Annotated in this window: 100 protein-coding genes, 2 tRNA genes and 1 riboswitch (2 of these 103 running past the window's edge); of the genes, 46 read left to right on the top strand and 56 right to left on the bottom strand. The window is 68.6% G+C overall.

Translation table 11 applies throughout. The annotated features are described in order from the left end of the window. From ACGTNF_RS00980 to ACGTNF_RS00960, 5 genes are all read left to right on the top strand, one after another. Positions 1-1,115: the 3' portion of an MFS transporter gene (locus ACGTNF_RS00980; RefSeq protein WP_394600014.1), read on the top strand. It extends 64 nt beyond the left edge of the window; the window shows 1,115 of its 1,179 coding nt (coding positions 65-1,179); its start codon lies beyond the left edge, outside the window; its stop codon occupies positions 1,113-1,115. Between the two features lie 22 nt (positions 1,116-1,137). Further along, entirely contained in the window at positions 1,138-2,514 is a 1,377-nt protein-coding gene (locus ACGTNF_RS00975; protein ID WP_394600013.1) for a YcjX family GTP-binding protein, read from the top strand. Then, a complete protein-coding gene (locus tag ACGTNF_RS00970) occupies positions 2,511-3,575 on the top strand; it encodes a TIGR01620 family protein (protein ID WP_394600012.1) in 1,065 nt (354 codons plus the stop codon). Before ACGTNF_RS00975 ends, ACGTNF_RS00970 begins: the two co-directional genes overlap by 4 nt. A gap of 74 nt (positions 3,576-3,649) precedes the next feature. Next, entirely contained in the window at positions 3,650-4,090 is a 441-nt protein-coding gene (locus ACGTNF_RS00965) for a universal stress protein (RefSeq protein WP_394600011.1), read from the top strand. A 79-nt stretch (positions 4,091-4,169) separates the two neighbouring features. Then, positions 4,170-4,613 carry a universal stress protein gene (locus ACGTNF_RS00960; protein ID WP_394600010.1) on the top strand — a complete coding sequence of 148 codons (444 nt, stop codon included), beginning with the start codon at positions 4,170-4,172 and terminating at the stop codon, positions 4,611-4,613. 45 nt (positions 4,614-4,658) lie between these two features. Here the strand turns inward: ACGTNF_RS00960 and ACGTNF_RS00955 are convergent, their stop codons facing one another. Together ACGTNF_RS00955 and ACGTNF_RS00950 are read right to left on the bottom strand one after the other, a co-directional pair. Then, positions 4,659-5,846 (bottom strand): AGE family epimerase/isomerase, encoded by a 1,188-nt coding sequence (locus ACGTNF_RS00955; RefSeq protein WP_394600009.1) that lies wholly within the window; start codon positions 5,844-5,846, stop codon positions 4,659-4,661. A gap of 92 nt (positions 5,847-5,938) precedes the next feature. Then, on the bottom strand, positions 5,939-6,736 hold the full coding sequence (locus tag ACGTNF_RS00950) for a Cof-type HAD-IIB family hydrolase (protein WP_394600008.1): 798 nt from the start codon (positions 6,734-6,736) through the stop codon (positions 5,939-5,941). 162 nt (positions 6,737-6,898) lie between these two features. Between ACGTNF_RS00950 and ACGTNF_RS00945 the strand changes: the two genes are divergently transcribed. The 3 genes from ACGTNF_RS00945 (at position 6,899) to gpgF (ending at position 11,088) form a co-directional block, all read left to right on the top strand. Further along, positions 6,899-8,839 carry an exoribonuclease II gene (locus ACGTNF_RS00945; protein WP_394600007.1) on the top strand — a complete coding sequence of 647 codons (1,941 nt, stop codon included), beginning with the start codon at positions 6,899-6,901 and terminating at the stop codon, positions 8,837-8,839. Between the two features lie 151 nt (positions 8,840-8,990). After that, the gene (gpgS, locus tag ACGTNF_RS00940) at positions 8,991-10,103 is read left to right on the top strand and encodes an N-acetylglucosaminyl phosphatidylglycerol synthase (protein ID WP_394600006.1); all 1,113 of its coding nucleotides are present in this window, start codon (positions 8,991-8,993) and stop codon (positions 10,101-10,103) included. Further along, complete coding sequence (gene gpgF / locus ACGTNF_RS00935) at positions 10,096-11,088, top strand: glucosaminyl phosphatidylglycerol flippase (protein WP_394600005.1); 993 nt, start codon at positions 10,096-10,098, stop codon at positions 11,086-11,088. Before gpgS ends, gpgF begins: the two co-directional genes overlap by 8 nt. Positions 11,089-11,099: 11 nt before the next feature. On the opposite strand, the gene ACGTNF_RS00930 is transcribed toward gpgF, so the two are convergent. Both ACGTNF_RS00930 and ACGTNF_RS00925 read right to left on the bottom strand, forming a co-directional pair. Next, positions 11,100-12,413 (bottom strand): HlyD family type I secretion periplasmic adaptor subunit, encoded by a 1,314-nt coding sequence (locus ACGTNF_RS00930; RefSeq protein WP_394600004.1) that lies wholly within the window; start codon positions 12,411-12,413, stop codon positions 11,100-11,102. Further along, on the bottom strand, positions 12,397-14,103 hold the full coding sequence (locus tag ACGTNF_RS00925) for a type I secretion system permease/ATPase (protein ID WP_394600528.1): 1,707 nt from the start codon (positions 14,101-14,103) through the stop codon (positions 12,397-12,399). The genes ACGTNF_RS00930 and ACGTNF_RS00925 overlap by 17 nt, the downstream gene beginning before the upstream one ends. A gap of 338 nt (positions 14,104-14,441) precedes the next feature. Between ACGTNF_RS00925 and ACGTNF_RS00920 the strand changes: the two genes are divergently transcribed. Beyond that, a complete protein-coding gene (locus ACGTNF_RS00920) occupies positions 14,442-16,310 on the top strand; it encodes a cellulose binding domain-containing protein (RefSeq protein WP_394600003.1) in 1,869 nt (622 codons plus the stop codon). Positions 16,311-16,427: 117 nt separating this feature from the next. On the opposite strand, the gene sucD is transcribed toward ACGTNF_RS00920, so the two are convergent. From sucD to sdhC, 9 genes are all read right to left on the bottom strand, one after another. Further along, entirely contained in the window at positions 16,428-17,300 is an 873-nt protein-coding gene (gene sucD / locus ACGTNF_RS00915; protein ID WP_152478540.1) for a succinate--CoA ligase subunit alpha, read from the bottom strand. Then, positions 17,300-18,466: an ADP-forming succinate--CoA ligase subunit beta gene (sucC, locus tag ACGTNF_RS00910; RefSeq protein ID WP_016856036.1), complete on the bottom strand. Its 1,167-nt coding sequence runs from the start codon at positions 18,464-18,466 to the stop codon at positions 17,300-17,302. The genes sucD and sucC overlap by 1 nt, the downstream gene beginning before the upstream one ends. A gap of 139 nt (positions 18,467-18,605) precedes the next feature. After that, the gene (gene lpdA / locus ACGTNF_RS00905) at positions 18,606-20,045 is read right to left on the bottom strand and encodes a dihydrolipoyl dehydrogenase (protein ID WP_016856037.1); all 1,440 of its coding nucleotides are present in this window, start codon (positions 20,043-20,045) and stop codon (positions 18,606-18,608) included. A 47-nt stretch (positions 20,046-20,092) separates the two neighbouring features. Further along, entirely contained in the window at positions 20,093-21,646 is a 1,554-nt protein-coding gene (gene odhB / locus ACGTNF_RS00900) for a 2-oxoglutarate dehydrogenase complex dihydrolipoyllysine-residue succinyltransferase (RefSeq protein ID WP_016856038.1), read from the bottom strand. 42 nt (positions 21,647-21,688) lie between these two features. Next, the gene (locus ACGTNF_RS00895) at positions 21,689-24,526 is read right to left on the bottom strand and encodes a 2-oxoglutarate dehydrogenase E1 component (RefSeq protein ID WP_394600002.1); all 2,838 of its coding nucleotides are present in this window, start codon (positions 24,524-24,526) and stop codon (positions 21,689-21,691) included. A 211-nt stretch (positions 24,527-24,737) separates the two neighbouring features. Then, positions 24,738-25,448, bottom strand: coding sequence for a succinate dehydrogenase iron-sulfur subunit (locus ACGTNF_RS00890; protein WP_394600000.1), 711 nt, complete (start codon positions 25,446-25,448; stop codon positions 24,738-24,740). 11 nt (positions 25,449-25,459) lie between these two features. Further along, entirely contained in the window at positions 25,460-27,232 is a 1,773-nt protein-coding gene (gene sdhA, locus ACGTNF_RS00885) for a succinate dehydrogenase flavoprotein subunit (RefSeq protein WP_394599999.1), read from the bottom strand. 3 nt (positions 27,233-27,235) lie between these two features. Continuing rightward, positions 27,236-27,583: a succinate dehydrogenase, hydrophobic membrane anchor protein gene (gene sdhD / locus ACGTNF_RS00880; RefSeq protein WP_394599998.1), complete on the bottom strand. Its 348-nt coding sequence runs from the start codon at positions 27,581-27,583 to the stop codon at positions 27,236-27,238. Next, the gene (gene sdhC, locus ACGTNF_RS00875; protein WP_026068553.1) at positions 27,577-27,954 is read right to left on the bottom strand and encodes a succinate dehydrogenase, cytochrome b556 subunit; all 378 of its coding nucleotides are present in this window, start codon (positions 27,952-27,954) and stop codon (positions 27,577-27,579) included. Before sdhC ends, sdhD begins: the two co-directional genes overlap by 7 nt. A gap of 457 nt (positions 27,955-28,411) precedes the next feature. Here sdhC and gltA point away from each other — a divergent pair, with 457 nt between their 5' ends. Beyond that, positions 28,412-29,698, top strand: coding sequence for a citrate synthase (gltA, locus tag ACGTNF_RS00870; RefSeq protein ID WP_394599997.1), 1,287 nt, complete (start codon positions 28,412-28,414; stop codon positions 29,696-29,698). A 745-nt stretch (positions 29,699-30,443) separates the two neighbouring features. On the opposite strand, the gene ACGTNF_RS00865 is transcribed toward gltA, so the two are convergent. The 3 genes from ACGTNF_RS00865 to gltX all read right to left on the bottom strand — a co-directional run bounded on the left by ACGTNF_RS00865 (position 30,444) and on the right by gltX (position 32,245). Next, positions 30,444-30,519: transfer RNA gene (locus ACGTNF_RS00865), tRNA-Glu, on the bottom strand. A 22-nt stretch (positions 30,520-30,541) separates the two neighbouring features. After that, positions 30,542-30,617: transfer RNA gene (locus ACGTNF_RS00860), tRNA-Ala, on the bottom strand. Positions 30,618-30,766: 149 nt separating this feature from the next. Then, the gene (gene gltX, locus ACGTNF_RS00855; RefSeq protein ID WP_394599996.1) at positions 30,767-32,245 is read right to left on the bottom strand and encodes a glutamate--tRNA ligase; all 1,479 of its coding nucleotides are present in this window, start codon (positions 32,243-32,245) and stop codon (positions 30,767-30,769) included. Between the two features lie 181 nt (positions 32,246-32,426). Between gltX and ACGTNF_RS00850 the strand changes: the two genes are divergently transcribed. Both ACGTNF_RS00850 and ACGTNF_RS00845 read left to right on the top strand, forming a co-directional pair. Beyond that, positions 32,427-33,167, top strand: a complete 741-nt coding sequence (locus tag ACGTNF_RS00850) for an SDR family NAD(P)-dependent oxidoreductase (RefSeq protein ID WP_394599994.1) — start codon at positions 32,427-32,429, stop codon at positions 33,165-33,167. 112 nt (positions 33,168-33,279) lie between these two features. After that, complete coding sequence (locus ACGTNF_RS00845) at positions 33,280-33,870, top strand: helix-turn-helix domain-containing protein (RefSeq protein ID WP_394599993.1); 591 nt, start codon at positions 33,280-33,282, stop codon at positions 33,868-33,870. Between the two features lie 10 nt (positions 33,871-33,880). On the opposite strand, the gene ACGTNF_RS00840 is transcribed toward ACGTNF_RS00845, so the two are convergent. Beyond that, complete coding sequence (locus tag ACGTNF_RS00840) at positions 33,881-34,486, bottom strand: hypothetical protein (protein ID WP_394599992.1); 606 nt, start codon at positions 34,484-34,486, stop codon at positions 33,881-33,883. A gap of 37 nt (positions 34,487-34,523) precedes the next feature. Then, positions 34,524-34,844, bottom strand: coding sequence for a TraR/DksA family transcriptional regulator (locus ACGTNF_RS00835; RefSeq protein ID WP_394599991.1), 321 nt, complete (start codon positions 34,842-34,844; stop codon positions 34,524-34,526). A 239-nt stretch (positions 34,845-35,083) separates the two neighbouring features. Between ACGTNF_RS00835 and dusA the strand changes: the two genes are divergently transcribed. Further along, on the top strand, positions 35,084-36,082 hold the full coding sequence (dusA, locus tag ACGTNF_RS00830; RefSeq protein WP_394599990.1) for a tRNA dihydrouridine(20/20a) synthase DusA: 999 nt from the start codon (positions 35,084-35,086) through the stop codon (positions 36,080-36,082). Between the two features lie 22 nt (positions 36,083-36,104). On the opposite strand, the gene ACGTNF_RS00825 is transcribed toward dusA, so the two are convergent. Beyond that, entirely contained in the window at positions 36,105-37,136 is a 1,032-nt protein-coding gene (locus tag ACGTNF_RS00825; protein ID WP_394599989.1) for a succinylglutamate desuccinylase/aspartoacylase family protein, read from the bottom strand. Positions 37,137-37,292: 156 nt separating this feature from the next. On the opposite strand from ACGTNF_RS00825, the gene ACGTNF_RS00820 reads away from it, so the two are divergent. Further along, positions 37,293-37,916 (top strand): TetR family transcriptional regulator, encoded by a 624-nt coding sequence (locus ACGTNF_RS00820; RefSeq protein WP_394599987.1) that lies wholly within the window; start codon positions 37,293-37,295, stop codon positions 37,914-37,916. Here ACGTNF_RS00820 and ACGTNF_RS00815 read toward each other — a convergent pair. The 4 genes from ACGTNF_RS00815 to ACGTNF_RS00800 form a co-directional block, all read right to left on the bottom strand. Beyond that, positions 37,908-38,609, bottom strand: coding sequence for a hypothetical protein (locus ACGTNF_RS00815; RefSeq protein WP_394599986.1), 702 nt, complete (start codon positions 38,607-38,609; stop codon positions 37,908-37,910). The two genes, ACGTNF_RS00820 and ACGTNF_RS00815, sit on opposite strands and share 9 nt — an antisense overlap. Before the next feature lie 176 nt (positions 38,610-38,785). Further along, on the bottom strand, positions 38,786-41,968 hold the full coding sequence (locus tag ACGTNF_RS00810; RefSeq protein WP_394599985.1) for an efflux RND transporter permease subunit: 3,183 nt from the start codon (positions 41,966-41,968) through the stop codon (positions 38,786-38,788). Then, on the bottom strand, positions 41,965-43,233 hold the full coding sequence (locus ACGTNF_RS00805) for an efflux RND transporter periplasmic adaptor subunit (RefSeq protein ID WP_394599984.1): 1,269 nt from the start codon (positions 43,231-43,233) through the stop codon (positions 41,965-41,967). The genes ACGTNF_RS00810 and ACGTNF_RS00805 overlap by 4 nt, the downstream gene beginning before the upstream one ends. Positions 43,234-43,325: 92 nt before the next feature. After that, positions 43,326-44,771, bottom strand: a complete 1,446-nt coding sequence (locus ACGTNF_RS00800) for a TolC family outer membrane protein (RefSeq protein ID WP_394599983.1) — start codon at positions 44,769-44,771, stop codon at positions 43,326-43,328. Positions 44,772-44,941: 170 nt separating this feature from the next. On the opposite strand from ACGTNF_RS00800, the gene ACGTNF_RS00795 reads away from it, so the two are divergent. Then, positions 44,942-45,841: an alpha/beta fold hydrolase gene (locus ACGTNF_RS00795; protein ID WP_394599982.1), complete on the top strand. Its 900-nt coding sequence runs from the start codon at positions 44,942-44,944 to the stop codon at positions 45,839-45,841. 28 nt (positions 45,842-45,869) lie between these two features. Here ACGTNF_RS00795 and ACGTNF_RS00790 read toward each other — a convergent pair whose 3' ends face one another. Both ACGTNF_RS00790 and ACGTNF_RS00785 read right to left on the bottom strand, forming a co-directional pair. Next, the gene (locus ACGTNF_RS00790; RefSeq protein WP_394599981.1) at positions 45,870-46,727 is read right to left on the bottom strand and encodes a fructosamine kinase family protein; all 858 of its coding nucleotides are present in this window, start codon (positions 46,725-46,727) and stop codon (positions 45,870-45,872) included. A 173-nt stretch (positions 46,728-46,900) separates the two neighbouring features. Further along, complete coding sequence (locus ACGTNF_RS00785) at positions 46,901-47,419, bottom strand: fasciclin domain-containing protein (protein ID WP_394599980.1); 519 nt, start codon at positions 47,417-47,419, stop codon at positions 46,901-46,903. A gap of 186 nt (positions 47,420-47,605) precedes the next feature. On the opposite strand from ACGTNF_RS00785, the gene ACGTNF_RS00780 reads away from it, so the two are divergent. Further along, entirely contained in the window at positions 47,606-47,917 is a 312-nt protein-coding gene (locus ACGTNF_RS00780; protein WP_394599979.1) for a YqfO family protein, read from the top strand. Positions 47,918-48,016: 99 nt separating this feature from the next. Here ACGTNF_RS00780 and ACGTNF_RS00775 read toward each other — a convergent pair whose 3' ends face one another. Continuing rightward, positions 48,017-48,574, bottom strand: coding sequence for an NUDIX hydrolase (locus tag ACGTNF_RS00775; protein ID WP_016856061.1), 558 nt, complete (start codon positions 48,572-48,574; stop codon positions 48,017-48,019). Between the two features lie 92 nt (positions 48,575-48,666). Between ACGTNF_RS00775 and ACGTNF_RS00770 the strand changes: the two genes are divergently transcribed. Together ACGTNF_RS00770 and ACGTNF_RS00765 are read left to right on the top strand one after the other, a co-directional pair. Next, entirely contained in the window at positions 48,667-49,287 is a 621-nt protein-coding gene (locus ACGTNF_RS00770; protein ID WP_394599978.1) for a CoA pyrophosphatase, read from the top strand. After that, positions 49,284-49,934 (top strand): 2OG-Fe(II) oxygenase, encoded by a 651-nt coding sequence (locus ACGTNF_RS00765; RefSeq protein ID WP_394599976.1) that lies wholly within the window; start codon positions 49,284-49,286, stop codon positions 49,932-49,934. The genes ACGTNF_RS00770 and ACGTNF_RS00765 overlap by 4 nt, the downstream gene beginning before the upstream one ends. 59 nt (positions 49,935-49,993) lie before the next feature. Here ACGTNF_RS00765 and ACGTNF_RS00760 read toward each other — a convergent pair whose 3' ends face one another. After that, positions 49,994-50,851, bottom strand: coding sequence for an MOSC domain-containing protein (locus ACGTNF_RS00760; protein ID WP_394599975.1), 858 nt, complete (start codon positions 50,849-50,851; stop codon positions 49,994-49,996). A 34-nt stretch (positions 50,852-50,885) separates the two neighbouring features. Further along, positions 50,886-51,602 (bottom strand): aspartate/glutamate racemase family protein, encoded by a 717-nt coding sequence (locus ACGTNF_RS00755; RefSeq protein ID WP_394599974.1) that lies wholly within the window; start codon positions 51,600-51,602, stop codon positions 50,886-50,888. Positions 51,603-51,985: 383 nt separating this feature from the next. Between ACGTNF_RS00755 and ACGTNF_RS00750 the strand changes: the two genes are divergently transcribed. Continuing rightward, positions 51,986-52,894, top strand: a complete 909-nt coding sequence (locus tag ACGTNF_RS00750; protein WP_394599972.1) for a DMT family transporter — start codon at positions 51,986-51,988, stop codon at positions 52,892-52,894. Between the two features lie 70 nt (positions 52,895-52,964). Here ACGTNF_RS00750 and ACGTNF_RS00745 read toward each other — a convergent pair whose 3' ends face one another. The 5 genes from ACGTNF_RS00745 to ACGTNF_RS00725 form a co-directional block, all read right to left on the bottom strand. Further along, the gene (locus tag ACGTNF_RS00745; protein WP_394599971.1) at positions 52,965-53,738 is read right to left on the bottom strand and encodes an enoyl-CoA hydratase-related protein; all 774 of its coding nucleotides are present in this window, start codon (positions 53,736-53,738) and stop codon (positions 52,965-52,967) included. 91 nt (positions 53,739-53,829) lie between these two features. After that, positions 53,830-54,684: a 3-hydroxyacyl-CoA dehydrogenase NAD-binding domain-containing protein gene (locus tag ACGTNF_RS00740; RefSeq protein WP_394599970.1), complete on the bottom strand. Its 855-nt coding sequence runs from the start codon at positions 54,682-54,684 to the stop codon at positions 53,830-53,832. 144 nt (positions 54,685-54,828) lie between these two features. Further along, entirely contained in the window at positions 54,829-56,622 is a 1,794-nt protein-coding gene (locus ACGTNF_RS00735; RefSeq protein ID WP_394599969.1) for an acyl-CoA dehydrogenase, read from the bottom strand. Positions 56,623-56,682: 60 nt separating this feature from the next. After that, positions 56,683-58,113, bottom strand: a complete 1,431-nt coding sequence (locus tag ACGTNF_RS00730) for an MFS transporter (protein ID WP_394599968.1) — start codon at positions 58,111-58,113, stop codon at positions 56,683-56,685. A 166-nt stretch (positions 58,114-58,279) separates the two neighbouring features. Further along, positions 58,280-58,921, bottom strand: coding sequence for a class I SAM-dependent methyltransferase (locus ACGTNF_RS00725; protein ID WP_394599967.1), 642 nt, complete (start codon positions 58,919-58,921; stop codon positions 58,280-58,282). A gap of 39 nt (positions 58,922-58,960) precedes the next feature. On the opposite strand from ACGTNF_RS00725, the gene ACGTNF_RS00720 reads away from it, so the two are divergent. From ACGTNF_RS00720 to thiC, 7 genes are all read left to right on the top strand, one after another. Then, positions 58,961-59,341, top strand: a complete 381-nt coding sequence (locus ACGTNF_RS00720) for a VOC family protein (protein ID WP_394599966.1) — start codon at positions 58,961-58,963, stop codon at positions 59,339-59,341. 158 nt (positions 59,342-59,499) lie between these two features. Further along, positions 59,500-59,880, top strand: coding sequence for a DUF4870 family protein (locus ACGTNF_RS00715; protein ID WP_152478468.1), 381 nt, complete (start codon positions 59,500-59,502; stop codon positions 59,878-59,880). A gap of 3 nt (positions 59,881-59,883) precedes the next feature. Further along, positions 59,884-60,816, top strand: coding sequence for a lysophospholipid acyltransferase family protein (locus tag ACGTNF_RS00710; protein ID WP_394599965.1), 933 nt, complete (start codon positions 59,884-59,886; stop codon positions 60,814-60,816). A gap of 147 nt (positions 60,817-60,963) precedes the next feature. After that, positions 60,964-62,520 carry an OpgD/OpgG family glucan biosynthesis protein gene (locus ACGTNF_RS00705; RefSeq protein ID WP_394599964.1) on the top strand — a complete coding sequence of 519 codons (1,557 nt, stop codon included), beginning with the start codon at positions 60,964-60,966 and terminating at the stop codon, positions 62,518-62,520. After that, on the top strand, positions 62,507-64,420 hold the full coding sequence (gene mdoH / locus ACGTNF_RS00700; protein WP_394599962.1) for a glucans biosynthesis glucosyltransferase MdoH: 1,914 nt from the start codon (positions 62,507-62,509) through the stop codon (positions 64,418-64,420). The genes ACGTNF_RS00705 and mdoH overlap by 14 nt, the downstream gene beginning before the upstream one ends. A 335-nt stretch (positions 64,421-64,755) precedes the next feature. Continuing rightward, complete coding sequence (gene tenA, locus ACGTNF_RS00695) at positions 64,756-65,424, top strand: thiaminase II (RefSeq protein ID WP_394599961.1); 669 nt, start codon at positions 64,756-64,758, stop codon at positions 65,422-65,424. 269 nt (positions 65,425-65,693) lie between these two features. Beyond that, a riboswitch (TPP riboswitch) is annotated at positions 65,694-65,813 on the top strand. Between the two features lie 76 nt (positions 65,814-65,889). Continuing rightward, positions 65,890-67,785, top strand: a complete 1,896-nt coding sequence (gene thiC, locus ACGTNF_RS00690) for a phosphomethylpyrimidine synthase ThiC (protein ID WP_394599960.1) — start codon at positions 65,890-65,892, stop codon at positions 67,783-67,785. Positions 67,786-68,008: 223 nt separating this feature from the next. On the opposite strand, the gene ACGTNF_RS00685 is transcribed toward thiC, so the two are convergent. Further along, entirely contained in the window at positions 68,009-70,264 is a 2,256-nt protein-coding gene (locus tag ACGTNF_RS00685) for a heavy metal translocating P-type ATPase (RefSeq protein ID WP_394599959.1), read from the bottom strand. 282 nt (positions 70,265-70,546) lie between these two features. Between ACGTNF_RS00685 and ACGTNF_RS00680 the strand changes: the two genes are divergently transcribed. Beyond that, the gene (locus ACGTNF_RS00680) at positions 70,547-72,355 is read left to right on the top strand and encodes a sugar phosphorylase (protein ID WP_394599958.1); all 1,809 of its coding nucleotides are present in this window, start codon (positions 70,547-70,549) and stop codon (positions 72,353-72,355) included. Between the two features lie 87 nt (positions 72,356-72,442). Here the strand turns inward: ACGTNF_RS00680 and ACGTNF_RS00675 are convergent, their stop codons facing one another. From ACGTNF_RS00675 to ACGTNF_RS00665, 3 genes are all read right to left on the bottom strand, one after another. Further along, positions 72,443-73,657 (bottom strand): glycosyltransferase family protein, encoded by a 1,215-nt coding sequence (locus ACGTNF_RS00675; RefSeq protein ID WP_394599957.1) that lies wholly within the window; start codon positions 73,655-73,657, stop codon positions 72,443-72,445. Beyond that, complete coding sequence (locus tag ACGTNF_RS00670) at positions 73,654-74,571, bottom strand: HAD-IIB family hydrolase (protein WP_394599956.1); 918 nt, start codon at positions 74,569-74,571, stop codon at positions 73,654-73,656. Before ACGTNF_RS00670 ends, ACGTNF_RS00675 begins: the two co-directional genes overlap by 4 nt. A gap of 300 nt (positions 74,572-74,871) precedes the next feature. Then, entirely contained in the window at positions 74,872-75,414 is a 543-nt protein-coding gene (locus tag ACGTNF_RS00665; RefSeq protein WP_394599955.1) for a porin family protein, read from the bottom strand. A gap of 211 nt (positions 75,415-75,625) precedes the next feature. Between ACGTNF_RS00665 and ACGTNF_RS00660 the strand changes: the two genes are divergently transcribed. Further along, the gene (locus ACGTNF_RS00660) at positions 75,626-76,762 is read left to right on the top strand and encodes an aminotransferase class V-fold PLP-dependent enzyme (protein ID WP_394599954.1); all 1,137 of its coding nucleotides are present in this window, start codon (positions 75,626-75,628) and stop codon (positions 76,760-76,762) included. Between the two features lie 143 nt (positions 76,763-76,905). Here ACGTNF_RS00660 and ACGTNF_RS00655 read toward each other — a convergent pair whose 3' ends face one another. From ACGTNF_RS00655 to ACGTNF_RS00620, 8 genes are all read right to left on the bottom strand, one after another. Then, the gene (locus ACGTNF_RS00655) at positions 76,906-77,511 is read right to left on the bottom strand and encodes a Yip1 family protein (RefSeq protein WP_394599952.1); all 606 of its coding nucleotides are present in this window, start codon (positions 77,509-77,511) and stop codon (positions 76,906-76,908) included. Positions 77,512-77,615: 104 nt separating this feature from the next. Next, positions 77,616-78,518, bottom strand: coding sequence for a heme o synthase (cyoE, locus tag ACGTNF_RS00650; RefSeq protein WP_016856086.1), 903 nt, complete (start codon positions 78,516-78,518; stop codon positions 77,616-77,618). Beyond that, a complete protein-coding gene (gene cyoD / locus ACGTNF_RS00645; protein WP_394599951.1) occupies positions 78,518-78,847 on the bottom strand; it encodes a cytochrome o ubiquinol oxidase subunit IV in 330 nt (109 codons plus the stop codon). Before cyoD ends, cyoE begins: the two co-directional genes overlap by 1 nt. Position 78,848: 1 nt before the next feature. Beyond that, positions 78,849-79,463 carry a cytochrome o ubiquinol oxidase subunit III gene (locus ACGTNF_RS00640; protein WP_394599950.1) on the bottom strand — a complete coding sequence of 205 codons (615 nt, stop codon included), beginning with the start codon at positions 79,461-79,463 and terminating at the stop codon, positions 78,849-78,851. Next, on the bottom strand, positions 79,464-81,488 hold the full coding sequence (gene cyoB / locus ACGTNF_RS00635; protein WP_394599949.1) for a cytochrome o ubiquinol oxidase subunit I: 2,025 nt from the start codon (positions 81,486-81,488) through the stop codon (positions 79,464-79,466). A gap of 3 nt (positions 81,489-81,491) precedes the next feature. Continuing rightward, complete coding sequence (gene cyoA / locus ACGTNF_RS00630) at positions 81,492-82,496, bottom strand: ubiquinol oxidase subunit II (protein WP_394599948.1); 1,005 nt, start codon at positions 82,494-82,496, stop codon at positions 81,492-81,494. 344 nt (positions 82,497-82,840) lie between these two features. Then, the gene (locus ACGTNF_RS00625) at positions 82,841-83,521 is read right to left on the bottom strand and encodes a CBS domain-containing protein (protein ID WP_394599947.1); all 681 of its coding nucleotides are present in this window, start codon (positions 83,519-83,521) and stop codon (positions 82,841-82,843) included. A 115-nt stretch (positions 83,522-83,636) separates the two neighbouring features. Further along, complete coding sequence (locus ACGTNF_RS00620; RefSeq protein ID WP_394599946.1) at positions 83,637-84,356, bottom strand: DeoR family transcriptional regulator; 720 nt, start codon at positions 84,354-84,356, stop codon at positions 83,637-83,639. Between the two features lie 277 nt (positions 84,357-84,633). Between ACGTNF_RS00620 and ACGTNF_RS00615 the strand changes: the two genes are divergently transcribed. From ACGTNF_RS00615 to ACGTNF_RS00570, 10 genes are all read left to right on the top strand, one after another. Beyond that, complete coding sequence (locus ACGTNF_RS00615; RefSeq protein WP_394599945.1) at positions 84,634-85,464, top strand: outer membrane protein OmpK; 831 nt, start codon at positions 84,634-84,636, stop codon at positions 85,462-85,464. Between the two features lie 78 nt (positions 85,465-85,542). Continuing rightward, positions 85,543-86,811 carry a NupC/NupG family nucleoside CNT transporter gene (locus tag ACGTNF_RS00610; protein ID WP_394599944.1) on the top strand — a complete coding sequence of 423 codons (1,269 nt, stop codon included), beginning with the start codon at positions 85,543-85,545 and terminating at the stop codon, positions 86,809-86,811. Positions 86,812-86,883: 72 nt separating this feature from the next. After that, complete coding sequence (deoC, locus tag ACGTNF_RS00605; protein ID WP_152478450.1) at positions 86,884-87,666, top strand: deoxyribose-phosphate aldolase; 783 nt, start codon at positions 86,884-86,886, stop codon at positions 87,664-87,666. Then, positions 87,666-88,994, top strand: a complete 1,329-nt coding sequence (gene deoA, locus ACGTNF_RS00600; protein WP_394599943.1) for a thymidine phosphorylase — start codon at positions 87,666-87,668, stop codon at positions 88,992-88,994. Before deoC ends, deoA begins: the two co-directional genes overlap by 1 nt. Beyond that, positions 88,991-90,202, top strand: coding sequence for a phosphopentomutase (locus ACGTNF_RS00595; RefSeq protein ID WP_394599942.1), 1,212 nt, complete (start codon positions 88,991-88,993; stop codon positions 90,200-90,202). Before deoA ends, ACGTNF_RS00595 begins: the two co-directional genes overlap by 4 nt. A gap of 75 nt (positions 90,203-90,277) precedes the next feature. Further along, positions 90,278-91,012: a purine-nucleoside phosphorylase gene (deoD, locus tag ACGTNF_RS00590; protein WP_016856626.1), complete on the top strand. Its 735-nt coding sequence runs from the start codon at positions 90,278-90,280 to the stop codon at positions 91,010-91,012. Continuing rightward, positions 91,009-91,428, top strand: coding sequence for a cytidine deaminase (gene cdd, locus ACGTNF_RS00585; RefSeq protein WP_394599940.1), 420 nt, complete (start codon positions 91,009-91,011; stop codon positions 91,426-91,428). The genes deoD and cdd overlap by 4 nt, the downstream gene beginning before the upstream one ends. 207 nt (positions 91,429-91,635) lie before the next feature. Continuing rightward, the gene (locus ACGTNF_RS00580) at positions 91,636-92,037 is read left to right on the top strand and encodes a gamma-glutamylcyclotransferase family protein (RefSeq protein ID WP_394599939.1); all 402 of its coding nucleotides are present in this window, start codon (positions 91,636-91,638) and stop codon (positions 92,035-92,037) included. A gap of 25 nt (positions 92,038-92,062) precedes the next feature. Further along, entirely contained in the window at positions 92,063-92,383 is a 321-nt protein-coding gene (locus tag ACGTNF_RS00575; RefSeq protein WP_394599938.1) for a hypothetical protein, read from the top strand. A 95-nt stretch (positions 92,384-92,478) separates the two neighbouring features. Beyond that, positions 92,479-93,219: a dienelactone hydrolase family protein gene (locus ACGTNF_RS00570; RefSeq protein ID WP_394599937.1), complete on the top strand. Its 741-nt coding sequence runs from the start codon at positions 92,479-92,481 to the stop codon at positions 93,217-93,219. 158 nt (positions 93,220-93,377) lie between these two features. Here the strand turns inward: ACGTNF_RS00570 and ACGTNF_RS00565 are convergent, their stop codons facing one another. From ACGTNF_RS00565 to ACGTNF_RS00555, 3 genes are all read right to left on the bottom strand, one after another. Beyond that, positions 93,378-93,743, bottom strand: a complete 366-nt coding sequence (locus ACGTNF_RS00565) for a hypothetical protein (RefSeq protein ID WP_394599936.1) — start codon at positions 93,741-93,743, stop codon at positions 93,378-93,380. A gap of 819 nt (positions 93,744-94,562) precedes the next feature. Then, positions 94,563-94,931, bottom strand: a complete 369-nt coding sequence (locus tag ACGTNF_RS00560) for a glutaredoxin family protein (protein ID WP_394599935.1) — start codon at positions 94,929-94,931, stop codon at positions 94,563-94,565. Positions 94,932-95,091: 160 nt separating this feature from the next. Next, positions 95,092-97,335 (bottom strand): mechanosensitive ion channel family protein, encoded by a 2,244-nt coding sequence (locus ACGTNF_RS00555; RefSeq protein ID WP_394600527.1) that lies wholly within the window; start codon positions 97,333-97,335, stop codon positions 95,092-95,094. Between the two features lie 162 nt (positions 97,336-97,497). Here ACGTNF_RS00555 and ACGTNF_RS00550 point away from each other — a divergent pair, with 162 nt between their 5' ends. After that, positions 97,498-98,493, top strand: a complete 996-nt coding sequence (locus tag ACGTNF_RS00550) for an amidoligase family protein (protein ID WP_394599934.1) — start codon at positions 97,498-97,500, stop codon at positions 98,491-98,493. After that, a complete protein-coding gene (locus ACGTNF_RS00545) occupies positions 98,490-99,167 on the top strand; it encodes a gamma-glutamyl-gamma-aminobutyrate hydrolase (protein WP_016856635.1) in 678 nt (225 codons plus the stop codon). The genes ACGTNF_RS00550 and ACGTNF_RS00545 overlap by 4 nt, the downstream gene beginning before the upstream one ends. Positions 99,168-99,266: 99 nt before the next feature. Here ACGTNF_RS00545 and ACGTNF_RS00540 read toward each other — a convergent pair whose 3' ends face one another. Beyond that, entirely contained in the window at positions 99,267-99,695 is a 429-nt protein-coding gene (locus tag ACGTNF_RS00540) for an OsmC family protein (RefSeq protein ID WP_016856636.1), read from the bottom strand. A gap of 152 nt (positions 99,696-99,847) precedes the next feature. Here ACGTNF_RS00540 and ACGTNF_RS00535 point away from each other — a divergent pair, with 152 nt between their 5' ends. Beyond that, positions 99,848-100,732: an aldo/keto reductase gene (locus ACGTNF_RS00535; RefSeq protein WP_394599932.1), complete on the top strand. Its 885-nt coding sequence runs from the start codon at positions 99,848-99,850 to the stop codon at positions 100,730-100,732. 28 nt (positions 100,733-100,760) lie between these two features. Here ACGTNF_RS00535 and ACGTNF_RS00530 read toward each other — a convergent pair whose 3' ends face one another. Then, positions 100,761-101,324, bottom strand: coding sequence for a DUF1415 domain-containing protein (locus tag ACGTNF_RS00530; RefSeq protein WP_016855554.1), 564 nt, complete (start codon positions 101,322-101,324; stop codon positions 100,761-100,763). Between the two features lie 64 nt (positions 101,325-101,388). Further along, positions 101,389-102,087 carry a deoxyribonuclease V gene (nfi, locus tag ACGTNF_RS00525; protein ID WP_394599931.1) on the bottom strand — a complete coding sequence of 233 codons (699 nt, stop codon included), beginning with the start codon at positions 102,085-102,087 and terminating at the stop codon, positions 101,389-101,391. Positions 102,088-102,343: 256 nt separating this feature from the next. Here nfi and ACGTNF_RS00520 point away from each other — a divergent pair, with 256 nt between their 5' ends. Genes ACGTNF_RS00520 through ACGTNF_RS00510 form a run of 3 tightly spaced genes read left to right on the top strand, consistent with a single transcriptional unit; the run spans position 102,344 to position 107,812 of the window. Next, entirely contained in the window at positions 102,344-103,612 is a 1,269-nt protein-coding gene (locus tag ACGTNF_RS00520; RefSeq protein ID WP_394599930.1) for an exonuclease SbcCD subunit D, read from the top strand. Then, complete coding sequence (locus ACGTNF_RS00515; protein WP_394599929.1) at positions 103,609-106,914, top strand: AAA family ATPase; 3,306 nt, start codon at positions 103,609-103,611, stop codon at positions 106,912-106,914. Before ACGTNF_RS00520 ends, ACGTNF_RS00515 begins: the two co-directional genes overlap by 4 nt. 37 nt (positions 106,915-106,951) lie before the next feature. After that, entirely contained in the window at positions 106,952-107,812 is an 861-nt protein-coding gene (locus tag ACGTNF_RS00510) for an SDR family oxidoreductase (protein ID WP_394599928.1), read from the top strand. A gap of 337 nt (positions 107,813-108,149) precedes the next feature. On the opposite strand, the gene ACGTNF_RS00505 is transcribed toward ACGTNF_RS00510, so the two are convergent. Continuing rightward, positions 108,150-108,680 (bottom strand): DUF3455 domain-containing protein, encoded by a 531-nt coding sequence (locus ACGTNF_RS00505; RefSeq protein WP_394599927.1) that lies wholly within the window; start codon positions 108,678-108,680, stop codon positions 108,150-108,152. A gap of 387 nt (positions 108,681-109,067) precedes the next feature. Between ACGTNF_RS00505 and ACGTNF_RS00500 the strand changes: the two genes are divergently transcribed. Then, positions 109,068-109,634 (top strand): putative antibiotic biosynthesis monooxygenase, encoded by a 567-nt coding sequence (locus ACGTNF_RS00500; protein ID WP_016855548.1) that lies wholly within the window; start codon positions 109,068-109,070, stop codon positions 109,632-109,634. A 109-nt stretch (positions 109,635-109,743) separates the two neighbouring features. Continuing rightward, positions 109,744-109,887: a hypothetical protein gene (locus ACGTNF_RS00495; RefSeq protein WP_394599926.1), complete on the top strand. Its 144-nt coding sequence runs from the start codon at positions 109,744-109,746 to the stop codon at positions 109,885-109,887. Positions 109,888-110,126: 239 nt separating this feature from the next. Here the strand turns inward: ACGTNF_RS00495 and ACGTNF_RS00490 are convergent, their stop codons facing one another. The 4 genes from ACGTNF_RS00490 to ACGTNF_RS00475 form a co-directional block, all read right to left on the bottom strand. Continuing rightward, on the bottom strand, positions 110,127-110,552 hold the full coding sequence (locus tag ACGTNF_RS00490) for a universal stress protein (RefSeq protein ID WP_394599924.1): 426 nt from the start codon (positions 110,550-110,552) through the stop codon (positions 110,127-110,129). Between the two features lie 9 nt (positions 110,553-110,561). Then, positions 110,562-111,884, bottom strand: a complete 1,323-nt coding sequence (locus ACGTNF_RS00485; RefSeq protein WP_394599923.1) for a TRAP transporter large permease — start codon at positions 111,882-111,884, stop codon at positions 110,562-110,564. Further along, positions 111,874-112,422 (bottom strand): TRAP transporter small permease subunit, encoded by a 549-nt coding sequence (locus ACGTNF_RS00480; RefSeq protein ID WP_394599922.1) that lies wholly within the window; start codon positions 112,420-112,422, stop codon positions 111,874-111,876. The genes ACGTNF_RS00485 and ACGTNF_RS00480 overlap by 11 nt, the downstream gene beginning before the upstream one ends. 248 nt (positions 112,423-112,670) lie before the next feature. After that, positions 112,671-113,178, bottom strand: the end of a protein-coding gene (locus ACGTNF_RS00475) for a TRAP transporter substrate-binding protein (protein ID WP_394599921.1). It continues 518 nt past the right edge of the window; only the last 508 of its 1,026 coding nucleotides appear in the window; the start codon falls outside the window, past its right edge; its stop codon occupies positions 112,671-112,673.

Here is a 113,178-nt window from a genome sequence, read left to right as displayed (position 1 = left end):
TGATCGCCGTGTCGCCGCTGATCGGCGCCCAGCTCGCCCCGGAGCCGGCCTGGTCCACCGCCCCGGTGGCGACCCAGTGGCTGGGGCTGATGTGCGCCACCATTCCCGCCTCGCTGATCATGGCCCGGCTGGGTCGGCGCCGCGGCTTCGTGCTCGGCCACCTGCTGGGGCTCGCCGGCACCGGGCTGGCCGTGGCCGCCCTCCAGGCCCAGGCGTTCGGCCTGTTCCTGCTCGCCACCTGGCTGATCGGGATCGGGATCGGCTTCGGCCAGCTGTACCGCTTCGCCGCGGTGGAGGCGGCCCCCGAGGGCGGCCGCGACCGCGCCATCGGCCTGGTGATGGGCGGCGGCGTGCTGGCGGCCTTCTTCGGCCCCTGGCTGGCCCGCCACAGCCACGCCCTGGCCGAGGTGCCCTACCTCGGCAGCTTCCTCGGCCTCGGTGCCCTCTACCTGCTGGCCCTGGCGCTGCTCGCTGGCGTGCGCCTGCCCGAACCCGGCCGGGATGCCGCAGCGGGCGAACCGCGCCGGCTGGGCGAGATCGTCCGCCAGCCGGTGTTCCTGCTGGCGGTGGTCAGCGCCATGGCCGGCTACGGGGTGATGAACCTGGCCATGACCGCCACGCCGCTGGCCATGGCCGAGGTCGGCCACGGCTTCGATCACGTGGCCACCACCATTCAATGGCACGTGGTGGCGATGTTCCTGCCCTCCTTCGTCACCGGGCGGCTGACCGCCCGCTTCGGCGCCCCGCGGATGATCGGCGCCGGCTGCCTGCTGCTCACGGCCAGCGCCCTGACCGCCCAGCTCGACGCGGGGCTCGCCGGCTTCCATGCCGGCCTGGTGCTGCTCGGCCTGGGCTGGAACTTCGCCTTCCTGCCCGCCACCGGGCTGCTCACCGAGGCCCATTCTCCCGCCGAGAAGGCCCGCACCCAGGCCGCCAACGAGTTCCTGGTGTTCTCCACCGTGGCGATCACCGCGCTGCTGGCCGGCCCCCTGGTGACGCTGCTGGGCTGGGCGAGCCTCAACCTGCTGCTGATCCCGCTGTGCCTGCTGCCGCTGGCGCTGCTCGGCGCCCGCCACCTTGCCTTCCGGCGTCGCCGCCCGCAGATTAGGGGCTGACACGGATGCCGAGCGACGCCCCATGCCCCGAAACCTGACACGCGACCTGCTCGAACGCGGCCGCGACCGCCAGCTGCGCCTGGCGGTCACCGGCCTGTCGCGGGCGGGCAAGACCGCCTTCCTGACCTCGCTGATCGACCAGCTTCGCCACGCCGGACTCGAGGCCCGCCTGGACCTGCTGCCCGCGGCCCGGGAAGGCCGCCTGCTGGGCGCCCGCCGGGTCGAGCAGCAGGATCTCGGCGTGCCGCGTTTCCCCTTCGACCGGGCCCTTGCCGCCCTCGACGCCGACCCGCCGCAGTGGCCGGCGCCGACCCGCGGCATCAGCGAGCTGCGCCTGTCGATCCGCTACCGCCCGGGCCGCCCCGGCTGGATCGGCGGCGACACCCGCCAGCTGACGCTGGACCTGTTCGACTATCCCGGCGAATGGTTGCTCGACCTGCCGCTGCTGGAGCACGACTTCGCCAGCTGGTGCCGGGCCCAGCGCTTCGACGGCGAGCGCGCCGCGCTGTTCGCCGACTGGCAGCGCGAGGTGGCGGACCTGGACCCGGCCCAGGAGGTCGACGAGGCGCGCCTGGCCGAGATCGCCGAACGCTACGCCGAGGGCCTGCGCGCCGCCCGCGAGGCCGGCTTCTCGGACCTGCAGCCGGGCCGCTTCCTGCTGCCCGGCGAGCTCGAGGGTGCCCCGGTGCTGCAGTTCTTTCCCCTGCCGGGGCTCGACGAGGCCGACCCGGCCATGCTGGCACAGCTGCCGCCGGAGAGCCTCTACGCCACCCTGGCGCGGCGCTTTCGCCACTACCAGCAGCACATCGTCAAGCCGTTCTACCGCGATCACTTCCGCCGCTTCGACCGCCAGATCGTGCTGGTCGACGTGCTCGGCGCGCTGAACGCCGGGCCCGAGCGCTTCGAGGACCTGTCCCGGGCGCTGACGCGACTGATGCAGAGCTTCGACTACGGCCGGCGCAGCCTGCTCTCGCGGCTGTTCGCCCCGCGCATCGATCGCCTGGCCATCGCCGCCACCAAGGCCGACCACGTCACGCCCGAGCAGCATCCGCGCCTCACCGGGCTGCTCCAGTCGCTGCTGGCCGAGCCGCTCAAGGACCTGCGCTTCGCCGACGTGCCGGTACGCGCCCTGAGCCTGGCCGCGATCCGCGCCACCGAGGCCCGCGAGGTCGACCACCGCGGCCAGCGCCAGCCGGTGCTGCGCGGCACCACCCTCGAGGGCGAGGACACGCTGCTGTTCCCCGGCGAGGTGCCGGCCACCCTGCCCGACGCCAGCTTCTGGCGCCGCCAGGGCTTCACCTTCACCGCCTTTCGCCCCCAGCCCCGCGACGGCGGCGCCCTGCCGCACATTCGCCTCGACGCCGCCCTGGAGTGGCTGATCGGAGACAAGCTGACATGACCGCGCCCCGAGAATCCGACCCGCGCCCCGGCCGGCGCTTCACGCTGGAGACCGAACCCGCCCCGGAGCCCCCCCGGACGCCGGCCCCGGAGCATCTGTTCGACCCGACGCAGGCCCACCACCCGCCGACGCCGGCGGAGCCGGACGCCGTCCCCGGCGAGAGCGAGGCCGCCGTCAGCGCCGGCCTGGCGCCGCCGAAGCGCCGCCGCTGGGGCCTGCTCGGGCTGCTGGTCGCGGGGCTCGGCCTGGGCGCCGGCGAGCTCGCGCTGTCGATGCCCGCGGCGCTGGCCGAGGGCGACTGGCTGGGCCTCGGCTGGGGGCTGCTGGGCCTCGGCGCCATCGGGCTCGGCGGCGGCGCCCTGGCCCGGGAGCTGTGGCGACTGCGCCGCCTGCGCCGCCACGAGCGGCTGCGCGAGACGCTCGGCGCGCTGCCGGAGGCCTCCGGTCGCCAGGCGCGCGCCACCGCCGACCAGCTGCGCCGCCAGCTCGGCCTGGACGAGGACCATCCCCACTGGCAGGCCTTTCTCACCGTCCATGAGCCGCACCACGACGGCCGTGAGACCCAGGCCCTGCTGGCCCATCATCTGCTGGCCCCGCGCGACCGCGAGGCGCGGCGGCTGATCTCGCGGATGAGCGGCGAGACCGCGGTGATGGTGGCGCTGAGCCCGCTGACGCTGGTCGACATGGCGCTGGTCGCCTGGCGGCACCTGTCGCTGATCGACCGGCTGTGCCGACTCTACGGCCTGGAGCTCGGCTATGCGGCGCGCCTGCGGCTGTTTCGCCAGGTGCTGCGCGACATGGCCTTCGCCGGCGCCAGCGAGCTGGCCAGCGAGGCCGGCATGGAATGGCTGTCGCTGAACCTGGCCGGACGCCTCTCGGCGCGGGCCGGCCAGGGCATGGCGGTGGGCCTGCTCGGGGCACGGCTGGGGCTGCGCGCCCAGCGGCTGACCCGCCCGCTGGCCTTCGACGAGGCCGAACGGCCCCGCGTCGCCGACCTGCGCCGCGAGCTGTGGGGCAGAATGCGACGCCTGGAGCGTCGCGAGCAGGACGACAAGCGTTGATGAGGATCATCCCAGGCGGCCCGATGGGGTCTAGGCTGTAGGGTATGCCACCGGCCACGCCAAGGAGAGATCCCATGTTCCACACCATCCTCGTGCCCATCGACGGCTCCGAGCACTCGCGGGTGGCGCTGTGCGTCGCCTGCAAGCTGGCCCGCCAGGAGGACGGCCGGCTGATCCTGCTGCACATTCCCGAGGCCCTGCCCCACGAGCCGCTGCTGGTCTGGGGCATCGGCGCGGTGCCGCTGGAGTCGACCATGGAGAAGCGCGACGAGGTCGGACAGACCCTGCTCGACCACGCCATCGAGGAGGCCAGGGCGCTGGGCATCGAGCAGGCCAAGCCGGTGCTCGCCCGCGGCGATCCCAGCCAGACGATCCTGGCCGCGGCCGATGAGCACGGCGTCGACACCATCGTCATGGGCAGCCGCGGGCTCGGCGATCTCAAGGGCCTGGTGGTGGGCAGCGTGTCGCACAAGGTCAGCCACGGCGCCGAGTGCCGGGTGATCACCGTCCATTGACCCGCGCCGGCGACGGGCCATCCGGCGGTCGCACGGCTAGGCTGAAGGGGCGTTTTTCTCAGTCACGGAGGTGCTGGCCATGTTTCGAACCATCCTGGTGCCCGTCGACGGCTCGTCCCACGCCCGCAAGGCGCTCTCCCTGGCCTGCCAGCTGCTGGCAGACCGCCATGACGCCTGCCTGCTGCTGCTCCACGTGCCCGAAGCCGCGCCCCACGACCCGCCGATGATGTGGGGCGTGGGCAGCGAGGCCGCGGCCGACTCCCGCGGCGAGCGCGAACGACGCGCCCGGCAGTTGCTCGACACGGCCGCCGAGCAGGCCCGCGACCGCGGCGTGCGCCACGTCGAGCCCGAGCTGCGCTTCGGCGACCCCACCCGCACCATTCTCGAGCTGGCCGACGCCCGCGACGTGGATGCCATCCTGATGGGCAGCCGCGGCCTCAGCGACCTGCGCGGCCTGTTCACCGGCAGCGTGTCGCACAAGGTCAGCCATGCCGCCGAGTGCAGCGTGATCACCGTGCACTAGATAAAGGCAGGCCCGTAAGGCGCTCCGGCAAGCCGGCTGGGGGGCTCAACGCGACCCCGCACGCCGTGCCAGGGCCTCGATCACGGCGTGACAGGCCCCCATGGTGTGATAATCGACCTTGCCCGGCGGGCTCTTGAGGTCCGAGTAGCGCCGGTTGTCCGGCGTCAGCACGCGATACCAGCCGCCGTGGCGATGGTCGATCAGGTGGCGCCAGCCGTAGTCCCACAGCCGCTCGTACCAGCGCCAGTAGACCGCCCCGCCGGTACGCACGCCCAGCAGCGCCGCGGCCGCCAGGCCCTCGGCCTGCACCCAGTCATACTTGTCGCCGTCGCTGAGCCGCCCCGCCGGATCGAGGCCGGCGACCAGTCCGCCGTGGGTGCGATCCCAGCCCGCCGCCACGCTGGACAGGAACAGCCGCTCGGCGGTGGGCAGCAGCCAGGGCTCGGGGCGATGACGCTCCAGCATCACCAGCAGCTTGGCCCACTCGGCCTGGTGGCCGACCTGATAGCCCCAGGGGCGGATCAGGTGGGCGGGATCGTCGCGGTGATAGTCCCAGTCGGGCCGCCAGCGGGCGTCGTAATGCTCCCAGATCCAGCCGTCGCGGTGGTCGCGGCCGGCCAGCGTGACGGCCCGGGCGATGGCCAGCGCCTGGTCGAGAAAGGCCGCCTCGGCGGTCGCCTCGAAGGCGGCGATCAGCGCCTCGCAGCCGTGCAGGTTGGCGCCCTGGCCGCGATAGGGCGACAGCCGCCAGTGACGGTCGGCCTCGTCGGCGAAGCGCCGCCAGCGCGGCTCCCAGAAGCGCCGCTGCAGCAGCCGATGGGTGGCCTCGAGCCCGTGCCGGGCCTCGTCGATGCCGGCCTTGAGCGCCTCGGCATAGGCCAGCAGCACGCAGACCAGCCCGTAGCAGTGCTGGGTGTCGTCCTCCACGATCCCGCTGTCCAGCGTCCAGGCATAGCCCTGGGTCGCCGTCTGGAAGTGCGCCTTCTCCAGGTAGGCGAGCCCGTGGCGCGCCCAGTGGCGGTATTCGTCGCCGCCGCCGTGACGGGCGTGGCGGGCATAGGTCACCACATAGCGGGCGCTGGAGACCAGGTGGCGATGGTCGTGATCGAGGATGGCGCCGTCATCGAGCAGGTAGTGGTAGAAGCCGCCGTGGGGATCGATGGCGCGGGGATGGTAGAAGGCCATGGTGCGGCGGACCTGGGCCTGGAGGAAGGCCGGATCGTGGACGTTCATGGCGCCTCCCGATGACGTGTCCCTCGAGGATGGCCGCCCGGCGCGAGGCGGGCGATACCACCATGGTGGCAACGCCCGCCCCCTGAGGCCGACTAGAGGGCGAAACGCTCGGCCAGATGACGCGCCACGGCCGCCTCGTCGTGATGGCCGATGCGCCGCGCCTCGGGCAGTCGCGCATCCAGCTCGGGGTGACCGTTGGCCATGATCTGGGCCTCGCCGGCCAGCGCCAGCATCTCGGTGTCGTTGAGGTTGTCGCCGAACGCCAGGCAGCGCTCGGCGGGGAGATCGAGCCGGCCGAGCAGCGCCGACAGCGCGGTGCCCTTGTTGACGCCCCCGGCCATGATCTCCAGCGAGTTGCCCATGGAATAGGTCACGTGCAGACGCTCGCCGGCACGCCGGCGCACCTCGCCCTCGAGCTCGGCCAGGTGACCGGGCTCGCCGATGTAGAGCACCTTGCCGACGCCCTCGGCGGCCAGCCGCTGTGGCGCCACCACCCGGTAGCCGAAGCCGGTGTGGGCATGCAGCGCCAGCAGCGTCGGCGCCTCGGCGTCGATCACCCACTCGTCATCGTGATAGAGATTCAGGCGCACGGCGTCGGGGCGCGGCAGGTCGATCAGCTCGCGGGCCAGCTCGGCCGGCACGTGACGTGCCTCGAGCAGGGTATCGTCGGGCGCGTGGGTGTAGGCGCCGTTGGTGCTGATGATATGGGCGTCCACGCCCAGGCGGTCGCGAAACGCCAGGATGTCGCGATAGTGGCGCCCCGAGGCCAGGGCGATGTGGTGGCCGCGCGCCGCCAGGGCGCGGAAGGTCTCGACGGTATGATCCGCCAGGGCGTGATCGGCGCCGAGCAGGGTGCCGTCGAGATCGCTGACGATGAGATGGGCCGACATGGGCGGCGCCCTCCGCTGCAAAGAGTGTGCGCCCATTCTATCGGCTACGCGCCGCGGGCTCATCCTGACTCGCCACGGCCCCGACGATTGCCCGCCGCCCGATTGGCGCCGGCTGGCGGAATCCGTATAGTGGCCCCCCTATCCCGCCAATCGATCGTGACCATGCTGCAGAACAACTCGGCGCTTGCTCAGCTCAAGCAACAGATCCGCGACAACACGCCCCGCGTCGAAGGGGTCATCAAGGCCACCGACCGCGGTTTCGGTTTTCTCGAGACCGACGACGGCGACTCCTACTTCGTGCCGCCCCCCGCCATGAAGCAGGTGCTCCACGGCGACCGTGTCGAGGCCATCCTCCACGAGGAAGGCGAGAAGAAGTCCGTGGAGCCGGACACCCTGATCGAGAGCGGCATGGAACGCTTCATCGCCCGCGTGAAGAAGCGCGACGGGCGCCTGTCGGTGATTCCCGATCATCCGTCGATGAACGCCCCGCTGAAGGCCCGGGTCAAGCGCAGCCTCGACGAGGCGAGCCTGGGCGAAGGCGACTGGGTCGTGGTGCGCCTGGTGCGTCACCCGCTTAAGCCCGAGGACCGTGGCTTCTTCACCCAGATCGATGAGCTGGTGGCCAAGACCGATAACCCGGCGGTGCCCTGGCGGGTGACCCTGGCGCGCCACGCCCTCGAGCAGGAATGCCCGGACGCCGGCGACGACTGGCCGCTGCGCGACGAGGGCCTCGAGCGCGAGGACCTGACCGCCGAGCCGTTCTTCACCATCGACGGCGAGAAGACCCGCGACATGGACGACGCCCTGCGCATCGAGCGGCGCGAGGGCGGCGGCTGGACCCTGAACGTGGCCATCGCCGACCCGACCGCCTACATCGAGGAAGGCCACGCCGCCGACCTGGAGGCCCGCACCCGCGCCTTCACCGTCTACCTGCCGGGCCAGAACGTCACCATGCTGCCCGAGGCGCTGGCCGACGACCTGTGCTCGCTGTGGGAAGACCGCGACCGCCCGGTGCTGGCCTGCGCACTGGACATCGAGGCCGACGGCAGCCTGGGCGAGTACCGCTTCTTCGCCGCCAACGCGCGCTCCCACGCCAAGCTGGTCTACGACAACGTCTCCGACTGGCTCGAGGGCCAGGGCGACTGGGCGCCGTCCGAGGCCATCGGCGAGCAGCTCGAGGCGCTGCGCGAGCTGACCGAGGCCCGCGCCGACTGGCGCGCCAAGCACGCCCTGGTGTTCAAGGACCGTCCGGACTACGTGTTCGACCTCGACGAGGCCGGCAACGTGCTGGGCATCCGCACCGAGGAGCGCCGCATCGCCAACCGCATGATCGAGGAATCGATGATCGCGGCCAACGCCTGCTGCGCCGACCTGCTCAGCCAGCACGTGGGTCACGGCATCTTCAACGTCCACCGTGCCTTCGAGGCCGACAAGGCCGAGGCGGCCCAGGAATTCCTGGCCGGTCAGGAGATCCAGGTCGAGCTCGAGGCGCTCACCGAGCTGCCCCGCTACAGGGAACTCAAGCGCGAGCTCGAGGGCCGCGAGGACGCCTGGTTGGACGCCCGCCTGCGCCGCTTCCAGGGCTTCACCAACATGTCCGCCCAGCCCGGCCCGCACTTCGGCCTGGGCCTCGACGCCTACGCCACCTGGACCTCGCCGATCCGCAAGTACGGCGACATGGTCAACCACCGCCTGATCAAGCGCGTGCTCAAGGGCGAGCAGGCCCCGGCCGAGGCCAGCCAGGAGCTCACCGAGCAGCTCACCGAGCGTCGCCGCCTCAACCGCCTGGCCGAGCGCGACGTCAAGGACTGGCTCTACGTGCGCTACCTGACGCCCTCCGCCGAGGCGGGCGAAAGCTTCGAGGCCGAGATCATTGCCATCAACCGCGGCGGCATGCGCGTGCGCCTGACCGCCAACGGCGCCACCGCCTTCATCCCGGCCCCGCTGATGCACAGCGACCGCGACAAGGTGGCCATCGACGACAAGGACGGCCGCATCCAGATCGAGGGCGTCGAGCGCTACAAGCTCGGCGACGTGATCCGCGTGGCCCTGACCGAGGCCCGCGAGGAGACCCGCTCGCTGGTCGGCCGCCCGGCCGAGTAGGCGCCCTCCCCGCGCTCCCTCGCACGTGAAACGGCGGCCCTCGGGCCGCCGTTTTGCGTTTCAGCTCGCGTTCCCGGCCCATGTCGTCGAACTGTCGCAAAGCCCGCGTAGCGTGAGGGGGGAACCATCGGCCCGCACGGGAGGGACCCTTTTGCATATCGCCGACGTCACCATGTTCCACGCCCCCTCGAGCGGCGGCGTGCGCACCTATCTCCAGGCCAAGCACCGCCGGATCGCCGAGACGCCCGGCCTGCGTTCGAGCCTGCTCGTGCCCGGCGCCGAACGCGACGCCCTCGACGACTGCCATACGCTGCCGGCGCTGCGCCTGCCGCTGGGCCAGGGCTATCGCTTCCCGCTGCGTCGCGCCCCCTGGCGCGAGCGGCTGCGGGAGCTCGCCCCCGACCTGATCGAGGCCGGCGACCCCTACGTCACGCCCTGGGCCGCGCTGGAGGCCGGCCAGCGGCTCGGCGTGCCGGTGGTCGGCTTCTACCACTCCGACCTGCCACGGCTGATGGGGGATCGCTTCGGCGGCGCGGTGCGCCGGCGCCTGGAGCGCTACGTGCGCGACCTCTACGGCCGCTTCGACGGCGTGATGGCGCCCTGCCGGGCCATGGCCGAGCGGCTGGCGGACTGGGGCGTGGAGGACGTGCGCGTGCAGCCGTTGGGCGTCGACCTCGCCACCTTCCACCCCAAGCGCGCCGATCCCACCTGGCGGGCCTCGCTGGGGCTGCCCGCCGATACCCGGCTGCTGGTCTTCGCCGGGCGCCACTCACGCGAAAAGAACGTCGACGTGCTGCTGCGCACCCTCCGGCGCCTCGGGCGGCCCTACCACCTGCTGCTGATGGGCCCGGGGATGCCGACCCGGGTGCCCGACAACGTGACCGTCATCTCGCGCTACTGCGATCGCCGCGAGGTGGCTCGGGCGCTGGCCAGCGCCGACGCCATGCTCCACGCCGGCACCCGCGAGACCTTCGGCCTGGTGGCGCTGGAGGCAATGGCCTGCGGCCTGCCGGTGGTGGCCGCCCGGGCCGGGGCGCTGATCGAGAACGTGCCCCTGGGCGGCGGGCTCCTGTGCAGGCCCCACGACGCCGGGGCCATGGCCGAGGCGGTCGAGGCCCTGTTCGACCACGACGTTGCCGCCGGTGGCCGGCACGCCCGCCGCCAGGTGGAGCGTCGCTTCCACTGGAACCGGGTGATCGACGACCTGCTCGTCTACTACGCCACCTTCATACCCGGCGAGCCCGCGGCGCGGCGGCATGGCTAAGCGTCGTCGGCATTACGGCTGGTGGCTGGCCGCGGCGCTGGTGCTGGCCCTGGCGGTACCGCTGATGATCGGCGGCCGCGACGCGCTGACGGCGCTGGGCGACTTCCCGCCGGGCAGGCTGTCGGGGATGCTGGCGATGGTGGTGCTGTGCTGGAATCTCAACGCCCTGCGCCTGAGGCTACTGCTGGCGGGACGCGCAGGCCCGCTCGGCCAGCGCAGCGCCCTCGGGATGGTGATGGCCACCGAGTTCGCTATCTGCGCCACCCCGGGCGGCAGCGGCGGGCTGCCGACCCTGCTCGCGCTGGTGGCCCGACGCGGGCTGCGCCCCGCCCGGGCCTCGGCGGTGTTCATGGTCGACCAGTGCTGCGACCTGCTGTTCTTCCTGGCCGCGCTGACCGCCCTGGCGCTGGTGTCGCTGGCCACGGCGGTGCCCTGGCCCCATCAGTGGCTGCTGGTCGCCGCCATCGTCGCGCTGCTGCTGGCGCTGGCGACGGGGACGATGCTGATCCGACATCTGCCGGCGCTGCTGCGCCGTCGTGGCGCATCGCGCAAGCGGCGCCCTCGACTGGCCCGGCGACTGCTCGGCTTTCGCCAGGCGCTGGTCGCCACCCTGGCCCTGCCCCGCCCGGTGCTGATGCTGGCCATGGCCAGCTGCGCCGCCCACTGGCTGACACGCTACAGCCTGCTCTACCTGGCGCTGGCTGGCCTGGGCGCCGACGTGGCCTGGAGCTGGGCCTTCCTGGTGCAGATGCTGTCGATGGCGGCCGGCCAGCTGAGCCTGCTGCCCGGCGGCACCGGCGCCGCCGAGCTCGGCACCGGCATGCTGCTGATCCCGCTGGTCGGCCAGGCTACCGCCGGCGCCGCCATCGTGATCTGGCGCTTCGTCACCTTCCACTGCTATCTGCTGGCCGGCGCCCCGGTGTTCCTGGCCATGATCGGCCTGCCTCGACGTCGCGGCACGACAGATAACGAGCGGGCGGGCTGAACCGGGCCGGCTCAGTCCGCGCGCATGGCCCGCGCCAGCATGTCGCTCACCGGCTTGGCCAGGTAGCTGGCGAAGGTGCGACTGGCGGTCTGCAGCCGCACCTCGGCGGGCATGCCCGCCTGCAGTCGCATCGATTCCGGCATCGACTGACGCTCCGCCTCGCTGACCCGGATCCGCACCTCGTAGTAGCGCTGACCGCTGCGCTCGTCGGTGAAGCTGTCGGCGGACACCCGCTGCACGGTGCCGTCGAGGAGCTTCGAGCGGCGACGGTTGAAGGCGCTGAAGCGGATCTCCGCTGACTGGCCGGGATAGACGCTGTCGATGTCGCGGTCGTCGACCCGGGCCTCGACGACGAAATCTCCGCCGCCCGGGACGATCTCCAGCAGCGTGGTGCCGGGCTCGATCACCGCACCGCGGGTATGCACGGCCAGGCCGACCACCGTGCCCGCGGCCGGCGCCTCGACCGTGGTGCGGCGCCGCTGGTCGCGCAGCGCGGTCATGCGCTCCTCGGCATCGGCGATCTGGCGCCGGGTCTCGCGCAGGCGCTCGCCCACCTCCTGGCGGAATTCCTCGACGCGCACCCGCTTCTTCAGGTCGTTCTCGCTGATCTGCGATCTCAGCCGCGCGATCTCGGTGCGATGCTGTTCGATCTCGCCCTGATACTGCAGCACCTCACGTTCCAGCTCCCTCAGCCGTCGGTTGTCGCCCAGCCCGTCCTTGAACAGCGAACGATAGGCCTCGGCATCCTCGCGCAGCGAGGCAAGCTGCTCGCGGCTGACCCGAATCATCGCCTCGCGCCCCTCGATGCGCTGGCGCAGCTGCTCGCTCTGCTCCTCCAGCGACGCCAGCGCCCCCTCGAGGGCCTCGCGCCGAGAGAGGAAGAGCCCGCGCTGGACCGCCTTGAGCTGTGCGATGCGCGGCGACTCGGCGTCGGCGAGCTCATCGGGGAACGTCAGGCGCTCGTCGCCGGCCTGCTCGGCCATCAGCCGGGTCTCGGCGGCGCGATTGATCAGGAACTGCGAGCGTGCGATCTGCAGCCTCGACTCGACCTGGGTCGGGTCGAGCACCAGCAGCGTCTGTCCTTCCTCGACGCGATCGCCTTCCTCGACCGCGATGCGTCGCACGATGCCACCCTCCAGGTGCTGCACCGTCTTCTTCAACGAGGCCACCTCGACCCGGCCGGAGGCGATGACCGACACGGCCAGCTCGGCCGAGACCGCCCAGCCGCCGAAGCCGAGCACGCAGACCAGCACCAGCGCCAGCCCCACGAGGCGATGCCGCCGGTCGTCGACCGGTGGCCGAGGATCATCATGTGTCGGCTGCATGGGCGCCTCCCTGGGTGGTGGCTTCGCGTCGTTCCTGTCTCCGGGCCGTCATCCGCTCCAGCACCCGGTCCCGGGGGCCGAACAGCGACACCCGACCGTCGTCCAGCACCAGCAATCGGTCGACCCGCTTCAGCACACCGCTGCGATGACTGATCACCAACAGGGTCACGCCGTCCTGCCGCAGGGCCTCCATGGCCTCGGCCAGGGCCTGTTCGCCGCGATGGTCCAGGTTGGCATTCGGCTCGTCGAGCACCACCAGCACCGGATCACCATGCAGCGCCCGCGCCAGACCGATGCGCTGGCGCTGGCCGGCCGAAAGCAGGCCACCGCCCGGCGCCAGCCAGGTGTCGTAGCCGTCGGGCAGCCGCAGGATCATGTCGTGTACCCCGGCGCGACGTGCCGCCGCGATCACCCGCTCGCCATCGACTTCGGCGAAGCGGGCGATGTTCTCCGCGATGGTGCCGGCAAACAGCTCGACGTCCTGGGGCAGGTAGCCGAGGTGGGGGCCCAGGACACCGCGATCCCAGCGCGCGATATCGGCGCCATCCAGCCGCACACACCCTTCATTGGCCGGCCAAACGCCGAGCGCCAGGCGCGCCAGGGTCGACTTGCCGGCGGCGCTGGGGCCGATGATGCCGACCTGCTGCCCCGGGGCGATATCGAGATCGATGCCGGTCAGGATGGGCCGCCGTCCGCCCGGCGGCCCGGCGCTCACGCCCTCCAGCGTCAGCCGCCCCCGGGGGGCCGGCAGCGACATGGGAGGCGCGGGCGGCGGCGCCTCGCGAAAGATCGCCTGGAGTCGACGGTAGGCGGCCCGGGCCGCGACGACGCTGCGCCAGCTGCCGACCAGCTGATCGACCGGCGACAGCACGCGGCCCAGCAGGATGGAGCCGGCGATCATCATGCCGGCGGTGATGCGCTCCTCGAGCACCAGCCAGGCGCCGAGCCCCAGAATCATCGACTGCAGCAGCAGCCGCAGCGCCCGGGTGAGGCTCGACAGCATGGCCGCCCGGTCACTGGCCCTCGACTGCTGCCACAGCCCGCGGCGATGATGCGACAGCCAGCGTCCGGCGATGCTCGACAGCATGCCCATGGCTTCGAGGGCCTCGGCGTTGCGCAGGTTTTCCGCCGCCCGCTGGCGGGAGGCCGCCATCTCCTGCCCGGCGCCCTCCAGCCAGCCGCGGGTGGCCTTTTCGCTGATGACCACCAGCGCCAGCAGCAGCAGCCCGGCCACGGCGGCGAAAACGCCGAACCAGGGATCGAACAGGAACAGCAGGGCCAGATAGACCGGCACCCAGAGCACATCGAAGAAGGCCAGCAGTGCGCCTCCCGCCAGCCCCTGGCGCAGGCTTTCGAGATCGTCCAGCGGCCCGGCCCCCTGCCCGCCCGCCGGGTGCAGTCCGCGGCGGAACATCGCCGCGTGCAAGGGGCCGACGAGGCGCTCGTCGAGGCGGTTGGCGAGGCGCACCAGCACGCCCGCTCGCACCCACTCCAGCCCGCCGATCACCACGAACAGGAACACCGCCAGCAGCGTCAGCATCAACAGGGTCGCCTCGCTGCCCGAGGTGATCACCCGGTCGTACACCTGCAGCATGTACAGTGCGGGCGTCAGCAACAGCACATTGAGACACAGGCTGAAACCCGCCACCCACAGCAACGAGCCGCGGCACGCCTCGCGTGCGCTGTCCAGCGGCGCCTCGCCATCCCTCCGGACCTGGTCGCCGAGGGCCGCTCGCCCACGGCCTTTCGCTCGCCCGATCAACACCTCAGTGGCTCTCCCATACCATGCTGCGCCCTCGTCTTATGGTCGAAATATTGACGCTATTTTTTGGTTATACAACACTAAAAATGGCGCATCTACGGCGCCGATGGATGGGAAAATACCCGTCTTCAAACCCTCTCTTCAACCCCCGGGAAATGTCTCAAAATGACGACAGAGAAATTCGAAAATTACGATATAAAGCTATCGAAAAGCCAGACTATCAACATCCTCAATCGTCGCCACTTTATGACAACAGGAGTCAATAAATGAGTTCGACCATCGAGGTGGATACATCAACATCCGCAGAGGAACTGGAGAGCCTGATACGGGAGGCCGACTCGGGCACGACCCTTCGGCTTGCCGCCGGCGACTTTCGCTTCGACGATTCGATCACCATCGAACGCTCCGACATCTCCCTGGTTGGTGCGGGCTCGGACGAGACGCGCCTGACCTTCACCGATGAGGCACTGTCGCGGGACAACGACCAGGCGATTCACCTGGACGGCAGCGAAAACACCGATATCGGCACTCTGTCGGCGGATGCCGACAGCGGTGATAGACGGCTGACGCTGGAAGACCATCCCGACCTTTCCGTCGGCGATACGCTCCGCCTGTGGCAGGACAACGATGACGACTTTTTCGATGACATCGGCGACAGTTCCTGGCGCAAGGTCGAGTACGCCGAATTGCGTACCAGCATGGCCAAGGTCACCGATATCGATGGCGACCAGATCACGCTTGATCGCGGCGTACGCTTCGATTTCGCGGCCAAAGAGACGCAGGTCGAGCGCCTGGAGAGCGTCGATGACGTCACCCTGGAAGGCTTCAGCCTGAACTTCGAACTGGGCGAGGCCGACCCGTCGCGCTTCGAGAACGTCCGCGATGACCTGAGCGACTATCACGCGGTGCATCTCGAGGGCACGGTGAACGCCCGGCTCGACGACCTTCAGGTCATCGAGGGCCCCTCCACCGCCTTTCGTCTCTCCCGCGCCCTGGACACCCGCGGCGAGGAGCTGGAGGCTCACGGCGCCCTCAACAAGGGCGGCAACGGCAACGGTTACGCCTTCGAGCTTCACGAGAGCTACGACGGCACCTTCTCCGGACTCGAGGACAGCGGCATGCGCCACGGCCTGGTGTTCGCCTCCTGGCGCTCCTCGGCCGGCAACGAGGTCGAGATCGCCTCGACCGACCGCGACGTCAACTTCCACGGCGGCCGGGATCACGACAACAGCGTGCACGTGCTGCAGTCGATCCGCGATCCGGAGGCGGACGAGCTGTCGCCGGCGCTGTACGTCAACGAGGACGGCGAGAGCTTCGGCGCCCCCACCGACCCCGACGCCAACGAGGTCGTCTTCGACTACCTGATCGGCACCCGGCGCTCGGACGAGGTGCAGGGCTCGGACGACGGCGTCTACCTGAACGGCGGCCTGGGCCATGACCACCTCCAGGGCGGCAGCGGCAACGACCTGCTCCAGGGCGGGCCGGGCGACGACTGGTACGACGGCGACGATCGGCTGGACGGCGGCGAGGGCGTCGACACCGCGCGCTACACCGGCAGCCTCGACGAACACGAGCTCGCGATGTCCGACGACGGCGTGATCATCACCGGCAAGGGCAGCGAGGATACCATCACCGACGTGGAATTCGCGGTCTTCGGCGATGGCACCACCCTGCACACGGCGTCGGGCAACCTGTTCCGCGGCGAGTCCATCGACGCGCCCGAGCCCAGCCAGATCCTCGACGGCGACGGCGTCAAGCCCGCCATCCTGGAGGACGACGCCGAGCTGCTGGTGACCGGCAACGTCACCAGCCAGTGGGACTCGGGCTACGTGGCGGAGGTCTTCGTCGAGAACGTCTCCGATGACGACATCGTCGATCCCGAGCTTGGCTTCGATCTGCCCGCCGATATCGACACCCTGTGGAACGGCAACGCCAGCGAAGGCAACGGCGGCACGCGAGCGCAGGACAACAACGCCAACACCCTGGCCCCGGGCGAGGGCTGGCGCTTCAGCTTCAAGGCCTACGGCGACGACGAGCTGCCGGCCGAGATGAGCGCCGAGACCGGATCGGGCCAGGCCCTCGAGGTTCAGGTGCTCGGCCTGGGCAACACCAGCGTGGAAGAGCTGGCCGGCTAGGCGCCGCCCTCGCCGCCCCGGCCCAGTGACGACACTCGCTGACAAACCCGGCAGGCGGACACGAAAAAGGGCACCCCGAGGGGTGCCCTTTTCGCATCGCGTCCCGAAGGCAGCGGCTTACCAGCCGGTGGCTTCCTTCAGGGCGTCGCCGATCTCGGCCAGGGAGCGAACGGTCTTGACGCCCGCCGCCTCGAGGGCGCCGAACTTCTCGTCCGCGGTGCCCTTGCCGCCGGCGATGATCGCACCGGCATGGCCCATGCGCTTGCCCGGAGGGGCGGTCACGCCGGCGATGTAGGAGACGACCGGCTTGGAGACGTTCTCCTTGATGTAGGCAGCCGCCTCTTCCTCGGCGGTGCCGCCGATCTCGCCGATCATCACGATGGCTTCGGTGGCCGGATCCTTCTCGAACTTCTCGAGGATGTCGATGAAGGTGGAGCCCGGGATTGGGTCGCCGCCGATGCCCACGCAGGTGGACTGGCCGAAGCCGTGGTCGGTGGTCTGCTTGACCGCCTCGTAGGTGAGGGTACCGGAGCGCGACACGATACCGACCTTGCCCGGCTGGTGGATGTGGCCCGGCATGATGCCGATCTTGGACTCGCCCGGGGTGATCACGCCGGGGCAGTTCGGTCCGATCAGACGCACGCCCAGCTCATCGCACTTGACCTTGACGTCGAGCATGTCGAGGGTCGGGATGCCCTCGGTGATGCACACGATCAGCTTGATGCCGGCGTTGGCGGCCTCGAGGATGGAGTCCTTGCAGAAGGCGGCCGGCACGTAGATCACGCTGGCCTCGGCGCCGGTCTGCTCGACCGCTTCCTTGACGGTGTTGAACACCGGCAGGCCCAGGTGCTCCTGGCCGCCCTTGCCCGGGGTCACGCCGCCGACCATCTGGGTGCCGTAGGCGATCGCCTGTTCGGAGTGGAAGGTCCCCTGGCCGCCGGTGAAGCCCTGGCAGATGACCTTGGTGTTCTTGTCGATCAGGATGCTCATTACTTGCCCTCCGCTGCCTTGACGACCTGCTGAGCCGCGTCGGTGAGGCTCTTGGCAGCGATGATGTTCAGACCGCTGGAGGCCAGTTTCTCGGCACCCAGCTCGGCGTTGTTACCTTCCAGACGCACCACGACCGGCACGTTGACGCCCACCTGCTCGACGGCACCGATGATGCCCTCGGCGATCATGTCGCAGCGCACGATGCCGCCGAAGATGTTGACCAGCACGGCCTTGACGTTGTCGTCGGACAGGATGATCTTGAACGCTTCCGCCACGCGCTCCTTGGTGGCGCCGCCGCCGACGTCAAGGAAGTTGGCCGGGCTGCCGCCGTTCAGGTTGACGATGTCCATGGTGCCCATGGCCAGGCCGGCGCCGTTGACCATGCAGCCGATGTTGCCGTCCAGGGCCACGTAGTTCAGGTCCCATGCCGCGGCCTCGGCCTCGCGGGAATCCTCCTGGGAGGGATCGCGCATGGCCTGCAGGTCCGGGTGACGGTACAGGGCGTTGCCGTCCAGGTTGATCTTGGCGTCGAGGCAGTGCAGGTTGCCTTCCTCGGTGATCACCAGCGGGTTGATCTCGAGCAGCGCCAGGTCCTTGTCGTGGAACAGCTTGGACAGGCCCAGGAAGATCTTGGTGAACTGCTTGACCTGCGCGCCCTCGAGGCCCAGCTGGAAGGCCAGCTCACGGGCCTGGTACGGCTGGGCGCCGACCAGCGGATCGATCTCGGCCTTGAGGATCTTCTCGGGAGTTTCCTCGGCGACCTTCTCGATCTCGACGCCGCCCTCGGTGGAGGCCATGAAGACCACGCGGCGAGTGGCGCGATCGACCACGGCGCCGAGATAGAGCTCGCTGGCGATGTCGGTGCAGTTCTCGACCAGGATCTTGGCGACCGGCTGACCGTGCTCGTCGGTCTGGAAGGTCACCAGGTTCTTGCCCAGCCACTGCTCGGCGAAGGCCTTGGCCTCGTCGGCGCTCTTGACCAGCTTGACGCCGCCGGCCTTGCCGCGGCCACCGGCGTGGACCTGGGCCTTGACGACCCACATCTCGCCGCCGATCTTCTTGCAGGCTTCCGCCGCTTCCTCGGGGGTGTCGACGGCGAAGCCCTTGGAAACGGGCAGACCATAGTCGGCAAACAGCTGTTTGCTCTGATACTCGTGAAGGTTCATCGATTCATGCCATTGGTTGCATGTGACTCGAACGGTAGTCGCCCGGGCGCCGACTCGGCGCAGCGCGGCGGCTACCACCGCTCCCCTCCGGTACGACGCCGGAAGGGACGCGCCGCCCGAAGGCGGCGCTCTTGTTGTCTTACTTGCGCTTCTTGCGGTTCGCCATGTGGATGGCGTGACCTTCCACGGCCAGGGCTGCCTCGTGGACGGCCTCGGACATGGTCGGATGCGCATAGCAGGACAGCGCCAGATCCTCGGCGCTGGAGCCGAATTCCATGGCGATGACGCCCTGGGCAATCATCTCGCCGGCGTGCTGGCCGACGATGTGCAGACCCAGGATACGATCGGTCTCGGCGTCGGCGATCACCTTGGCCTGACCCTCGGTGGCGTTGTTGGCCATGGCGCGACCGCTGGCGGCGAACGGGAAGGCGCCGGTCTTGACCTCGATGCCGGCCGCCTTGGCGTCCTGCTCGGTCATGCCGACCCAGGCCACCTCGGGGAAGGTGTAGATCACGCTCGGGATGGCGTCGTAGTTCATCTCGGCTTTATGGCCGGCGATGATGTCGGCGACCATGATGCCTTCCTCGGACGCCTTGTGGGCCAGCATCGGGCCGCGCACGCAGTCGCCGATGGCGTAGACGCCGGGCACGCTGGTGCGGCACTGGTCGTCGACGTGGATGAAGCCGCGCTCGTCGAGCTCGACGCTCACCCCTTCACCGATCACGCCCTTGGTGTACGGCTTGCGGCCGACGCAGACGATCAGCTTGTCGAAGGTGATCTCCTGCTCGCCCTTGGCGTCGGAGTACTTGACCACGACCTCGCCGTCCTTGACCTCGGAGCCGGTGACGCGGGCGCCCAGCTTGATGTCCAGGCCCTGCTTCTTGAGCAGCTTCTGGGTCTCCTTGGCGATCGCGCCGTCGACCATCGGCAGGAAGTCGTCCATGGCCTCGAGGACGGTGACCTCGGAGCCCAGACGGTTCCACACGCTGCCGAGCTCGAGACCGATGACGCCGGCGCCGATGACGCCCAGGCGCTTCGGCGTTTCCTGGAATTCCAGGGCGCCGGTGGAGTCGACGATCAGGTCGTCGGTGAGCGGGGTCGGCGGGATCTCGACCGGCACGGAACCGGCGGCGACCACGATGTTGTCGGCCTCGTAGGTGGCGGCGTTGCCGTCCTTGTCGGTGACCTCGACCTGCTGGCTGCCGGTCACCTTGCCGGTGCCCTCCAGCGCGGTCACGCCGTTGGCCTTGAACAGGCCGGCGATGCCACCGGTCAGGTTCTTAACGATCTTGTCCTTGCGGGCCATCATCTTCTTGACGTCCATGGTGACGTCACCGGCCTCGATGCCCATGTCGTCGAAGTCGTGCTGCGCCTCGACGAACTTGTGGGAGGCCTCCAGCAGCGCCTTGGACGGAATGCAGCCCACGTTCAGGCAGGTCCCGCCGTGCACGACGTTGCCTTCCTTGCCGATCCACTTCTCGACACAGGCGGTCTTCAGGCCCATCTGGGCGGCACGGATGGCGGCCACGTAGCCGCCGGGGCCCGCGCCGATGACGATGACATCAAACTTGTCGGCCATGTTGGCTCCTTGAAAAGTGTTTCGCTGTGCTCGTTAACCCGCGCGGATCAGATATCCAGCAGCAGACGGGCCGGATCCTCGAGCAGTGCCTTGATGGTCACCAGGAACTGCACCGCGTCCTTGCCATCGATCATGCGGTGATCGTATGACAGCGCCAGGTACATCATCGGACGGATCTCGACCTTGCCGTTCACCGCCATCGGACGTTCCTGGATCTTGTGCATGCCCAGGATCGCGGTCTGCGGCGGGTTGAGGATCGGCGTGGACATCAGCGAGCCGAAGATGCCGCCGTTGGTGATGGTGAAGGTGCCGCCCTGCATCTCGTCGATGCCGAGCTTGCCATCACGGGCACGCTTGCCGAAGTCGACGATGCCCTTCTCGACGTCGGCGATCTTCATGCTGTCGGTATCGCGCAGCACCGGCACCACCAGGCCACGGTCGGTGGACACGGCCACGCCGATGTCCTGATAGCCGTGGTAGACGATGTCGTCGCCGTCGATGGAGGCGTTGACGTCCGGGAAGCGCTTGAGCGCCTCGGAGGCCGCCTTGACGAAGAAGCCCATGAAGCCGAGCTTGGTGTCGTGGGCCTTGAGGAAGGTGTCCTTGTACTGCGCGCGCAGGTCCATGACCGCGCCCATGTCCACCTCGTTGTAGGTGGTCAGCATGGCGGCGGTCTGCTGGGCCTCGACCAGACGCTTGGCGATGGTCTTGCGCAGGCGGGTCATCGGCACGCGCTTCTCGGGACGCTCGCCCTCGACGGCCGGGGCCGGTGCCGCGGCGGCCTTGGCGCCTGACGGCTGGGCGGACTTGGCGGCCTTCTTGGCGCTGCCGTCCTTGATCGCCTTCTGCACGTCTTCCTTGAGCACGCGACCGCCCTTGCCGGTGCCTTCGAGCTTGCCGACGTCGAGGTCGTGCTCGGCGACCAGCTTGCGTGCGGCCGGGGCGAGGATCTTGTCGCCGACCTTCTCGTCGCTGGCGCCGTCATCGGCGGATGCGGCGGCCTTGCCCTCGCTGGAAGCCGGGGTGGCATCGCCGCCGGCGCCGGCGGTGAAGATCGCCAGCACCTCTTCGGAGGCCACCTGGCTGCCTTCCTCGGCCTTGATCTCGGACAGCGCGCCGTCGGCCGGCGCGACCACCTCGAGCACGACCTTGTCGGTCTCGATCTCGGCCAGCACCTCGTCGCGCTTGACGGCTTCGCCGACCTGCTTGTTCCAGCTGGCCACGGTGCCTTCCTGGACGGACTCGGGGAAGGTCGGGGCCTTCACCTCGTGCGCCTCGCCGCCGGCGGCCGGGGCGGCCTCCGGCTCGGCATCGCTCTTCTCTTCGCTGGCGGCCTCGGCCTTGTCGCCGCCGCCGCTGGCCGCGCCTTCGCCGATGCGGCCGAGCACCTGCTCGGACTGCACGGTGTCGCCCTCTTCCGCCAGCACCTCGGCCAGGGTACCGGCCTCGGGTGCCACGACCTCGAGCACCACCTTGTCGGTCTCGATCTCGACGATCAGCTCGTCACGCTCGACGCTGTCACCCGGCTTCTTGTGCCAGGCGGCCACGCTGCCCTCGGCAACGGATTCCGGAAAGGTGGGTGCCTTGATCTCGGTAGCCATGTCGTTTCCCTTGTGTGTTCTCTCTCGTCCCGGTGGGCTGCCTTAGAGGTTGAAGGCGTCTTCCACCAGCTTGCGCTGCTGTTCGGTATGCACGGACATGTAGCCCGCCGCGGGGGCGGCCGATGCCGGACGGCCGGCGAACTTGAGCTTGCCGCCCAGGCCCGTCTTGAGCTGCTCCGCCACGCTGCGCATGTGGTGCTGACTGGGGTACCAGGCGCCCTGGTTGAGCGGCTCTTCCTGGCACCACACCATTTCGCTGGCGTTGGTGTAGGCCTTGATCGCCTCGAAGAGCTCGGCTTCGGGGAACGGGTAGAGCTGTTCGAGACGCAGGATGGCCACGTCGTCGCGGGCGTTCTCCTCGCGCCAGTTGGCCAGGTCGTAGTAGACCTTGCCGGCACACAGGATGATGCGCTCGACCTTCTCGGCGTCGCGCTTGCCCTGGTCGGGGATCACCATCTGGAAGCTGCCGCCGGCCAGCTCGTCGAGGCTGGAGGTGGCATCCTTGTGGCGCAGCAGGCTCTTCGGCGACATCACCACCAGCGGCTTGCGCAGCTTGCGGATCACCTGGCGACGCAGCAGATGGAAGATCTGCGCCGGGGTGGTCGGCACGCAGACCTGCATGTTGTGCTCGGCACACAGCTGCAGGAAGCGCTCCAGACGCGCGGAGGAGTGCTCGGGGCCCTGGCCCTCGTAGCCATGCGGCAGCAGCATGGTCAGGCCGCACAGGCGCTCCCACTTGGTCTCGCCGGAGGAGATGAACTGGTCGACCACCACCTGGGCGCCGTTGAAGAAGTCGCCGAACTGCGCTTCCCAGATCACCAGGTCGTTGGGCGCCGTGGTGGAGTAGCCGTACTCGAACGCCAGCACGGCCTCTTCCGACAGGAAGGAGTCGTGGATGGTGAAGCGCGGCTGGCCGTCGCTCAGGTGCTGGAGCGGCACGAAGGTGCTGCCGTCCTTCTGGTTGTGCACCACCGCATGGCGGTGGGAGAAGGTGCCGCGACCCACGTCCTGGCCGGTCAGGCGAATCGGGTGGCCCTGGTCGAGCAGCGTGGCGTAGGCCAGGGTCTCGGCGAAGCCCCAGTTGCAGGCCATGCCGCCGGCCTGCATCTTGCGGCGGTCGTCATAGATCTTGGCGACCTGACGCTGCACGCTGACGCCATCCGGCACCTCGCACATGCGCGCCGCGAGGTGCTGCAGGCGCTTCATGTCAAAGCTGGTGTCGGTGTGGCCGCTCCACTCGTGGCCGAGATAGGGCTTCCAGTCGACGAACAGCGCGGTGTTCGGCTTCTGCACCAGGGCGTTGGCCACGTGGTTACCGGCGACCAGATCGTCGCGGTAGCCTTCCATGGTGGCCTTGGCCTCGTCTTCGCTGATCAGCCCTTCCTTGACCAGGCGCTCGGCGAACAGCGCGCGCGAGGACGGATGGTTCTTGATCTTGCTGTACATCATCGGCTGGGTGCCGGACGGCTCGTCGGCTTCGTTGTGGCCGCGGCGGCGGTAGCACACCAGGTCGATGACCACGTCCTTCTTGAACTGCTGGCGGTAATCCAGCGCCACCTGGGTGGCATGCAGCACGGCGTCCGCATCGTCGCCGTTGACGTGGAAGATCGGCGCCTGAACCATCTTGGCGATGTCGGTGCAGTACTCGGTGGAGCGCGAGTCTTCCGGGTGGGACGTGGTGAAGCCCACCTGGTTGTTGATCACGATGTGCACCGTGCCACCGGTCCGGTAGGCACGGGTCTGGGACATCTGGAACGTCTCCATGACCACGCCCTGGCCGGCGAAGGCCGCGTCGCCGTGGACGTTGATCGGCAGCACCTTGCCGCCGTCGCTGTCGTTGCGGCGATCCTGACGGGCCCGCACAGACCCCTCGACCACCGGCGCGACGATCTCCAGGTGGGAGGGGTTGAACGACATGGCCAGGTGGACTTCGCCACCCGGGGTCATGACGTTGGAACTGAAGCCCTGGTGATACTTGACGTCGCCGGAGCCGCGCTCGACCAGCTTCTTGCCGTCGAACTCGTCGATCAGCTCGGAGGGGTTCTTGCCCAGGATGTTGACCAGCACGTTGAGGCGGCCACGGTGGGCCATGCCGATCACGACTTCCTTGGTGCCGTAGCCACCGGCGCGCTGGATCAGCTCGTCCATCATCGGGATGAAGGACTCGCCGCCCTCCAGGCCGAAGCGCTTGGTGCCCGGGTACTTGGAGGCCAGATAGCTCTCAAGGCCCTCGGCGGCGCTGAGCCGCTCGAAGACGTGCTTGCGGACGTCCTCGCTGAACTTGGGCGCCGAGCGCACCGACTCGAAACGCTGCTGCAGCCAGCGCTTCTCTTCGGTATCGACGATGTGCATGAACTCGCAGCCGATGCTGCGGCAGTAGGTCTGCTCCAGCGCCTCGACGATCTGCTTCAGCGGCGCCTTGTCGGCGCCCATGAACAGAGAACCGGTCTGGAATTCGGTATCCAGGTCGGCCTTGGAGAGCTGGTGGAAGGACAGATCCAGATCGGGCACCGGGGTCGGGCTGCGCAGATCGAGGGGATCGATATCGGCCTTCTGGTGCCCGCGGAAGCGGTAGGCGTTGATCAGCTGCAGCACCTTGACCTGCTTGCGGTTCTCGTCGCTCTCGGGAGCGGCGGCAGCGGTCTGGGCGGTGCGGCGCTGACGGCCCAGCTGATAGAACTGTTCGCGGGTAGGGGCAAGCGGAACGTCTTGAGTGGCGCTGCCATCGGGTCTCGGCAGTTGATCGAAGTACTGACGCCATTCATCGGGAACGGCAGAGGGGTCATCGAGGTACTGCTCGTAGAGCGCTTCCACGTAGTGGACATTGCTGCCACTGACATGGGAGGAGCGCCACATCAACTCCATTATGCCTTGTTGCATCTCTCGGTCACCCTGCACTGATGGGGTGGTGTCGGCCGTCACGGCTCACCCGTGGCGACATCAGTTAGGTAGCCAGCCGGCGGGGCGGACACCTTGTTTCTATGGTCAAAAGCCGGTGCACGAGGCACCGGCTTTGGACGTCTCACCGGGGGCCAGGCTGCGACAGCACGTCGCAGCCTGGGGCGTATGATAACAAGCCCCGGCCCACGATTTAAGTGGCATCCGCCAGCAGCATCTCGCGAATCTTGCCGATCGCGCGAGTGGGGTTGAGCCCCTTCGGGCACACCGCCACACAGTTCATGATGCCGCGGCAGCGGAACACGCTGAACGGGTCCTGGAGATCCTCCAGACGCTCGCGGGTGGCCTCGTCGCGGGAATCGGCCAGGAAGCGGTAAGCCTGCAGCAGGCCGGCCGGGCCGACGAACTTGTCCGGGTTCCACCAGAACGACGGGCAGGAGGTCGAGCAGCAGGCGCACAGGATGCACTCGTAGAGGCCGTCGAGCTTGTCGCGGTCCTCCGGCGACTGCAGACGCTCGATGGCCGGCGCCGGCGTGTCGTTCTGCAGGTACGGCTGGATGCGCTCGTACTGCTGGTAGAACAGGCTCATGTCGACCACCAGGTCACGGATGACCGGCAGACCGGGCAGCGGACGCAGGGTCAGCTTGCCCTTCTTGACCACGTCGGACAGCGGCGTGATGCAGGCCAGGCCGTTCTTGCCGTTCATGTTCATGCCGTCGGAGCCGCACACGCCCTCGCGGCAGCTGCGACGATAAGCCAGGCCGTTGTCCTGCTCCTTCACCAGGTGCAGGACGTCGAGCACCATCAGGTCGCGACCCTGGGTGTCGACCTGGAACTCCTCCATGTAGGGGGCGGAGTCCGTCTCGGGATTGTAGCGGTACAGGGATACCTGAAGCGTGGACATCGTGACTCCCCTCAGTAGGTACGGACTTTCGGTTCGAACATATCGACGGTCTTGGGCGCGAAGTTCACATCACGCTGCCCCAGGCGCTTCTCGGCCGGGAAATACATGGAGTGCTTCAGCCAGTTGACGTCGTCGCGATCCGGGTAGTCGTAGCGTGAGTGGGCACCACGGCTCTCCTTGCGCTCGAGGGCCGCGATGGCGGTGGCCTCGGCGACTTCCATCAGGTTGTCGAGCTCGAGGGCCTCGACCCGGGCGGTGTTAAAGGTGTTGGACTTGTCCGGCAGGTAAGCGTTGTTGATGCGCTCACGCAGCTCGGCCAGCTGCTGGACGCCCTTCTGCATGTTCTCTTCCTGACGGAAGACGCCGAAGGCGTTCTGCATGATGTCCTGCAGCGCACGCTTGAGCTCGGGCACGGTCTCGCCGTCCTCGGACTCGTTCCAGCGGTTGATGCGCTTCATGGCCGACTCGACGTCGGAATCGCTGGCCGCCAGGTACTCGACGCCCTCGTTGAGCGCGCTCTCGATGAACATGCCGGCCGCGCGACCGAACACCACCAGGTCGAGCAGCGAGTTGCCGCCCAGGCGGTTGGCGCCGTGGACCGACACGCAGGCCGCCTCGCCGACGGCGTAGAGGCCGTTGACGATCTGATCGTTGCCGTCGCCGTCCTGCATGATGGCCTGGCCGTGCACGTTGGTCGGCACGCCGCCCATCATGTAGTGACAGGTCGGCACGACCGGGATCGGCTCCTTGGCCGGATCCACGTGGGCGAAGGTCTTGGACAGCTCGACGATGCCCGGCAGACGCTTGCCGAGGACTTCCTCGCCGAGGTGGTCGAGCTTGAGGTAGACGTGGTCGCCGTTCTCGCCGCAGCCACGACCCTCGAGGATCTCCATGACCATGGAGCGCGCGACCACGTCGCGGCCGGCCAGGTCCTTGGCGTTGGGGGCATAACGCTCCATGAAGCGCTCGCCGTCCTTGTTGACCAGGTAGCCACCCTCGCCGCGGCAACCCTCGGTGACCAGGGTACCGGCGCCGTAGATGCCGGTCGGGTGGAACTGCCACATCTCCATGTCCTGCATCGGGAAGCCGGCGCGCAGCGCCATGCCGATGCCGTCACCGGTGTTGATCAGGGCATTGGTGGTGGAGGCATAGATGCGGCCGGAACCGCCGGTGGCCAGCACGGTGGCCTTGGACTTGATGTGCACCACTTCGCCGGATTCGATGTCCATGGCGATGCAGCCGACGACGTCGCCGTTGGCGTTCTTGACCAGGTCGACGGCGTACCACTCGTTGAGGAAGGTGGTATTGTTCTTCAGGTTGTTCTGGTAAAGGGTATGCAGCAGGGCATGACCGGTACGGTCCGCCGCGGCACAGGTACGGGCCGCCTGGCCGCCTTCACCGAAGTTCTTGGACTGGCCGCCGAACGGGCGCTGATAGATACGGCCGTTGTCGAAGCGGGAGAACGGCAGACCCATGTGCTCGAGCTCGAAGACCGCTTTGGGACCCTCGGAGCACATGTACTCGGCCGCGTCCTGGTCGGCGATGTAGTCGCCGCCCTTGACGGTGTCGTACATGTGCCAGCGCCAATCGTCCTCGGGGTCGGCGGAGGCGATGGCACAGGTGATGCCGCCCTGGGCGGACACGGTGTGCGAGCGGGTCGGGAAGACCTTGGACAGCACGGCGGTCTTCTTGCCGGACTTGGCCAGCTCGAGGGCGGCCCGCAGGCCGGAACCGCCACCGCCGATGATGATGGCGTCGAAGGTCAGGCTACGCATGTTGGACATGGATCAGGCTCCCCACAGGACTTGAATACCCCAGACCAGGAACACGAAGATGGCCAGGATGATGACGGTCTGGACGGCAAGACGAATGCCGGTCGGCTTGAGATAGTCGGTGGTCACGGTCCACAGCCCCACCCAGGCGTGGGCGGACAGGGACACGAAGGCCAGCAGCGAGAAGATGCGCATCCAGGTCTGGTCGAAGAGCCCGCTCCAGGTCGCGTAGTCGAGCCCGGGGTGGACCAGCAGGTAGCCGACGATGAAGAGTGTGTAGAGGGCCAGAATAACGGCCGAGACGCGCTGAACGAGCCAGTCGGACAGCCCGCTGCGCCCGAAGTTCGTGATGTTGGTTACCATACCCAGACTCCAGCCAGAATGATCAGGACCGCGCTTGCCACGACGGTGATCTGCGCCTTCTTGACGCCACCTTCGAGGGTCACGCCGATGTCGGCGTCCATCAGCAGGTGCTTGACGCCGGCCACGAAGTGAAACGCCAGGGCGGACAGCAGCCCCCAGGCAATCAGCTTGGCCAGCACATTGTGAGCCAGGGCATCGCTGACCGCGGCGAAGCCTTCCGGAGAAGACAGCGAGGCATCCAGCGCCCAGAAGCCGAAGATCAGGCCGATGAAGAGGATGACGCCGGTGATGCGGTGAGCGATCGACGTCAAGGCGGGGAGGGGGAACTGTATCGTGGACAGATCCAGATTTACGGGTCGTTTGCTATTCACGGCTCTCTACACACTCTCTTGGCCCGTTCCTGGGCACTCGAGGAGAGCCCGACACGGGCGGTGGTTTCGGGAAGGAGAACGATCATGCCTTGCGGGTCACGATCTCCCTTTTCCTGCCAGTCGCGGGACTGGATTATAGGGCCATGCCCACATCGATGACAAATCACTAGCTTGCCAACCAGACCATGGGGGGAGGCGCATGATGGCGAAAAAAACTCCGCCACTCGGTCGTTTGGCAGCGTCATGTACTTGCCATGAGGCTGATCGCCCCGGCATGGTGCAAAGCATCATATTCGATACAAAAACTATACAAAAAATACATCCTGAACAGCAGACCAGCATCGATGGATGAATTGACAATCGAAAAGACGCTTCTATAGTGGGCGAACCTTTTCGCCGGCAAGTTTCGCGAAATCACGACTTATCGCGCCACCAAGAACTCGAGAGGAGGCCAGTTATGGCTGACAGGAAAGCAACGCTGACGGTAGAAGGCCTGGAGAAATCGATCGAGCTGCCGGTCTACTCAGGCGCCGCGGGGCCGGATGTCATCGACGTTCGCGGCCTGGGCGCCGAGGGCCTTTTCACCTATGACCCCGGCTTCATGGCGACCTCCTCCTGCCAGTCCGCCATCACCTACATCGATGGCGGCAAGGGCGTGCTGCTGCACCGCGGCTACCCGATCGACCAGCTGGCCAAGCAGTCCGACTTCGTCGAACTGTGCTATCTGCTGCTGTTCGGCGAGCTGCCCAACGACGCGCAGTACACCGAGTTCGCGGAGCGCGTGACCCACCACACCATGGTGCACGAGCAGCTGGCCAACTTCTTCAAGGGCTTCCGCCGCGACGCCCACCCGATGTCGATCCTGTGCGGCGTGGTCGGCGGCCTGGCGGCCTTCTATCACGATCATCTCGACATCACCAAGCAGGAAGACCGCGAGATCAGCGCCATCCGCCTGATCGCCAAGATGCCGACCATCGCGGCCATGTCCCACAAGTACAACGTGGGCCAGCCGTTCGTCTATCCGCGCAACGACCTGAACTATGCAGAGAACTTCCTCTACATGATGTTCAGCAACCCGTGCGAGGACTACGAGATCAACCCGGTGTTCGCCAAGGCGATGGATCGCATCTTCATGCTCCACGCCGACCACGAGCAGAACGCCTCCACCTCCACGGTGCGCTTGGCCGGCTCCACCGGCGCCAACCCGTTTGCCTGCATCAGCGCCGGCATCGCGGCCCTGTGGGGCCCGGCCCACGGCGGCGCCAACGAGGCGGTGCTGAACATGCTCGACGAGATCGGCGACGATTCCGAAGAGAACATCCAGCGCTTCATCGACAAGGCCAAGGACAAGAACGATCCGTTCAAGCTGATGGGCTTCGGTCACCGCGTCTATCGCAACTTCGACCCGCGCGCCAAGGTCATGAAGGAGACCTGCGACGAGGTCCTGGAGCAGCTGGGCAAGGCCGACGACCCGCAGCTCAAGATCGCCAAGCGCCTCGAGCAGATCGCCTTGGAAGACGAGTACTTCGTCGAGCGCAAGCTCTACCCGAACGTCGACTTCTACTCCGGCATCATCCTCAAGGCCATGGGCATCCCGACCAACATGTTCACCGTGATCTTCGCGGTGTCCCGCACCATCGGCTGGATCTCCCACTGGCACGAGATGCTCAGCGACAGCTACAAGATCAGCCGTCCGCGCCAGCTCTACACCGGCCACACCCAGCGCGACTACCCCGCCAAGTAATCGGCGAACGACTCGCCCGGACGAAGAAGGCCGCCCCTCGGGGCGGCCTTCTTGCGTTTGTGGCCCGCGCAGCACTTCCGGGCCGTGACGGTCCTCGCCGACGAACCGCACCTCCCCGCTCGGCGCCCCTCGATACCGCATCGACGGACCTCCCCAGGCCCGCCCCTCGCCCAGCTGCCGCAGGAGCGTCGCAGAGGGTGACGCCGCCCTGCCCCACCCAGATACCGACGCCTCACACCGACGCCCTCTGCGGGCCATTCCGACGCCCTGACGGCATCGTCGGGTGGCGATGCCGCGAGCCCCCCCCCTCTCACTTCCGCCCCTCTCACATCCGCGCCGAGAACAACCGAGCAGGGTGCCAGCCCGGCTTTTCCACCGCTGTCATCGTACTGACGCCGTTTCGCAGCGTTTTCCACACAATCTGTGGATAAACCTGTTCAAAAGCGTTGGGGAATCGCTCAGAATCGCCATGGGCAGCGGGTCGCGCTCAGATTGATCAAAATTTGATCGCACCCAAGCCTTTGATTTTAAAGCACTAATTTAAAAACCCCATAACCACGGGCTTTTGCCGCGATGCTGTGAACAAGCATTGCGTCAGGAACCGCTCAAGTGGACAAGTCAAGGCCAGGAACGGCCTTTTCTAGGGGAAAAGCATGAGTCCCGCACGGCATGGCACCCCAGGGCGCCAACGGCGGAGACAAAAAAAGACGCCTGAAGCGTCCGGGAAGGTATAAGCAGAATGTAGTGGCGTCCCATAGGGGGTTCGAACCCCTGTTACCGCCGTGAAAGGGCGGTGTCCTGGACCACTAGACGAATGGGACGCATCATCTTCGATGACGTTGATGGTGGAGCCTAGCGGGATCGAACCGCTGACCTCAACACTGCCAGTGTTGCGCTCTCCCAGCTGAGCTAAGGCCCCACATGTCGTGAAGACGAGGCGTATAATACGGATTCCCTTCGCCTTCGTCAACGGGGAAGTGCGAATTTTCTGCTCCGCTCTCCCCCCGCCCCTTGGCGCGCGAAGTGCCAGGCGCGACGACGGCACCGCCTGGCACTGTGAACGCCGCGTCAGAGTTCGCGGTATTCCTTCTCGAAGCGCTTGGCCTGCTTCTTGGACACGCCGCCCAGCACCGCGATGGCGTGGCGCAGGCGCGCCCGGGTCATGTCCGAGCCGAGGATCGCCATGGCATCCATCACCGAGGTGCTGGCGGCGGAGCCGGTGATGGCGATGAAGACCGGCGCCAGGAAGTCCTTCATCTTGAGCTCGAAGTGCGCGGCCAGCGCCTTGACCTCGGCCAGCAGGGCGTCCTTTTGCCAGGCCGGCACGGTCTCGAGGCGCCAGGTCAGGAACTGCAGCAGCTTCACCAGGTCCTCGCGGCCGAGCTTGACCCCGTCGAAGTCGCCCTCTTCGATCGCCGGCAAGCCGGAGAAGAAGTGGCCGGCCAGCGGCATCACGTCGGACAGCGTCTCCACCCGCGGGCGCACCTGCGGCAGGATCTGGCGCACGTACGCCTCGTTGAAGGCCCAGTCACGCAACGCCTTGAGGAAGGCGTCGTCGTCCAGGTCCTCGCGGATGTAGAGGCCGTTGAGCCAGCTCAGCTTCTGCAGGTCGAACACCGGCCCGCCCAGCGAGACCCGCTGCACGTCGAAGTGGCTCATCATCTCGTCGAGGGTGAACTTCTCACGCTCGTCCGGCATCGACCAACCCATGCGACCGAGATAGTTGGTCACCGCCTGGGGCAGGAACCCCATGCGCCGGTAGTAGTTGATCGAGGTCGGGTTCTTGCGCTTGGAGAGCTTCGACTTGTCCGGGTTGCGCAGCAGCGGCATGTGGCAGAGTGTCGGCATCGGCCAGCCGAAGTACTCGTACAGAAGCTGGTGCTTGGGCGCGGAGTTGATCCACTCCTCGCCGCGCAGCACGTGGGTGATGCCCATCAGGTGGTCGTCGACCACGTTGGCCAGGTGGTAGGTCGGCATGCCGTCGGACTTGAGCAGGATCTGGGCGTCCACCTGGGCCCAGTCGACCTCGATGGTACCGCGCAGCATGTCGTCGACCACGCAGGTGCCGCTGGCCGGCACGTGCATGCGCACCACATGGGGCCAGCCCTCGCGCTCGCGGCGGGCGACCTCTTCCTCGGGCAGCGCCAGATCGGCCGGCTTCAGCGCCAGATGCAGGCCGGCGGCCTTGCGCGTCTCGCGCAGCTCGTCGAGCTCCTCGCTGGTGCGGTAGCACTTGAAGGCATGACCGGACTCGATCAGCTTGCGCGCATGCTCGGCGTAGATGTCGCCGCGCTCACTCTGCCGATAGGGGCCATGCGGCCCGCCCACGTCGGGCCCCTCGTCCCACTCCAGCCCCAGCCAGCGCAGGGAATCGAGAATCATCTGCTCCGACTCGGCGGTCGAGCGCACCCGGTCGGTATCCTCGATGCGCAGGATGAACTCGCCGCCGTGCTGACGGGCGAAGCACAGGTTGAACAGGGCGATGTAGGCGGTTCCCACATGGGGATCGCCAGTGGGAGACGGCGCGATACGGGTACGTACGGTCATGTCGTCCTTGGTCCGGTCGGGGAGAATGGAGCCCTGGCGCCCCACTCGAGCCGATGGCATGTCGGCGGGCGGCCAGGAATGCGCGCATTATACGCGCCTCGCGTGACGCCGGCAGCCGCGCCGTGGAATCATTGGCGGGCAAGAGGGTCCATCCAGCACGCCACTGCCAGCAAGGAGCGCCATGTTTCCCCAACTGCCCGACGGCTTCACCGCCCTGGTCACCGGCGCCTCCGGCGGCATCGGCTCGGCCCTGATCGATGCCCTGCTGGCCGAGCCGCGCCTGGCCCGCCTGCATGCCGTCAGCCGCCAGGCGGTAACCCGCGACGACCCGCGACTGACCGGCCACACCCTGGACCTCGGCACCGAACAGGGGCTGACGGCACTGGGCGAGGCCCTCGACGGCCAACGGCTACACCTGGTGATCAATGCCATGGGCATGCTGCACGACGAGGCGGACGGCATCACGCCGGAGAAGAAACTCGAGGCCCTCGACGCCGACACCTTGGGCCGGCTGTTCCACGTCAATGCCGCCACCCCGGCGCTGCTGCTCAAGACACTCGCGCCCTCGCTCAAGGGACGCCACCCCGTGCTGATCGGCAGCCTCTCGGCTCGGGTCGGTTCCATCGACGACAACCGGATGGGCGGCTGGTACGCCTATCGTGCCAGCAAGGCGGCACACAACATGCTGATGAAGACCGCCTCGGTGGAGCTGCGCCGCCTCAATCCCCACGCCTGCGTCACCTGCCTGCACCCCGGCACCACCGACACCGAGCTGTCGGCGCCCTTTCAGGCGCGCGTGCCCGAAGGCAAGCTGTTCACCCCGAACTTCGTGGCCGAACGCCTGCTCACGGTGCTGAGCAGACGCTCACCGGCGGACACCGGCGGCTTCAGGGACTGGGACGACCAGCCCATCGCATGGTGACATTCGGACGCATCGGTGGTCATAACGTTGATGCTCGCTATTGCACAGTTAAAGGCAATCGCAGACCATGCCATGCCCCCCTTCGTAGATGACCTCAGACAGGACGACGTTCATGGAAACACTCGGCCCACGGATCAAACAACTTCGCCTGGAGACCAATCTCAACAAGGCGGCCCTGGCCCGCCGAGTCGGCGTCTCGGACGTCACCATCTCCTATTGGGAATCCGGGGCCATCAAGCAGATCGGCCACGAGCGCCTGGTGGCGCTGGCCGGCGCCCTCGGCTGCCCGCTGTCCGCGCTGCTCGACAACGACACCAGCCGGCCTGCCCCGCTGTTCCTGCGGGCCGACGGCCCGCCGCCCTGGGCCCGGGAAGGCACCGAGGCCAAGGGCATCGAGCTGCCCATCGAGCTCACCCCCGGGCAGCGCTGGGACGGCGACTGCCACCTGGTGACACCGGCCCCCGACGAGGCGCTCGACTACCTGAACCCGAACGACCTGGCCGCCATCGCCCCCACCGACATCTTTCGTCAGCCGGGCCTCTACCTGATCGAGGAAGCCGGCAGGCTGGCGCTGCGCCGTGTCCAGCAGGACGCCAGGGGCGAGCTCACCTTCCAGCGTGACGACGCCGAGCCGACGCCCTACACCCCCGACTGCCGACTGCTGGGCAAGGTCGTCGCCCTGTGGCGCTTCGAGGCGCTCTGAGCCGGCACGCTCACTCCACTTCCATGACCTCCACCTGGTCGGTGGTATGCCGCGGCTCGCTGCCGACCAGGAAGCGCTGACTGGCGCTGATCACCTGCCCCAGCCCGTGACGCGAGGGCTGCACCAGCGGACCGCGCAGATGCTGCCCCTCCTCGCCCAGCCGTGCCCGCACCTCGGACGGCTGCACCGAGGCGGGCGGCATGTTGACGGTGATGCGATACCCGCCGTCCGGCAAGCCGCTACCCGGACCGAAGGGCCCGGCCGCAAAGCCGCCTCCCGCCTCGACCACGGTGCGCTCCTGCCAGCGCACGCCACTGAGCTCGCGCTCCACCAGCACCTGCAGGCGCGTCGCCTCGGGCAGATTGGTGGTGCCCTCGACCATCAGGCGGCGATCGCTGCGCAGCCGCGCATCGATGCCGACGCTCACCGGCTCGTCGAACGTCGCGACCTCGGGTGCCGGTTCGGAGGACGCCGCCTCGATCTCGGTGTCGGGCTGCGCCACGCCGCCCAGCCGCTCATCGGCCGGCGATTCGCCGTCTTCGCTGCCGCCGCAGCCGGCCAGGGCCAACCCCAGCACCAGGCCCGTCACCCGAGCGCTTCGCTGCCATGCTGTCATGCCCGTCCTCCCTGTGCGGAAATGTCCGACTCGCGCCTCACGCCCCCTGACACGCTCGACACAGGGTCGCATGCGGCACCGCCGCCAGGCGACCCGCCTCGATCGGCTCGCCACAGCACTCGCACGCCTCGCCCCGACCCTCGCGGATCCGGGCCAGGGCATGGCGGACCTGGGACAGCTCGTCCTCGGCTTCCGCCTCCAGCGACGCCACCACCTCGTCGTCACGCGTCTCCAGCGGCTGGTCCTCCATGTCCTTGTCCAGCGGACCGGCGCGACGCTCCCGGTGCTGACGGTATCGAGCCAGACGCACCTCGAGCTCTTCTTTCAGCCGCTCCAGCGCGACCCTGCGATCGTTCATCGTCTCCCCCTCCTTCCTCCGCCCCCCGGCCAGCCGATCCCAGACGCGATAGCCGCTCGCCTCGGGATTCGCCGAGATCATGACGCCCCATTCACCCTTCCTTCAGCAGCCGTTTCACACCTCCGTCCTGGCGAGTATGGACGATATCGTCGCCGAGGCCTTTCACGCTCGCCTGCAGCACTCGCACCCCGCGCCATGACTGGTAGAATACGCGCTTCTCGACCGACCCCGTGACGCCGATGACCGATCTTGACCGCACCTTCTCCGTGGCCCCGATGATGGACTGGACGACCCGCGACTACCGCGCATTCGCCCGGACCCTGACGCGCCGCACCCTGCTCTACACCGAGATGGTGACCACCGGCGCCATCCTGCACGGCAGCCCCCGCGAGCGCTTCCTCGGCTACGACGACGTGGAGCATCCGCTGGCCCTGCAGCTCGGCGGCAGCGACGCCGGCGCACTGGCCGAGTGCGCGGCGATCGCCGAGGAATGGGGCTACGACGAGGTCAACCTCAATGTCGGCTGCCCCAGCGACCGGGTACAGAACAACCTGATCGGTGCCTGCCTGATGGCCCATCCCGAGAAGGTGGCGGCGGCGGTGGCGGCGATGCGCGAGGCGGTGTCGGTCCCGGTCACCGTGAAGTGTCGCATCGGCATCGACGACCAGGACGAGGACGCCGACCTGGCCGACTTCATCGAGCGCGTCGCCGACGCCGGCTGCGAGGTATTCACCGTGCATGCCCGCAAGGCCTGGCTGGAGGGGCTGTCACCCAAGGAGAACCGCGACGTGCCGCCGCTCAACTACGGCCGCGTGCATCGCCTCAAGCAGCAGCGCCCCGACCTGCATATCGGCATCAACGGCGGCATCAAGACGCTCGACGAGTGCCAGGCCCAGCTCGAGCACGTGGACAGCGTGATGGTCGGCCGCGAGGCCTACCAGAACCCCTGGCTGCTGGCCGACGTCGACCGTCGCCTCTACGGCGAGGACGGCCCCGCGGCGGATCGCCATGCCGCCGCCGAGGCCTTGCGCCCCTATATCGCCCGCCGGCTCGAGGAAGGCGCGAGGCTCAACCACATGACCCGCCACCTGCTCGGCCTGTTCCAGGGCTGCCCGGGCGGGCGCAAGTTCCGCCGCCATCTCTCGGAGCATGCCCACCGCGAGGGCGCCGGCCTCGCGGTGTTCGACGACGCCCTGGGCCTGGTGCCCCGGCCGCAGGAGACCAGCCTGGCCGGCTGAGCCGTCCGTCGGCGGTAACGCGTCAGTACAGAGCGTCGGGGGGCGGCTCGAGGCTCGACTGGAAGCTCTCGACGGCGCTCTCGGCCTCCTCGATCGCATCGAAGCGGGCGATGTGGAACAGCGCCTCGCCCTCGTTGGCCAGCGGCAGGCGGCTCATGCCGATCACGATGCCGTCGGCCACGGCCCGCACCTCGCCCTCGGCGTTGCCGAAGGGATCGGCCACCCGCCCCAACAACTCCCCCGCCGCCACCCGGGCACCGAGGCGCACCTGCGGTCGCAGGATGCCGTCGATCGGCGCCCGCGCCCAGCTCGAGCCACCCGCCACCTCGGCGGCGGGCGGCGGACGGCGGCGCTTCTCTCCCCCGAGCATGCCGAGCCGGCGCATCACCCGCAGCACGCCGCGCACGCCCGGCGTGATCGCCCACTCGTCGAAGCGCAGTGCCTCGCCGGCCTCGTAGGTCAGCACCGGAATGTCGTGGCTCTCGGCGTAGTGGCGCAGGCTGCCGTCGCGTAGCTCGGCGTTGAGGATCACCGGCGCGCCGAAGGCATCGGCCATGCGTTCGGTCTCGCTGCCGGGCGTCAGCCGGGCGCGGATCTGCGGCAGGTTGGTGCGATGCAGGGCTCCGGTATGCAGATCGATGATATGGGTGGCCTGGTCGACGATCTGCTCGCGGAACAGCGCCGCGATCCGGCTGCCCAGCGAGCCCGACTCGCTGCCCGGGAAGCAGCGGTTGAGGTCGCGACGGTCGGGCAGGTAGCGGCTGTGCTGGACGAAGCCGAAGACGTTGACGATCGGCACGCCGATCAGGGTCCCGCGCAACCCCTTCAGCTGCCGTGAGCGCAGCAGCCGGCGCACGATCTCCACGCCATTGATCTCGTCGCCGTGGATGCCGCCGCAGACCAGCATCACCGGACCCGGCTGGCGGCCGTGGACTACCTCCACCGGAATGTACAAGGGCGCATGGGTATAGAGCCGGGCCGCCGGCACGTCGATCTGCTGACGCGTGCCCGGCGCCACCCGGACGTCGGCGAGCTCGAAGGGAGCGCGAGCCATGAAGCGATCTCCTGAAATAAGCGCCGTCTCATATTCACGCATCCCGGCGGGCGCCTCAAGCGATCCCGGACCAACGTAGCATTCACCGATGAATGTAAACCGGCTCCCTCATTGGGTAGAATGGCGGCCTACCCCCCCTCGGAGTCGATCAACACCATGGCCAGACGCACCAAGGCCGAAGCCGAAGCCACCCGCGTGGCCCTGCTCGATGCCGCCGAGGAAGTGTTCTTCGAGAAAGGGGTGGCGCGCACCTCGCTGGAGCAGATCGCCCGCCACGCCGGTATGACCCGCGGCGCCGTCTACTGGCACTTCCGCAACAAGGCCGACCTGTTCCATGCCATGCTCGACCGGGTGCGCATGCCGTTCGAGGAGCTGGTGGCGGAGAGTGAGGCCGACGACACCCAGCCACTGGAGGCCATTCGCCTGGGCTGCCAGCAGGGCGTCCGGCGCCTGGAGCAACCACGCCACCGCCGGGTTCACGCCATCCTGCTGCACCGCTGCGAGTTCTTCAGCGATATCGACCCACAGGCCATGCAGGCCGAGATAGCCAGCGAATGTCTGGACGCCCTGCACGGCTACTTCACCACCGCATGCCAGCTCGGTTTGCTGCGCGATGACGTCAGCCCCGAGCTCGCCACTCGCCTGCTGCAGGCCACCCTGAGCGGGGTCTACCACGACTGGCTGCGCGACACCGAAGCCTTCTCGCTGTTCGAACGCAGCACCGAGCTGGTCGACACCCAGCTGGCCCTGATTAGCCAGCCGAGCGACGCCTCACGCTGAGGGATGCGAGCCGTTGTGGCCATTCCCGCCGTGCATCGGCCCCTCGTGACGCTCCAGCAGATGCAGCCGCACCAGCCTCGTCCGCGCATCCAGGTAGCGCTCCTCCCGCACTGAACGATAGGCCCCCTGCCCCGCCAGATACTTGACCAGCACGCGTACCTCGCCGACCCGCGGCTGGTTGTCGGCCTTGCCCCGCAGACGCACCTCACGGGCGGGATCGTCGTCCATCACCGCGGTGGCCCCCTCCGCATCGGCCGAGGTGACGCGGACTCGCTCGCCCAGCAGGCAGCGCTTCGACAGCGTCGGATGACGATGCAGGCGACGATGCAGCCGACGACACAGCGCCGCGGCCAGTGGCGAGGCCAGCGCGAACGCCGCCCAGATCAGCGCCAGGCCGAGCGGCACGCGAAAGAAGCCCAGTGGCAGCGGCCCCAGTACCGCCAGTTCGGCGGCCAGCGCCAGCGCCGCGGCCAGCACGATCAGCGCGCTGAGCGCCATCGAGGCCGGAACGCCGGCGAAGCCCAGCGACACCAGGGCGCTGGCCAGGGTGTCGTTGCGCAGGCTGTCGTGCTCGAACAGTTCCACTGGCGCCAGGCGGATCAACACCAGCAGCCAGTAGAGGACCGTCAGCGCCAGCAGCGCCGTGAAGAAGATGAGCGGAAAGCTCAGGGCAAGCGAGACGATGGCATCCATGGCGGCTCCTCCATCCGGCCGATTAGCCGGCAAAGCGTTTTGATGCCTTCAGCGTAGCGCCCCCTCGTGGGGCACAGTGCACCACTTTGGTCGCAGATCGACGTTTTCCTGACCCAACGCAAACGGGCACCGCCTCCCGAAGGAGACGGTGCCCGTGTCGGGGCGAGACGTGGCCGTTAGCGGGTCGCGTCCTGCTCCAGCGCCGGATGCTCGGCGCGCTCGCCGCCCGTCTTGCGCTTCAGCCAGTCGGAGACGCCGGCGATCATGGCGTAGAAGGTCGGCACGAACAGGCTGCCGAGTATCGCCACCGAGGCCATGCCCATCGCCACCGTGGTGCCGATGTGCTGGCTGCTGGTGTCACTCGCCCCGCTGGCCATGGCCAGCGGCAGGGTGCCGAAGATGAACGCCAGCGAGGTCATCACGATCGGACGGAAACGCAGCTCCGCGGCGGTGATGGCCGCCTCGCGAATGGTCTTGCCCATCTCGCGGCGCTGCAGCTCGGCAAACTCGACGATCAGGATGGCATTCTTGGCCGCCAGGCCGACCACCACCAGCATGCCGATCTGCACGTAGACGCTGGTATCCAGCGAGCGCAGCGCGATGCCGCCGATGCCCCCCAGGAAGGCGAAGGGCGTGGCCGTGAGTACCGCCAGCGGCAGCGACCAACTCTCGTACTGGGCCGCCAGGATCAAGAACACCATCAGCAGGCCGAAGACGATGGCCAGGGTCGCCGCGCTGCCCGCCTCGCTCTCCTGATAGGCGGTGCCGGTCCAGCCCATGCCCCAGCCGTCGCCAAGCTCCTCGTCGACGATCTGCTCCATGGCGTCGATCGCCTGGCCGGAGCTGTAGCCCGGCGCGGGACTGCCCTGGAACTGGGCCCCGGGATAGACGCCGAAGCGCGTCACCACCGCCGGCGCCACCTGGCGCTCCAGGGTCACGAACTCGGACAGCGGAATCCGCTCGCCGTCGCCACCGCGCACGAAGATGTTGTTGATGTCGTCCGGCGTGTCACGATACTCGTCCTCGTTCTGCAGGTAGACCTGGAAGTTGCGGCCCTTGTAGCTGAAGTAGTTGACGAAACCGTTGCCGAAGGTATTGCCCAGGGTCGAGTTCAGCGCCTCCAGCGACACGCCGTAGCTCAGCGCCTTCTGCTGATCGATCTCGGCGCTGAAGGACGGCACATTGACGTTGAAGGTGGTGAACACCTGGTTCAGCACGGGGTTCTGGCCGGCCGCCTGCATGACCTTGAGCGAGGCCTGGTAGAGCTCCTCGGTCGTCGCGCCGTCATAGGACTGCAGGTAGCCGGTAAAGCCGCCGGTGGTCGACAGGCCGATGATCGGTGGCATGTTGAAGGCCATCGCCGAGCCGCCCGGCGTCTTCGCACCGAGCCCCATGATCTGGCCGATCAGGTCGGTGGCCGTGATGTCACGCTCTTCCCAGGGCTCCATGGTGACGAAGATCACCCCGCGCGCGGTGTTCACCGAGCTGGTCAGCATGTCGTAGCCCGCCACCGAGGTGGCGTACTTCACGCCCGGAATCTCCTGGATGGACGCGCCGAGCTCGCTCATGTAGGTGCGGGTCCGCTCCAGCGAGGCCGAGTCCGGCAGCTGCACGGAGGTGATCACGATGCCCTGGTCGGTCTCGGGGACCAGCGTCGACGGCGTGCTCTGATAGAGCCACCAGGACCCGGCGCCCACCAGGGCGGTCAGCAGCAGCGCCAGCCCCCAGAACCGCACCAGCTTCTTCACCACCCACATGTAGACGGCGGTGGTGCCGGCGAAGAAGCGGTCGAACAGGCGCAGCGGCGTGCGCACCGCGCGGCGGAAGGCCGTTTCCCTGGTGTGCAGGTCGTGCTTGATGAAGATCGCCGACAGCGCCGGGGTGAAGGTCAGCGCCATCAGCGCCGAGAAGGCGACCGAGACGGCCACGGTCAGCGCGAACTGCTGGTAGATCTGCCCGCTGAAGCCGCCCAGGAAGGCCACCGGCACGAACACCGCCGCCATGATCAGCGAGGTGGCGATGACCGGGCCACCGACCTCGCGCATGGCCTGGATGGTGGCCTGCAGGACGGTGGTGTCCTCGTCCTCGCCGAGCACCCGTTCGACGTTCTCCACCACCAGGATGGCGTCATCGACCACGATGCCGATGGAGAGCACCAGGGCGAACAGCGTCAGCAGGTTGATCGAGAAGCCGAAGACGTAGAAGCCGGCGAAGGTCGCCAGCACCGAGACCGGCACCACCGACATGGCGATCACCGTGAAGCGCCAGTTCTGCAGGAAGATGAACAGGATCACGCCGACGATCAGGAACGCTTCGATGAAGGTGTGAAACACGGTCTCCACCGAGGCGTCGATGAACAGCGTCGTGTCGTAGGGCGTGGCGTACTCGAGCCCCGGCGGGAAGCGCCCGGACAGCTCTTCCATCTTCGCCTTGACCGCGTTGGCCGTCTCCAGAGCATTGGCCCCGGGCTGCTGGGTGATCATGATCGGCGCCATGGTGCCGCCGTTGAGCTGCGCATCGACACCGTAGGACGAGGCCCCCAGCTCGACGCGGGCCACGTCGTCCAGCCGCAGGGCCGAACCGTCGGGATTGGTGCGCAGGAAGATGTCGCGGAAGTCGTCGACGCTGCTCAGGCGGCCGCCGGCGGTGATGGTATAGGTGAAGGCCCGCGCCTCGTTCTGGGGCGTCGACGCCAGGCTACCGGCCGACACCTCGGTGTTCTGGGCGCGGATCGCGCTGGCCACCTCGGACGGGGTCAGGTCGTACTGCGCCAGCTTGTCGGGATTCATCCAGACCCGCATGGCAAAGTCGCCGCCCCCCAGCACCTCGGCACCGCCGACGCCGGGCACCTGGCGCAGCTCGTCGAGGATGTTGAGGGAGGCGTAGTTCTGCATGTAGATCTTGCCGTAGTCGTCCTCCGGGGAGAGCAACGACACCACCATCAGGATCGAGCTGGACTCCAGCTCCACCGTCACGCCCTGTTCCTGCACCGCCTCGGGCAGCTGCGAGAGCGCGCCCTGCACCCGGTTGTTGACGTTGATGGTGTTGATGTCGCCATCGGAGCCGATGTCGAACGACACGCTCAGGCTCATCGTGCCGTTGTCGGCACTGGTCGAGGTCATGTACAGCATGTCCTCGACGCCATTGATGGCCTCCGCCATGGGCGCGGCCACGGTCTGGGCCACGGTCTCGGCGTCGGCCCCCGGGAAGGTGGCGCTGACCGAGACCGTGGGCGGCACCACGCTGGGGTACTGCTCGATCGGCAGCACCCGCATGCTCATCAGGCCGACCACCGTGAGGATGATCGCCAACACCGACGCGAAGATCGGTCGCTTGATGAAGAAGTTGGAGAAATTCATTCCGCCGCGTCCTCTTCGGCCGGCGAGGCGCGTTCGGCGGCGGGCGCGCTATCGCTGCCCTGTGCCGAGCCCTGCCCCTGGCCGGATGGCTGGCCCTGGGTCTGCCCGGTGGCCTGGGCAATCAGCGCCTGGGCATCGCCGTCGAACGGCTGCGGTGCGATCGGGGTGCCGGGCTCGACGCCCGCCGGATCGCCGACCATCACGCGATCGCCCGGCTCCACGCCACCGTTCAGGATCTGCCAGGGGCCGGCCAGCTCGCCGAGCTCCACGGTGCGGGCACGCGCCACATCGTCCTCGTCGAGCACGAACACCTGGGGCCCCATCAGGCCCTGGCCCACCGCGATTTCCGGCACCGCCAGCACCTCGAAGCGCTTCAGGCCCGCCAGGCGAACGCGCACGAACTGCCCCGGCAGCACCTTGCCTTCGGGATTGTCGAAGGAGGCCTTGGCCTGCACGGTGCTGGTCTGCTCGTCGACCCGCGAGCCGAGGAATTCCAGGTGCCCTTCGAGGGTGTCGTTGGCGCCCGGCAGCGTCAGGCTGGCCGCGATCTGGCCGGGCTCTTGGTCGCCGAGCTGGCGACGCAGCGTGAAGGCGTCCTGCTGGGGCAGCTGGAAGCGCACCTCGAGCGGGTCCACCGGCGTGATGGTGGCAAGCTCGGTACCGGAGCTGACCAGGTTGCCCACGTTGACCTCGCTGAGGCTGATCGCGCCGCCGACCGGGGCCGTGACGTCGGCGTAGTCCAGATCGATGCGCGCGCTGGCCAGCGCGGCCTCGGCCTGAGCCACGCTGGCGCGCGCGACGTTGAGGTCGGCCTGGGCCTGGTCGGCCTGCTGGCGGCTCACGGAGTTCTGGTTGAGCAGCCGCTGATAGCGGCTGGCGTCGCGCTGGGCGCGGGCCTCTTCCGCCTGGGCGCTGGCCAGGTCGGCCTCGCGCTGGGACACCGTGGCCTGATAGACGTCCGGTTCGATGGCGAAGAGGCTGTCGCCCTTCTCCACGATGTCGCCGGGCTCGAAGAGACGCTCCTCGAGCACGCCGGTGACGCGGGCCACCAGCGTCACCTCGGTATCGCTGCGCAGCTGGGCCGGGTAGGACTTGTCCAGCGGAATGTCCTGGGGCGCCAGCGTCGTCACCGGCTTCGGCTGCGGCGGGGTCTCGCCGCCACCGGCCTGCTGCTGGGCCGCCTCGTCCTGACCGCAGGCGGACAGCAACAGCCCAGCCGCCAGTGCCAACAGCCCTGCACGACTGCGTCGAAGTGTTGTATTCATGCCTGATTCTCGTTAAAGGATCGAACGTCGAAGGGGGTTCGCACGACAGGCGTGAATATAAACATACATTCACGCCTGTACGTAAGTAAATCTCACGATTCGGGACGGGGCGGCGCGCCGATATCCATCGCCTCGTCGTAGCGACTGGCCTCGCCGGCCTCCGGCAGCGCCAGCGACACGTTCTGCTCCGTGGACAGCCAGTCGTTGAGCGCCTCGATGGCCTCGACGTTCAGGGTGCCCGACTGCTGACGCAGGCTGAGCAGGTCGATCACGTAGCTGAAGCGCGCATCGGCGTGGTCGGCGATGGCGTCGTAGAGGCTCTGCTCGGCGTCGAGCACGTCGACGATGTTGCGGGTGCCGACCTCGTAACCGGCACGCGTGGCATCCAGCGCGCTCTGGTTGGAGACGATGGCCTGGGCCCGCGCCTCGACGGTGGCCACGTCGTTGGTGACCTGGGTGTACAGCGAGCGTACCTGCTGGATGGTGTCGCGACGCTGGTCCTCGAAGTCGTACTGGCTGGACTCCAGGTCGTAGGTGGACTGGCGGATGCTAGCGCTGGTCCGGCCGCCGGTGTAGATCGGCAGGCTGACCCGGGCACCGAGCTGGCTCTGGGAGCTATGCCCTTCCATGTGGTCCTGGTCGGTGTCGGAGTAGTCGTAGCTGGCGAAGGCCTCGACCACCGGCAGACGCTGGGCCTGGGCGATGTCCACGGCGTCCTCGGAGACCTCGACGCCGGCCTGGCTGGCCAGCACCAGCGGGCTGTTGTCCATCGCCAGGTCGACCCAGGCGTCGCGGCCGGTGGGCTCAGGCGGGTTCACCGGCATTGCGTCCTGCAAGGCATCGATGCTGTCGTAGCGCTGGCCGGTGAGCCGCTCCAGGGTCTCGAAGCTGACCTGCAGGTCGTTCTCGGCGGCGATGCGGTCGGCGCGGGACTGGTCGAAGCTTGCCCGGGCCTCTTCCACCTCGGTGATGGCGATCAGGCCGACGTCGAACTGCTCCTGGGCCTGCTCGAGCTGGCGACCGATGGCCCGCTCCTGGGCGCGGCGCGCCTCGAGGATGGCGTGGGCCCGCAGGATGTCGAAATAGGCCGAGGAGACGTCGATCAGCACCTGCTGCTCGGTGGCGGCCAGCTGGTAGGTCTGCTGGTCGATCAGGCTCTCGGCCTGATTGACCTCGGCGCTGTTGGCGGCATCGAACAGCGCCTGGGTCGCCTCCAGGGTCAGGCTGGCGCTGTTGTAGCTGTCATCCCCGGTGCCGGTGCCGACCGACTGGGTCGAGGCAATGCTTTCGTACAGGCGGTTGTGGGCGACCTGGCCCGAGGCCGAGACCTGGGGCAGCAGGTCACCGCGCTCGACGTTGCGCCCCTCCTCCACGCTGCTGCGCTGGGCGCGCGCCGAGGCCAGGCTGGCGTTGTTGTCGATGGCATCCCGGGTGATGGTCAGCAGGTCGGCGGCCTGGGCCTGACCGGCCAGGGAAGCGGCCAGCAGGCAGGGCAACAGCACACGCCGCCCCGACAACACCGGACGATACGGCTTCATCGGCAAGTTCCTTCTACGTAGAGTGGCTAGGGGATATACATTCATTGTCGCATGTTTACCACGTCAATCCATCACCGTTCGTGTAATTAGCAAGGAAATTATCTTCCTGCCAGCGGCCCTCTCGGAATCGTCTATGCTGCAAAGCCACATACGCCGACCGAGCCCTCATCATGGACGATCTGACCTTCGTGCGCGTCAGGGAGCTGGACGTGGCCGTCCGCATCTGGCATCCCGAGGCGCCCCGCACCCTGGTCGCCTGGCATGGCCTGGCCCGCCACGGCGGCGACTTCGCCGACTTCGCCCGGCGGCTGGGGCCGGGCTGGCGGGTCCTGGCCCCGGACACCCCAGGGCGCGGCCTGTCGAGCTGGTCGCTCTATCCCGCCCACGACTATTTGTATTCGCACTATATGACCATAGCAGTCGCGCTGCTCGATCACTTCCGTCTCGAGCGCGTGCCCTGGGTCGGCACGTCCATGGGCGGCCTGCTGGGGATGCTGCTGGCCGCCGAGACCGACACCGCCGCGCGCATCGAGCGCCTGGTGCTCAACGACGTGGGTCCGGAGCTGGACCCCGACGGCCTGGCCGCGCTGGGCACCTACTTCGGCGTGCCCCACCGCTTCGGCCGGTTCCGCGACCTGGCCGCGGAGCTGCGCCGGCACTATGAAGGCTTCGGTCCGCGCAGCGACGACGCCTGGCGTCGCCTGGCCCTGGACAGCGCCCGCCGACTGCCGGACGGCGGCTGGACCTACCACTACGATCCACGCATCGGCGAGCAATTCATCCACGACACGCCGCGCGATACCTGGGCCGACTGGCGCGCGATCCGCTGCCCGCTGATGGTGGTGCGCGGCGCCGCCTCGCCGCTGCTCAAGGCCGAGAGCGTCGAGCGCATGCGCGAGGCCCAGCCCGGGCTGATCACCCTCGAGGCGGCCGACTGCGGCCATGCGCCGATGCTCGACCGCCCCGAGCAGGTGGGGCCGGTCGCCGACTTCCTGACCCGGGACCTCCCCGCCGTCGGACTGCGCTCGCCCTGGTGGCGACGCGCCCTGGCCCGGCTGCGCCAGGGTTGAGAGCGACCGGGCGCGGCGTGGAAGCGCCTCAGCCGCCCCGCTCGACCCGCGTCAGCGCCCGCGCCACGGCGTCGCGATAGGCGGCGCCGAACAGCAGCAGGTGATTGAGCAGCGGATAGAGCTGGAACAGCGCCTCGCGACGCGGCCAGTCCGCCGGCGCCGCGCCGTTCCAGTAGGCCTCGAAGAAGGCCTCCGACGGGGCGCCGAACAGCGTCAGCATGGCCAGGTCGACCTCCGGGTAGTGACGATAGACCGCCGGATCGATCAGTGCCGGCCCGCGGCTGGTGTACAGCACGTTGCCCGACCACAGGTCGCCGTGCACCAGCCGCCCCGGGGCGTCCGGCAGCCAGCCCTCGAGCCCCTGGGCCACCGTCTCAAGCCGCTCTCGAAGACGCGCGTCCAAGAGCCCCCGGTCATGGCAGGCCCGCGCCAGCGGCAGCAGCCGGCGCTCGCGCTGGAAGGCGCGGCCGTCGTCGAGCGAGGCATTGGGCTGGGGCGTGGCGCCGCAGGCGTTGTCCCGCGCCCAGCCGTGGGAGGCCTCGCCCGACGCCGGCGCTCCCCCATGCAGCTCGCGCAGCCCCTCGCCCAGGGTACGCTCGCAGGCGGCCGTGCGCCGGGCCGGCGTCAGCGCCTCCATCACCAGCCAGCCATCGCCCTCGCCCCATACCTCGGGCACCGCGAGTCGTGTCGTCGCCGCCTTCAGGGCACGCAGCCCCTCGGCCTCGCCGGCCAGCCGCTCGGGTTCGTCACGCTTGAGCACCACCTCGCCACGGTCGGTCGCCAGCCGGTAGACGGCGGCGATGTCACCGCCGGAAAGGGGGGCGAGCGAGCCGCGGGGCCCCAGGTCGAGGCGATCCAGCAGCGCCTTCAGGGCATCATCGAACATCCAATTCCCTCCGTGCGTCGTGGTTCCGACGAGGCTCGCCCCGGACGCGCTCGCTGTCAAAGCGCTCTGCCCTGCCGATCACGGAACAGCGCGGGCAGCAAAAAAAAAGCCGCCCGGGGGGAGGGGCGGCAAACAGGAGATTGCACGAGGCAATCGCGGGAGGACTATCGGCGTCATTCGGGCATGAGCACACCGTCGATGACGTGGATCACGCCGTTGCTGGCCTCGATGTCGGGCTGAATCACGGTGGCATCGTTCACCATCACCTGGCCGTCCATGGTGGTGATGCTGATGTCCTGCCCCTGAACGGTGGTGACACTATCGGCGCCCATGGCGTCTTCGGCCATGACCTTTCCCGGCACCACGTGGTAGGTCAGCACGGCGGTCAGGGTGTCGCGATTCTCCGGCTTGAGCAGGTCGTCGACCGTGCCCTCCGGCAGCGCCGCGAAGGCCTCGTCGGTGGGCGCGAAGACCGTGAACGGTCCCTCGCCCTTGAGGGTCTCGACCAGATTGGCGGCCTTGACCGCGGCCACCAGGGTCTCGAACTGGCCGGCCTCGACGGCGGTATCGACGATATCCGCCTTCATGCCGTGATGATCGGCCTGGGCGGCGCCGCTCAGGCCGAAGCTCAGGCCCAGGCCGACCAGGCCGGCGCCGATGAACTGGGGAATGCGTGATGTCATGACCTTCATGAGATGGCTCCTCCGGGGATACCGGTTAGCACTCGGTGCGAGGGATGTCTGGAAGAGATTCCTTTACTCGACCTATACAAAACGTAATTCACGTACAGGAAAGTGACAAGTTTTTTTCTCGCGCCTGCTGACGGCCGCCCGCCGCTGTGGCACAACGAGGAAGCATCCTCGACATCGGAGACCATCATGTACAAGCTCGCCTTCTTCGTTCCCGTGGAAGACGCCGAGGCCGTCAAGGAAGCCGTGTTCGCCACCGGCGCCGGGCGCATCGGCGATTACGAGGCCTGCTGTTTCCAGACGCCGGGCACCGGCCAGTTCCGCCCGCTGGCCGGCGCCGACCCGCATATCGGCCGCGTCGGCGACCTGGAACACGTGGAAGAGCTCAAGGTGGAGTTGGTGTGCGAGGATGCGCTGATCCGCGAGGCCCTGGCCGCGCTCCGGCATGCCCACCCCTACGAGGAGCCGGCCTACGACGCCTGGAAGCTGGCCGATCTCTAGCGTTCGGCCGATATCCGACGCCGCGCAACGAAAACGCCACGGGAATGGCCCGTGGCGTCGTCTGGTCGGAGAACCGCGGCGGCCGGGTCGGCCTCGGTGTCAGGCGGAGCCGAAGTAGCGCTCGCGATCCTCGGGCGTGATGTCGCTGACGTGCAGCGCGAAGTCGCCGCCGCGGCGGTCGGCGAAGAAGTGATGCAGGGTGCGCTCGATGGTGGGGAAGGCCAGCTCGCCCCAGGGAATCTCGTGCTCCTCGAACAGCGCCACCTCGAGGCTCTCCGGCCCCGCGCCGAAGTCGCCGTCCAGCTCGGCGCGGAAGATCATGAATACCTGGTCGATATGCGGCAGGTTGATCAGCGTGTAGAGGCCGTGAAGCGCGACCTCGGCCATGGCCTCCTCGCGGGTCTCGCGGGCGGCCGCCTCGGGCGTGGTCTCGCCGTTCTCCATGAAGCCGGCCGGCAGCGTCCAGTAGCCCTTGCGCGGGGCGATGGCGCGGCGGCACAGCAGCACCCGCGAGCCCGACACCGGCAGGGTCCCGGCCACGATGCGCGGATTCTGGTAGTGGATGGTGCCGCAGGCGTCGCACAGGAAGCGCGGACGATCGTCGCCCTCGGGAATCGCGAAACGGACCGGCTGCCCACAGTGACTGCAAAAATTCATGGCGCTCCCTGACTGGCTGGCACCGGGAGTGCCCCGGGCTTGACGCCGCGTGCGGCGACTGGGTAAAAGAGGTGAAACTCGATGGAATCATCATGTTAGAGAAACTTCGCGAGCGCCTGCAAGCGCATGCGCCGCGCCGCGTGACGCTCGACCTGCCCCAGGCGGCGGTGCTCCTTCCCCTGGTGGCACGCCCCGACCCGACGCTGCTGTTCACCCGCCGCGCCGCCCATCTCTCCACGCACAGCGGCCAGGTCGCCTTTCCCGGCGGCAAGCGCGAGGAAGCCGACGCCGACCTGCTGACCACCGCCCTGCGCGAGGCCGAGGAGGAGATCGCCCTGCCGCCCGGGCGGGTCGAGGTGCTCGGACGGCTGTCGGACGTCATCTCGCTGCACGGCCTCCGCGTCACGCCGTACGTCGGCGTGATTCCCGCGGACCTGCCGCTCACGCCCGACCCCGGCGAGCTCGACGCCATCTTTGAGGTGCCGCTGGCGGCGTTCCTGGCCGACCGGCGCACCCACACCGACGTGATCCGCGTCGACGGCCGCGCCTACTACGTGCCGAGCTATCGCCACGACGACCACGTGATCTGGGGACTGTCCTCGATGATGCTGGTGGAACTGCTGGCCGAGGGTTTCGCCATGCCGATCGATCTCTTCCAGCGCCCCGAGGGCAAGCTGCACTTTCACCCCGAACGCCGACTGACGCCATCATGACCCGACCGCATCTGCCCCCCGCCCGCCTGACCGAGCTGGTCGACGCCCTGGTCGAACAGGGCTGGTACCTGGGCGAGCAATTCCTGCCCGAGGCCCTGCACGCCCCGCTGCTCGCCGAGCTCGAGACGATGGCCTCGCGCGAGGCGCTGGACGCCGCCGGCGTCGGCCGCGGGCGCGAGCATCACCTGCGCCGCGACATCCGCGGCGACGCCATCCGCTGGCTGGACCGCGAGAGCCTGGCCCAGCGCCGCTACCTCGAGGCCATGGGCGAACTGCAAAAGGCGCTCAACCAGGCGCTGTTTCTGGGCCTGTTCGAGTACGAGGCGCACTTCGCCCAGTACCCGCCTGGCGCCTTCTACCGCCGCCATCTCGACAGCTTCCGCGGCCGCGCCAACCGGGTGATCTCCACCGTGGGTTACCTCAACCCCGACTGGCCCGCCGACGGCGAGGGCGAGATGGTCATCTTCGACGAGCACGACCCCGACCGCGAGTTGACCCGGGTTCGGCCCGAGGCCGGCACCTTCGTCTGCTTCCTCTCCGATCGCGTGCCCCACGAGGTGCTGCCGACCCGCTATCCCCGCGCCAGCATCGCCGGCTGGTTCCGCCGCAACGCCTCGCTGGGCGGCCTGGTCGACCCGTCGCACTGACGGCTGACGCCATGCTCGAGGCGAGCTCAGCCGGCCTCGGCCAGGCGGCATTACATGCCTCAGGCCCTGATCGTTGCCGCCGCGTCATCGCCGACGCGCAGCGTCCGGCCGATGCCGTCGAGGGGAACGGCGTTCTGACCGAAGTAGGCGCCCTTCCAGCCCGGCTGGGTATCCATCTCCACCAGCGTCTTCAGCGGCTCCTTGGGCTCCGGCGCCTCGCCGGTGCACTGATCCTGGGTGATGATCTTGCAGCGCTTGCACGGCTTGCGCAGCCCCAGCCGGATGCCCGAGCCGAGCGCCAGCTCGTCCCAGTCGACCTCGGCGAAGGGCCCTTCCCCCTCGACCACGACGTTAGGCCGGAAGCGGCTCATCGGCACGGCGTCCAGGCCCTTCTCGGCGAGGCGCTCGTTCAACCGCTCGAGGGAGGCCCGATGGGCCACCAGCAGCGGATAACCGTCGGCAAAGGCGGTGTGGGCCGATTCGCCGCGCAGATAGTCGGCCTCGACCTCGCGACGGCGCTCCTCGGGGAAGCGCACCAGGCGCAGTCCGCCGTCCCGATCGCCCTGCCGGGCGTCGCCCAGCGCGGCGGTCAGCCACTCGGCCGCCTCGGCGCCCTCGTCCAGCGCCTCGCCGCTGTCCTTCCAGAGGCTGACCTCGAGGCGCTCGAGCCCGTGACGCGCCAGCGGCACCGCCAGAGGCGCGGCCTCGGGATGCTCCAGCACCAGGCGGCTCGGCTCGAGGCGCACCGTCACCTTGGCCATGGCCGGGCATTCGCGCTGGGTGACGAAGCGGCCGCGGGCGTCCACGACCATCCAGTGGCGGTCGAAGGCCAGGCCGCGCTCGGTGAGCGTGGCCTCGTCGAGGGCGATGCCGCGCAGCGACTTGACCGGATAGATGTTGAGCTGGGTGATGCGCATCCCTGCCTCCCTGGCGTTGATGGAAGCCGTCACTCTACCAAGCCCGCTCGCCCTTTTCCTCGGCCAGGGCGGCCGTCACCGCGGCCTCGGCGTGCAGCGCCGTGGTGTCATAGAGCGGCACCGGCGTGTCGCCCTGGCCGACCAGCAGCGCGATCTCGGTGCAGCCGAGGATCACCGCCTCGGCGCCGCGGGCGTGCAGGTCCGCGATGACCTCGAGATACGCCGCCTTCGAGGCCGGCTCGATGCGGCCCTGGCACAGCTCCTCGAAGATCACCCGATGCACCCGCTCGCGCTGCTCGGCCTGCGGCACCAGCACCTCGATGCCGAAGCGCTCGCCGAGCCGGTCCGTGTAGAAGGCCTGCTCCATGGTGAAGCGCGTGCCCAGCAGCCCCACGCGACGCACCCCGTCGTCGCGCAGCCGCTCGGCGGTGGCATCGGCGATATGCAGAAGCGGGATCTCGATGGCGGCCTCGATCGCCGGCGCCACCTTGTGCATGGTGTTGGTGGCCAGCAGCAGGAAGTCGGCTCCCGCCGCCTGCACCCGCCGCGCCGCGGCGGCGAGCCGCTCGCCCGCCTCGTCCCAGCGATCCGCCTGCTGCAGCGTCTCGATCTCGGCGAAGTCGACGCTGTAGAGCGCCACCTTCGCCGAGTGGAAGCCGCCCAGCTCGCGCTTCACGCCCTCGTTGAGGGCCCGGTAGTAGCTCTGGGTGGACTCCCAGCTCATGCCGCCGAGCACGCCGATGGTCTTCATGGTCGCCTCCGTGTGGAATCATCGCCCCCACAGCGATATCACGGCCACCGCCTGCGCGCCAGCGCCGTCCTCGGCCCGCATTCGGGGCGACCTTGAACCCGTCGCGCCGATGGGAGAAGCGCTCCGACGATGTCGTCGGGCTCGATGCGGCCGGGCGCGACGAGGACGGCGGCTTTCGGCTTGGCCGTTCCCCCGAGCCAGGGAACCTCCTGCCATCGCGGCACGGCCTCGCACAACCGGGACTGCGCTCGATCACGCCGCCGGCAGGCGCGCCCCCTTCATGACCAAGAGTAAGATGCGAACCTCCACGCCCTTCCCCGCCGGCCGACGGGCGATTACCCTGCCATGGCACCTTCCCTCCCGCTCGCCAACTGGACACCGCCATGAGCCCGGCCGATACCCTCCGCCTGATCCTGCTTTCCTCGCTGTGGGGGATGTCGTTCATCTTCATGCGGGTGGCGGTGCCCGAGTTCGGCCCGGTGCCGCTGATCCTGGTGCGCATGGGCGTGGGCGCGCTGCTGATGCTGCCGCTGCTGCTCGGCGTGCGCTACCTGCGCCTGGTGCGGGACAACGCCGGCCGGCTCATGCTGCTGGGGCTGGTCAACCACGTGCTGCCGTTCTCGCTGCTGGCGCTGGCCACCACCCGGCTGGAGGCCGGCTTCACCTCGCTGATCAACGCCACCACGCCGCTGTTCACCGCCCTGCTCGGCGCGCTGTTCTTCGCCACGCCGGTGTCGAGGCGCCAGTACCTGGGCCTGGCGCTGGCCTTCCTCGGGGTCTATGTGCTGTCCGCGGACCGGCTGGACTTCGCCCTGGGCGGCGACGGCTGGTTCATCCTCGCGGTGCTCGGCGCCACCTTCTGCTACGGCATCGCCACCAATTACTCCAAGACCTACCTGTCTCACCTGCCGGTGCGCGTGCTGGCCGCCGGCAGCTGCGCCATGTCCGGGATGATCCTGCTGCTGCCGGGCCTGTGGCTGTGGCCCGAGGCCCCGATCAGCGGCCTCGGCTGGGCCAATGGCCTGGCGCTGGCGGCCTTCAGCACCACCCTGGCCTTCCTGCTCTACTTCGGGCTGATCGCCAGCGCCGGGGCCACCGCGACCTCCACCGTGACCTTCCTGGTGCCGGTCAGCGCCCTGCTGTGGGGCTATGTGCTGCTCGACGAGACGCTGAGCCTGCAGATCCTGGCCGGCATGGCCATCACCCTCGCGGGCACCGCCATCGCCACCGGCATGCTGCGCCTCGGCTGGCCGGCGCGACTGGCCGGGCGAGGCGACCGGGGCCTGGACTGACACCACAGACACAAGACGGCCGTGGCGTCACCGCCACGGCCGTCGATGCTTCGCAGGAAGGGGACGGCGCTCAGAAGTTCGGCTTGCGCTTCTCGACGAAGGCGCTCATGCCCTCGCGCTGCTCGTCGCCGGCGAAGCACAGCGCGAACAGGCTGGTCTCCAGCGCCAGGGCACTGTCCAGGTCCTGGTCCAGGCCGTCGTGGACCGCCTGCTTGGCGCCGCGCACCGCCTGGGGGCCGTTGCCGCCGAGCTGCTGGGTCAGCTCGGCGGCGTAGTCCTCGAGCTCGGCCTGGGACATCACCCGGTTGACCAGGCCGATGCGCAGGGCCTCGCCAGCGTCGATCTTGCGCCCGGTGGTGACCAGGTCCAGGGCCATGGCCGGGCCGACGCGGCGCGGCAGGCGCTGGGTGCCGCCGAAGCCCGGAATCACCCCCAGCAGCACCTCCGGCTGGCCGAACACGGCGTTGTCGCTGGCCACCGCCCAGTCGCAGGCCAGCGCCAGCTCGCAGCCGCCGCCCAGGCAGAAGCCATTGACCAGCGCCACCACCGGCACCGGCAGCGCCTCGAGCCGCTTGAGGGTGGCCTGGGCCTGGCCGGCGAAGTCGCGGGCCTCGACGGCGCTCTTGTCGCGCATCTCGGTGATGTCGGCGCCGGCCACGAAGGCCTTCTCGCCGGCGCCGGTGATCAGCACCGCGCGCAGATCGCCGCGGGCCTCGAGATCGTCGAGCGCCGCCGCCAGGGCGGCGAGCACCTCGCTGTTCAGGGCGTTGAGCGCCTTGGGACGGTTGACGGTCAGACGGACCACGCCGCCGTCGTCCTGCACCTCGATCGCCTGCTCGCTCATGATGGCTCCTCGTCTCGTGATATCGGGAAAGACGCAACGCCCTCACCCTAGCGAACGCTAGGGTGAGCGACAATCGCGGCTTTGGTCGGGGTCAGGCCGCGTCGTAGACGTGGAAGCCGCGCCCGCTCTTGCGGCCCAGATAGCCGGCATCGACCATGCGCTTGAGCAGCGGACAGGGCCGGTACTTGGGATCGCCGAAGCCCTCCTGCAGCACCTCCATGATCGCCAGGCACACGTCCAGGCCGATCAGGTCGGCCAGCGCCAGCGGGCCCATGGGATGGGCGGCGCCGAGCCGCATGGCCTGGTCCACCGCCTCCGGCGTCGCCGCGCCCTCCTGCACCAGGAAGGCCGCCTCGTTGATCATCGGCACCAGCAGGCGATTGACGGCGAAGCCCGGCGAATCCCCCACCCGCACCGCGGTCTTGCCCAGCGCCTCGGCCAGCGCCTCGACGCGGGCCACGGTGGCGTCAGCGGTCTGCTCGGCGCGGATCACCTCGACCAGCGCCAGCACCGGCACCGGATTGAAGAAGTGCATGCCCACCACCCGCTCGGGGCGCTCGCAGACCCCGGCCAGCCGGGTCAGCGACAGCGAGGAGGTGTTGGAGGCGAGGATGATGTCGTCGCCGAGCGCGCCGAGGTCGCGGAACAGCCGCTCCTTGAGCTCGGGGTTCTCGGGCGCGGCCTCGATGATCACCTCGCAGTCGGCCAGGGTCGCAAGCTCGGTGGTGCCGTGGAGCCGCGCCAGGGCGTCGGCGCGCGCGTCCTCGCTCAGCCGCTCCTTGGCCACCAGCTTGCCGAGCCCCTTGTCGATGCCGGCCCGGGCGCGCTCGAGCGCCTCCCCGGCCACGTCGAACAGGCGGACCGTGAAACCGGCGGTCGCCAGCACCTGGGCGATGCCCTGGCCCATGGTGCCGGCGCCCACGACGCCGATCGGTGATTGACTCATCGCTGCCTCTCCTTCGCTTGGGTAGACTCGCCCGCCGATCACGCCCGGCGGGCACTCGGATCAGCATGCACCGCTGGTGTGTCGCGGTCGAGTCACGCCCGCCTGCGCTGACATCACGCTGGCCGGCTCGCCCGCTTGCCGGGCTCAGAGATGCTCGGGCTTCAGCGCCGCCAGGCCGCCCAGGCCGGCCTCGATCGCCGCCAGCCGGGCGCGGCCCTCCGGCAGCCACTGGCGCAGGCCGAACTCCGCCACGGCGAGCTTGGTGCGATAGAAGTCGGCGTCATGCGTGCCGTCGGCCAGCGCCGCCTCGGCGCGCAGGGCCGAGCGGCCCAGCTGCCAGGCGCACAGCACGTGGCCGGCCAGGCTGAGGAAGGGCGTGGCACAGGCCTGGACGGCGTCCGCGCCGCGCTCGGGATCGGCGCCCTGGGACAGCACCAGGCCCGTGGCGGTGCGCAGGTCGGCCACGCCGCCGGCCAGGCTCTCGCCCAGCGGGCGCAGCTCGGGGCTGGCGGCGAGCGCCTCGGCGGTGGCCTCGACCTCGTCGGCCAACCGGCTCAGCGCCGCGCCGCCGTCGCGGGCCAGCTTGCGCCCGGCCAGGTCCAGCGCCTGGATGCCGTTGGTGCCCTCGTAGATGGGCGCGATGCGCGCGTCGCGCAACAGCTGGGCGGCGCCGGTCTCCTCGATGTAGCCCATGCCGCCGTGGACTTGCAGGCCCAGCGAGGCGATCTCCACCGCCTGATCGGTGGAGAACGCCTTGACCACCGGGATCAGCACCTCGACCCGCGCCTGGGCGGCCTGGCGCTCGGCCTCATCCCGGGCGTGGCGGGCCCGGTCCATCTGCGCCGCGCAGGTCAGCGCCAGGGCGCGCAGCGCATCGGTGCGGGCGCGCATCGAGAGCAGCATGCGCCTGACGTCGAGATGCTCGGCGATGGCGCAGGGCGCGCCGTCGCGGCGGCCCTGCACCCGCTCCAGGGCGTAGCCGCGCGCCTGCTGGCAGGCGCGTTCGGCGACGCCGATGCCCTGGATGCCGACCTTGTGGCGAGCCTCGTTCATCATGGTGAACATGTGATTGAGCCCGCGGCCGAGCTCGCCGACCCGATAGCCGATGGCCCCCTCCTGCTCGCCGAAACTCAGCGAGCAGGTCGGCGAGCCGTGAATGCCGAGCTTGTGCTCGAGCCCGGTGCAGGTCACGTCGTTGCGCGCGCCGAGCGAGCCGTCCTCCTCCACCAGATACTTGGGCACCAGGAACAGCGAGATGCCCCGGTTGCCCTCGGGGGCGTCCGGGGTGCGCGCCAGCACCAGGTGCAGGATGTTCTCGGCGGCCTCGTGCTCGCCCCAGGTGATGTAGATCTTCTGGCCCCTGAGGCGATAACGACCGGACGCGTCGTCCGCGGGCACGGCCAGGGTCCGCACCTGGGAGAGATCGGAGCCGGCCTGGGGCTCGGTGAGGTTCATGGTGCCGGTCCAGCGGCCTTCCACCAGCGGCGGCAGGTAGCGCGCCTGCAGCGTCTCGCTGCCATGGCGAGCCAGCGCCTCGATGGCGCCGGCGGTGAGCATGGGGCACAGCCCCAGCGCCATGTTGGCGCCGTGCAGCATCTCCTGCACGGCGCTGGCCACGGTCTCCGGCAGGCCCTGGCCGCCGTGGGCGGCGGAGACGCCGATGCCGTTCCAGCCGCCCTCGGCGTAGGCCCGGTAGGCCTCGGCGAAGCCCTCGGGCAGCGTGACGGCGCCGTCCTCCCGCCGCCGGCAGCCCTGGCGGTCGCCGACGGCGTTGAGCGGCGCCCACACCTCACCGGCCAGCCGGCCGGCCTCCTCCAGCACGGCGTCGGCCAGCTCGGGGCCGATCTCCTCGAAGCCGGGCAGGGAGAGTGAGCCGTGCTCGAGCAGTTCCTCGAGCACGAAGCGGACATCGCGAAGCGGCGGCGAATAGGGCGTCATCGGGGCACCTCGAAAACAGGACGTTCCGGCGAGCCTAGATTCACGACGGCCGATGAACCATTAGCCGTAGGTCGCCCTTCGATCCTGGCCGGCGTCCTCGGCGCCCCTCTCATCGGCATCGACGTCGGACGCAGCCCCCGCCGGCGCCGCGTCATCGTAGTAGACGATATGCGGCTCGTCGGGCGGCGGCGGGCCGACCAGCGGCTCGGCCACCTCGACGTCCGGCACCGCCTCGGACAGATCCTCGACGTGCTCGTGCTCCAGCGCGCCCTGCACCCACTCCTCGGTGACCGCCAGCTCGGCGGCGCTGAGCGGCGTGGCCGGCGAGAACGGCGCCACCGGCACCGGCGCCGGGCGCACGCTGCGCCGCCAGGCGAAGAAGGCCACCAGCGCCACGCCCAGCGCGCCCAGCGACCAGAACAGCCCGCCGTCGCCCACTAGCGTCATCACCGGGCCGATCGCCGAGGGGCTCAGGGTCGCGCCGATGGCGTTGATCAGCAGCAGGCCCTGGCTCATGCGCACCAGCGCGCCCGCCGGGGCGCGGTCGGCGGCATGCCCCACCGCCACCGGATACAGCGAGAAGACCCCGCCGCCGAGCAGGAACAGCAGCGCGGCGAGCCCCCAAGGCGGCAGCGGCAACAGCAGGATGCCGGCGCAGATCAGCGCGCAGAAGCCTCCGAGCCCGATCAGCACCAGCTGGCGGTCGTGGCGGTCCGACCAGCGTCCCACCGGGTACTGCAGGCACATGGCGCCGAGCACCACCAGCGCCATCAGCTGACCGACGCGGTCGCCGCCGACGCCGCTGCGCTGCAGGTAGAGCGGCAGCAGCGTATAGACCGCCGCCACCGCGATGCCGGAGCCGAAGCTGCCCATCACGCCGGTGGGCGTCAGGGTGATCAGGCGCAGCGGCGACAGCGGCTCGGCCTTCTCCAGCAGCGGCGTGACCCGCGGGATGATCGCCATGGGCAGCACCGACAGCGAGGCCAGCAGGCCGACCAGCATGAAGGGCTCGGTGGGCGCCATGCCGCGGGTCAGGCCGAACAGCAGCTGGCCGATCGCCCCGGCGGCGAACACCACGATCATGTACATCGCCAGCAGGCGCCCGCGCACCCGGTCGTCGCCGGCGGTCAAGAGCCAGCTCTCGATCACCAGGAACACGCCCACCGTGGCCCAGCCGGCGATCAGGCGCAGGGCAAACCAGGCCACGGGATCGACGAACATGCCCTGCAGCAGCACCGACACCGCCAGCAGCGAGGCGAAGCTGCCGTAGGCACGGATATGGCCGATCGCCAGCAGCAAGCGGTCGTTGACCATCGCCCCCACACCCAGGCCGATGAAGTAGGCCGAAGACACCCAGCCGATCACCAGCGACGAGGCCCCGGCGGCGTCCAGCCTAAGGGTGGTGAGCGTGGTCAGAAAACCGTTGCCGATGCCCAGGATGAAGAGTCCGAGCAGCGGCCCCAGGGCCATGTGCAACAGCTGGCGTGACATGCGCGAAGGCCTCCGACGAGCCGCGAGACAACGCCGCCGCCGGGGCGGCGGTGACGGGAATTCGCGCACGAATATACGCCCGGTCACGAGCGCCGCCAATCCTCCCTGGAGGGATTTTTCGCGACACTTCGATGACTATAACGGCGTGTTATCGACCGAAGCGCCCTCATGCCTTCTGCAGCAATACGACGTCGCCGGCCGGGAAGCTCACCGTCAGCTGCCAGCGATCGGCGAGCCAGCGAAAGCTCGCCTCGTCGAAGAAGCAGACGTGGGTCGGATCGAGGATGTAGTGCCAGCCGGCGAACGCCTCCACGCCTGGCGGCACCCGCTTGGTCATCAGCCCCAGCCAGCCGCCGGGCGCCAGCAGACCGAGCAGGCGCTCGAGCTCGGCGCCGGGCGCGAACAGGTGCTCGACCACCTCGGTGGAGGTGATGAAATCGTAGGTACGCTCGAGCGCCGCCGCATCCGGCGCGTAGAAGGCGTCATAGATCGCCATCGGGTGGCCGGCCTCCTCGAACATCACCGACAGCGTCGGCCCCGGGCCGGCGCCGAAGTCGAGCCCGCGGGCGCCCGGCGAGAGCTTCGCCGCCAGCGGCTCGAACAGCCGCGACAGGAAGCGACGATAGCCAGGGTCGTCGGGGGAGTTCTGGTGCTGGTCGTAGACCGCCTTCTCCTCCGCCGGCCCGAGGCGCTGATGGGCCGGCACGAACACCAGTGCGCAACGTCGGCAGCGGCGATAGTCGCGCCGCGCATCGCGATGGTAGGGCGCGTGGTCGGTGGATGCGCATAGCGGACAGGTCGGCATCATCGTATTCTCTGTGGCAGGACTCACTTTCAGGAGGCATGCATGCTGTCAGGTCTGGACCACCTGGTCATCACCGTGACCGATATTTCCCGCGCCGTGGACTTCTACACCCGGGTACTGGGGCTGGACGTCCGCTATCGCGATCAGGAGCGCGTGGACCTGATGCTCGGCGACATGGCCCTGCGCCTGCACTGGACCGCCACCGATATCCAGCCCCGGGCCGCCACGCCCACCCCGGGCAGCCTCGATCTGTGCCTGCGCAGCCAGCTGCCCCTCGACGAGGTCCAGCGCCACCTCGAGGCGCTCTCCATCGAGGTCGAGCTGGGGCCGGTCAGTCGCCAGGGCGCCATCGGCGAGATCGAGTCGCTTTACCTGCGCGACCCGGACGGCAACCTGCTCGAGATCAGCCGCCCCAAGCGTTGAGGGATCAGGCCACATCGCCGCAGGCGCTCCGACCCGGCCGAAGGCTTTTACCGAACTGGCTGAAGGCTCTTGCCGGCGTCGCCGATGGCATACGGTGGCATCGCCAACGCAGGCCAGTATCATGAGCAACACGCTATTCACCCTTTCAAGGACGACCGATGAACGAGCATGACCCCGCGCGCCACGACGCCGTAGTCGCCGACGACGCCCCGGCCCCCGACACCACCATGGCAATGGTCGTCTATGCCCTCTACCTGGCCAGCTTCGTGGTCGGCTTCACCGGCATCATCGGCGTGGTGATCGCCTACATCTATCGCGGCAAGGGCCCGTCCTGGCTCGACGAACACTACCGCTACCAGATCCGCACCTTCTGGATCGGCCTGGTCTACGCCCTCGTCGCCTCGCTGCTGACCCTGGTCGTGATCGGCTTCCCGCTGCTGATCGCGCTGGCGGTGTGGATGATCATCCGCTGCGTCAAGGGCTTCAAGGGCCTGCAGGAGAAACGCGCCCCCGACAACGTCGACACCTGGCTGATCTGATCCATGGCCGACACGCAACACACCCCGGGGCGCCTCCAGGCGCGGCTGATCGCCGGCCTGTGGCGCACCCTCGCCAACTGGCGACCGGCCTCGCTGTGGCACCTGGCGCGCATGACCGGCCCGCTGGTGCAGCTCGGCAGCCGCCGCGAGCGCCGGGTGACCCGCATCAACCTGGCCCAGGCCTATCCCGACTGCCCCGAAGGCGAACGCCGCCGCCTGGCGCGGCGCAGCCTGGTGCACTCCAGCGCCACCATGCTCGAGCTGGGCCTGGCCTGGATGGGCGAGCCGGACCGGGTCGAGGCCAGCATTCTCGAGGTCCATGGCCGCGAGCTGCTCGACGAGGCCCGCGCCGAGGGGCGCGGCGTCATCGTGCTGGCGCCCCACTTCGGCAACTGGGAGGTGCTCAACTTCTGGCTGTCCGGGCACTTCCCCTTCACCGCCATGTACGAGCCGCCCAAGCTCGCCCCACTGGATCCGATCATCCGCGGCGGCCGCGAGCGGCGCGGCGCCGAACTGGTGCCGACCAACCCGCGCGGCGTGGCGGCGCTGCTCAAGGCGCTCAAGCGCGGCGAGACGGTAGGCATCCTGCCGGACCAGACGCCGAGCTGGGGCAGCGGCGTGTTCGCGCCCTTCTTCGGCCGCCAGGCCTACACCGCCACCCTGCTGCCCAAGCTGGTGGCCCGCACCGAGGCGCGGGTGGTCACCGGCGTGGCCAGGCGCGTGCGCGGCCGCGGCTTCGCGCTGCACTTCCTGGCCGCCGACGAGCGCGTCTACTCGAGCGACGAGACCACCTCGGCGGCCGGGGTGAACGCCTGCGTGGAGGCCGCCATCGCCCTGGACCCGGTCCAGTACCAGTGGGAGTACAAGCGCTATCGCAAGACCCCCGAGCAGCTCGAGGGCCGCGCCGACTGGAAGCGCTTCCGCGTCTACAAGTAACCCCGTCGGCGCCGCGGGGCGGAACCATCCCGGCGGCGTGCTGACCAACTCCGGTACGCCTTGACGACAACGATACCCATAACACGACAAGCCCCCTGGACCGGCTCGCGCAGGGAATGCCGGCGGGATTCCAAGGAGAGTCACCCCATGACATCGCTGTTCCGTTTACTAGCCCTCTCGCTGGGGGCGACGCTGGCCATGGAGGCCAGCGCCAAGCCCGCCGACGAACAGGGCCTGTTCGAGCGCGTCACCGACCGCGCCGAGCGACTGGCCGACGCGCCCTATGAGGCGCCGAACGCCGACCTGCCACCGGCGCTGACCGAGCTCGACTACGACGCCTATCGCCAGATCCGCTTCCGCCCCGACCGCGCCGTCTGGCACGACGAGGGGCTGTTCGAGGTCCAGCTGTTCCATCCCGGCTTCCTCTACGACCAGCCGGTCGCGCTCAACCTGGTCGACGGGGACGGCGAGGTCAGTCCGCTGCCCTTCGACCCGTCGCGCTTCCGCTACGACGACGAAGCCGCCGGGCTGGCCGATCTCGACGCCGAGGCCCTCGGCGATCTCGGCTACGCCGGCTTCCGCCTGCACTACCCGCTGAACAGTGGGGACTACCGCGACGAGTTCATGGTGTTTCTCGGCGCCTCCTATTTCCGCATGGTCGGCCGCGATCAGGGCTACGGCCTCTCGAGCCGCGGACTGGCCATCGACACCGGCGCGCCCCGCGGCGAGGAGTTCCCGGCCTTTCGCGAGTTCTGGCTGGTCGAGCCCGGTCCCGAGGACACGCACCTGACGGTCTACGCCCTGCTCGACAGCCCCTCCCTCTCCGGCGCCTATCGCTTCGAGATCGCCCCCGGCGAGCCGACCACGGTCGAGACCGAGGCGCGGCTGTTCGCCCGCGAGGACGTGGCCAAGCTCGGCATCGCGCCGCTGACCAGCATGTACATGCACGGCGGACTCGGCGAGTACCCGGCGGACGACTATCGCCCGCGGGTCCACGACTCCAGCGGCCTGGCCATGCAGACCGGCGACGGCGAACGCATCTGGCGCCCGCTGAGCAATCCCGCGACGCTGCACCTGTCGAGCCTGCAGGACGCCTCGCCCCGGGGCTTCGGGCTGATCCAGCGGCCGCGCCGGTTCGAGGCCTACCTCGATGCCGAGGCCCGCTACGAGACGCGCCCCAGCGAATGGGTCACGCCGCTGGGCGACTGGGGCCAGGGCCGCGTCGAGCTGGTCGAGATCCCTTCCGACAGCGAGGCCAACGACAACATCACCGCCTACTGGATCCCCGAGCAGCCGCTCGAGGCCGGCCATTCGCGGACCTTCCGCTACCGGCTGAGCACCCTCGGCGCCACCCCGCCCGAACAGCGGCTCGCCCATGTGCTGCGCTCGCGTCAGGGCTGGGGCGCCACGCCGGGGCAGGACGATCCGCCGCCCGAGAGCCAGCGCGTCTTCATCGTCGACTTCCAGGGGCCCACGCTCGACGGCCTCGACGCCGACCAGGCGGTGGAGCCGCACCTGACCACCTCCAGCGGCGAGCTGATCGAGCCCCGCGTCCAGCGCCTGCCCGACGGCACCTGGCGCGCCAGCTTCCGCCTCGCGCCGGAGGACGGCACGCCGGCCGACATGCGCCTGGCCCTGACCCTGCACGGCGAGCCGCTGACCGAAACCTGGAACTATGTCTGGTATCCCGATGAGCGCCGCTGATTGCCGCAATGCCGCGGCGCCCATTCCCTGGCGCCGCACCCGCCGCTGGGCCGTCGCCCTGCTGATCGCCGCCACCACCGCCCTCGGCGTGTGGACCATGTTCCGCATCCTCCACGTCGGCGGCCTGACCCCGCTGGAGCTGGCGGTCATGGCGCTGTTCGCGGTGACCTTCGGCTGGATCGCCGTGGCCTTCTGGAGCGGGCTGATCGGCTTCACCCTGAGCCTCGCCGGCCGCGACCCGCTGAGCCTGGCCAGGGCCGGCTCGCCCCGGCCGCCCGACGACGCCCGCTCGCGCACCGCCCTGGTGATGCCGATCCACAACGAGGACGTCGAGCGGGTCGCCGCGGGTCTGGAGGCGACCTGCCGGGACCTGCCGCCGATCTCCGAGCGCCGGCACATCGAGGCCTTCGTGCTCAGCGACAGCACCGACGATTCCGTGGTGGCCGAGGAGAAGGCCGTCATGGCCGCGCTGCAGCGGCGGCTGGCCGGCCACTGCCGGCTGCACTACCGCCATCGCGACAGCAACGCCGGCCGCAAGGCCGGCAACCTCGGCGACTTCTGCCAGCGCTGGGGGCAGCACTACGACTTCATGCTGGTGCTCGACGCCGACAGCGTGATGAGCGGCGATACCGTGCATGAGCTGATCGCCCAGATGGAGGCCAATCCGCGCCTCGGGCTGCTGCAGACGGTGCCGATCCCCGTGCGCCAGGACAGCCTGTTCGGCCGTGCCAACCAGTTCGCGGCGGCGGTCTACTCGCCGATGCTGGCCGCCGGCCTGAGCTTCTGGCAGTCCGACGCCGCCAACTACTTCGGCCACAACGCCATCCTGCGCGTGGCGCCCTTCATTCGGCATGCCGGCCTGCCCGAGCTGCCCGGACGCCCGCCGCTGGGTGGCGACATCCTCAGCCACGACTTCGTCGAGGCCGCGCTGCTGCGGCGCGCCGGCTGGGAGGTGCGCATGCGCACCGACCTCGGCGGCAGCTTCGAGGAGATGCCGAGCCATATCCTCGACTACGCCAAGCGCGACCGCCGCTGGGTCCAGGGCAACCTGCAGCACCTGCGACTGCTCGGCGCCGGCGGCCTGCACCTGGTCAGCCGGGTGCACTTCCTGTGCGGCGCCCTGGCCTACCTGTCGTCGCTGATCTGGCTGGCGATCCTCGCGGTCAGCACCGCCGATGCCCTGCTGCGCGCCCTGATCGCGCCCAACTTCTTCACCTCCGACGCCCAGCTGTTCCCGGACTGGCCGATCGCCCCGCCCAACCTGATCATGCCGCTGCTCGGCGGCACCCTGGCGATGCTGCTGATGCCCAAGCTGCTGGGCGTCGTGCTGGCCCTGTGCCGGGCGCCGTCCCACTACGGCGGACGCGGCAGGCTGGTCGCCAGCGCCCTGCTGGAGGCGCTGTTCGCGATGCTGATCGCGCCGCTGATGATGGTCTTCCACAGCCGCTTCGTGATCGAGGTCTTCAGCGGCCGCACCGTGGCCTGGAACCCCCAGTCACGCGAGGGACGCGCCCTGCCCTGGCGCGAGGCGCTGCGCCACACCTGGCCGGGCAGCCTGATCGGCCTCTGCTGGGCGGGCGTGACCTGGTGGGCCACGCCGACCTTCTTCTGGTGGCTGACGCCGGTGTGGTTAGGGCTGATGCTGGCCGCGCCGCTGGTGCGCTGGAGCAGCAGCCTGACGATCGGGCGTGGCCTGCGCCGGCGCGGCCTGCTGCTGGTGCCCGGCGAGACCGCCCCGCCGGCGGTGCTCGAGGCCGAGCCGGCGCCGCTGGATCTCGAGCCCGCCGACGAGCCCGCCGCGCCCCCGGCCGAGCGGCTCTGCGAGATGCCGATCCAGTCCTTCGGCAGCGACTGGGCGCGGTCGGCGAGTGCCGAGGCCCGCGCCGTCCAGGGCGAATGACCGTCACGCTGCCGTCGCACCGTGGCCGGGGCGACGACAGGGATGTTCGTCGCCCGCCAAGCTGCTAGACTCGGCCCATTCGCTTGACGGGGTGCCGGTGGAACCGGCTGAGATGGCGCAGGTTCGCGCTCGACAACGCTCGAGACAGCACCCAGCGCTGGTCCCGTGGAACCTGATCCGGGTGGGTGTGGCAGACGCCGCACGTGAACCGGCGTAGGGAATCAGGCGGCGGGCCCGCGCGCCCTCCTTGCGCCCGGCGCTCCCTCCCCGCTTCCGCTACGCCAGTGCGCCATGCACGCCCTCCGGCATCCGCTCTCATCGGAATCGGAGGCAAGATGGACCGTCGCTTCAGTGATCTCACCGCCGCCTGCCAGGCCGACTGGCGCGCCTACACCGAGCACGACTTCGTCCGCGCCCTGGGCGCCGGCACGCTGGAGGCGGATGCCTTCCGCCACTACCTGCAGCAGGACTACCTGTTCCTGATCCACTTCGCCCGCGCCTACGCCCTGGCCGCCTACAAGAGCCGCGACCTGGACGAGCTGCGCCAGGCCTTCGACGGCCTGAAGACCATCCTCGACGTCGAGCTGGACCTGCACCGCGGCTTCTGCCGCGACTGGGGCATCGGCGAGGACGACCTGGCGGCGGTGCCCGAGGCTCGCGCCACCCTGGCCTACACCCGCTTCGTGCTCGACGCCGGCAGCCGCGGCGACCTGCTCGACCTGCGCGTGGCGCTGGCCCCCTGCCTGGTGGGCTACGGCGAGATCGCCAACTGGCTTCAGTCCCAGCCGTTCACCGTGCGCGGCGACGCCAACCCCTATGACGCCTGGATCGCCATGTACCGGGGCGACGACTTCCAGCGGGCGATGTACGCCGAGATCGCCTGGCTGGACGCGCGCCTGGCCGAGGTGACGCCGGCGCGCTTCGACCAGCTGGCGCGGCTGTTCCGCGACGCCACCCGGCTGGAGATCGACTTCTGGCAGATGGGGCTGGATCGCGCGGACTGAGAGATATCTGCCGAGTGAATGAGGGGCGCCGGGGGCAGCTCGAAGAGGAGGTCCTACGCCAGGGGTGAGGAGCACTGCTCCGAACGGGCTGGCCAAGGATGGCCAGCACCGGCCCTGCAAGCGGAGCAGGACGCGAGAGCGCAGCAGGGCGTCGGTAGCGTACAGGGAGGTATTCACAGCGCCTCCTCGGAGAGCTGCCCCCGGATCAGCCCCGAGCCACATGCAAGAGATAACGATGATGACACGGCCCGCCATCACGGCGGGCACCACCACGCTTGACGGGGTGCCGTTGAAGACGGCTGAGATCATGCGGCGCGAGGCGCCCGAGCATGGGTCCCGTTGAACCTGAACTGGCTAGGACCAGCGTAGGGATCAAGCGACACGCGGCGGCGCCTCGGCGTCGGCCGCCCCTGTCCTCCCCGACGGTCCTCCCTGACGAACCACTCAAGCCAAGGGAGCACGACCATGAGCAAGACCACCCATTTCCTCAACGAGAGCGCCCGCGTCGACGCCGCCGCCGTGGCCCCGCTACCCGGCTCGCGCAAGGTCTTCGTCGAAGGCTCGCGGCCCGATATCCGCGTGCCCTTCCGCGAGATCGGCCTGTCGCCGACCCGCACCTCCGGCGAGGGCCCGGATGAGCAGAACCCGCCGCTGCTGGTCTACGACACCTCCGGCCCCTACACCGACCCCGAGGCCGCCATCGACCTGCGCCGCGGCCTGCCCGAGCTGCGCCGCGGCTGGATCGAGGCCCGCGGCGACACCGAGCTCCTCGACGGCCCGACCTCCGAGTACGGCCGCCGCCGCGCCAACGACCCGATGCTCGCCCCGCTGCGCTTCGAGCTGACCCGCACGCCTCGCCGGGCCAAGGCAGGGAAGAACGTCACCCAGCTGCACTACGCGCGCCGGGGCATCGTCACCCCGGAGATGGAATTCATCGCCATTCGGGAAAACCAGAAGCGCCAGGCGTTGGGGTCGGCAGAGGTCGAGCGCATCCTCGGCCACCAGCATCCGGGCGAGGCCTTCGGCGCCCGCCTGGCGGACGAGATCACCCCCGAGTTCGTGCGCGACGAGGTGGCCGCCGGCCGCGCCATCATCCCCAACAACATCAACCACCCGGAATCCGAGCCGATGATCATCGGCCGGAACTTCCTGGTGAAGATCAACGGCAACCTCGGCAACTCGGCGGTCACCTCCTCCATCGAGGACGAGGTCGACAAGATGACCTGGGGCATCCGCTGGGGCGCCGACACCATCATGGACCTCTCCACCGGGCAGAACATCCACGAGACCCGCGAGTGGATCATCCGCAACGCCCCGGTGCCGATCGGCACCGTGCCGATCTACCAGGCGCTGGAGAAGGTGGGCGGCGTGGCCGAGGACCTGACCTGGGAGGTGTTCCGCGACACCCTGATCGAGCAGGCCGAACAGGGCGTCGACTACTTCACCATCCACGCCGGCGTGCTGCTGCGCTACGTGCCGCTCACGGCCAAACGCACCACCGGCATCGTCTCCCGCGGCGGCTCGATCATGGCCAAGTGGTGTCTCTACCACCACCGCGAAAGCTTCCTCTACGAGCACTTCGAGGAGATCTGCGAGATCTGCAAGCAGTATGACGTCGCCTTCTCGCTGGGCGACGGCCTGCGCCCGGGCTCGGTGGCCGACGCCAACGACGAGGCCCAGTTCGCCGAGCTCGAGACCCTGGGCGAGCTGACCCGCATCGCCTGGCGGCACGACGTCCAGGTGATGATCGAGGGCCCCGGCCACGTGCCCATGCACCTGATCAAGGAGAACATGGACAAGCAGCTTGCCGAGTGCGACGAGGCGCCCTTCTACACCCTCGGGCCGCTGACCACCGACATCGCGCCCGGTTATGATCACATCACCTCGGGCATCGGCGCGGCGATGATCGGCTGGTACGGCTGCGCCATGCTCTGCTACGTGACGCCCAAGGAGCACCTGGGGCTGCCCAACAAGGACGACGTCAAGACCGGCATCATCACCTACAAGATCGCCGCGCATGCCGCCGATCTCGCGAAGGGGCACCCGGCCGCCCAGCGCCGCGACAATGCGCTCTCCAAGGCGCGCTTCGAGTTCCGCTGGGAGGACCAGTTCAACCTCGGCCTCGACCCGGACACCGCCCGCGAGTACCACGACGAGACCCTGCCCAAGGACTCGGCCAAGGTGGCCCACTTCTGCTCCATGTGCGGGCCCAAGTTCTGCTCGATGAAGATCAGCCAGGAGGTCCGAGACTACGCTTCGGAAAACGGTCTCGACGGCGATCGAGCGGCGGTGGAGCGCGGCATGGCCGAACAGGCCGAGAAGTTCCGCGACCAGGGCGCAGAGCTGTACAAGGAGGTATAAGCCTCTTGCATTGCACCATAGGGGCGCCGGGGACAGGTCGAAGAGGGGGTTCTACGCCAGGGGTGAGGAGCACTGCTCCGAACGGGCTGGCCAAGGATGGCCAGCACCGGCCCTGCAAGCGAAGCAGGACGCGAGAGCGCAGCAGGGCGTAGGTAGCCTCCAGGGAAGGATTCATGGCGCCCCTCGCAGGCCTGTCCCCGGATCAGCCGCTCCTCAATACTGCTCAGTTACTGCCCGGCGCGAAGCGCAGCAGCCGCAGGGCATTGAGCGTTACCAGCACGGTGGCGCCCGTATCGGCCAGGATGGCCAGCCACAGCCCGGTGATGCCGAGCACGGTGGTGACCAGAAACAGCCCCTTCAGCCCCAGGGCGATGGCGATATTCTGACGGATGTTGGCCATGGTCGCCCGCGCCAGGCGGATCAGCGCCGCCGCGTCGCCCACCCGGTTGCGCAGCAGCGCGCCGTCGGCGGTCTCCAGCGCCACGTCGGTCCCGGAGCCCATCGCCACGCCCACCTGGGCGCTGGCCAGCGCCGGGGCGTCGTTGATGCCGTCACCGATCATCATCGTCCGCTCATGGCGGGCCAGCTCGCGGATCGCCTCCACCTTGCCCTCCGGCAGCAGCTCGGCGCGACGCTCGATGCCGAGGCGCCCGGCGATGGCCGCGGCGGTGCGATCGTTGTCGCCGGTCAGCATCACCGAGCGCACGCCCAGCGCCGACAGCGCCTCCACGCCGGCCATGGCATCACGCCGCGGCTCGTCACGCAGGGCGATCGCCCCCACCGCCACGCCGTCCTCGAGCGCCACGATCACCGTCTTACCCTCGGCCTCGAGGGCCTCGAGGCGTGCGCCCAGGGCCTCGGACAAGGTGCCGCGTGCCGCCGCGTGGCGCGGCGCGCCGACGAAGGCCCGTCGGCCCTCGATCGCCCCCTCGACGCCCTGGCCGGGCACCGCCCGCGCCTCGGTGACGATCCCGGGCGCGACGCCGAGTGATTCCGCGTGCTCGAGCACCGCCAACGCCAGCGGATGGCTGGCGTCGCGCTCGAGGCTCGCCGCCAGGGCAAGCACGTCTTGCACGGCGACGTCATCGCCCGCCGGCACCACGTCGGTCACCCGCGGCCGGCCCTCTGTCAGGGTGCCGGTCTTGTCGAAGGCCACCGCCTCGGTGCGGGCCGCGGCTTCCATCACCGCGCCGCCCTTGAGCAGCAGCCCGTGGCGGGCGCCGCTGGAAAGCGACGAGGCGATCGAGGCCGGCACCGAGATCACCAGCGCGCAGGGGCAGCCGATCAGCAGCAGCGCCAGGGCGCGATAGGTCCACTCGCCCCAGGCGCCGCCCAGCGCCAGCGGCGGCACCACGGCCACCAGCACGGCCAGGCCGACCACCACCGGCATGTAGACGCGGCTGAAACGGTCGATGAAGCGCTCGGTGGGCGCCCGCGCCTCCTGGGCCTCCTCCACCAGCCGGATGATGCGCGCGATGGTGTTGTCCTCCTGCGGCCGGGACACGCGCAGCCGCAACACGGCATCGTGATTGATCGAGCCGGCGAACACCTCGTCGCCCTCGCCCCTGGCCCGCGGCACCGACTCACCGGTCACCGGCGACTCGTCGATCGACGAGCGGCCCGCGAGGATGGTGCCGTCGGCGGGAATCCGGTCACCGGGGCGCACCACCACCACCTGGCCGACCGCCAGCCGGGACGCGTCCACCGTGCGGGTCTCGCCGGCGGCGGTCTCGAGCCGCGCCTCCCCGGGCACCAGGTCGGCCAGCGCGCGGATGCCCGAGCGGGCCCGGTCGGCCGCCACGCCCTCGAGGATCTCGCCGATCGCGAACAGCAGCACCACCATGGCCGCCTCCTCGGCGGCGCCGATGATCAGCGCGCCGCCGGCGGCCAGGGTCATCAGCATCTCGATGGTGAACGGCATGCCGAGCCGTGCCGCCGTCACCGCGCGGCGGGCGACCGGCGCCAGCCCGATCAGGCAGGCCGCGAGGAAGGCCCAGTGGGCCAGCTCCGCGCCGACGGTGAGGCGCAGCAGCGTGGCCACACCGAGCGCCGCCCCGGTGGCCAGCGCCTGGCGCCCCTTGACGGTGGCATACCAGCGCCGGGGAGCCGGGGCGCCGGCCGCCGGCGAGGCCCCATCGCCATGATCGCGCGCCTGGTGCTGATCGGGGTCGTTCCCGGCACAGCAGCCCGCCTCCGCCGAAGCCTCGGCAACGCCCCCCGCAGCCGCCGTCTGACGACGCACGCCATAGCCCAGCCGTTCGACCAGCGATTCCACGGCCTCGGGCGCCGTACGACCGGCATCCAGATAGAGGGCCAGCGAGCCCTGCATGACCGAGACACGCACGTCTTCCACGCCCTCCAGACGCTCCAGGGCGCCGCGGATCTTGCCGGCGCAGCCCGGACAGTCCATGCCCTCCACGCGCCACCGATGTTGCCGGCACGCATCCTTCTCGGCTTCCTGCACGGCGTCTTGCGCCATCCTGACCTCCTGGGGCCCGTCATCGAAACAGGGCATCAGCCTAGAGCCTGTAGCCGCTATAGACTCAAGCGGTACATTGGCCTTCACGGAGGGTGCCCGCGACACGCCGGAGAGAAGCTCCCACGCCAGGCAAGGCGTCGGGAGCCACGAGGAGGTATTCATGTGTCTCCGGTAGGCCGGCCCCGCTCGACGGCTTGTCGCCGAGTCGCACCTAGTCCGCTATGTTCACAGGTGGCACGGCATCTGCATGTTCAGGAAAACCCCCACAAGAGGCGATCGCCCATGCCGGAACCTTCCCTCTCGACGCCGCTGGCCGCCGGCACCTTCCGCGAACGGGCCCACCGCCATCTGACGATGCTCTATGGCCCTCGCGCCGACGAGGTGCTGCGCCGGCTGCTCACCCTCCTGGCGCATCAGGCCCCCATGACGCCCCCGGATGGGGAGGCGCCGCCCGCCCGGCCGCTGTGGAGCGAACGCGACCAGTGGCTGATCGCCTACGGCGACAGCCTGATCGACGGCGAGCAGGCCCCCCTCGACGTGCTCGACGACTTCGTCATCGGGCGCCTCGGGGAGACCTTCAGCGGCGTGCACCTGCTGCCCTTCTTTCCCTGGAGCAGCGACGACGGTTTCTCGGTCATCCACTACCGCGAGGTCGACCCGCAGCTGGGCGACTGGCCCCAGGTGAGGCGCCTGTCCAGCCGCCTCGACCTCGGGGTCGACCTGGTGCTCAACCACGTGTCCCGCGAGTCGCTGTGGTTCGCCGACTATCTCGGCGGCAACCTGCCCGGGCGTGACTACTTCATCGAGATGGATCCCGACACGGATCTCTCGGCGGTGGTGCGGCCGCGCAGCTCGCCGCTGCTGGTCAAGGTGCCGACGCGCCGCGGCCCCCGCCACCTGTGGGCGACCTTCTCCGAGGATCAGATCGATCTGAACTTCGCCAATCCCGACGTGCTGCTGGAGTTCGTCGGCATCCTGCTGTTCTACCTCTGCCAGGGCGCGCGGGTAATCCGCCTGGATGCCATCGCCTACCTGTGGAAGCAGGTCGGCACCTCCTGCATCCACCTGCCGGAGACCCACGAAGTGGTGCGGCTCTTGCGCGCCATCGTCGATCACGTGGCACCGGGCACGCTGATCCTCACCGAGACCAACGTGCCCCACCGCGAGAACATCAGCTACTTTGGTCTTGAACGTCAGGGTCTTGAACGTCAGGGCCTCGAACGGCTGGAACAGGACGGCACGCCGCCGGACGAGGCCCACCTGGTCTATCAGTTCCCGCTGCCGCCGCTGCTGCTGCACACCTTTACCAGCGGCGAGGCCGGCACCCTGGCGGCCTGGCTGCGCAGCCTGCCCGAGCTGCCACCGGGCTGCAGCTTCCTCAATTTCACCGCCAGCCACGACGGCATCGGCGTGCGCCCGCTGGAGGGCTGGCTGCCCCACCACGAGGTCGAGGCGCTGCTCGAGCTGATGCACCGCTTCGGCGGCTTCGTCAGCATGCGCACCAAGGACGACGGCGAGGACTCGCCCTACGAGATCAACATCACCTGGTTCGACGCCATGAAGGGCACGCGCCGCGGCGCCGACCCCTGGCAGATGCCGCGCTTCCTGTGCAGCCAGCAGCTGATGCTCGGCCTGCGCGGCATCCCCGCGCTCTATCTGCACGCGCTGACCGGCACCCTCAACGACATCGAGGGCATGGAGCGCAGCGGCCGGCTGCGCTCGATCAACCGCCACCACTGGGATCGCGGCGCCCTGGAGCGGCTGCTCGACAGCCCGCACACCTCGACCCACCAGGCCTTCACGGCCCTGAAGCGGCTGCTCGAGGTGCGCCGCGACGAGCCCTGCTTCCATCCGGACGTGTCCCAGCGGGTGATCGAGACGCCGGCCACGCTGCTGGTGGTCGAGCGCGGCCCGCTGCCCGACGGGCGCCGTCTGCTGGCGATCCACAACGTCACCGATCGCCCCCAGCCGCTGGCGCTCGAGCCGCTCAACGAAGGCGAGTGGCGCGACCGGATCGGCGGCGAGACATGGCGAGCAGAGGATGCCCTGCCGCCCTACGGCGCCCTGTGGCTGGTCAACAGCAGCGGGTAAATCCGCCGTCAGCGGGAAAACGGCGTAAAAAGCACCGCCCACATGGCCAATGCCTGGGGGCGGTGCTGGTGGCGGCAGGCGGCGGGGTCAGACGGCGTTGTCGGCCTCCACCACCTCGGCCATGCGCGGCAGCAGGTCGGGAATGGCCGCCCGCACCCGGTTCCAGCTGGGGATGAAGGGCCGCTCGCCGGGGTTGTCGAGGAACACGCCGCCGGCCTCGAGCAGGTTGGTGGCGAACAGCTCCACCGCCCGCTCCTCGCTGTGTCGGTCGAGGCTCAGGCCGTTCATCCGCGCGTCGTGGTCGTAGGCCTCGATCAGGTCCAGCGCCATGCGGTAGTAGGTGGCCTTGAGGGTGCGGAAGCCCTCGGCGCTGAAGGTCACGCCCTGGGTCGCCAGCTTGCGGTAGAGCGCCTTGGCGATGTCCAGGCTCATGCGGTTGAGTCCGCCGGAGGCGTCCTCCTCGGAGACCGGCTGGTGCTTGTGGTCGTAGCTGTCGGCCAGATCCACCTGGCACAGCCGGCGGGTGGAGTAGTTGCGATGCACCTCGGAGAGCACGCCGATCTCGAGCCCCCAGTCGGCGGGGATGCGAATGCCGTCGAGCACCTCGGTGCGCATGGCGAACTCGCCGGAAAGCGCATAGCGATAGCAGTCGAGGTACTCGAGGTACGGCAGCGGCCCGAACATCTGCTTGAGCGCGCGCAGCAACGGCGTGACCATCAGCCGCGAGACCCGGCCGTTGAGCCGGCCGTCGGCGATGCGCGGGTAGTAGCCCTTGCAGAATTCGTAGTTGAAGTAGGGGTGCGCGACCGGATAGAACAGCCGCGCCAGCATGCCGCGATCGTAGGTGAGGATGTCGCAGTCGTGCAGCGCCACCGCCTCGCTGCGCCCGGAGGCCTGCACGTAGCCGGCGCAGTACCAGACGTTGCGCCCCTTGCCCGGCTGCTGGGGCGCGAGGCCCTGCGCTTCCAGCTCGGCGTCCAGCGCGCGCAGGCCCGGGCCGTCGTTCCACAGGATGCGATGACGCTGGGGCAGCCGCGAGAAGAACTCGCGGGCCCTGCCGAACTGGGCGTGATCGGCGCGGTCGAGGCCGATCACGATCTCGGAGAGATAGGGCACCCGGGCCAGCTCGTCGACGATGTGCGAGAGCGCCGGCCCCTCCAGCTCGGAATAGAGCGACGGCAGGATCAGGCTCATCGGCCGCTGCGCCGAGAAGCGCACCAGGTCGGCCTCGAGTTCCTCGACCGGCCGGCGGGTGAGGTTGTGAAAATCGGTGATGATGCCGTTCTGATGGAAATCGCTCATGCGCTGACACTCCCCACGTCGTTGTTATCGCGGCTGCCGGATGCCGTCAGCGCCGGCGCTTGCCGGCGCCCGCCTCGCCCCCACCAGTAGTTCACTCCCTCGGCCCAGCCGCTCGGGCCGCTTTCCCGGCTGCGGTAGAGCTCGGGCTGTGGCGGCGACACCTCCAGGCCGTGGCAGCCGCGGATCACCACCGCCTGATCCACCGCCTCGAGCATGGCGATGTCGTTGGGCCCATCGCCCAGCGCCAGAGTCAACGGACGCACGCCGCGCAGGGCCGTGAAGCGCTCGCTCAGCCAGCTCACCGCCTGGCCCTTGTCGGACTCGCCGGTGGCGTGCCAGAAGCGCCCGCCGCGCACCAGGTGCAGGCCGTCGCCGGCGAGCCCCTGGCGGAAGTCTTCCAGCCGCGCCTCGCTGTCGGCCCAGATCAGCGGTTCGCTGCCCTCGCGCATCCGCGCCAGGCGCGCCTCCTCCTCGCTGAGCCCGGTGAAGGCGACCAGATCATCGAGCTGCATCTCGCCCATCGGCGTGAAGCGCACGCCCAGGCGCTCGCGCCACACCGCGAGGCGCTGGCGGATGAAGCCGATGTCCACGCCGAGCGTCTTGATCACCAGTCCGTCGGGGCCGGGGGTGCGCTCCAGGCGGGCGTGGCACCAGGCGGCAGGCAGCCCCACCACCGCACCGTTCTCGGCCACGAAGGGACTGTCGACGAGATTCAGGGCCTGGCGCAGGGCCAGCAGCTCGCTGCGGGTCTTGCTGGTCACCGGGATCACCGGCACGCCTTCCTCGCGCAGCCGCGTCAGCCACTCCGCGGCCGGCGACCAGTCATAGGTCTGGTGATCGAGCAACGAGCCATCCAGATCGGTGAAGAGCAGCCTCGGGCCGGGAACGTCGGGGCGGGAGGAGGGAGAGGACATGGCAGCACCTTTCGTGACCTTGTTCGATACGGCTCTGCACGTAACGTGCCAGATCGATCGCGGACGGCGCGATGACGGGGCCGGGCGCCCTCGCTGCCGCCCCCTCGCCCGGGCCGCGTGCACCATGAAAAGGCGTGCGCCTCACGAGAGTGCGACATGTCTGCGCCATCAAGGGACATCCCCGGGAGACGCCCCGGCCGCGGTGGCCGAAACGAGCAGCGCCCCCGCTGGCAAGCGGGGGCGCAGTAACGGGGCATCATCCGCGGCTCGCGATCTATCGCCGCTCGCTATCCAGCGGCATCAGAAGTGATAGCTGGCCCCGAGGCTCACGGCATCGAAGTCGTAGTTCGATTCGTCGAGATAGCGCATGTAATCGGCGTCCAGCGACAGGTTCGGCATCAGCGCGTAACTGGCGCCCCCACCGTAGGAGACGTCGGTTTCGGAGTCCGCGCCGTCGAATTCGACCTCGGTGGCGCCCAGCAGCCCGTAGAGCGTGAAGCTCGGGGTGATCGGCAGCATGCCCTTGGCGTAGCCGCCGGCCAGGTAGTCCAGGTCCAGGCCACCATCGGAGCCGCCGGAGCCGAGATGCCCCTCCAGGGCGAAGTAGTCATTGAAGGCGACGCCGGCGCGCAGACGCAGGCCGGTGCTGTCGCGATCATCGGCGCGGCCATCCGGGTCGAGCTCCCAGAACAGCGCATCAGCGCCGACGTAGGGGCTCGGCTGATAGGTCATGGGGCCGCCCTGGGCGTGGGCGGTGGCGGCGGCGGCGGCGGCGGCGGCGACGGCGGCGGCGGCGGCGGCCACCAGACAGGCCGCGGCGGCGGGAATCAGCAAGGTCTTCATGAGGCTTCTCCAGTTAGGAAACGATGTTTCCCTGCGTAGACGTCAGTCTGGTACAACGCGGCCCCTTTCGCCACGGCGGGGAATGATCCACGTCAGCGTCGCGGCCCGCCGCTCGTACCCTGGCCTGAAGCGGGGATAGGGAATATCCTCTTCTAACGTGCAAGGCGCCCTCCGCCGCCAGGAGGCCGCGTCCGATAACATGGAGACAGCAATGGCCGGTTTACTGCCCGATGTCGACCCCGATGGACTGCTCGAGTACTCGGTGGTCTACACGGATCGTTCCCTCAACCACATGTCGCAGTGCTTCCAGCAGGTGATGCGTGACATTTCCGCGTCGCTGAAGCGGGTCTATCGCGCGCATTCGACGGTCATCGTTCCCGGCAGCGGCACCTTCGGCATGGAAGCGGTGGCGCGTCAGTTCGCCACCGACCGACGCTGCCTGGTGATCCGCAACGGCTGGTTCAGCTATCGCTGGCACCAGATCCTGGAGCGCGGACACATCCCTTCGGACCTCTATGTGCGCAAGGCCGTGCGTCTGGATGACGACGACCCGACCTCGCCGTTCACGCCGCCCCCCATCGAGGAGGTGCTCGAGGCGATCCAGGACCAGCAACCCGATCTGGTGTTCGCGCCCCACGTGGAGACCTCGTCCGGCGTGAAACTGCCCGACGACTACATCCGCCGGCTCGCCGAGGCCATCCACGATCAGAACGGCCTGCTGGTGCTCGACTGCATCGCCTCCGGCACCGACTGGGTCGACATGCAGGACACCGGCGTCGACATCCTGATCAGCGCGCCGCAGAAGGGCTGGAGCGGCTCGCCCTGCTGCGCCATGGTGATGATGTCGCGCCTGGCCCGGGACATCATCGAGGAGACCGAGAGCTCGAGCTTCGCCTGTGATCTCAAGAAGTGGCTGTCGATCATGGAGACCTATGAGGCCGGCGGCCACGCCTACCACGCCACCCTGCCCACCGACGCCCTGCGCACCCTGCGCGACGCCGTGGCCGAGGCCGAGGGCTACGGCCTGCAACGGCTCCAGGACGAACAGCTCGAACTCGGCCGCCGGGCCCGCGAGCTGCTGGCCGCACACGGCTACCGCAGCGTCGCCGCCCCCGGCTTCGAGGCCGCCGGCGTGATCGTGAGCTACACCAGCGACCCGGACCTGGCGGTCAAGTTCGCCGCCGGCGGCCTGCAGGTCGCCACCGGCGTGCCGCTGATGTGCAACGAGGGCGACGACTTCCGCACCTTCCGCATCGGCCTGTTCGGCTTCGACAAGCTGCACGCGCTCGATCGCACCCTCTCGGCCCTCGAGCAGGCGATGACCCGCATCGAGACCACCGACGAGTAGTCCGGCACAGGTCTCCTCGTCGGGGCGACGAGAACGACGGATACGACTCACAGAAAGACAGCACGAAAAGGGCGGCCCGAGGGCCGCCCTTTTCAGTCCTGAACTGCCTGACGTTCCCGATCGGGCACGGTGCCGTGGCGGGATCAGCCGATCAGCGAGAGGATGATGCGCTCGCCGTAGCCCCACAGCAGCACGGTGATGCCGAGCAGCGCCTCCAGCACCAGCACCCCGATGGCCAGCGTCACGCTGGAGACGATGAAGCCCTCCTCGGTATTGATGCCGAGGAAGGACGGGATACCGAGATAGAGCAGATAGGCCGTGTAGCAAAGCCCGATCACGCCGGCGAGCATGCACAGCCAGATCAGCGGATAGACCGCCACGATGCCGCTGACGAACATCGGCGTCGCCACGTAGCCGGCGAACACGATGCACTGGCTCTGGCTCGGCGGCTTGGTGAAGCGCTTGGCCATGTAGCGGATCACCTTGCCGACCGCATAGACGGCCGCCAGGATCACCAGATAGAAGACGATGCCGGCCCCCAGTGCGTCCAGGTAGCCGAGCTGAATGGTCGTGCCCCCACCGAGACTCCACCCCACCTGGGTGGTGCCGATGTAGGAACAGACGACGGGGATGGCTGCCATCAGCAGCACGTGGTGTTCGTAGAGGTGGGTGAGTGTCTCGCGCTCTTCCTTGATCTGCTGCCACTCGCGCTTCGGGTGGGCGAGGATGCCCCAGGCATGTGTCAACATGGCACTCCCTCCTGCCGGGGACGGGCCGGGGTGGCCCGCCACACGATGTGTCTTCACCGGCAAGTATAGGCAGAGACCGGGGAGGTTCCGCCAACGGAAGCGGCTCAGCCCAGGGCGGCCATCAACGGTGTGGTCGGCAGCAGGCTGGATTCCACCGACATCATCACGCTCAGCGCGGTGATGGTGAGGATGGAGAAGCCGAACACGCGCTTCGCCCAACGCTCGGCGTTGGTGGTCCAGTAGCCCTGCATGGCCAGGTACAGCCAGTAGACGCCCATCACCAGTGCCACGGCGAAGTAGCCCGGACCGGCATAGCCGGCCACGCTCAGCGCCAGGGAGGCGAACAGGAAGGCCACCACGTAGCCCAGGATGTAGTGCTTGGCGGTACTGATGCCACGCACCACGGGCAGCACGGGAATCTTCGCGGCTTCGTAGTCCTTGAAGCGGAAGATGGCGATGGCGTAGGAGTGCGGCATCTGCCAGATGCAGAAGATCACCAGCAGCGTCAGCGCGCCCATGTCGAACTCGCCGGACACCGCGCAGTAGCCCACCACTGGCGGCATGGCGCCAGAGAAGCTGCCCACGAGGGTCCCGTACTCGGAACGGCGCTTCAGCCACAGGCTGTAGGCGCCGACATAGATGGCGAAGCCGAAGGCCGCCAGGCCCACGGTCACGGCGTTGGTGAACACCGCCAGCAGGGCGAAGCCCGCGACCCCGAGCAGGGTCGCGAAGCGCAGCGTCTCTGCCACCGACAGCCGCCCCTGCACCAGGGGCCGGCTGCGGGTACGCTCCATCACCGCATCGATATCGCGATCGATGACGTTGTTGTAGGCGCACCCGGACGCGATCACCAGGGACAAACCTGCCAGCGTGGCCAGCAGCAGCCAGGGATCGATCTGGCCCTGGGCGGCCAGGAAGAAGCCGCCCAGTACCGAGATGGCGTTGCCGCCGATGATCCCTGGCTTGGTCAGCGCCAGATAGTCCCTACGCCGCGAGGAGGTCGCCATTACCCGATCATCATGTTCAGGTGAAGGTTGTACATGATCCATAGGGAACCTCCAATGACCAGGACCAGGATCGCCACGGTGAAGACGAAGGAGGTGAAGTTCCACCCCTCATCGGTCTTCGTGCTCATGTGCATGAACAGGATCAGCTGCACGAGCACCTGGGCCACGGCGGTGGCCACGATGATCAGCAGTGTAGTCGAGGTAGCGAACGAGCCGGTCATCACCACCCCGAACGGGATGATGGTCAGCACGATGGACAGGATCAGACCGATCACATAGGACTTGACGCTGCCGTGGCTATGCTCGGCGTGAGAAGCTTGACCGCTCATATCACAGGGCTCCCATCAGGTAGACGAAGGAGAAGACGCAGATCCAGACGATATCCAGGAAGTGCCAGAACAGGCTCAGGCACATGATCCGCGGGCGCGTCATCTCGGTCAGCCCCTTCTTCTGCAGCTGGACCAGCATCACCAGGATCCAGATCAGGCCGAAGGTCACGTGCAGGCCGTGGGTGCCGACCAGGGTGAAGAAGGCCGACAGGAAGGCGCTGCGATCCGGGCCGAAGCCGAGGTGGATCAGGTGGTGGAACTCGTAGAGCTCCAGGCCGATGAAGCCCGCGCCCAGCAGGAAGGTCACGGCCAGCCATGCCTTCACCTTGTTCACCTGATCGGCGTTCATCGCCAGCACCGCCATGCCATAGGTGAAACTACTCACCAGCAGCAGGAAGGTGCTGATCAGGATCAGCGGCAGGTCGACGATCTCCGCGGGGGTCGGACCATCGGCCGTGCCCCGGAGGAGCACGGCGTAGGTGGCGAACAACGACCCGAAGATGATCAGGTCGCTCATCAGGTAGACCCAGAAACCGAAGACCTTGGTGCCTGCGGCGTCATGGTGATCGTGCTCGTGAGCATGATCCCCGTGGTTGCTCAGGGTATCAGTAGACATTTAGGCCTGCCCCCCTGCCTGGGATGCATAGGATGAAGACGGCTGAACGTCACGCTCGACGCGCTGACGATGCTCGCGCTCGATGCGCTCGACTTCCGCGGCGGGCACGTAGTAGTCCACGTCCTCGCGGAAGACACGCGCCAGGAAGACCACGAACATGCCGATGCCGCTGACGATGGCCAGCCACCAGATGTGCCACACCAGGGCGAAACCGAAGGCGGTCGACAGCCCACCCAGCACCGGACCTTCCCAGGTGTTCTTGGGCATGTGGATGTCCTGATACGGCCCCTCGGACAGCGGCGGCTTGCCACCGTTGCTGTCTTTCTTCGCCCAGTAGTCATCGATGCCGTTGATGTCCGGCAGATGCGCGAAGTTGTAGAACGGCGCCGGTGAGGAAGTGGCCCACTCGAGGGTGCGCGCATCCCAGGGATCGCCGGTGACGTCCTGGTTCTGCTTGCGGTCGCGGATGCTGACGTAGAACTGGATCAGGGTGCAGGCGATACCGGCGGCGATGATCAGCGCACCGACCCAGGCCACGATCATCAGCGGCTGCCAGTCACCGTTGTCGTAGGACTGCATGCGACGCACGGCACCGAAGAAGCTCAGCACGTACAGCGGCACGAAGGCGACGTAGAAACCGACCAGCCAGCACCAGAAGGAGCGCTTGCCCCACTTCTCGTTGAGGGTGAAGCCGAAGGCCTTCGGGAACCAGTAGGTCAGGCCCGCCAGCATGCCGAACACCACGCCGCCGATGATGACGTTGTGGAAGTGGGCGATGACGAACAGGCTGTTGTGCAGCACGAAGTTGGCCGCCGGAATGGACAGCATCACACCGGTCATGCCACCGAGGGAGAAGGTGATGATGAAGCCCAGGGTCCACAGCACCGGCGAGGTGAACTCGATCCGGCCGCGGTACATGGTGAACAGCCAGTTGAAGATCTTCACGCCGGTGGGGATGGCGATGATCATCGTCATGATGCCGAAGAAGGCATTGACGTTGGCGCCCGCGCCCATGGTGAAGAAGTGGTGCAGCCAGACGATGAACGACAGCACGGTGATGGCGACGGTCGCCCATACCATGGTGTTGTAGCCGAACAGACGCTTGCGTGCGAAGGTCGCGATGACCTCGGAGAACACGCCGAAGGCCGGCAGGATCAGGATGTACACCTCAGGATGGCCCCAGGCCCAGATGAGGTTGACGTACATCATCATGTTGCCACCGAGATCGGTGGTGAAGAAGTTCATCCCCAGGTAGCGATCCAGCGTCAGCAGCGCGATGGTGGCGGTCAGGATCGGGAACGAGGCGATGATCAGGACATTCGCGCACAGCGAGGTCCAGGTGAAGATGGGCATCCGGAACAGGGTCATGCCCTTGGTGCGCATCTTCAGGATGGTGACGAAGAAGTTGATGCCGGTCAGGGTCGTGCCGATACCCGATATCTGCAACGCCCAGATCCAGTAATCCACGCCGACGCCGGGACTGTAGTCGAGCCCCGATAGTGGCGCATACGCCAGCCAGCCGGTCTTGGCGAACTCACCGGCGAACAGCGACACGTTGACCAGGATCACACCCGCCGCGAACAGCCAGAAGCTCAGGTTGTTCAGGAACGGGAAGGCCACGTCGCGAGCGCCGATCTGCAGCGGCACCACCAGGTTCATCAGGCCGATGACCATGGGCATGGCGACGAAGAAGATCATGATCACGCCGTGGGCGGTGAAGATCTGATCATAGTGCGAGGGCGGCAGGAAGCCCTCGGCCCCGGCCGACGCCATGGCCAGCTGGGAGCGCATCATGATCGCATCGGCGAAGCCGCGCAGCAGCATCACCAGCGCCACGATGAAGTACATGATACCGAGCTTCTTGTGGTCGACGGAGGTGACCCACTCGTTCCACAGATAGCCCCACTTCTTGAAGTAGGTGATGGCGGCCATCACCACGAGCCCACCCAGGACGATACCGGTAATGGTCGTCATGATGATGGGATCGTGCGTCGGGATCGCCTCTAGGCTGAGTTTTCCGAACATGATTTACTCCGCTGCCTCCGCGCTCATGGACGTGCCGTGAGACTCGGCCGATGCGCCGTGATCGTCGCCATGACCAGCGCCGTGACCGCCGTGACCGAAGCCTTCGGCGTAGCTGTCGGCGTATTCGGCCATGCGTTCTTCATGGTCGCCGCCGGCAAGGAAGCTCTTGATGATGCTCTCGTAGAGAGAGGGGGATACCTCGGAGAAGTACTCGATCTCGTTGTCCTCGGAAGGCGCAGCGAGCTCGTTGTATTCCGCGGGGTAGGTCAGGGACTCGGACGACTCGCGGACCTTGGCGACCCAGGCGTCGAAGTCTTCCTCGGAACCCACGTGGGCGTCGAAGGTCATGCCCGAGAAGCCGGCACCACTGTAGTTGGTGGAGCGGCCCGGGTAGACACCCGGTTCTTCGGCGACCAGGTGGACGTCGTTGTCCATGCCGGCCATGGCATAGATCTGACTGCCCAGACGCGGGATGAAGAACGAGTTCATCACAGAGCCCGAGGTGACACGGAAGCGCACCGGGGTATCTTCAGGGAAGGCCAGCTCGTTGACGGTGGCGATGCCCTGCTCGGGGTAGATGAACAGCCATTTCCAGTCCAGCGACACCGCCTGGATCTCGATCGGCTCTTGCTGCTCTGCGGTCGGCTCGATGGGCTTGTGCGGATCAAGGCTGTGCGAGGTGTACCAGGTCAGGGCGGCCAGGAACACGATGATCACACAGGGGATGAACCACACCACCGCCTCGATCAGATTGGAATGGTGCCAATCCGGACGATAGGAGGCTTCGCGGTTACTGCGGCGATAGCGCCAGGCGAAGAGCAGCGTCATCACGATCACGGGAATGACCACGATCTGCATCAGACCGAAGGACGTGAGGATCAGGGTCCGCTGTTCTTCCCCGATCTGGCCCTTGGGGTCCAGCAGCGCCGAGCTGCACCCTGCCAACACCAGGGGCAGCACCGCCAGCAGCAAGACTCCGAGCTTGCGCAGGGGGGGAGTTCGATTCATGTTTCGACCTCGTCAGGCTTGGCGACAGGATAAATCCTGCTGACTTGTAGCAAGCACGCTACACAAAACCGAGACCTGTCCTGCGCCGGTTGACCCATGACCGCAGCAAAGGCTAACCATCGTGGAAAGGGCTCGGCTCACTCATGGCCAAACCCCCGCGAACGCCGCTATGGGGCTCGCGAGAAAGGGTCCGGCCGCGGGGAACGTATTGTGTAGTAAACGAGGAAAGGAGGAAAGGGACGATTTGCCGCAGCCTGTCGCACCGGCCATCGGGCCATCGGGCCGGCGCGCCAGGGAAGGCCCGGGTCGCCGTCAGGAAGAGCGCGGCGACATCGATGAATGCCTCAGTAGCCGCCCATGCCGCGCGGCATGAAGCCGATGTGGTTCTCCACCGAGCGAGTGCCGCGGGCATTTTCCGCCGCCACCTGCACGGCGAGGCGCTGTTCCTGGCTGTCGACCAGCCCCCACAGCTGAACCCGCCCCTCGCTGACGATGACGTTGAGCCGCTCGACCATCACCCCGGTGTGTTGTTCCACTTCCTCGAGAATCGCATCGCGAATCTCGCGATCCTCGACGCTGGCCGCGACGCCGGGGTCCGCCACCGAGAAGCCGCGCAGCAGATTGGCCCGGCTGACGATACCCACCAGCCGGCCGTCGCGCACCACCGGCACCCGCTTGATGCGTCGCTTCTCGAGCAGCCGCGCGATCTCCTGCACCGGCAGGCTCTCGTCGATGGTGACCGGCTCGCGGGTCATGATCTCATGCGCCAGCCGGCCATGGGTCTTGACGTATTCGCCGGGATCGCCGACCTCGAACATGCGCAGCCACCAGGCCTTGTCGCGCCGATCGTCCTCGGCGCGGCGAATCAGGTCGCCCTCGCTGACGATGCCCAGCACCCGCTCGTCCTCGTCGACGACCGGCACGGCGCTGATGCCGTGCTCCAGCAGCAGGCTGGCGATCTCGCGCACCTCGCTGTCCGGCGACACGGTGATCACATGGGGCGTCATGACATCTGCGGCGCGCATGGCAATACCTCCAAGGCGGTGAAGATCGACGCGAGGCCAGCCCTCGCCCTCTCAACATAGCAACTCCCCGCCGCCCGACCTTGACCGCGGACAAGTCTCGGTGCCGCCCGCGCCGTCAGTCGTCGAGCCACTGCTCGGCGATCACCTCGTCGACCTCCTCGAGGCCGGCAAAGCGCGCCGGGCGCACCAGCCCCCGCTTGCTGTCGTCCACCACCAGGAACCGCCGCTGGGCGGTGGCGATGGCAGCCTGCTTAGGCGCCACCTCGTGGAAGTGGAAGCAGCTCAGTCCCTGGCGCTCGTCCACGCCGGCGGCGGTCAGGAACGCCTTGTTGAGGCCGAAGCCGCGGATCGTCTCGCCGATGTCGTCGCTGGAGAACGAGCACGACGAGGCGTGGTAGCCCCCGCCCAGCAGCCACAGCCGCACCCCGGGGCGCTTGCTCACCGCCTCGGCGATGTTGAGCGCATAGGTCACCACCGTCAGCGACATGTCGTCGGGCAGGCCGGCCGCCAGCGGCGTCAGGGTCGTGCCGCAGTCGATGAACAGGGTGTCGCCCTCCTCCAGGGTCGCCAGCGCCCGCTGGCACAGCCGCCGCTTGGCCTCGGCGTTGCGGTCGCGCTGCACGGCCAGGTCGTAGACCGGCGCGTGGCGCGGATCGCTGGCCAGCATCAGATGGCCGCCGATCAGCACCAGGCTGCCGTCCGAGCCCGCCAGGTCCCGGCGAATGGTCATCTCCGACACCTCGCACAGCGCCGCCGCCTCGGCCAGGCGCAGGCTGCCGCCCTGCCCCAGCGCCCGCTGCAGGCGCAGCAGCCGCCCTTCACTTCGTTCGTTCAACGCCTCTCCCTCTTCGCCCTGTTTCACACTCCGAAGCGGCGTTCGCCGTATCGGCTCCCTGAATCCGCATCGCTCCCGCATGCCGGGGGTTGCGACGCCAAATGTGATTAAAATAACATAGTCATGTTACCCAAATAACAAACACGCCGCTCGCCATCCCGTTCGCCCGTCATGACCGGGCCCATGCCCCCAGTCGACGTGAGCGACAGCCTGGCGCGCCCCCGGCGCCTCACCCGACAACAACCGCGACCAACAACATTCAGAGAGCCGACTCCCCATGCCGATTTCCCTCGCTCCCCGTCACAGCGTCTCCCTGGCCGGCCTGCTGCTGGGCGCCACCGCCCTGCCCGCCGTCGCATCCGATGACGCCGCCTCGGCCCTCAGCCCGCAGTGGTCGTTCGCCAACGTCTCGGTCAACTACCTCGACTGGTCCGACGGCACCGAAGAGCGCACCGCGACCAACGCCGCCAAGGGCGACTTCTTCTACCTCGAGCTCGAAGGCGGCGTCGGCTTCGACTGGGGCGAATTCTACGGCTTCTACGACTTCGAGAACCCGCAGAACGAGACCAGCGAGGAAGACGGCCGCGACAACCGCCGCAGCGCCGCCAAGGTCACCTCGCACCTCTATCTCGGCGACACGCCCTTCTCGCTGTACTTCCACGTCTACGATTTCCGCGACTACGGTTACGATAGCGAGGAGCAGGATCGCGTGGCCGGCTTCGGCTATCGCCACACCTTCGCGGGAGGCCTGTGGTTCAAGCCGTTCATCGGCAAGGCCTGGGTCGAGAGCGGGAGCGGCGCCTACAGCGGCGAGAACGGCTACATGGCCGGCTGGGTGCTGGGCTACGACTTCCAGGCCTTCGGCGAGGCCTTCAGCCTGACCAACTGGCACGAGCAGACCTTCGAGCGCGACGACGAATACCTGCGCGAGAACTACGTCAACGGCCCGGCCGGCGAGCTGGGCACCAACGGCGCCGTGGCGCTGTGGTGGCACCCGATCGAGGAGATCACCACCGGCGTGCAGTATCGCTACTCGAACAACAAGCTGGGCACCGCCGATGACTACCAGAATGCGATGATCTATACCCTCAAGGTCAACTTCCTGTAACCTGCCGCGCCTCTTGACCCATCGCCGGCCTCGAGGCGCGACGCGCGCGCCTCTGCCATCAACCACAAGGACATCCCCATGACCTTGCTCATGAGCCTGATCGGTATCGCGACGCTGATCGCCATCGCCGTGCTCTTCTCCAGCAATCGCCGCGCGATCCGCCTGCGCACCGTGGGCGGCGCCTTCGCCATCCAGGCCGGCATCGGCGCCTTCGTGCTCTACGTGCCGGCCGGGCAGGACGTGCTCGCCACCATCTCCGAGGCCGTCAGTCAGGTGGTGCTCTACGCCAACGACGGCATCGAGTTCGTGTTCGGCGGCCTGGCCAACGCCGAGTCCTCCGGCTTCATCTTCGCCGTCAAGGTGCTGCCGATCATCATCTTCTTCTCCTCGCTGACCGCGGTGCTCTACTACCTGGGCATCATGCAGTGGGTGATCCGCATCCTCGGCGGCGCGCTGCAGAAGGCGCTGGGCACCTCGCGCACCGAGTCGCTCTCGGCCACCGCCAACATCTTCGTCGGCCAGACCGAGGCCCCGCTGGTGGTGCGGCCCTTCATCGCCAAGATGACCCAATCGCAGCTGTTCGCGGTGATGTGCGGCGGCCTGGCCTCGGTGGCCGGCTCGGTCATGGCCGGCTATGCCGCGCTGGGCATTCCCATGGAATACCTGGTGGCCGCCTCCTTCATGTCCGCCCCGGGCGGGCTGCTGTTCGCCAAGCTGCTGCTGCCCGAGACCGAGGAACCCGAGGACAGCGTCTCCGCCGCCGAGGAGCGCCTCGACGAGGAAGAGAACCATCCCAGCAACGTGCTCGACGCCGCCGCCTCCGGCGCCAGCTCCGGCCTGATGCTGGCGGCCAACGTCGGCGCCATGCTGCTGGCCTTCATCGGCCTGATCGCGCTGCTCAACGGCATCCTCGGCGGCATCGGCGGCTGGTTCGGCTTCGACTCGCTGAGCCTCGAGCTGCTGCTCGGCTGGCTGTTCTCGCCGCTGGCCTTCCTGCTCGGCGTGCCCTGGAGCGAGGCCACCCTGGCCGGCTCCTTCATCGGCCAGAAGCTGGTGGTCAACGAGTTCGTCGCCTATATCAACCTCGCCCCCTACCTGAGCGGCGACCAGATGGTCGCGGCCACCGGCGAGGCGCTGTCCGACCACTCCGCGGCCATCCTGTCCTTCGCCCTGTGCGGCTTCGCCAACCTGTCGTCGATCGCCATCCTGCTCGGCGGCCTCGGCACCATCGCCCCCAGCCGGCGCCACGATATCGCCCGCCTGGGCCTCAAGGCCGTGCTCGCGGGTACCCTTTCCAACCTGATGTCCGCTACCCTTGCCGGCTTCTTCATCGCCCTCGGGGCATGAACCGGCGACACCGCGGCCCGCTCGGCCGCGGTGTCATTCTTACTCCAGGCCCCTTTCCTACAGGACCCCGACATGACCGATCTGCAACGCGTTGCCCGCCAGGCCCTGCCGCTGCTGGACCTCACCAGCCTCAACGACGACGACACCGATGCCACCGTCGAAGGCCTGTGTCAGCGCGCCAAGACGCCGATGGGCAACCCGGCGGCGATCTGCATCTACCCGCAGTTCATCGTCCCGGCCCGCCGTGCGCTGACCGCCCACCGCCTGAACGACAGCGTCAAGATCGCCACCGTCACCAACTTCCCCGACGGCGGCGACGACGTCATGCGCGCCGCCCGCGCCACCCGCGAGGCCGTGGCCTCCGGCGCCGACGAGGTCGATGTGGTCTTCCCCTACCGCGCGCTGATGGCCGGCGACGAAGGCGTCTGCCAGGACCTGGTCGAGATGAGCAAGGCCGCCTGCGGCGACGCCACCCTCAAGGTCATCCTCGAGACCGGCGAGCTGAAGGATCCGGCGCTGATCCGCCGCGCCGCCGAGCTGGCCGTGGAAGGCGGCGCCGACTTCCTCAAGACCTCCACCGGCAAGGTCGAGGTCAACGCCACCCTGGAAGCCGCCGAGATCCTGCTCGAGGTGATCCGCGACAGCGGCCGCGACATCGGCTTCAAGGCCGCCGGCGGCGTGCGCACCACCGAGGATGCCGCGGCCTACCTGCAGCTCGCCGAGCGCATCATGGGCGCCGGCTGGATCTCCCCGGCCCACTTCCGCTTCGGCGCCTCCGGCCTGCTCGACGACCTGCTGATGAACCTCGGCGCCTTCGACGCCCCGGCCGCCGACGGCGACGAGGACGACTACTGATGCTTCCCCAGGAAGCCATTCGCACCAAGCGCGACGGGCGGCCGCTGCCGCCCGACGCCATCCGCGAGCTGGTTTCCGGCATCGCCGACGGCGGCCTGTCGGACGCCCAGGTCGGCGCCCTGGCCATGGCCATCACCCTGCAGGGCATGGACGACGCCGAGACGGTGGCGCTCACCGAGGCCACCCGCGACTCCGGCGAGGTGCTCGACTGGTCCGGGCTCGACCTGCCCGGCCCGGTGCTCGACAAGCACTCCACCGGCGGCGTCGGCGATCTGGTCTCGCTGGTGCTCGGCCCCTGGATCGCCGCCTGCGGCGGCCATGTGCCGATGATCTCCGGGCGCGGCCTCGGCCACACCGGCGGCACCCTCGACAAGCTCGAGGCCATCCCCGGCTATTCGGTCACCCCGGACACCGCCACCTTCCGCCGCCTGGTGAAGGACGCGGGCGTGGCGATCATCGGCCAGACCGGCAGCCTGGCCCCGGCCGACAAGCGCCTCTACGCGGTGCGCGACGTCACCGCCACCGTGGAGTCGCTGCCGCTGATCGTGGCCTCGATCCTGGGCAAGAAGCTCGCCTGCGGCCTCGACGCCCTGGTGATGGACGTCAAGGTCGGCAGCGGCGCCTTCATGCCCACGCCGGAGGCCTCCCGCGAGCTGGCCGAGGCCATCGCCACGGTGGCGAGCCGCGCCGGCACGCCGACCACCGCGCTGCTGACCGACATGAGCCAGCCGCTGGCGCCCTGCGCCGGCAACGCCGTGGAGGTGCGCGAGGCGCTGGCGGTGCTGACCGGGGAGCGCCGCGGCGGCCGCCTGCTCGAGGTCACCCGCACCCTGGCCGCGGAGATGCTGCTGGCCGGCGGCCTGGCCGCCGACCGCGACGCGGCGCTCACCCGGCTCGACGAGCGGCTGGCCTCCGGCGCCGCCGCCGAGCGCTTCGCCCGCATGGTCGCCGGCCTCGGCGGCCCGAGCGACCTGCTCGAGCGCGCCGACGCCCACCTGCCCGCCGCGCCGGTGGTGCGCGAGGTCCGCGCCGCGCGCGCGGGCCATCTCGGCGCCATCGACACCCGTAACGTGGGCATGGCGGTGGTCGAGCTCGGCGGCGGGCGTCGTCATCCGACGGACGCCATCGACCCGGCCGTCGGCCTGAGCGACATCGCCGAGCTGGGCACGGCCGTCGCCGCCGGCCAGCCGCTGGCGCGCATCCACGCCCGCAGCGAGGCCGACGCCGAGCGCGCCGAACGTAAGCTAAGCGACGCCATGTCGCTTGCCGATGCGCCCTGCCCCGCGCCACCACTGATCCAGGACACCATCCGTCGGGAGGTCCCATGACCCGCGCCATCGTGCTCGTTCTCGATTCCTTCGGCCTCGGCGCCACTCCGGACGCCGAGGCCTTCGGCGACGCCGGCGCCGACACCCTGGGCCATATCGCCCGGGAGTGCGCCGATTCGACCACGCGCGACCCCCTCGCGCTGCCGAACCTCGGCCGGCTGGGACTGTTCCACGCCCACCACGAGAGCACCGGCGCCTGGGCCGCCGGCGTCACCCCGCCGCAGGGCGTCGACGGCGCCTACGGCGTGGCCAGGGAAATCTCCTCCGGCAAGGACACGCCCTCCGGCCACTGGGAGATCGCCGGCGTGCCGGTGCGCTTCGAGTGGGGCTACTTCAGCGACCGCGAGCACAGCTTCCCGCCCGAGCTGCTCGAGGCGCTGGTGCGCGAGGCCGACCTGCCCGGCGTGATCGGCGACTGCCACGCCTCCGGCACCGAGATCATCGCCCGGCTCGGCGAGGAGCACGTCGCCAGCGGCAAGCCGATCGTCTACACCTCGGCCGACTCGGTGTTCCAGATCGCCGCCCACGAGGACGCCTTCGGCCTCGAGCGCCTCTATGCGCTGTGCGAGACCGCCCGCCGGCTGCTCGAGCCCTACAACATCGGCCGGGTGATCGCGCGGCCCTTCACGGGCGAGAGCGCCGACGACTTCGCCCGCACCGCCAACCGCCGCGACTACAGCGTCGAGCCACCCGCGCCCACGGTGCTGCAGAAGCTGCACGACGACGGCGGCGAGGTGGTGGCGATCGGCAAGATCGCCGACATCTACGCCCACTGCGGCATCTCGCGCACCATCAAGGCCAGCGGCCACGACGCCCTGTTCGACGCCACCCTGGATGCGATGGCCGAGGCCGGCGACCGCTCGCTGATCATGACCAACTTCGTCGACTTCGACATGGTCTACGGCCACCGCCGCGACGTGGCCGGCTACGCCGCCGCCCTGGAGGCCTTCGACGCCCGCCTGCCCGAGCTGCTGGCGCGCCTCGAGGACGACGACCTGCTGATCCTCACCGCCGACCACGGCTGCGATCCGACCTGGCCCGGCAGCGACCACACCCGCGAGCACATCCCGGTGCTGGCCAGCGGCGCCGGCCTCGCGCCCGGCTCGCTGGGCGTGCGCGAGAGCTTCGCCGACATCGGCCAGAGCCTGGCCGCGCACCTCGGCCTGGCGCCCATGGACGACGGCACGAGCTTCCTGCCGGCAAGTTAATCGAGGTCCGACCAGGCCCCGGCCCGCCGAGCCCCGGGCCGACGACACTCGGATCAAAGACCAAGGAGACCGAACATGGCCACCCCGCATATCAAGGCCGAACGCGGCGACTTCGCCGACACCGTGCTGATGCCCGGCGACCCGCTGCGCGCCAGGTACATCGCCGAGACCTTCCTCGACAACGCCCGTCAGGTGAACGACGTGCGCAACATGTATGGCTACACCGGCACCTACAAGGGCCGCGAGATCTCGGTGATGGGCCACGGCATGGGCATCCCCTCGGTGTCGATCTACGCCAAGGAGCTGATCACCGAGTTCGGCGTGAAGAGCCTGATCCGCGTCGGCTCCTGCGGCGCGGTGCGCGACGACGTGAAGGTGCGCGACGTCGTCATCGGCCAGGGCGCCTGCACCGACTCCGGCGTCAACCGCACCCGCTTCCTCGGCAACGACTTCGCCGCCATCGCCGACTTCGAGCTGACCCGCCACGCGGTGGACGCCGCCGCGGCGCAGGGCGTGCCGGTCAAGGTCGGCAACATCTTCTCGGCGGACCTGTTCTACGACCCGCGCCCCGAGATGATCGACCTGATGCGCCGCTACGGCATCGTCGGCGTGGAAATGGAGGCCGCCGGCCTCTATGGCGTGGCCGCCGAGTTCGGCGCCCGAGCCGCCACCATCTGCACGGTCTCCGACCACATCGTGCGCGGCGACTCGCTCTCCAGCGACGAGCGCGCCACCACCTTCGACGAGATGATGACCGTCGCCCTGGACAGCGTGCTGCGCGACGACGCCGCCCGGGAGGCCCAGGCATGAGCGAGGTCCGGCCCGATATCGTCGAGGCGCTGATCGGCGTGCGCGACCGCGCCTACGCGCCCTACTCGAACCATCCGGTGGGCGCACTGATCGTCAGCGAGAGCGGCACCCGCTACGTCGGCGCCAACGTCGAGGTGGCCCACTACAAGGGCCTCTGCGCCGAGGCCTCGGCCATCGCCACCATGGCCAGCGCCGGCGAGCGCGAGCTGCGCGAGGTCTACGTGATCGGCCCGGGCGAGCACCTGTGCACGCCCTGCGGCGACTGCCGCCAGCGCATCCGCGAGTTCGCCACCCCCGAGACGCTGATCCGCGTGGTCGACGCCCAGGGCACGCTGCTGCGCCGCTACACCATGGACCAGCTGCTGCCCGACTCCTTCGGCCCCGAGAACCTGGGCCGCGACTCGGCGATGGACTGAGGGTTCTGTTTCCTCGGAGCTGATCCGGGGACAGGCCTCCGAGGGGCGCTGTGATCCCATCCATGGGCGCTAACTTTTGCCATCCCTGGCAAAAACCCCCTCTACGCCCTGTCCCCGGCGCTCCTCATCGTGAGGCACCAACGCCCCGCCATCGTGCGGGGCGTTTTGGTAGACTGTCCGACCGCCGAATGCAGAAGGGACAGCCCTATGCACAGCCCCGCCATCGCCATCGAGCGCACGCCCCTGGTCGCCGTCTACGGCACCCTGAAACGCGGCCTGCGCAATCACCACTGGCTGAACGGCGCCGAGTTCGTGGGCGCGGACGTGCTCACCGACGTCACCCTGTTCGACCTCGGCCCCTACCCCGGCGCCCGACTCGAACGCTCGATGGGCGTCGAGATCGAGGTGTTCCGCGTCGATGTCGCGGGGCTCAAGGAGCTCGACGTGCTCGAGGACTACCGCGTGCACCAGCCGGCGAGCGGCACCTACGACCGGGTCGTGCACGCGACCGCCTTCGGCCCGGCCTGGCTGTATCTCTACAATCGCGACGTCGCCGGCTGCCCCGTGATTCGCGAGGGCGGCTGGCAGCGCCGCCGGTCCCATATCTGACCCCACGCCACACGAGGAACCCGCCATGGGCCGACTTCTCTCCCTGATCGTGATCGCCGCGCTGGCCTACGGCGGGCTCTACGTCACCTACGGCATGGCCGTGAAGAAACACGTGACCCAGACGCTGACCGACATGGGCCTCACCGCCGTGGAAGTGGATGGCGTCAGCTACGATGTGCTGGCACCGCTCGGCACCGAGGCCGAGGTCACCGCCGACGTGCACTACCGTGGCGCGGCCGCCGGCATCGACCTGACCGTGCACGGCCACCCGCTGTTTTCCGAGGAGACCCGCCTCGAGCTCGGCGGCCTACAGGCGCTGCGGCTGACCATCGGCGGCGGGCAGTAACCGGCTGATTCAAAGGAACTTCCGCAACCGAGTCGCGTCTCGGTAGGTACGCGTCTCCGACGCTGCGACATCCTCAATCGACCCAGGGAGCCCTCATGTCCCGCGCCCTCGACCTTCCCGCCGCCGACGGCACCATCGACGCCCATGTCTTCACGCCCGAGAACGCCGACGGCCCGCTGCCGGCCGTGGTGCTGCTCACCGATATCGGCGGCCTGCGCCCCTGCTATCGCGAGAAGGCCCAGCGCATCGCCGACGCCGGCTACGCCGTGCTGATGCCCAACATCTACTACCGTGACGCGGCCGGCGAGATCGTGCCGGCGGGCCAGTCGTTCCGCGACCCGGACGTGCGCCCGACGCTGGTCGGCTACGCCGGCCAGCTGACGCCCGAGGCGCAGTCCCGCGACTTCGCCGCCTGGCTCGCGGGCCTCGACGCCGCGCCGGAATTCGCCGAAGGCAAGGTCGCCGTGGTGGGCTACTGCCTCACCGGCGCCTTCGCGCTGCGCATGGCGGCGGAACACCCCGAGCGCATCGCCGCCGCGGCCGGCTTCCACTCCGCCAACCTGGCGAAGGCCGACGACGAGCACGCGCCGATAAACGTGGTAGGAAACATCGCAGGCCGCGTCTACTTCGGCCACGCCGACAAGGACGAGCTGCTGCCCGCCGACCAGATCACCCGCCTGGACGAGGCCCTGGCCAGCGCCGGCGTGCACTTCACCACCGAGCTCTACCGAGGCGCCGCGCACGGCTTCACCGCCAAGGACGCACCCTCATACAACACGGAGGCCGACGAGCTGCACTACAAGCGGCTGCTGACGCTGCTGGAGGAGACGCTTTAGAGCGGCATTCAGTGCTGGCCGTTATCAGCCTCGAAGAATTGGGGCTGATAATGCTGAGCTAACGTGCTGGGTGGAAGGAAGCGGAACCCAGTCACATTGAGCGCTGTGTTATAATATGAGTCGGCATTGCTGCCTAGCAATGCAGCGCCAGCAAAAACTCATTTTCCGAACAACCTCGCAAGAAGCCCCTTTTTTCTTGGCCGTTTCGGGTTCAGCGTGCTCAATTCCCGAGGCGACTCCGATTTCTTCCCAATGGAATCGTGAGCCGCGATCAAGACATTAACAAGGTCAAATGTGGACTCGTAGCTGACTGGCTCGTATCCCTTGACCTCCTTCCCGCCACCGAACAACTTTGGAAATATTTTACTCCATGCAGAATAGTATTTCCTGCACTGCTTCTCGGTACCAAAGATTTGACCATATTCTCCGCAAACGACCGCATGAGTAATTTTCTTGCGGGCACCATTGGCTTCCTTGGCCTTTCGAATTTGCTCGCCCTCAAGCTCGACCAAAAGAACTTTCATTGGATCCCTCATGTTTTAACGACAAGCATATCGGCGTAAATTTTCGAACATGCAGCAATCAAGACCCGCGGTTTGATTTGACTAGTTATATTCTACTGCGTACACAAAAGGTATCCGCCATATATCATCCAGTCGCCAAATGCCCAGATTAACGTCCCGACTATAACGATTGAGCTTTCGACTCGGAGAAGTCGCAATTTCAGTCGATATATCTTTCTTCGAGCCTCATTGTCTATTTTCTTTGCCTGCCTCAAGAAATCAGCTTTCGACTCATCTACCTTCTCGTCTGATATTTCGCCTCGCCTACTCTCGAGCAGATGAAGACCGTCATCAATGATCTTTCTTTTCATCTCCTCTGCGACTGGCTCGAATGTGTCCATACGCAATGTAAAGCCACGAGTCGCAAAGAAAACGCCAACGCAAACGATTACCGCACCGAACCGAGGAAACACATCCTCACACGTAAACATTGAAACTACATACCCAGCAATCCCAGCCACCACAGCCATGGCGATAGATCGTTTTTCATCTTTTGAGAGCTTACTCATCGATCACCAAGTTATAACAGGTATTAGATAGCCGGCACGTTTGACGACTTGCACGCGCCGGCACATTCATCCGTGTTATCCGGCGCGCCTGATTCGCTCAACCCGCTGATTTTCATGAATATTAGTGAAAATCGGGTGTAATGAGACCGATCATCGTGCCTTCCATCTATCACGCCCTTACCCTCAGCCTGCCACTAATTTAGCTGAGGATCTACGCCAAGCCGTGGCGGGCACAGAGGCTGAAGCTGGGCGCATCTGATAACACGCCGCCCTACTCCCCGAAGTGGCGTCTCAGATAATCGATGATGCGCTGGGCGTTATAGAGCCAGCGCTCCTCGCCGGAGGCCTCGCGGATGTAGAGGCACGGCACCTGGAGCTTGCCGCCCTGCTCCTTCAGCGTCTGGCCGTGTTCGGGGTCGAGGCGGGCGTCGCGGGTCTCGATCGAGAGCCCCAGGCGGGTGATCTCGCGGCGCACGCGGATGCACTCGGGCTCGCTCCAGAACTGGTAGAGCGCCAGCGCCTCGCAGGCCTCGTCCACCTCGGCCTGCTGTGCCTCGTCCCGGGCGACCTCGCGGCGGGTGCCGAGCTTGTCGGCCACCCACACCACCGGCGCCAGCAATGTCTGGATCAGCGTTCGCATGATGTTCTCCTCCTGGCATCAGGATCGGGTGCCAGCCGCCGATGCCCCATGGCTGCCTCACGCGTCGGCGCGCCTGCCGTGGCCGAGGCGTCCGGCTTTACGCTAGCACACCGCCGGCCTTGCCGGGCTCGCGCTTCGAGCAGCGGAGGCCGCGAGGGCCCTAGCCCGGATCGGGCGAGCCGCCGCTGGCGCTGGTCTGGCGATGGGGATCGGCGACGCCGGCCTCGCCGGGCTCGCGCCCGGCGGCATCGTGCTGCTCGCCCCAGTCGGCGCTGCCGTCCAGCCGACCGCCGCCATGCCCTTCCATGCTGACGCTCAGGCGCGGCACGCCCAGGTCCACGCCCTGCTCTTCCATGCGCCGCTTGAGCAGCAGGTTGAAGGCGCGCGCCACGTCCCACTGCATCTCCGGCGCGGTGCGGAAACGCATGCGCAACAGCGGGCAGCCGTCCTCGAAGGCGTGGATGCCCTGCATCTCCAGCGGCGACCAGATGTAGTGGCGCATCATCGGGTCCTGGCGCAGCGACTGGGCGGTCTCCTGCATCAGCGAGATGGCGTCGTCGATCTTCATGTCGTAGGGAATGCGGATCTTCATCAGCGCGATGCCGAACTGGCGCGACATGTTGTGGATCGAGTCGATGCGGCTGAAGGTGATGATGTGCACGATGCCGTCCAGGTCGCGCAGCTTCACGGTGCGCAGCGTCAGCCCCTCGACGGTGCCCATGTGGCCGTTGATCTGCACGAAGTCCTCCACCGCCAGCGAGTCCTCGATGAGGATGAAGATGCCGGTGATCAGGTCCTGCACCAGGGTCTGGGCGCCGAAGCCGATCGCCAGGCCGATCACACCGGCACCGGCCAGCAGCGGCGTGACGTTCACGCCCAGGTTGGCCAGCCCGACGATGGAGGCGATGATCACGATGGTGGCGAAGATGATGTTGCGGATCATCGGCGTGATGGTCTGGGCGCGGGCCTGGTTGACCCGCCGTCCGCGGGCCCGCGCCGAGGAGGCCAGCGCCCGCTGGATGGCGGTGTCGGCGAAGATCCAGGCCAGCCAGGCCAGCAGCACGGTGAAGCCGATGCCGAGCAGCGCCTGGCCGATGCGCACGCTGGCCACGCCCTGCTGGCCGATGCCGATCAGCGAACCGCCCCACACCTGCAGGAACAGCTCGGCGAAGGTGATCCAGGCGACGACGTGGGCCAGGGTGTAGCCGAAGCGCTCCAGGCGGCGGCGATACTCGCGACGGAAGCGGCGCTTGGTGCGGCGCTCGGAGTGGCGGCGGATCAGCCCGGCCACCACCAGGGTCAGCACCAGCAGCGACGCCGAGACGATGGAGCGCGCCAGCGCCGTGGCCACGTCGCCGCCGGTGACGAAGATCGCCACCAACGAGCCGCCCACCAGCAACAGGGCGGGAATGTGCCACAGCCCGCCCACGGTGCGGGCCATGTCGGCGGCGCTGCTGCTGTCGCGGCGGTGCTTGTAGGAGCGGTTGCGGATCAGATGCGTGATCGGGCGCTTGAAGCGGATCACGAAGCGCCCGCTGAGCAAGGCCGCTAGCACGTTGGCGATCACCGACAGCAGGTTGGCCAGGTCGAGGCCGAGCGACACGGTGATGCGCGTGGAGTTCAGCGCATCGCCCAGGGCGATCAGCGCGCCGATCACGAACAGCGGGCGCAGCGCCTGATGCTGGAGGATCTGCACGGCCACGAAGCGATGGCCGCGGGTGAACACCGAGATCACCGTCTCCACCACCACCGACAGGGTGCGTCCGCACAGCGAGATGTAGGCGATCACCAGCGCCCCGGTGCGCCCGGCGCTCTCCGGCACCAGCTGGGCCACGCCCAGCGCCAGCACGAAGGCCAGCCCCCAGGGCAGCAGGCGGCGCAGGAAGTGGATCGCCAGCAGCGCCCCCTTGGGCTCGCGGGGCAGGTCCAGCGGCCAGCCGCGCCGCTGCGCCAGCCGCCGCCCCAGCGCGATCAGGATCACCAGCAGGCCGGTCCAGATGCCGACCAGCACCGCCATCTCGACCACGAAGTTGAGCAGCGCGCCGTCGCCGGTGCGCACCACCAGCTCGGTGAAGTCCGTCCAGCCCTCGCGGAACTGGCGCTGCCAGTCGTTGAACGGCGAGCGGCCGGACTCGGCCTGCTCGCCCAGCTCGTTGAAGGTGTCGGCCAGCGCCCCCAGCAGCCCCTGCTGCCCGGCGATGCCTTCCTCCTCGGCCACCTCGCTGTTGGCGGTGCGCAGCGACTCCAGGCTCTGCAGCAGCTGGTCGCGCCGGTTCTCGTCTTCCAGCGTGGTGATGATGCGATCGAGCGCCTGCTGCAGGGCCTCGGGATCGGGCTCCTGTTCGCTGCCCTGCTCCTGGCCCCCGCCCAGGGCAGAGATCGGCAGCGACTGGGCGGCCGCCATCAGCGGCAGAAGAAGCAGCGAGAGCAGCAGCAGGCCCCGCAGGGCGAACGAAAAGTGGCGAGGCGCGCGTGGCAACGTGAGTCTCCGTACGTTGGGTGACCGCAATATCAGAATCCCTGGCAGCAATGTTAGGCTGCCGATACCGTCACACAGGATGCCGTCATGACGCCGCAACCGCCACCCGTACCCGACAATGCCGAGGGAAGGCCCCGCCGGGTCGGAGTCGAAATCGAGTTCGCCGGCCTGCCGCCGCGAGACACCGCCGACCTGGTCAAGGAGCTGTTCGGCGGCGAGGTCGAGGTGCTGAGCCCCCATCGCCTGAAGGTCACCGACACCCGCTGGGGCGAGTTCGGCATCGAGCTGGACACCCAGTACGCCCACCCGGACGCCGAGCGCGTCGACCCCGAGGCCTGCAAGGACAGCGAATGGGAGCGCATGCGCCAGGAGTTCCACCGGCGCACCCGGGAGCTGATCGGCGATGTGGTCACGGGCCTGGTGCCCACCGAGATCGTCTGCCCGCCGGTGCCCTGGGACGAGCTCGACCAGCTCGATGCGCTGTTCGAGGCGCTGCGCCAGCGCGGCGCCAAGGGCACCGAGGCCAGCCTGCTCTACGGCTTCGGCCTGCACCTCAATCCCGAGGCGCCGGGCCTTAACGTCGAGAGCCTGCTGGCCCATCTGCGCGCCTATCTGCTCAGCGCCCGCTGGCTGCGCGAGCAGATCCGGGTCGACATCACCCGGGAAGTGCTGCCCCACGCCAACCCCTTCCCGCGGCCCTATGCGCTCAAGGTGCTCGATCCCGACTACGCACCGGACCTCGAGACGCTGATCGACGACTATCTCGAGTACAACCCGACCCGCAATCGCGAGCTCGACCTGCTGCCGCTGTTCGCCCACCTGCATCCCGAGCATCCCCACGAGCTGCTCGGCGATCACCTGGTCAAGCCGCGGCCGACCTATCACTATCGGCTGCCCAACGCCCAGCTCTCCGAGTCCGGCTGGGGCGCCGTCCAGGAGTGGAACCGCTGGCTCGAGGTGGAGGCGCTGGCCGCCTCGCCGGAGACGCTGGCCGAGCGTGGTGCCCAGTATCTGGCCCGCCACCGCCCGGCCTGGCCGGTACGGCTGTGGCAATCGCTGCGCCGGAGGCTCGGGCAGTCATGAGGCAGAGCCAGCGCCCGCTGATCGGCATCACCACCTCCGACCGCAAGAGCCGCATCGCCTGGTGGTTCGACTGGTTCGCCGTGTGGCGTCACGGCGGCCGCCCGCTGCGGCTGTCGCCCTCGCGCCCGCGGCCCGAGACGCTCGATGGCCTGATCATCGGCGGCGGCGACGACATCGAGGCCCACCACTACGGCGGCGAGATCCAGCTCGACGTGCGCGTCGATCCCGAACGCGACCGGCTCGAGCTGGCGCTGCTCGAGCGCTTCATTCCCGCCGACACCCCGGTGCTCGGCATCTGCCGCGGCGCCCAGCTGATCAACGTGCACCAGGGCGGGACCCTGGACCCGGACATCTACACCACCAACGAGGGGCTCAAGCGACGGCGCACCGTGCTGCCGCGCAAGACAGTGGACATCGTCGGCGACAGCCGGCTCTACCGCATCCTCCGCGTGACCTGGTGTCGCATCAACAGCCTGCACCACCAGGCGGTGCAGGAGACGGGCCAGGGCATCGAGATCGTCGCCCGCGACCGCGACGGCCTGGTGCAGGCCATCGAGTCCCGCGAGCACGACTTCCTGATCGGCGTGCAGTGGCATCCGGAGTGGCTGATCTTCAATCGCCCCCAGCAGCGGCTGATCCGCGCCCTGGTGGACGCCGCCCGCCGGGCGCGCTGATCTCCCCCGCCAGCTCGGCTGGTGCCCAAACGACGCGAGGCCACCCGAAGGTGGCCTCGCTGACTGGCGTCTATGGTTCGGTGGATCGCGCCGGGCGCCTCAGTCCAGCTTGGCGTCCAGGGTGATCTCGGCATTGAACAGCTTCGACACCGGGCAGCCGGCCTTGGCCTTCTCGGCCGCGTCCTGGAAGGCCGCCTCGTCGGCGCCCGGCACGCTGGCGCGGGTCTCGAGATGCACGGCGCTGATGCTGAAGCCGCTGTCGTCCGGCGCCAGGGTGACGGTGGCGCGGCTGGCGATGCGATCCGGCGTGTAGCCCGCCTCGCCGAGGATCATCGACAGCGCCATGGAGTAGCAGCTGGCATGGGCGGCGCCGATCAGCTCCTCGGGGTTGGCGCCGGACTCGTCCTCGAAGCGCTTGGCGAAGCTGTACGGCGCCTCGGTCAGCGTGCCGCTCTGGGTGGATACCGTGCCCTTGCCGTCCTTGAGGCCGCCCTGCCAGACGGCGCTGCCGTTCTTCTGGATGCTCATGTCGACTCCTTGCGCTTGGATGGTCGGAATTTCCGTCTCTACACGATAGACCATGGGGACGATAGCACCGTGTCACAAGGGCGGATTGCGCCGCGGGATCGGCATCTCCAGACTGGACGCGAGTCTTCAGCACAAAAAAGATAGGAAGCGCCATGACACAACCCGCTCGCGTCACCCTGCCGGCCACCGCTCACGCGCCGGCCGTGGAACTGCCCGCCATCGGTCAGGGCACCTGGTTCATGGGCGAAGGCCCCGCTTCCCGCGCCGACGAGGTCCGCGCCCTGCAGCTGGGCCTGGACCTGGGCATGACGCTGATCGACACCGCCGAGATGTACGCCGACGGCGGCGCCGAGAAGGTCGTCGGCGAGGCCCTGGCCGGGCGTCGCGACGAGGCCTTCCTGGTCTCCAAGGTCTATCCCTGGAACGCCGGCCGCGACACGGCCATCGCCGCCTGCGAGGCGACCCTCGAGCGCCTGGGCACCGACCACCTGGATCTCTACCTGCTGCACTGGCCCGGCGGCATCCCCATCGACGAGACCCTGGAGGCCTTCGAGCGGCTGCGCGAGGCCGGCAAGATCCGCCGCTTCGGCGTCTCCAACTTCGACGTCGACGACATGGAGACCCTCTACGCACGCCCCGGCGGCAGCGACTGCGCCGTCAACCAGGTGCTCTACCATCTGGGCTCGCGCGGCATCGAGCACGCCCTGCGTCCCTGGCAGCGCCAGCAGGGCATGCCGCTGATGGGCTACTGCCCGCTGGCCCGTGCCGGCCGACTGCAGCAGGACCCGCTCAGCAATCAGGTGGTCAACGCCCTGGCCGCCGAGCAGGGCCTGACGCCGGCCCAGCTGCTGCTGGCCTGGGCGATCCGCCCGGTCGACGGCCTGCGCGACCTGATCGCCACGCCCAAGGCCGTCCACCCCGACCACGTCCGCGACAACGCCGCCGTGCTCCAGGCCACCCTCGACGACCAGGCCATAGACCGCCTGGAGGCCGAATTCCCGGCCCCGTTCGCCAAGGAACCGCTGGACGTGGTCTGAGGCGCGGCTAGCGCGACGGGCATCGGAGCTAGCCCTGCCCCGATGCCCCGCGCAGCGCCGCCAGCGAGGCGGCCAGCGCGTCGTGCCCCCTGCGCTCCATCAGCGCCGCGTTGCGCTCCGGGATGGCCTCGGGGTCCGGGTAGTGAGCCAGCGCTCGCTCCAGCCCGGCCTCGCGGATCAGGTGCCACATCGGCCAGGGCGAGCGATTGGTGAAGTTGCGCGGCGAATCCTCGGCCTCGCCCTCGAACTCATAGTCCGGGTGGAAGCTCGCGATCTGATAGACGCCCTCGTAGCCCTGCTCCTCCAGCAGCGCCTCGGCCATGCCCAGCGCATCCAGGTAGTCGTCGAAGTCCGCCAGCCCCTCGCTCAGCACCATCAGCGTGGTCTCGGTTCCGGCGTGCTCGTCGAGGTGCCAGCACTCCTCCATCAGCCTCATCAGCGCGGCCGCGGGATCGGTGGCATCCACCTCGACGTAGCGGATGCTGTCGCGGGCCACCTCGCGGCCGGCGAAGGGGCACACCTCGAGGCCGACCACGAAGGTCTCGACCCAGGCACGGGTGGCCGCAAGGGGGCTGGGGGCAGAAGCGCTCATGTCGGGCATCCAGATAGAGAAGGAAGGGGCGCCATGGTCGGCTGCCCGGCCAGGGATGGCAAGCTCAGCGCCGTGTCTGATCCCGCCTCGAGGCCAGCCGGTCGGCCAGCCGCGTCGGCTCCGGCAGCTTGGTGCGCCCCAGGCAGGCCAGCGTCCAGTCGAGCGCCGAGGCCAGCGACAGCCGATGCCCCGGCGAGACGAACACCGGCTTCACGCCCCGCCGCGAGCGCAGCACCGTGCCGATCGTCTCCTCGCCGTCGGGGCCCTTGTCGACCAGCGGCGTGCCGTCGCCCCGCTCCGGCCCCGGCTCGTCGTGGCGACCGCACAGCCGTTTCTTGGCCACGCCGATGGTCGGCAGATCGAGCCACAGCCCCAGGTGGCTGGCCACGCCCAGCCGGCGTGGATGGGCGATGCCCTGGCCGTCGACCATCACCAGCTGCGGCCGGGTGACGAGCCTCTCGAAGGCCGCGAGCGCCGCCGGCACCTCGCGAAACGACAGCAGCCCCGGCACGTAGGGCATGCGCGTCGGCTCGCGGTGTAGCGACTGCTCGACCACCTCGAAGGCGCCCTCGCCCGTCGGCGGCCAGGCCAGCACCACCACCGCGGCGCGGGTGATCTCGCCCCCCTGCTCGAAGCCGATATCCACGCCGGCGATGCGGCTCACCGCCTCCAGGCGATCCTCGCGCTCCACTCGCCCGGCCAGGCGCCGCTGCAGCGCGATGGCCTCGGTGGGGGAAAGGTTCCAGTCGTGCAGTTCGATCATCGAAAAACTCGGAATATCAAAGTGGACATCACGCGGGGCGCTGGGGACAGGTCGCAGAGGGGGTTTTTGGCCAGGGATGGCCAAAGTAGCGCCCAAGGATGGGTTCATAGCGCCCCTCGCAGACCTGTCGCCGGATCAGCCCCGCACCGGGTGGATATCGGGAAGCCACCGATCGCTCAAGGCGCTCCCTGATGTGTCGTCGGCGCTCGGGTTAGACTAGGCCTTTTCGACCGTGTGACGGAACACCGGGGACGCCATGCTGAGACTGATCCACACCGCCGACTGGCACCTGGGCCAGAGCTTCCACGGCCAGGAACGCCATGAGGAGCACCGCGCCTTCCTGAGCTGGCTGCTCGAGACCCTGGTCGAACGCGAGGCCGACGCCCTGCTGGTGGCCGGCGACATCTTCGACGTGGTCAATCCCTCGCTGCGCGCCCAGGAACTGCTCTTCGACTTCATCGTCGGCGCCCACGAGCGGCTGCCCGGGCTCGACATCGTGCTGATCGCCGGCAACCACGACAGCGGCAACCGCATCGAGCTGCCCGCCCCGCTGATGCAGCGCCTGCGCACCCACGCCCGGGGCCGGGTACGCTGGCTCGACGACGGCCGACTCGACGCCGAGCGCCTGCTGGTGCCGCTCACCGACGCGGCCGGCGAGACCCGCGCCTGGTGCCTGGCGCTGCCCTTCCTGCGCCCCGCCGAGGTCACCGGCCAGATGGCTCGTGACGACGAAACCGGGAACAGTGAGGACGCGCCCAACGACTACGTCGCCGGCATCAACCGCGTCCATCGCGAGCTGATCGACGCCGCCCGCGAGCGCCGCGACGACGGCCAGGCGCTGGTCGCCATGAGCCACGCCCACCTGCACGGCGCCGCCGTCTCCGAGGCCAGCGAACGGCCGATCGTGATCGGCGGCGAAGAGTCGATCTCCGCCGCCCTGTTCCCCGACGACATCGCCTACGTGGCGCTGGGCCACCTGCATCGCGCACAAAGGGTCGGCGAGGCGCGCATCCGCTACAGCGGCAGCCCCTTGCCGCTGGACTTCAGCGAGCTCAACTACGCCCACCAGGTGGTCGAGGCGACCCTCGACGGCGAGCGGCTGGCCGGGGTCGAGTCCCTGCCCGTGCCGCGCCCGGTGGCCATGCATCGGCTCGGCCCCGCGCCGCTCGACGCCGTGCTGGCCGAGCTGGAGGCGCTGGAGCTCGATGCCGATCTGCCGAGAGAACGCTGGCCCTGGCTGGAGCTGCGCGTCGAGCTGGAGGCGCCGATGCCCGACCTGCGCGCCCGGGTCGATGCCGCCCTCGAGGGCAAGCCGCTGCGCCTGCTGCGCCTCGAGCGCCGCCTGCCCAAGGTCGCGGCCGAGCACGCCCCCGAGCGCGTCGACCTCGAGACCCTAGGCCCCCGCCGGCTGTTCGAGCGCACCTGGCAGGGCCGCTGGGGCGAACCGCCGGACGACGACATCCTGGCCGACTTCGACCGGCTGCGTCAGGACGTGCTGGACGCCGGCGAGGAGGACTCCGCATGAAGATCCTCGCTCTGCGCCTGGCCAACCTGGCCTCGATTCCCGGGCCGCTTGCGCTCGACTTCACCGCGGCGCCGCTCAGCGATGCCGGGCTGTTCGCCATCACCGGCCCCACCGGTGCCGGCAAGAGCACCCTGCTCGATGCCCTGTGCCTGGCGCTCTACGGCGGCACGCCACGGCTGCGCCAGGCCCCCGGCCGGGAGGCGCCGCTGCCCGACGTCGGCGATGCCACCCTCAACACCGCCGACCCGCGTACCCTGCTGCGCCGCGGCACGGCCAGCGGCTTCGCCGAGGTCGACTTCCTCGGCCGCGACGGCCGCCGCTACCGAGCCCGCTGGGCCGTGCGCCGCGCCCGCGAGAAGGCCAGCGGCCGCCTGCAGGCGGTCGACCAGTCGCTGCGCGACCTCGACGACGACCGCCTGCTGACCAACCAGAAGCGCGAGTTCGACCGCCTGCTGCCGGAGTGCCTGGGCCTGACCTTCGAGCAGTTCACCCGCGCCGTGCTGCTGGCCCAGAGCGAGTTCGCCGCCTTCCTCAAGGCCGACGACAACGAGCGCAGCGACCTGCTGGAGCGGCTGACCGGCACCAGCGAATACTCCGCCATCTCCATGGCCGCCTACCGCCGCGCCAGCGAGGCCAGGAAGGCCGTGGAGAAGATCGAGGCCCGGCTCGCCGACGACCTGCCCGCCGAGGCCGAGGCCCGCGCCGAGCTCGAACGCGCCGCCGAGACCACCCAGCGAGCGCTTACCGACCTGCAGGCGCACTCGGCCTCGCTTCAGGCCAGGCAGCGATGGCATGAACAGGATGATCAACTGAACGCCAGCTTCCAGCGCGGCCAGCACGATCTGGACACGGCCGAGGACGCCTGGAGTGCGCTCGCCTCCGCCCGGCAGGATCAGGCCTGGCGGCGGGTGATCCTGCCCCGGCGTCATCAGCTGACGCGCCAGGCCGCGCTGCCCGGCGAACTCGAGGCCCTGGAGGCCAGCCACCGGCAAACGCGGCGAACGCTTACCGACGCCGAGCGTGCGCAGGAAAAGGCCAGGCTCGCCAGCGAGGCCGCCGAACGCACGCTCGTCGAAGACGGCGAGGCACGCCGCCAGGCCGAGCCCGCGCTACGCGAGGCACGCGAGCTGGCCCAGCGCCTCGCGACCCAGGACCAGCAGCTGGCGGAGCTCGAGCGCACCCATGAGGAGCGCCGTCGACGCGCCGCCGCCCTCGCCGAGCAGCGGCGCCAGGCCGACGCGACCCACGCCCGGCGACGCGAGCAGCGCGACCGCTGGCACGCCGCCCTCGAGCGCCTGATCGGCGACCATGACGGCCTGGACAGCGCCCGACAGACCGCCCAACGGGCCCACGATGCGGCGGCCCAGCGCCGGCTCGAACTGGGCGAGCTTCACGGCCGCTGGCAGGACGCCTGCCGCGCCGAGCAGGCCCATCAGACGCTGAAGAGGCGCTTGGCGGACAGCGAGCAGCGACTCGAGGCGCTGCTCGGCCAGGGCCAGGCCGCCCGGCAGCGCCTCGACGACGCCGAGCGACACCTCACGAGCATTCAGGCCTTCGTCGAGCGCAGCCGCGCCGTGCGCAGCGAGAGCGTGGCCCGCCTGCGCGAGGGCCTCGCGAACGGCGAGCCCTGCCCGGTGTGCGGCGGGCTCGAGCATCCCTGGCGCCACCGGCCGCCTGCCTCGCCGGAGGCCGCCCAGCTCGCCGCCCAGCAGGCGGAAGAGGATCGCCAGCTGACGCAGGCGCAGGACCAGCGCGACCGGGCCTACCAGCGGCGCCATGACATCGAGGGCGAATACCGCGCCCTGAAGGCCTCGGTGACCCAGCAGCGCGAAGACCTCGGCAGCGCCGACCGGCAGCGCGCCGAGGCGCAGCGCACGCTGGACGCGCAACCGCTGCAGCCGGAGCTTTCCGCCATCGCCGCCGAGGAGCGCGAGGCCTGGCTGGGCCGTCAGCGGCAGGCCTGCGAGGCCCAGCGGGACGAGCAACGGCGCATCCTCGACGAGCTGTCCCAGGCCGAGGCCGAACTCGCCCCGCTGAACCAGGCACTGCATCAGGACGAGATCGAGCTCGCCCGGCTCGGCTCCCAGCAGAGCGAGCTCGAACAGGAACTCGCCGGGCTGGCCGAGCGGCTGCCGCCGCTGCGTCAGGCCCGCGAGGCCCTGGCCGCCGACCTGAGCGCCCGACTCGGCAATCACGCCTCGCCGGACGCCTGGCAGCAGCATCTCGACGCCCGCCAGGAGAGCGCCCGCCGGGGCCGGGACACCGCCCAGGCGGCACATCACGCGGCGCAGACCGAACATCAGCGCCTCGCCCAGCAGGCCGCTCACGAGGCCGAACGGCTCGAGGCGCTCCACCGCGAGCGCGACGCCCTCGACGCCGAGCTGGCCGAGTGGCGGCAGGCACATCCCGAGCTGGACGACGCCACCCTCGCCCGGCTGCTGTCCCAGTCCGACGACGAGGCCGAGCGCCAGCGGCGGCAGCTGGAAGACGCCGACCAGGCCCGCCAGCAGGCCGCCGCCGCCCTCAAGGAACGCCGCCAGGCGCTGATCGATCATCGTCGCGAACAGGCGCTGGTCGAGGCCGACGACGGCGAGCCGGCGCTGCTCGACGCCCCCGCCGAGGCCGAGATCGCCCGTCGCCGCGAGGCCCTGGGTGAAGAGCGCGAGGCCCTCACCCCACGGCTTAACGCCGCCCAGCAGCAGCGCGACGAGGCCACCCACGCCCTGCACGACGACGACCGCCGGCGCCAGCGCCAGCAGGACGCCCAGACCGAGCTCGAGGCGGCGCGGGCCGAGCATCGTCGCTGGGGCCGCATCAGCGAGTTGATCGGCTCCGCCGACGGCAAGGCGTTCCGGCGCATCGCCCAGGCCTACAACCTGGAGCAGCTGCTGGAGCATGCCAACGCGCACCTCGGCGGGCTGTCGCGGCGCTACCGGCTGGTGCGCGGCGGCAGCGAGCTCGGGCTGCTGGTGGTCGACCACGACATGGGCGACGAGCGCCGCTCGGTGCACTCGCTGTCCGGCGGCGAGACCTTCCTGGTCTCGCTGGCCCTGGCGCTGGGGCTGGCCTCCATGGCCTCCGGCGAGCTCACCATCGAATCGCTGTTCATCGATGAGGGCTTCGGCAGCCTCGACCCGCAGTCGCTGGCGCTGGCCATGGAGGCCCTGGACGGCCTGCAGGCGCTGGGCCGCCGAGTGGGGGTGATCTCCCACGTGCAGGAGATGCACGAACGCATCCCGGTGCAGATCCGCGTCGAGCCGCTGGGCAACGGCACCAGCCAGGCGCGGCTGGTCAGCGGCTAGCGATCAAGAGACACATGAAAGGGAAGGAGACACGAGGATGCCGGAAGGCCAAGAGACGACGCGTAGCCTGCTGATCACCGGCTGTTCCAGCGGGATCGGCCATGCCACTGCCCATGCCATGGCCAGGCGCGGCTGGCGGGTCTTCGCGACAGCAAGAGCCGCCGAGGACGTCTCGCGCCTCGAGGAGGAGGGCCTGGAGGCGCTGCGGCTGGATCTGGCCGACAGCGCCTCGATCGCGGCCGCGGTGGACGCGGTGCGCGAGCGCACCGGCGGACGCTTGACGGCGCTGTTCAACAACGGCGCCTACGGCCAGCCCGGCGCGGTGGAGGACCTGAGCCGGGACGTGCTGCGCGAACAGCTCGAGACCAACCTGCTCGGCACCCACGAGCTCACCACTCGAGTGCTGCCGATGATGCGCGCCCAGGGCCACGGGCGCGTCGTGCACAACAGCTCGGTGCTGGGCTTCGCCGCCCTGCCCTATCGCGGCGCCTATGTCTGCTCCAAGTTCGCCCTCGAGGGCCTAGCCGACACGCTGCGCCAGGAGCTCACCGGCAGCGGCATCCATGTCAGCCTGATCCAGCCTGGGCCCATCGCCAGCCGCTTCCGCGAGAACGCCTATCGCGCCTACCGGGCCAACATCGACGCCGCCCACAGCGCCCACGCCGACACCTACGTGAAGGTCGAGGCACGCCTTTCCAGCGAGGACGGCAAGGGGGCCTTCACCCTCGGCCCCGAGGCGGTCGTCGACAAGCTGATTCACGCCCTCGAACACTGGCGCCCCAAGCCCCGCTACGCCGTGACCGTCCCCACCCACCTGTTCGCCGCGCTGAAGCGGGTGCTGAGCACCAGAGGCATGGACCGGGTGCTGCTGCGGGCGACGAGAAGCGAGCGGGAGTGAGTCACCAGGCATTCCTCATTGGCGGTCTGGCGGGTTGGGGGCCACTGGCCATCTGCCGGCCATCGGTCGCATGACGCCAGCGGCCATGATCCGCTGGTGGAAGACGCGTCGGGGAACGGTCCAGACCACCACGCTGGGCAATGGCTCGGCTTTCGCCGGCCTCGATAACGGCTCGGTTATCGGACACCGGCGCGGGTGTTTCCGGGGGAATCCTCGGGAGGCCTGGATACCGCAGGTGCTGCACTTGTTGCGTGGATTCAGGGTCACAAATGCCCGGCAAGCGACGCCCCTACCCGGCTCGGGCGGGGGCGTCGCGGTGCTCACCGTTCACCAGGTACTAGCTTGCTTTCCAGAAAAGGTAATCCGCCTGGTAGTTGACGATTTCAGTTGCTCCCATGTTGTCTGCCGAGCAAGCTGAATCCGGCGCCACGCCGCCTTGAGTGTTGAGACGCTGGACGTAGGTCACGCCGGTCATGGCACCTTCCCCCATCGCGGGGTTCGCCTCGACGAGTTGGAAGGGAATGTTCCCGTCCCCGCCAGGCGCGGTGGCCAGCTGGGTACCAGTGATCTTCGATCCATCACTCGCCTCCCAGGTGGCGGGCGGGCCATAGTAGGAGCCGACCTGTTCGTCGCCGTCCATGAGCATGGCATCGGGCCCTTTGAAGATCCAGCCCATGGTGCCGTCCTCTTTTGTTTCACACGCGTAGGTGATTTCGCCCTTCCCGACGGTCTCGAGGAAGACCGTGTTGCCTGCCGGGACCGTGACCTCTTCGGGAGCCTCCATGCTCGCGAAGGCGGAAGAAGCCCCCAGTGCCATGCTCATCGCTACAACGAAACCCATTCCCGCTTGTGTTGAGTAGACGTTCATGTCTCTCTCCATTGTTGACGGCTGCAGAAGGTGTTGCGTGGATAGATACGCCGTGCGGCCGTGCCGGGTTTCGCTTTTTCTCGTTTTTTTGACATGGCGATGGTGGCTCCCTCATGAGACAGGTGGAGGACACGGCCTGGAGCCGCGGCGGATGCCCCTGTCATGCGGCGATGCGCGCCGGCACCGGCACCGGCATGGTGCATGTTCTCCAGTAGCCCCCCTATCTCGCACCAAAATAGACCATCATGCTGGCTCAAGACCCGAAAGCCACACAATCTGTCTATTTCTTCCCGAATGACATAAGATTCCTCCCGGCAGCGGATGTACCCGATCCGCCGTTTCTTCGGCGGCCCTACCCGGGCCAACGAGTTCATCAGGAGAACCACCATGTCCTCTGATCCCGTCACTCTGATGGTGGCGCGCCGCGTGGCCAGCGGCCGCTATCGCGACTTCATGCGCTGGCTCGAGGAAGGCCGCGAACTGGCCTCCGACTTCGGCGGCTACCTCGGCTCCGGCGTGCTGGCACCGCCCCCCGGCGACGACGAGTACCAGATCATCTTCCGCTTCCGCGACGCCGAGACCCTGGCGACCTGGGAGCATTCCGCCTCGCGCCGGGCCTGGCTGGCCCGCGGCCAGGGGCTCTTCGACGCGCCCCACGAGCACCGCGCCACCGGCCTGGACCGCTGGTTCCAGCCAGCCGGCAGCCCCGCGCCGCCGCGCTGGAAGCAGGCCATCGCCATCTGGCTGGCGTTCTTCCCGGTCTCGCTGGCCTTCCAGATCCTGTTCGGCGACGCCCTGGCCACGCTGCCGCTGGTGCCGAGGGTGCTGGCCAGCACCCTGATGCTGACCCCGGTGATGGTGTTCCTCTTCATCCCGCTGTCGACGCGGCTGCTGGGCCCCTGGCTGCGCGGCGAGCCGCTGCGCGCGCCGCGGCTTAGGCGTCGCTCGACCTGAGCGACGAAGCACCTCTATTCCTGCCCTCTCTGATGCCGCCGGGCCCATCCCTCGGGCCCGGGCGGCGTGATAGGTCAGGCGGCGACGTCACCCTGCCTCGGAGCCGACCATGACCGCCACCGAGTTCTCAAAGAGACGGGGGGGCCCCACCGTGTCCCGCGACTCCCACCTGGACCTGATCGCCTTCATCGTGGCCTGGCTCGACGAGTACGGCGCACCTGTCAGCGCATCGAGAACGACGACGGCAACCTAGAACCGCGGGCTAAGAGCTCCAAATGACGACTCAGCAGGCATGCCACCAGAAGCGGCCGATGCCGAATGACCATGGGGTCGCGCTCGTCGATTACGCGAAAAGTGTGAGGAACCAAAAAACGGCCGCCAGACGCATCTGACGGCCGTATCATGCGTTGCCTCACCTGACGAACACCACTACCGAGACAGGGGCTGCCGCGAAGAAACCACTGCTCCCGGCGGCGTCACTCCATTGACGACTCAGCGGATGACAAAGACCGAACAGCCGGCATGCCTGACCACGCGCTCGGCGGTCGAACCGATGAAATAGTCGGCCAGCCCGGGCCGGCTGGCCATCATCAGGATGGCGTCGGCCCCGATCTCGTCAGCATGCTCGAGTATCTGATCATGAGCGGTGCCTTCGCGGATGACGACATTCATGGTGACGTTCTCCAGCTGCAGCGACGAGGAAAGGCGCTGTAGCTGCGCTTGGGCCTCCCGCTCATGCTCGGCGAACTGACTTTCCCCTAGCTGCGTCATCAGGGCTTCCTTGTGGACCGTTTTCGAGTCCACGTAGAGCAGAGTGATGCTGCCTCCCCCGCCGACCAACAAGCGAGCAGATTCTCGCAGCCTGGCGAGGTGCTTCTGATGAGCGAGATCGATGGGTATCAGGATCTGATTGAACATGGCACCACCTCATCCCATGACTGTATTGGGCAACCAGAGCACGATGTCAGGAAAGATCATGCACAGGATCAGCACCAGCAGGTTCACTGCAACGAATGGCGTGACTGACCGGTAGATCTCTCCCATCCCGACATCGGGCGGCGCTATACCCTTAAGGTAGAACAAGGCGAAGCCATAGGGCGGCGTCTGCACGGCGATCAATATGTTGAGAATCATCAGCACGCCGAACCAGATCGGATCGTAGCCCATGGACACGGCAATGGGCGTAAACAGCGGCGCGCACATCAGCACGATGATGAACTCATCGATGATGAAGCCCAGCAGCAGCATGATCACCTGGAACAGGATGATGATCATGATGGGCGGCAGATCCAGGCTGGCGGCGAGATCGGCCACCATGCTCTGCACCCCCATCAGCAGGTGGAAGTTGCTGAATACCGAGGCACCGAAGATGATCCACATGGCCACGCTGACCAGGGTGGCGGTCTGCATCCCGGCGGAGCGGAACATGGCCGGCCGGAAGCGCTTGTAGAGTATCGCCAGCAGAATGGCACCGAACACGCCGATGGCGCCCGACTCGGTCGGGGTGGCGATGCCGGAAATGATGCTGCCCAGCACCACGAAGATCAGCAGTAGCGCAGACAGGCCATCGCGCAGAATCACGAACTTCTGCTTCGGCGTGGGCTGCGGCGCATCAGACTGCTCCTTGTCCCTGGGGGCGCGGGAAGGGTTGAGCCAGCAGCTGATGACCACATAGGTGATCAACAACACGATCGTCAGCAAGGCCGGCATCATGGCGCCCAGGAACATGCGCCCGACCGAGTTCTGGGTCGCGGCGGCAAACATGATCATGGGAATGCTGGGGGGAATCAGGATCCCCAGACCGCCCCCGGCCATGATGACGCCAAGCGCCAGGCGGCGATTGTACCCTCGGTCGAGCATGGGGCGCAGCGCGATGCTCCCCGAGGTCATGATGCCGGCACCGATGATGCCGACCATGGCACCGATCATCGAGCAGACCCCGATCACGCTGATGGCCAGGGACCCCCGTACCTTGCCGATCAACAGCTGGCTGGCATTGAACATGGCATCGCCAATACCAGACTTGGTCAGCAATTGCCCCATGTAGATGTACAAGGGGATCGCCAACAGGATAAAGCTGAAGAAGGTCGACTCCAGGGTCGTCGGGATGACGTTGAAAATGCCTTCGCCCCAGGTCATGTAACCGATGGTCATGGCGATCCCGCCCAACGCCAGGCCAACCGCGGCTCCCAGCGCAAAGAAGATCAGGATGCACAGCAACAGCACCCCGGTCAGCAGTTCAATATCCATGATGGACCCCCTCCTTTTGTTTCAGCAGCGGGGTGCCCGTCGCCAGGTAATAAATATCGTTCAATCCATCCCGCACGAATTGTGCAATAAATAATGCGCAGGCGATGATCATCATCAACCAGAAGTGATACATGGGCGGTGCCCACTCGCTTTGGCGACGATAATCGAACTCCAGGGCTTCAAACAGCTTGCCCGTACATACCTTCATGATAATGATCAGGAAGAAGATGGCCAGGGCGAAGCCAAGCAGGTTGAAGACGCTCTTGGCCTTGGGCGAGACCTTCAGGTAGAGAATATCGACATTGATGTGCGCCCGTTTCTGCTGAGCGTAAGCACCACCCAGCGCCGTGATGTAGCCGAAGAGAAACAGGGAAAGATCGTAGGCCCAGATGGTAGGGCTGCCGAGCACATAGCGAGCAAACACTTCAAAGACAACGATACCGGCCAGCACCGGCATCAGGTAGGAAGCTGCTTTGCCTGTCAGCATGACAATAACGTCAATACCGTGGCAGAGCCCCCTCAGCAAGGTATGGAACATAAGGGATCTCCCGAAATCATTTAAAAGGCGGAAAGCACGATGTGCTTTCCGCCTCATCTTGACATCATCTTCTTCTAGAATGATCAAGCCAAGAGACAGATGCCAATCTATGGGGGAGTTGCATCAGAGAAACTCCATTGGCAGCGAGTCCGTTACCGATAGTTGATTGCAGGGGGGACTGCGTAGAGTCCCGCCTGTTTTCAAGGACGATGCCATCACAGGCACGATGCCTGTCATGAAATCAGTGATCAGTAACCGGACTCATTCAGGATTTCGATCAGACGCTCGCTGTACGTGTCCTGTTGCGCGTACTCTTCCCGCAGAGCCGCACCGGCTTCGGCCCAGGCTTCCTTGTCAGCTTCGCTCGGCTCCGGGCTCCACTGCAGCCCATTGGCTTCCATCTCTTCCAGTGCCTCGCTTTCCCACTGCTTGGACATGGTCAGCTGTTCTTCGGCATGGATCTCGGTGGCCTCGCGTACCGCATCCTTCAGCTCATCGGGCAGCTTGTTCCACTCGTTGCGGTTAACAACGATCGGCAGCACCTGGGCACCGGCCAGCGGCAGCGGGTACATGTACTTGGCGACCTCGACATGATTACCGTCGCGGTGGTCGATCATGTTGCTGCCGATGGAGCCATCGATGACACCGGTGGCCAGGCTGGTATAGATCTCACTCCAGGCCATGGAAACCGGAGAAGCCCCGAGGTTGCGCAGGAATTTGCCGTAGGCACCGGGGGCACGAATCTTGAGCCCCTCG

Source organism: Halomonas sp. B23F22_10 (assembly GCF_043496975.1).
In the GTDB taxonomy this organism is placed as follows: Bacteria; Pseudomonadota; Gammaproteobacteria; order Pseudomonadales; family Halomonadaceae; genus Halomonas; species Halomonas smyrnensis.
This window is presented reverse-complemented; position numbering and strand designations above follow the sequence as displayed.

Coding starts and splice junctions, on each gene's coding strand:
- ACGTNF_RS00975 (WP_394600013.1), top strand. CDS start 1,138: ATGCCCCGAAACCTGACACGCGACCTGCTCGAACGCGGCCGCGACCGC.
- ACGTNF_RS00970 (WP_394600012.1), top strand. CDS start 2,511: ATGACCGCGCCCCGAGAATCCGACCCGCGCCCCGGCCGGCGCTTCACG.
- ACGTNF_RS00965 (WP_394600011.1), top strand. CDS start 3,650: ATGTTCCACACCATCCTCGTGCCCATCGACGGCTCCGAGCACTCGCGG.
- ACGTNF_RS00960 (WP_394600010.1), top strand. CDS start 4,170: ATGTTTCGAACCATCCTGGTGCCCGTCGACGGCTCGTCCCACGCCCGC.
- ACGTNF_RS00955 (WP_394600009.1), bottom strand. CDS start 5,846: ATGAACGTCCACGATCCGGCCTTCCTCCAGGCCCAGGTCCGCCGCACC.
- ACGTNF_RS00950 (WP_394600008.1), bottom strand. CDS start 6,736: ATGTCGGCCCATCTCATCGTCAGCGATCTCGACGGCACCCTGCTCGGC.
- ACGTNF_RS00945 (WP_394600007.1), top strand. CDS start 6,899: ATGCTGCAGAACAACTCGGCGCTTGCTCAGCTCAAGCAACAGATCCGC.
- gpgF (WP_394600005.1), top strand. CDS start 10,096: ATGGCTAAGCGTCGTCGGCATTACGGCTGGTGGCTGGCCGCGGCGCTG.
- ACGTNF_RS00930 (WP_394600004.1), bottom strand. CDS start 12,413: ATGCAGCCGACACATGATGATCCTCGGCCACCGGTCGACGACCGGCGG.
- ACGTNF_RS00920 (WP_394600003.1), top strand. CDS start 14,442: ATGAGTTCGACCATCGAGGTGGATACATCAACATCCGCAGAGGAACTG.
- sucD (WP_152478540.1), bottom strand. CDS start 17,300: ATGAGCATCCTGATCGACAAGAACACCAAGGTCATCTGCCAGGGCTTC.
- sucC (WP_016856036.1), bottom strand. CDS start 18,466: ATGAACCTTCACGAGTATCAGAGCAAACAGCTGTTTGCCGACTATGGT.
- lpdA (WP_016856037.1), bottom strand. CDS start 20,045: ATGGCCGACAAGTTTGATGTCATCGTCATCGGCGCGGGCCCCGGCGGC.
- odhB (WP_016856038.1), bottom strand. CDS start 21,646: ATGGCTACCGAGATCAAGGCACCCACCTTTCCGGAATCCGTTGCCGAG.
- ACGTNF_RS00895 (WP_394600002.1), bottom strand. CDS start 24,526: ATGCAACAAGGCATAATGGAGTTGATGTGGCGCTCCTCCCATGTCAGT.
- ACGTNF_RS00890 (WP_394600000.1), bottom strand. CDS start 25,448: ATGTCCACGCTTCAGGTATCCCTGTACCGCTACAATCCCGAGACGGAC.
- sdhA (WP_394599999.1), bottom strand. CDS start 27,232: ATGTCCAACATGCGTAGCCTGACCTTCGACGCCATCATCATCGGCGGT.
- sdhD (WP_394599998.1), bottom strand. CDS start 27,583: ATGGTAACCAACATCACGAACTTCGGGCGCAGCGGGCTGTCCGACTGG.
- gltA (WP_394599997.1), top strand. CDS start 28,412: ATGGCTGACAGGAAAGCAACGCTGACGGTAGAAGGCCTGGAGAAATCG.
- gltX (WP_394599996.1), bottom strand. CDS start 32,245: ATGACCGTACGTACCCGTATCGCGCCGTCTCCCACTGGCGATCCCCAT.
- ACGTNF_RS00850 (WP_394599994.1), top strand. CDS start 32,427: ATGTTTCCCCAACTGCCCGACGGCTTCACCGCCCTGGTCACCGGCGCC.
- ACGTNF_RS00845 (WP_394599993.1), top strand. CDS start 33,280: ATGGAAACACTCGGCCCACGGATCAAACAACTTCGCCTGGAGACCAAT.
- ACGTNF_RS00840 (WP_394599992.1), bottom strand. CDS start 34,486: ATGACAGCATGGCAGCGAAGCGCTCGGGTGACGGGCCTGGTGCTGGGG.
- ACGTNF_RS00835 (WP_394599991.1), bottom strand. CDS start 34,844: ATGAACGATCGCAGGGTCGCGCTGGAGCGGCTGAAAGAAGAGCTCGAG.
- dusA (WP_394599990.1), top strand. CDS start 35,084: ATGACCGATCTTGACCGCACCTTCTCCGTGGCCCCGATGATGGACTGG.
- ACGTNF_RS00825 (WP_394599989.1), bottom strand. CDS start 37,136: ATGGCTCGCGCTCCCTTCGAGCTCGCCGACGTCCGGGTGGCGCCGGGC.
- ACGTNF_RS00820 (WP_394599987.1), top strand. CDS start 37,293: ATGGCCAGACGCACCAAGGCCGAAGCCGAAGCCACCCGCGTGGCCCTG.
- ACGTNF_RS00815 (WP_394599986.1), bottom strand. CDS start 38,609: ATGGATGCCATCGTCTCGCTTGCCCTGAGCTTTCCGCTCATCTTCTTC.
- ACGTNF_RS00810 (WP_394599985.1), bottom strand. CDS start 41,968: ATGAATTTCTCCAACTTCTTCATCAAGCGACCGATCTTCGCGTCGGTG.
- ACGTNF_RS00805 (WP_394599984.1), bottom strand. CDS start 43,233: ATGAATACAACACTTCGACGCAGTCGTGCAGGGCTGTTGGCACTGGCG.
- ACGTNF_RS00800 (WP_394599983.1), bottom strand. CDS start 44,771: ATGAAGCCGTATCGTCCGGTGTTGTCGGGGCGGCGTGTGCTGTTGCCC.
- ACGTNF_RS00795 (WP_394599982.1), top strand. CDS start 44,942: ATGGACGATCTGACCTTCGTGCGCGTCAGGGAGCTGGACGTGGCCGTC.
- ACGTNF_RS00790 (WP_394599981.1), bottom strand. CDS start 46,727: ATGTTCGATGATGCCCTGAAGGCGCTGCTGGATCGCCTCGACCTGGGG.
- ACGTNF_RS00785 (WP_394599980.1), bottom strand. CDS start 47,419: ATGAAGGTCATGACATCACGCATTCCCCAGTTCATCGGCGCCGGCCTG.
- ACGTNF_RS00780 (WP_394599979.1), top strand. CDS start 47,606: ATGTACAAGCTCGCCTTCTTCGTTCCCGTGGAAGACGCCGAGGCCGTC.
- ACGTNF_RS00775 (WP_016856061.1), bottom strand. CDS start 48,574: ATGAATTTTTGCAGTCACTGTGGGCAGCCGGTCCGTTTCGCGATTCCC.
- ACGTNF_RS00770 (WP_394599978.1), top strand. CDS start 48,667: ATGTTAGAGAAACTTCGCGAGCGCCTGCAAGCGCATGCGCCGCGCCGC.
- ACGTNF_RS00765 (WP_394599976.1), top strand. CDS start 49,284: ATGACCCGACCGCATCTGCCCCCCGCCCGCCTGACCGAGCTGGTCGAC.
- ACGTNF_RS00760 (WP_394599975.1), bottom strand. CDS start 50,851: ATGCGCATCACCCAGCTCAACATCTATCCGGTCAAGTCGCTGCGCGGC.
- ACGTNF_RS00755 (WP_394599974.1), bottom strand. CDS start 51,602: ATGAAGACCATCGGCGTGCTCGGCGGCATGAGCTGGGAGTCCACCCAG.
- ACGTNF_RS00750 (WP_394599972.1), top strand. CDS start 51,986: ATGAGCCCGGCCGATACCCTCCGCCTGATCCTGCTTTCCTCGCTGTGG.
- ACGTNF_RS00745 (WP_394599971.1), bottom strand. CDS start 53,738: ATGAGCGAGCAGGCGATCGAGGTGCAGGACGACGGCGGCGTGGTCCGT.
- ACGTNF_RS00740 (WP_394599970.1), bottom strand. CDS start 54,684: ATGAGTCAATCACCGATCGGCGTCGTGGGCGCCGGCACCATGGGCCAG.
- ACGTNF_RS00735 (WP_394599969.1), bottom strand. CDS start 56,622: ATGACGCCCTATTCGCCGCCGCTTCGCGATGTCCGCTTCGTGCTCGAG.
- ACGTNF_RS00730 (WP_394599968.1), bottom strand. CDS start 58,113: ATGTCACGCCAGCTGTTGCACATGGCCCTGGGGCCGCTGCTCGGACTC.
- ACGTNF_RS00725 (WP_394599967.1), bottom strand. CDS start 58,921: ATGATGCCGACCTGTCCGCTATGCGCATCCACCGACCACGCGCCCTAC.
- ACGTNF_RS00720 (WP_394599966.1), top strand. CDS start 58,961: ATGCTGTCAGGTCTGGACCACCTGGTCATCACCGTGACCGATATTTCC.
- ACGTNF_RS00715 (WP_152478468.1), top strand. CDS start 59,500: ATGAACGAGCATGACCCCGCGCGCCACGACGCCGTAGTCGCCGACGAC.
- ACGTNF_RS00710 (WP_394599965.1), top strand. CDS start 59,884: ATGGCCGACACGCAACACACCCCGGGGCGCCTCCAGGCGCGGCTGATC.
- ACGTNF_RS00705 (WP_394599964.1), top strand. CDS start 60,964: ATGACATCGCTGTTCCGTTTACTAGCCCTCTCGCTGGGGGCGACGCTG.
- mdoH (WP_394599962.1), top strand. CDS start 62,507: ATGAGCGCCGCTGATTGCCGCAATGCCGCGGCGCCCATTCCCTGGCGC.
- tenA (WP_394599961.1), top strand. CDS start 64,756: ATGGACCGTCGCTTCAGTGATCTCACCGCCGCCTGCCAGGCCGACTGG.
- thiC (WP_394599960.1), top strand. CDS start 65,890: ATGAGCAAGACCACCCATTTCCTCAACGAGAGCGCCCGCGTCGACGCC.
- ACGTNF_RS00685 (WP_394599959.1), bottom strand. CDS start 70,264: ATGGCGCAAGACGCCGTGCAGGAAGCCGAGAAGGATGCGTGCCGGCAA.
- ACGTNF_RS00680 (WP_394599958.1), top strand. CDS start 70,547: ATGCCGGAACCTTCCCTCTCGACGCCGCTGGCCGCCGGCACCTTCCGC.
- ACGTNF_RS00675 (WP_394599957.1), bottom strand. CDS start 73,657: ATGAGCGATTTCCATCAGAACGGCATCATCACCGATTTTCACAACCTC.
- ACGTNF_RS00670 (WP_394599956.1), bottom strand. CDS start 74,571: ATGTCCTCTCCCTCCTCCCGCCCCGACGTTCCCGGCCCGAGGCTGCTC.
- ACGTNF_RS00665 (WP_394599955.1), bottom strand. CDS start 75,414: ATGAAGACCTTGCTGATTCCCGCCGCCGCGGCCTGTCTGGTGGCCGCC.
- ACGTNF_RS00660 (WP_394599954.1), top strand. CDS start 75,626: ATGGCCGGTTTACTGCCCGATGTCGACCCCGATGGACTGCTCGAGTAC.
- ACGTNF_RS00655 (WP_394599952.1), bottom strand. CDS start 77,511: ATGTTGACACATGCCTGGGGCATCCTCGCCCACCCGAAGCGCGAGTGG.
- cyoE (WP_016856086.1), bottom strand. CDS start 78,518: ATGGCGACCTCCTCGCGGCGTAGGGACTATCTGGCGCTGACCAAGCCA.
- cyoD (WP_394599951.1), bottom strand. CDS start 78,847: ATGAGCGGTCAAGCTTCTCACGCCGAGCATAGCCACGGCAGCGTCAAG.
- ACGTNF_RS00640 (WP_394599950.1), bottom strand. CDS start 79,463: ATGTCTACTGATACCCTGAGCAACCACGGGGATCATGCTCACGAGCAC.
- cyoB (WP_394599949.1), bottom strand. CDS start 81,488: ATGTTCGGAAAACTCAGCCTAGAGGCGATCCCGACGCACGATCCCATC.
- cyoA (WP_394599948.1), bottom strand. CDS start 82,496: ATGAATCGAACTCCCCCCCTGCGCAAGCTCGGAGTCTTGCTGCTGGCG.
- ACGTNF_RS00625 (WP_394599947.1), bottom strand. CDS start 83,521: ATGCGCGCCGCAGATGTCATGACGCCCCATGTGATCACCGTGTCGCCG.
- ACGTNF_RS00615 (WP_394599945.1), top strand. CDS start 84,634: ATGCCGATTTCCCTCGCTCCCCGTCACAGCGTCTCCCTGGCCGGCCTG.
- ACGTNF_RS00610 (WP_394599944.1), top strand. CDS start 85,543: ATGACCTTGCTCATGAGCCTGATCGGTATCGCGACGCTGATCGCCATC.
- deoC (WP_152478450.1), top strand. CDS start 86,884: ATGACCGATCTGCAACGCGTTGCCCGCCAGGCCCTGCCGCTGCTGGAC.
- deoA (WP_394599943.1), top strand. CDS start 87,666: ATGCTTCCCCAGGAAGCCATTCGCACCAAGCGCGACGGGCGGCCGCTG.
- ACGTNF_RS00595 (WP_394599942.1), top strand. CDS start 88,991: ATGACCCGCGCCATCGTGCTCGTTCTCGATTCCTTCGGCCTCGGCGCC.
- deoD (WP_016856626.1), top strand. CDS start 90,278: ATGGCCACCCCGCATATCAAGGCCGAACGCGGCGACTTCGCCGACACC.
- cdd (WP_394599940.1), top strand. CDS start 91,009: ATGAGCGAGGTCCGGCCCGATATCGTCGAGGCGCTGATCGGCGTGCGC.
- ACGTNF_RS00580 (WP_394599939.1), top strand. CDS start 91,636: ATGCACAGCCCCGCCATCGCCATCGAGCGCACGCCCCTGGTCGCCGTC.
- ACGTNF_RS00575 (WP_394599938.1), top strand. CDS start 92,063: ATGGGCCGACTTCTCTCCCTGATCGTGATCGCCGCGCTGGCCTACGGC.
- ACGTNF_RS00570 (WP_394599937.1), top strand. CDS start 92,479: ATGTCCCGCGCCCTCGACCTTCCCGCCGCCGACGGCACCATCGACGCC.
- ACGTNF_RS00565 (WP_394599936.1), bottom strand. CDS start 93,743: ATGAAAGTTCTTTTGGTCGAGCTTGAGGGCGAGCAAATTCGAAAGGCC.
- ACGTNF_RS00560 (WP_394599935.1), bottom strand. CDS start 94,931: ATGCGAACGCTGATCCAGACATTGCTGGCGCCGGTGGTGTGGGTGGCC.
- ACGTNF_RS00555 (WP_394600527.1), bottom strand. CDS start 97,335: ATGGCGGCCGCCCAGTCGCTGCCGATCTCTGCCCTGGGCGGGGGCCAG.
- ACGTNF_RS00550 (WP_394599934.1), top strand. CDS start 97,498: ATGACGCCGCAACCGCCACCCGTACCCGACAATGCCGAGGGAAGGCCC.
- ACGTNF_RS00545 (WP_016856635.1), top strand. CDS start 98,490: ATGAGGCAGAGCCAGCGCCCGCTGATCGGCATCACCACCTCCGACCGC.
- ACGTNF_RS00540 (WP_016856636.1), bottom strand. CDS start 99,695: ATGAGCATCCAGAAGAACGGCAGCGCCGTCTGGCAGGGCGGCCTCAAG.
- ACGTNF_RS00535 (WP_394599932.1), top strand. CDS start 99,848: ATGACACAACCCGCTCGCGTCACCCTGCCGGCCACCGCTCACGCGCCG.
- ACGTNF_RS00530 (WP_016855554.1), bottom strand. CDS start 101,324: ATGAGCGCTTCTGCCCCCAGCCCCCTTGCGGCCACCCGTGCCTGGGTC.
- nfi (WP_394599931.1), bottom strand. CDS start 102,087: ATGATCGAACTGCACGACTGGAACCTTTCCCCCACCGAGGCCATCGCG.
- ACGTNF_RS00520 (WP_394599930.1), top strand. CDS start 102,344: ATGCTGAGACTGATCCACACCGCCGACTGGCACCTGGGCCAGAGCTTC.
- ACGTNF_RS00515 (WP_394599929.1), top strand. CDS start 103,609: ATGAAGATCCTCGCTCTGCGCCTGGCCAACCTGGCCTCGATTCCCGGG.
- ACGTNF_RS00510 (WP_394599928.1), top strand. CDS start 106,952: ATGCCGGAAGGCCAAGAGACGACGCGTAGCCTGCTGATCACCGGCTGT.
- ACGTNF_RS00505 (WP_394599927.1), bottom strand. CDS start 108,680: ATGAACGTCTACTCAACACAAGCGGGAATGGGTTTCGTTGTAGCGATG.
- ACGTNF_RS00500 (WP_016855548.1), top strand. CDS start 109,068: ATGTCCTCTGATCCCGTCACTCTGATGGTGGCGCGCCGCGTGGCCAGC.
- ACGTNF_RS00495 (WP_394599926.1), top strand. CDS start 109,744: ATGACCGCCACCGAGTTCTCAAAGAGACGGGGGGGCCCCACCGTGTCC.
- ACGTNF_RS00490 (WP_394599924.1), bottom strand. CDS start 110,552: ATGTTCAATCAGATCCTGATACCCATCGATCTCGCTCATCAGAAGCAC.
- ACGTNF_RS00485 (WP_394599923.1), bottom strand. CDS start 111,884: ATGGATATTGAACTGCTGACCGGGGTGCTGTTGCTGTGCATCCTGATC.
- ACGTNF_RS00480 (WP_394599922.1), bottom strand. CDS start 112,422: ATGTTCCATACCTTGCTGAGGGGGCTCTGCCACGGTATTGACGTTATT.